Raw genomic sequence first — 115,343 nt, 5'->3', positions numbered from 1 at the left:
GCGACATGCCCAGCGCCCGTGCCGCTTCAATCTCACCTTTAGGGATCGCCTGCAGCGCGCCACGCAGGATCTCGGCGATGTACGCAGCGGTGTGCAGGGTCATGGTCAGCACCGTGCACCAGAACGGATCGCGCAGGTACGGCCACAGCGAACTGGAGCGCACCGCATCGAACTGCGCCAGGCCGTAATAGACCAGGAACAACTGCACCAGCAGCGGCGTGCCACGGAAGAAGAAAATATAGCTGAACGGCACCGCGCGCACGTACCAGTGGCGCGAGGAGCGGGCGATGCCCAGCGGGATGGCCAGGATCAAACCGGCAACCACGGCAATGGCTACCAGCTCCAGGGTCAGGACCGCACCCTCGGCCAGGCGCGGCAGCCATTTGAAGATGACTTCCCAATTCATTATTCAGCCCTCGCAAAGCCGCGAGCGGCGCGTTTTTCCATGAAATGCATACCGGTCATGGCAAGCACGGTCAGGCCCAGGTAGATGCAGGCCGCGACCATGTAGAAGGTGAACGGCTCTTTGGTCACGGTCACGCCGATCTGCGAATGACGCATGATTTCTTCAAGGCCGATTACCGATACCAGGGCGGTGTCCTTCATCAGGATCATGAACAGGTTGCCAAGGCCGGGCAGGGCGATGCGCCACATCTGCGGCAGGATGATCCGCGAGAGGATGCGGCCCTTGGACAGGCCCAGCGCCAGGCCGGCTTCGCGGTGGCCCTTGGGGATCGCCAGGATGGCGCCACGGAACACTTCGGTGGCGTAGGCGCCAAAGCACAGGCCCAGGGCGATCACGCCCGCGGCAAAGGCGCTGAGCTCAAGGCCGGGCATGTTCAGGGCTTCGCCGAGGCTGTTCATGAGCCCGACGGTGCCGAAATAGATAAGCAGCACCCACAGCAGTTCGGGCACGCCGCGAACCAGGGTCGAGTAGAAGCCGCCAAGCCATTGCAGCGGCTTGAGCGGGGAGGTCTTGGCCAGGGCGCCGAGCAGGCCCAGGACCAGCCCCAGCAGCAAGGCGCAAAGCGCCAGTTTTACGGTCATCAGGGTGCCGGCCATCATGGCCGGACCGAATCCGTGCAGGTCGATATTCATGGGCAGGTCATTTTAGGGACTGGCGCGCCGCAAGGGCGCGCCGGTCAGGGCGGATCATTCGATGCTGAACGGGAAGTACTTGTCGTTGATTTTCTTGTACGTACCGTCGGCTTTGATTTCTGCCAGGGCTTTGTTCAGGTCGTCGCGCAGCTTGGTATCACCTTTGCGCACGGCAATGCCGATCTTGTCGCTGTCCATCACCGGCTCGCCCTTGAACTCGAAGTTCGAGCCGTCTTTGCTTTTCAGCCACTCGTACTGCACGTACTTGTCGGCCAGGATGCCGTCGATACGACCGGAGACCAGGTCGAGGTAGGCGTTTTCCTGGGTGTCGTACAGCTTGATGTCGACGCCCTTGAAGTTGTCTTCAAGGTAGGTGCCGGCCAAGGTTGCGCGCTGGGTGCCGATGACCTTGCCTTTCAGCGACTCTTTGTCAGTCTTGAAGTCGACGTTTTTCGGCGCGATGAACTGCAGCTTGTTGGAGTAGTACGGCTCGGTGAAGTCCACAGCCTGTTTGCGTTCGTCGGTGATCGACAGCGACGACACCAGGAAGTCGAACTTCTTGGCGTTCAGGGCCGGGATGATGCCGTCCCAGTCGGAGGTAACGACCGAGCATTCGACTTTCATCTTGGCGCACAGGGCGTCGCCAATGTCTTTGTCGAAGCCAACCACGTTACCGCTGGCATCCTTGTTGTTGAACGGTGGGTAGGCGGCTTCGATGCCCATGCGCAGTTTTTCTGCGGCCATGGCGTTTGCCGACATCACCAGCGTGGCAGCAGCTGCCAGGAGAAACTTCTTGTAGGTGTGCATGTATTGCTCCGTTAGCGGTGGCTGGACATGAATTGCTTGCAACGCGCCGAGGTCGGGTTTTCGAAGACCTGCTGCGGCGATCCCTGCTCTTCGACCAGGCCCTGGTGCAGGAAGACGACTTCACTGGACACATGGCGGGCAAAGCTCATCTCGTGCGTCACCAGCAGCATGGTACGGCCTTCTTCGGCCAATGCGCGGATAACGTTAAGCACTTCCTGGACCATTTCCGGATCGAGTGCCGATGTAGGCTCGTCGAACAGGATGACCTTGGGCTTCATGGCCAGGGTACGGGCAATGGCGGCGCGCTGTTGCTGGCCACCGGAAAGCTGGGCGGGGTAGCTGTGGCGTTTGTCGTAGATGCCGACTTTGTTCAGCAGCGCTTCTGCGGCTTCGATGGCCTCGGCCTTGCTTTGGCCGAGCACGCGGCGTGGCGCCTCGATGATGTTGTCGAGGATCGACATGTGCGGCCACAGGTTGAAATTCTGGAAGACAAAGCCGATTTCGCTGCGCAGGCGATTGATCTGGCGGTTGTCGGCTGCGATCAGGTCGCCATTCTTGGCGGCCTTGAGCTTGAGGGCTTCGCCGGCGACCAGGATTTCGCCCTGGTGCGGGTTCTCGAGCAGGTTGATGCAGCGCAGCAGGGTGGACTTGCCGGAGCCGGACGACCCCAGGATGGAGATCACGTCACCGTCGCGAGCGGTCAGCGAAATGCCCTTGAGAATTTCCTGCTCGCCGTAGCGTTTGTGCAAATTGCGGATTTCCAGCGCGGGCGTGGCCTGAGCCATGTGCGGTCCTCATGTGTTCGGGTGCGTTCCCAGCTGTTGGCGGCCTTCCTGGCGTGCGCCAAGCTAGCATAGCGGCATTATGACGGCCAACAGGGTCGCCGGGGACTGGGGGCGCTGGTGGGGCAGTTTGTCGCATCGCTACAGCGTAACGTCGCGCAGATGTCCGCGAAGGTGTCGCCCAGCACCAGAGCCTTGATGAAAAAAGGCGCGATGGTGCCAGCTTTGGCCGGCGCATGGAAGCTGTTTTGACCCATTGGAGGGGTAAACCCGACCTTTTGCCAGTGCAAACGGGTTCACCCACGAATGCCATGTTGATGTCACAAGGTTGTACCCATGGGTTGCACTTTTTGGCATTGCGTTGGTGCATGGGTGTTACCGAGGAGCACCTTTGGTGCATTTGTAAGTGAGTATTTCAGTAATCCGATGATTTGATGCCCTTTCGGTCATGCAATGGCCGAAAGCCCTCCAAGCCGCATCCTAAAAGGCCTGCAGCATTTTCTGACGGGTGTATTCGGCATGTGGCGCGCTTATTGCCAGTTGGAAACCGCCGATTGCAGCGACGCCTGGGTCAACCCCTGGCGCGCTCTATACCCGCAGTCGGCGTGGTCCACTCCTTACAAAGGTAGTTTCAATGAGCGGTAACAATTCCAATGACCTCGCTCAGGGGCTCAAACAACGGCATGTGACCATGCTGTCCATCGCTGGCGTCATCGGTGCCGGCCTGTTCGTAGGCTCCGGCCACGCCATCGCAGCTGCCGGCCCTGCCGTGCTGCTGGCTTACGCTGCCGCTGGTACGCTGGTCGTGCTGGTCATGCGTATGCTGGGTGAAATGGCAGTCGCCTCGCCTGACACCGGTTCGTTCTCTACGTATGCCGACCGTGCCATCGGGCGCTGGGCCGGTTTCACCATCGGCTGGCTGTACTGGTGGTTCTGGGTGTTGGTAATTCCGCTGGAGGCCAACGCCGCCGCGGCCATTCTGCATGCCTGGTTCCCGGCGGTTGATCTGTGGGCGTTCTCCCTCATCATTACCCTGGCACTGACACTCACCAACCTGTGCAGCGTGAAGAACTACGGTGAGTTCGAGTTCTGGTTTGCCCTGCTCAAAGTGCTGGCGATCATCGGCTTCATCGCCGTGGGCTGTGCTGCCTTGTTCGGCTTTGTACCGAGCAGCCAGGTGAGCGGTGCCAGCCACCTGTTCGATACCCAAGGCTTCATGCCCAACGGCCTGGGCGCAGTGCTGGCAGCCATGCTGACCACCATGTTCTCGTTCATGGGTACCGAAATCGTCACCATCGCCGCTGCCGAGTCGAAGGACCCAGGCAAGCAGATCAGCCGTGCCACCAACTCGGTAATCTGGCGTATCTGCCTGTTCTACCTGGTGTCGATCTTCCTGGTCGTGGCCCTGGTGCCGTGGAACGACCCGGCCCTGGCCGAGACGGGCTCCTACCAGACCGTGCTGAGCCGTATTGGTGTGCCGAATGCCAAGCTGATCGTCGACATTGTTGTGCTGATTGCCGTGACCAGCTGCCTGAACTCGGCGCTGTACACTTCTTCGCGTATGTTGTTCTCGCTGAGCAAGCGTGGCGACGCCCCGGCCATCGCCCAACGCACCACCAAGGCGGCGACCCCGCACGTGGCGGTACTGCTGTCCACCGCGGCAGCGTTTCTCTGCGTGTTCGCCAACTTCGTGGCACCGGCCCAGGTGTTCGAGTTCCTGCTGGCCAGCTCTGGCGCCATCGCGCTGTTGGTGTACCTGGTGATTGCCGTGTCGCAGCTGCGCATGCGCGCCCAGCGTGAAGCCCGCGGCGAGAAGATCACCTTCAAGATGTGGCTGTTCCCGGGCCTGACCTGGGCGACCATTGCCTTCATCGTTGCCATTCTGGTGGTCATGGCGCTGCGTGAGGATCACCGTGCGGAGATCATTGCGACTGCGTTGCTGAGTATTGGTGTGGTGGCGGCTGGCTTGCTGGTGCACCGCAAGCGCGAGGCTGCCGGGCGGGCGGCGCTGGACAGCTGATCCGCGCTGGCTGAAATGAAAAGGCCGCGCCCTGTGAAGGGTGCGGCCTTTTTTTGTTGCCTGTGATGGCCCTTTCGTGGGCAAGCCCGCAGGTTCGCCACAGGCCCGTAGGAGCGGGTTTACCCGCGAAAGGGCCGGGCCTGCTGGTCAATGTCCCTGGCTAATCACCGTTGCAGCCGCCATCGTATTCGCGGGTAAACCCGCTCCTACAGGGGCCGCGCGGAGGCCACAACAGGTTACATGGCCCTGTCAGCCGAACTGCTTCTGCTGTTGCTGCTGCTTGGCCACGAGTTCGGAAGCGGCGATATAGGCGTCCTGGAACTCATCACTCTCCAGCCAGGCCATGGTGGTCTCTTCGTCAGCGCCGTCCAGCCATTTGCGGTAGGCGTTGAACACCAGCACGATGTAGTCGGTGGCGTGTTCTTCCTTGTGCCCCTTGAGCACCAGGGCGAGCAGCGGATCCACCAGGAACACCGAGATCATTGGCACCAGGCCGCCTTCCTGCGCTTCCTTCATCTTGTTGAACATCGCGTCGTAGCTGCCCGACTCCATGGCCTTTTTGTACACCTGCTCGACGCTGGCGCTGTCGCCGGCGCTGGCCTTGACCGCTTGGCCGCTGCGTACCATGCGGTTCTGCTTGGCCTTGCTGGCGGCGCGCTTGGCGCGTTTCTGTTGCTTGGTAGGGGTGGCCATGGGGAAATCCTTGGGTGTGTCTGAAAGTGCGCGTATTGAAGCGCAATTGCACGATAAACCCAAGCAGCGCCCCTGAGCGCTGCAGCTTAGTGAGACGTCTGTGGGAGACATCTCCAGATTATGCTGGCCGAGGGCCCTGCATAGCTTCCCTCCCACTGCCAGCCATGCTGGCCGGCATGCCGGGCTTTCAGGTGGCCGGCTGCGGAGTCTCGTCTTCTTCGAAGCCGTGTGAAGCTCGGCCCACCAGCAGAGGGTCGGGTGCATGTGCCACCCGAGGGTCTTTGCCTGGGTAGTCCAGCGAATGCAGGAAGTGCCGGATGCAGTTGATCCGCGCCCGCTTCTTGTCATCGGACTTGATCACCGTCCACGGCGCATCGGCTGTATCGGTATGGAAGAACATCGCCTCTTTGGCCGAAGTGTAGTCCTCCCACTTGTCCAGCGACTTGATGTCGATGGGCGACAGCTTCCAGTGCTTGAGCGGGTCGTCCCGGCGCGAAATGAAGCGTCGCAACTGCTCTTCGCGGTTCACCGAAAACCAGTACTTGAACAGCAGGATGCCACTGTTGCACAGCATGCGCTCCAGGTCTGGCGCCTGACGCATGAATTCCAGGTATTGCAGTGGCGTGCAGAAGTCCATCACCTTCTCGACCCCGGCACGGTTGTACCAGGAGCGGTCGAAGAACACCATTTCACCCTCTGTGGGCAGGTGCTGGATGTAGCGCTGGAAGTACCACTGGCCTTTCTCCTGCTCGGAAGGCTTCTCCAGGGCGACAATGCGCGCACCGCGTGGGTTGAGGTGCTCCATGAAGCGCTTGATGGTGCCGCCCTTGCCTGCGGCATCGCGCCCTTCGAACAGGATCACCACACGCTGGCCGGTTTCCTTCACCCAGCTCTGTACCTTCAGCAGCTCGATCTGCAACGCATGCTTGGCCTTGTCGTAGTCCTGGCGGCGCAGGCGGGTGCGGTAAGGGTAGCTGGCCGGCAGGCGTGCCGAGGTGCTGTCCTCGTTGCTGCCTTTGGGGGCCGTGGCAACTTCCAGTGCTGCGGGTTGCTGGCTGATGCGGGTTATTGTCGGCTCCGGCTTGCGCTGGCGTGTGCGGCGTGTGCGGATCGGTGTGGTGGTGGGTTCGCTGGGGGCGGGGAGCAGGAGGGGTGATTCTTCGCTCATGGAGGTCCTTGATAGTCGATACGGATGTCCGTTTTCGATTATGAAGGTGAACGAATGATGGCTATTTGATGCTGGTCAATGCGAAAAAATTACAGGCAACAAAAAACCCGCACTAGGCGGGTTTCTTGTTGTCGCTTCGGGTAACTTTGCAACCACCAGAAGCTTGAAGGTGGTGCCCAGAGACGGAGTCGAACCGCCGACACGAGGATTTTCAATCCTCTGCTCTACCGACTGAGCTATCTGGGCGACGAGGTGAATTAAATAGATTTCCGGACCGCTCGTCAACGACTTTTTGAAAAAATTTTAAATTAATTCCGTCGCTTACGATTTTTGGGGTCATTCGGCCGGTGGAACGTAGCCTTCGGCCTGGGCGTATTCTTCGCCGGCGAAAAACTTGTCCATCTCAGCCTGGAGGAATTTGCGGTCCTCGGCGTTCATCATGTTCAGGCGCTTCTCGTTGATCAGCATGGTCTGGTGCTTCTGCCAGTCGGCCCAGGCTTTCTGCGAGATGTGTTCGAAGATGTCCTGGCCCTTGGCACCGGGATAGGGCGGGCGTTCCAGGCCTGGCAGTTCTTCTTGGTATTTGCGGCACATCACGGTGCGGGTCATCGGGCGTCTCCTGCAATCAGTTCGTCGGTCGCGCGTTCAAGCAGCTTTTTCACCGGGGCGGCGAGGCCCAGGCGCGGCGGGGTGGCGAGGTTATACCAGAGCCAGTCGGCCTCGACCACGTGCTCGCCGACCGGGTCGACGCGCACGAGCCAAGGCTCGATCGCCAGCTGGAAGTGGCTGAAGGTGTGGGTCAGGCCGTCCATGGCGTGGCGGCCAGCCAGGCGCAGGCCGTGCTGGTAGGCCAGGTCGTCAAGCTGGGCGATGTCGTCCAGCTCCGGGAGGCTCCACAAACCACCCCACAGGCCGCTGGAAGGGCGGCGGTAAAGCAGGATGGCGCCTTCGTGGTTGGCCAGCAGTGGCATCAGTGTGCGCCGTTGCGGCAGCGCCTTGCGCGGTTTGGGCTCGGGGTAGCGGGTTTCTTCACCGTGCAGGTGCGCTTCGCAGCCGCGCTGCAACGGGCAGATCAGGCAACTGGGCTTGCTGCGCGTGCACAGCGTGGCGCCCATGTCCATCATCGCCTGGGTGTAGTGGTTGGCGCGTTGTTGCGGGGTAAGGCGCTCGGCAGTGGCCCATAGCTGGTTGGCAACCTTGGGTTCGCCGGGGTAGCCGGCCTGGGCGGTGTAGCGTGCCAGCACGCGCTTGACGTTGCCGTCGAGGATCGGTGCACGGATGCCCATGCTGATGCTGGCGATGGCGCCGGCAGTTGAGCGGCCAATGCCGGGCAGCTCGGTAAGCTGCTCGACGCTGCGCGGGAATTCGCCGCCATGTTGCTCGACGACGACCTTGGCGGCCTTTTGCAGGTTGCGTGCGCGGGTGTAGTAACCCAGGCCCGTCCACAGGTGCAGCACTTCGTCCTCCGGTGCCTCGGCCAGGGCTTGCACGGTTGGCAGGGCCTGCATGAAGCGGTCGAAGTAATTGAGCACGGTGCTGACCTGGGTCTGCTGCAACATGATTTCCGACACCCACACGCGGTACGGCGTGATGCCCTGTTGCCAGGGCAGGTCGTGCCGGCCGTGCTCGTCATACCAGTCCAGCACTGCGCTGGAGAACTGCTCGGGGCTCATCGCTTGAACAGCCCCTTGAGCGCGTCTTTCAGTTCCGGGCTCACTTTGTCTCCAAGTTTTTCATCAAGCTTTTCATCGATCTTGTCCTTCAGGCGGTTGCCGGCCAGCTTGGCGGCAACCTTGCCCAGGCCGTTCTGGTCCAGGCGGCAGGCCTTTGCGCCGAGTTCCAGCGGACCACGGCAGCGCAGGGGTACTTCAACACCTACATAACGTTCGTTGACCTGGCAGGCCGGGTCCGGCATGGCACGCTGGTCGCCTTCGACGACTACGCCGACGTTGTAGTCCATGCCCAGCACGCGCAGGTCGAGGTCACCATGGCCATTGACGGTGAGGCCCGGGATGCGCGCCTTGAGGTCCGGGTTGCTGGCGACGCCATTGCGCACTACCAGGCTGCCGCGCAGTTCCTGGAACGGGGTGTCCTTGCCGCGTGGTTCGCTGCTCAGCGTCTTGCGATTGAGCGTGGCGATGGCCTGGCACAGCTGCTGTTCCAGGTTGGCATTGACCAGTACGCCATCGTTGATGGCGAAGTTTGCGCTGCCGTTCAGGGTGTCGACCAGTGCTTTCTGGCTGTTACCGGTGGCTGTCAGATCACTGGTCAGGGTCAGCAGGCCCTTGACCGGCGGCGTCTGTTCCTTGCCTTCGGCCTTGATGAAGTGTTCCACCGGCACCCGCTGGATATTGGTGTTCACACCCAGCTGTGGCACGGCAGGGCGCACGTCGACCGTGCCCTTGGCTTCGAAGGTGCCGTTGTACAGCGCTCCGCGCAGGGTTTGCAGGGTCAGCAGGCCGCCTTGGCCAACGGCCTTGAGCTGGGCGCTCTCGATCGGCAGCTTGTCCAGGGTCAACGAGCCGAAGGCCAGGTCGGCCTGCAGGTCGAGGGCGCGCAGACGGTCGACCGGCAGCAGCTTGTCGTCGCTCCATGCCACTTGCGTTGGGGGGGTGGGCAGTGGTGTGGTGCCAGCACCGGCTACGGCGCTGGCCTCTTGTTGCTTGACCTCGGCCTGGCGCGCAGCGGTGGCGCCCTTGGCTTCTTCGCTTTTGGCCGGCAGGTAGCGGTCGGCGTCGAAGGTGTCGCCCTTAAGCTGCAGGCGCAGGGCTTGTTTGGCGAAATCTTCGACGGCCACGCGGCCGCTGAAGGTGCTGTCGTCCAGCTTCACCGCCAGGTCTTCCAGGGCCAGGCTGCTGGGCGTGCCCTGCAGGCGAGTCACCAGCTCCAGCTTGGCGAAGGCGGCCGGGTCGTTGGTGGCCGGCAGCGGGTGGCCAATGCTTTCAAGGAAGGCGCGCAGGTTGAACTGGGCGATGGACAGGCCGCCGCTCAGCTGGGGGGCTTTGTCCAGATCACGCAGGTTCAGCTCACCGAGGGCGCGCAGTTGGTTGGCCGAGACTTTCAGGCCGTTCCACGAGGCGACATTGGCGGCCAGGTCGACCAGCAGTTGGCCCTGGGCGGCGAAGGTCACGGTCTTGCCGCCGGTAGGCTCACCCGAGGTCTCGCCCGACAGGCGCATGTCTTCGAAGTTGTAGCGCTTGAGCTTGCGGTCGAAGCGCAATTCGCCGGCCAGCTCGGTACGGGCCTTGATGCTCGGCTGGCTGGCGCTGATGAAGGCGCTGGCCTTGAGCGGGATGTTTGCGCCTTCATGGACCGGCCCGGTGCTCAGCTGGATGCTCTCGGCGCTGTAATTTTGGCCGGTCTTGGCATCGGTGTACTGCACGCGGGCGTTGTTCACGGTCAGGCTGTCGATGTCCAGCTTGATGGCGCGGTCGTTGCTGTCGGTGGTCGCAGGCGTCTGCTCGGCAGGTGCCTGTGCCTGTGCATCGGTGCCTGCGCCATTCTGCGCGGGTAGCGGCTTGCCGATGTCCTCCCAGTTGCCATGGCCCTGTTCGTCACGCGCCAGGGTCAGGTTCAGGCCCTCGACACGTACGTCGCTCATTTGCACTTCGCGGCGCAGCAGCGGCAGTACACGGACTGAAAGGCCAAGCATCTGCAGGTCGGCGAACGGTTCCTTGGGTTTGTTCAAGGTAGCGATGCTGGCTTCGTGCAGCTCCAGACCCAGCCACGGGAACAGGCTCCAGCCGATGTCACCATTGAGGGTCAGTTCGACGTGGGCCTTGTCGCGTGCCAGCTGGCGAATCTCGTCTTTGTAGTCGTTGGGATCAAAGAGGTGGGTCAGGGCGAAGCCCAGCGCCACGATGATCAGCAGTAACCCGAGAAGCCCCAGTCCCAGGATTTTGCCGAACGCTTTCATGGGCGAGTCCTTTTAGTCCGTTAGTGAGTTCAGGCGGCAGAGTATAACGCTGTCGCGGTTACCCCTGCTTGTACGACTAGAGATGTAGGAAATTCCTACGCCTGTATCAGAGGGTACGGCTTTCGACAGCTTAATATTGAGCTTTTGCCGGGACATGACCGATTCAGTCGGGCAAAAATGGACGATGGCAGATTGCTTTCATGCTGCTTGATGCTGCTACCCTTGCGCCGCTTTGCGAGCACCCTCCCTATAACAAGGATCAGATTCATGACCAGTACCGTCGCGACGGGAACCTTGGCCAGTGAGCCAGGCTTCCTGTCGAAGGAACGCATAATCGCCCGCCCGGGCTTCAACCGCTGGCTCGTCCCGCCAGCTGCCCTGGCCATTCACCTGTGCATCGGTATGGCCTACGGCTTCTCGGTATTCTGGCTGCCTTTGTCGCAAGCCCTGGGGATCACCGCCCCCGTTGCCTGTGCGGCAGACATGGGCTTCATGGCCCGGATGTTCAGCGCCGAATGCGACTGGCCAATCTCGATGCTGAGCTGGATCTACACCCTGTTCTTCGTCTTCCTCGGTTGCTCGGCGGCGGTGCTGGGCGGCTGGCTGGAGCACGCCGGCCCGCGCAAGGCTGGCCTGGTGTCGGCCTTGTGCTGGTGCGGTGGCATGCTGCTTTCGGCGATAGGTGTGAAAACCCATCAATTGTGGCTGATGTGGCTTGGCTCCGGCGTGATTGGCGGTATCGGCCTGGGCCTGGGCTACATCTCACCCGTGTCGACCTTGATCAAGTGGTTCCCGGACAAACGCGGTATGGCCACCGGTATGGCGATCATGGGCTTCGGCGGCGGGGCCATGGTCGGGGCGCCGCTGGCCACCGCGCTTATGGGGCATTTTGGCAATGAGCACGAAGTTGGCGTATGGCAGAGCTTTGTCGCCATGGCGGCGATCTACTTTGTGTTCATGACCGCTGGCGCCCTGGCGTATCGCGTACCACCGACTGGCTGGAAGCCTGAAGGCTGGGCTGCGCCGTTGAAGAATGCCGGTAACGCCATGGTCACCGACCGCCACGTGCACGTCAGTGTGGCCTGGAAGACCCCGCAGTTCGCGCTGATCTGGCTGGTGCTGTGCCTGAACGTGTCGGCGGGCATCGGCATTTTGGGCATGGCGTCACCGCTGCTGCAGGAAGTGTTCGCCGGTAAATTACTGGGCAACGAACTGACCTTCAGCCAGCTGAGCACTGCGCAGTTGGCGCAGATTGCCGCGATCGCCGCCGGCTTTACCGGCCTGCTGAGCCTGTTCAACATTGGCGGCCGGTTCTTCTGGGCATCGTTCTCCGACTACATCGGCCGCAAGAACACCTACTTTGCCTTCTTCGCCTTGGGTGTGGGCTTGTACAGCCTGGTGCCGAACATGGGGCACCTGGGCAACGTGGCGCTTTTCGTGGCAGCGTTCTGCATCATCCTGTCGATGTATGGCGGTGGTTTTGCAACGGTGCCGGCCTACCTGGCCGACCTGTTCGGCACGCAGATGGTGGGTGCCATCCATGGCCGCCTGCTGACCGCCTGGGCGGCAGCGGGGGTGCTGGGGCCGGTGCTGATCACCTACCTGCGCGAGTATCAACTGGCAGCGGGCGTGGAGCGGGCGGCGGCTTATGACATGACCTTGTACATTCTCGCGGGTCTGCTGGTGCTGGGCTTTATCTGCAACATGCTGGTGCGCCCGGTGGCCGACAAACATTTCATGAGTGATGCCGAACTGGCGGCCGAGCGTGCGTTGAGCCATGACAAGGGCGTCGATGGGGCGCGGTCGCTGGAGTGGAAGGCGGCGCCAGGCAGCCTGCCACTGGTGCTGCTGGCCTGGGCGGTGGTGGTTGTGCCGTTGGCCTGGGGTGTTTGGGTGACACTGCAGAAGACTGCTGTCCTGTTCCATTGATGTAACTGCATGGGTGCGCTTTGCGCCCCTTTCGCGACGCAAGGCCGCTCCCACAGGGACCGCGTACGCTTCAGGGTTGCGCGGTCCCTGTGGGAGCGGCCTTGTGTCGCGATGGGCTGCAAAGCAGCCCCCATTACGCAGTTGTATAGACCTGTAGCAGCATCCAGCCAGCGTAAAACCTGGCTTTGCCATATGTCATCCGCGTTTCAAGCTGGCGCGTTCTGGGCCTATAATGAAACCCTTTTCGCCCAATGATTTTGCGGAGCTGGTGATGGTCGAACGTAAGGCTTCCGTCGAGCGCAATACCCTGGAAACCCAGGTCAAGTGCTCGATCAACCTCGATGGCAGTGGCAAGGCCCGATTCGATATCGGTGTGCCTTTCCTTGAACACATGCTGGACCAGATCGCCCGCCATGGGCTGATCGATCTGGATATCGAGTGCAAGGGTGACACGCATATCGACGATCACCATACCGTCGAAGACGTCGGCATCACCCTGGGCATGGCATTCGCCCAAGCTATCGGTGACAAGAAAGGTATCTTCCGCTACGGCCACGCCTACGTGCCGCTGGACGAAGCGCTGTCTCGCGTGGTCATCGACTTCTCTGGCCGCCCAGGCCTGCAGATGCACGTGCCGTATACCCGTGCAAGCGTTGGCGGCTTCGATGTCGACCTGTTCCAGGAGTTTTTCCAGGGCTTCGTCAACCACGCCCTGGTAACCCTGCACATCGACAACCTGCGTGGCCACAACACCCACCACCAGATCGAAACCGTATTCAAGGCTTTCGGCCGTGCCCTGCGCATGGCCATCACCCTCGACGAGCGTATGGCCGGGCAGATGCCTTCCACCAAAGGGTGCCTGTAAATGCAAACGGTAGCCGTAATCGACTATGGCATGGGTAACCTGCACTCGGTGGCCAAGGCGCTTGAGCACGTAGGTGCCGGTAAAGTGCTGGTGACCAGCGATGCCTCAGTGATCCGCGAGGCCGACCGTGTGGTGTTCCCGGGCGTGGGCGCGATTCGCGACTGCATGGCCGAAATCCGCCGCCTGGGCTTCGACAGCCTGGTCCGCGAAGTCAGCCAGGACCGCCCGTTCCTCGGCATCTGCGTCGGTATGCAGGCGCTGCTCGAGCACAGTGAGGAAAACAACGGCGTCGACTGCATTGGCCTGTTCCCTGGCCAGGTGCGCTTTTTCGGCAAAGACCTGCAAGAAGAGGGCGAGCACCTGAAGGTGCCGCACATGGGCTGGAACGAAGTCAGCCAGACCATCGACCACCCGCTGTGGCACGACATCCCTGACCGCGCACGTTTCTACTTCGTGCACAGCTACTACATCAATGCCGGCAAGCCGGGCCAGGTGGTGGGACGCGGTCACTATGGCGTCGACTTCGCCTCAGCGCTGGCCGACGGTTCGCGTTTTGCCGTGCAGTTCCACCCGGAGAAGAGCCATACCCATGGCCTGCAGCTGCTGCAGAACTTCATCGCCTGGGACGGGCGCTGGTAAATGAGCAGGTCGAAGACCAAGGCCCCGACCATCACCCTGGCCCCCGAGCAGGAGCGCGAAGCGCTCGACACCTTGAAGCGTTTTCTCGAAGACCGCTTCGAGCTGCAGTTGGGGTCGTTCGAGGTGGCCGAGGTCCTCGAGCTGTTCAGCAAAGAGATTGCACCCCATTACTACAACAGGGCGATTGCCGATGTTCAGCTGCACCTCAAGGAGCGGTTCGAGGGCATCGAAAGCGACCTGTGGGCACTCGAGAAGCCCTGAAACCCAACAAATAGACAGGTTCCCAAGATGCTGATTATCCCCGCTATCGATCTGAAGGACGGTGCTTGCGTGCGCCTGCGCCAGGGCCGCATGGAAGACTCCACGGTATTTTCCGACGACCCGGTGAGCATGGCTGCCAAGTGGGTCGAGGGTGGCTGCCGCCGCCTGCACCTGGTCGACCTCAACGGCGCCTTCGAAGGCCAGCCGGTCAATGGTGAAGTGGTTACCGCCATCGCCAAGCGCTACCCGAACCTGCCGATCCAGATCGGCGGCGGTATCCGTTCGCTGGAAACCATCGAACACTACGTCAAGGCTGGCGTCAGCTACGTGATCATTGGCACCAAGGCCGTCAAGCAGCCCGAGTTCGTTGCTCAAGCGTGCAAAGCCTTCCCGGGCAAGGTCATCGTCGGCCTGGACGCCAAGGACGGTTTCGTCGCCACCGACGGTTGGGCCGAAGTGAGCTCGGTGCAGGTCATCGACCTGGCCAGGCGTTTCGAGGCCGATGGCGTCTCGGCGATCGTCTACACCGACATCGCAAAGGACGGCATGATGCAGGGCTGCAACGTGCCCTTCACCAAGGCACTGGCTGAAGCCACCCGTATCCCGGTGATCGCCTCGGGCGGCATTCACAACCTGGGCGACATCAAGGCGCTGCTGGACGCCAAGGCCCCGGGCATCATCGGCGCCATCACCGGCCGTGCCATCTACGAAGGCACCCTGGATGTCGCTGAGGCCCAGGCCTTCTGTGACAACTACCAAGGCTGAGGACTGAACCATGGCACTGGCCAAGCGCATTATCCCTTGCCTGGACGTGGACAACGGCCGGGTGGTCAAGGGCGTCAAGTTCGAGAACATCCGTGATGCCGGCGACCCGGTGGAAATCGCCCGTCGCTACGACGAGCAAGGTGCTGACGAAATCACCTTTCTCGACATCACTGCCAGCGTCGATGGCCGCGACACCACTTTGCATACCGTCGAGCGCATGGCCAGCCAGGTGTTCATCCCGCTGACGGTAGGGGGTGGCGTGCGGACCGTGCAGGACATCCGCAACCTGCTCAACGCCGGTGCCGACAAGGTCTCGATCAACACCGCCGCGGTGTTCAACCCAGAGTTTGTTGGCGAGGCGGCGGACCGTTTCGGTTCGCAGTGCATCGTTGTCGCCATCGATGCCAAGAAAGTGTCCGGGCCAGGTGAAGCGCCGCGCTGGGAGATTTTCACTCACGGCGGGCGCAAACCGACTGGGCTGGATGCGGTCGAGTGGGCGAAGAAGATGGAAGGCCTGGGCGCTGGCGAGATCCTGCTGACCAGCATGGACCAGGACGGCATGAAGAACGGCTTCGACCTGGGCGTTACCCGCGCTATCAGTGATGCGCTGGGGATTCCGGTGATTGCCTCGGGGGGTGTGGGTAACCTGCAGCACTTGGCTGACGGCATTCTGGAAGGGCATGCCAGCGCGGTGCTGGCGGCCAGCATCTTCCACTTTGGCGAGTACACAGTGCCTGAAGCCAAGGCTTACATGGCTTCGCGCGGGATCGTCGTTCGCTGATCCATTGATCGGGGCTGCTTTGCAGCCCTTCGCGGGCACGCCCGTTCCCACAGAGATCTCAGCAAACCTGGACTGCCCCCAAGAGTTGGATTGGTGTCCAACTTCTTGGGGGCAGTCCACAAACCTGTGGGAGCGGGCGTGCCCGCGAAAGGGCCGCGAAGCGGCCCCAATTGCCTCAACCGTGGTTCTTGCCGAGCAGAGCGTGGTAAAGCTCGGTATCCCCGAGTATCCCCACCACCCTGTCGTTATCCTGCAGCACCAGCTTGTTGCCGGTTTGATAACGAATCTGCAGTGCCTCACGCATGCCGATGTCGGCGTGCACCACGGTCGGCCTGCGCTCCAGCAGCTCCACATCTTGCCCCGGTGCCCATCTCTGCATGTCCAGCCCGTTCTGGCCCTGGCGTGCACGCTTGAGCGCGCCGCCTTCGCCAAGGTCCAGCCACGAATCGATACCTGGGTCCAGGCACACCGAGCCATTGACCCGTTTGCAATTGTCCAGGCTGCGCATCAGGCTGCGCCCGCACAGCACGTTCAGCGGGTTGGTATGGGCGACGAAAGTGCGCACGTATTCGTCGGCCGGGTTCAGCACGATCTCCTCCGGCTTGCTGTACTGGATGATCCGACCGTCTTTCATGATCGCAATGCGGGTACCCAGTTTCAGCGCCTCGTCCAGGTCGTGGCTGACGAACACGATGGTTTTGCTCAACTTGGCCTGCAGGCCAAGCAGCTCATCTTGCAGGCCCTGGCGGATCAGTGGATCCAGGGCCGAGAACGGTTCGTCCATCAGCAAGATGTCGGCATCCATCGCCAGCGCCCGGGCCAGGCCCACGCGCTGCTGCATGCCGCCAGACAGCTCATCCGGCTTCTTGTTGCGCCACTGGGTCAGGCCCACCAGCTCAAGCTTCTCGTCGACCAGCTTGCGCCGTTCCTTTTCCGGGCGACCCTGCATTTCCAGGCCAAAGCTGATGTTCTCGCGCACCGTCAGCCAAGGCATCAGGGCAAACTTCTGGAACACCATGGCAATGCGCTTGGTGCGCATCATCTTCAGCTCGGCCGCGGAGCAATTGGCAATGTCGATGTGCTTGCCTTCGTGCTCGACGAACAACTTGCCACGGCTGACGGTGTTGAGGCCGTTGATGCAGCGCAGCAGGCTCGACTTGCCCGAGCCAGACAAGCCCATCAGCACGCAGATCTCGCCTTTGTTGATATCGAGGTTGGCCTTTTCGACACCCACCACCAGGCCGGTCTGCTTGAGGATCTGCTCGCGGGTCTGGCCTTGGTCCAGCAGCGCCAGTGCCTCGCGCGGCTTGTTGGAGAAGATGACGTCGACGTCTTCGAAACGAATGATGCTCATGCCTCACCCCTTACCGGCAGTTCCGGTTGCTTGCAGATACGGTCGAGCATGATTGCCAGCAGCACGATCGCCAGGCCCGCTTCGAAGCCCAGGGAGATATCGGCGGTGTTCAGTGCGTTGACCACAGGTTTGCCCAGGCCGTCAGCGCCAACCAGGGCGGCAATGACCACCATCGACAGCGACAGCATGATGCATTGAGTGACACCGGCGGCGATGCTTGGCATCGCGTGCGGCAGTTCGATACGGGTAAGCAGTTGACGACGCGAGCAGCCAAAGGCCTTGCCGGCGTCCATCAACTCTTGCGGCACGTCGCAGATGCCCAGGTAGGTCAGGCGAATGGGCGCGGCAATGGCGAACACCACGGTGGAAATCAGCCCCGGCACCACGCCCAGGCCGAACAGGGTCAGGGTAGGGATCAGGTAGACGAAGGTGGGCACCGTCTGCATCAGGTCGAGCACCGGGCGCATGGCGGTATAGAACATCGGCTTGTGCGCGGCGAGGATGCCCAGTGGCACGCCGATCACCACACATACCACCGTGGCGAAGGTGACCTGCGCCAGGGTTTCCATGGTTTCCTGCCAGTATCCCAGGTTGAGGATCAGCAGGAACGACAGGGCGACAAATGCGGTCAGGGCCCACTTGCGCTGGATGAAGTGCGCCAGGGCGGCGAACAGGGCGATAAGCACGAACGGGTTGAAGAAAGTCAGGGCGCTGGTGACGCCATGGATCATGAACTCCAGGCCTTGCGCGATGGCGTCGAAGTAATTCGCGCCGTTCTGGGTCAGCCATTCGACGAACGACGCGATGTACTGGCCCAGGGGTATTTTCTGATCGATAAGCATGATAGCGAGCTTCCACCTGCATAGATTGAAATCAACCCGGGGCAGGCACGGTCCTGCCCCGAGGTAGCGCTACTGCGTAGTTCGTTATTGCGTAAGCTTGGCCTTGACCGCCTCCAGGCCTGGTTTGCCATCAACGGTGGTAACGCCGGCCAGCCAGGCATCCAGCTTGCCTGGGTTGTCCTTGATCCATTTCTTGGCGGCGGCCTCGGGTTTCATCTTGTCGTCCAGGACATAGCCCATCATGGTGCTTTCATCCTTGAGCTCGAACGACAGATTCTTAAGCAGTTGGCCAACGTTGCTGCATTCCTGCGTGTATCCTTTGCGGGTGTTTGTCAGCACGGTCGCCTTGCCGAAGTCGGGGCCGAAGAAGTCGTCCCCGCCGGTCAGGTACTGCATCTTGAAGCGGGTGTTCATCGGGTGTGGCTCCCAGCCCAGGAACACCAATGCCTCGCCGCGTTTCTGCGCGCGGTCAACTTGCGACAGCATGCCCGCCTCGCTGGACTGCACGATCTTGAAACCGGCGTCCTTCAAGCCAAAGGCGTTTTTGTCGATCATGCTCTGGATGGTGCGGTTACCGTCGTTACCCGGTTCGATGCCGTAGATCTTGCCGTCCAGTTCCTTCTCGAACTTGGGTATGTCGCTGAAATCCTTCAGGCCCTTGTCGTACAGCGCCTGGGGGACTGCCAGGGTGTACTTGGCGTTCTCCAGGTTGGCGCGCACGGTTTCTACCGTGCCGGCGTCGCGGTACTGCTTGATGTCGTTCTCCATGGTCGGCATCCAGTTGCCGAGAAACACGTCCAGGTCCTTGCCGGTGGCCAGCGACTTGTAGGTCACCGGTACCGAGATCATGGTGGTGCGGGTCTTGTAACCCAGTGCTTCGAGCACAACGCTGGTGGTCGCGGTCGTGACTGTGATGTCGGTCCAGCCGACATCGGAGAAGCGTACAGTCTGACATTGCTCGGGTTCGGCTGCTTGGGCCAGCAATGGCGCGGACAGCAACGCAACCAGTAACAGCGAGGGTGAACCTTTCATGGATGGACTCCTGAGATATTGTCTTCGGGTTCGCGTGGGTCGCCGGGCTTTCTGAGGGTCCGGTCGACCAGGCCTGCAGAGGGCAGGATGCGTGGCCGTGCTTTACGAGTCGCTTTCGATAATCCTCCAGCTCCGGGCAATCGCCTACTGGTTGGGTCGTATCCAGTACGGAACGGGTCGTATCCAGTATGGGCGATGTCGCTTATGGATTTTTCCACCCCCTCGCGCGCATTTTTGCGTCACCAGGCCGCTGGAAAACGGCGCGGTGGGCGCAGTTTCTGGTTGAGAACAGCGCGGCGCTGCTGGACAAAAGTACGTCGGTTGCAGACGGCGAGGTGGGCGGTAAAAGCCCGATGATGCTGGCATTCAAGGCGGCCCGCTGTTTGAGCCTAGCAGCTACCCCGCCCTGCGCATGGCGCGCAGAGACAAGCCCAGCAAGAGGTGATTCGACAATGGCCATCAGCGTGTTCGACCTGTTCAAGATCGGTGTCGGGCCCTCCAGCTCCCACACCGTCGGCCCCATGCGTGCTGGCGCCCTGTTCGTTCAGGGCCTGCGCGAACGCGGTGAGCTGGAGCGTGTAAAACGGATCGAAGTGCGCCTGTATGGCTCGCTGTCGGCCACCGGTATTGGTCATGGCACCGACAACGCCACCATCATGGGCCTGATGGGCGAGTGGCCGGACGCCATTGACCCGACCCAGATCGTGCCGCGTATCGCTGACCTGCGCGAAACCAACACCCTGCAGCTGGATAGCCGCTTGCCTGTCGAGTTCGTCTGGGCCCGCGACATGCTGCTGCTGGACGAGAACTTGCCGTATCACCCCAACGCCATGACCCTGATTGCCGAAGGCGAGCAGGGTGAGTTGCACCGCGACACCTATTACTCGGTGGGCGGCGGCTTTGTGGTCGATGCAGCCCAAGCCGCCAGCGGTGTGCTGGATGCTGACCAGACAGTGTTGCCGTACGACTTCAACAGCGCCGCCGAACTGCTGCGCCTGTGCAAGCAAAACGACCTCAGCGTGTCGCAATTGATGATGGCCAACGAGAAGGTCTGGCGCAGCGAGGAAGACATCCGCGCTGGCCTGCACAAGCTCTGGGAAGCCATGCAGGAATGCGTCAACAACGGCCTCAAGTACGAGGGCACGCTACCCGGCGGGCTGAACGTGCGCCGCCGTGCCGCCAAGCTGCACCGCAGCCTGCAGGAAATCGGCAAGCCCAACGTGATCGGCTCGACCATGAGTGCCATGGAATGGGTCAACCTGTTCGCCTTGGCGGTCAATGAAGAAAACGCCGCCGGCGGGCGCATGGTGACCGCGCCTACCAACGGCGCGGCAGGCATCATCCCGGCGGTGCTGCATTACTACATGCGATTCAGCGATGCGGTGGATGAGTCCAGCGTTGTCGATTACTTCCTGGCTGCCGCCGCTGTGGGCATCCTGTGCAAGAAGAACGCTTCGATCTCCGGTGCCGAAGTGGGTTGCCAGGGGGAAGTCGGCTCGGCCTGCGCGATGGCCGCAGCGGGGCTTGCCGAAGTGCTCGGCGCCACCCCGCCCCAGGTTGAGAACGCCGCTGAAATTGCCCTGGAACACAACCTCGGCCTGACCTGCGACCCCGTTGGCGGGTTGGTGCAAGTGCCCTGCATCGAGCGCAACGCGATTGCTGCGGTGAAGGCCATCAACGCGGTGCAGATGGCCTTGCGCGGCGATGGTGAGCACTTCATTTCCCTCGACCAGGTAATCCGCACCATGCGCGATACCGGGGCCGATATGCACGACAAGTACAAAGAGACCTCGCGCGGCGGCCTGGCGGTCAGCGCTATCGAGTGCTGATTTCCTGAACTGACCTTCTGGGCCTCTTCGCGGGCAAGCCCGCTCCTACAGGAACTGTGCAATCCCTGTAGGAGCGGGCTTGCCCGCGAAGAGGCCCTTGAGGCTGATGCAGGTGCAACACAACCGCCAATGCCTCTTTATGGTGCGGCGCCACGCTACCGATCGTCGGATGTCGCGATCAGTGTGAGGGTTGTCGGTGACACTTAAAGGTGTCGCTTCTGGGAAACCCACGCGGCGCGTGTCACTAAACTGCTCAACCGTTACAGGCAACGCGCTAGCTCGCCTGTTCTGGACGACTGGCCAACACGATGCAAGCACTTGAATTGCCCCATAAAGGCGTCGTTTTCAGGTTTTTTTGGATGGCCGTTCAAGTTTAGGCACGGCGTTTGCGTTGAGATTGGCAAGCCTACCCCCGGAAAATGACCGAGGGGTCATAACAAGAAGTAAGTGCCCGCCTGAGGCACACCCTGCATTTGTGTGAGGAGAAATCGCGATGACGTCGTACACCTCCGGGAATCCAACCCAGAACCGCACAGCACCCCAGTCCATCGGGTTTCTTCTATTGGACAATTTCACCCTGATTTCCCTGGCATCGGCGGTCGAGCCGCTGCGCATGGCCAACCAGCTGTCTGGCCGTGAGCTGTATCGTTGGCACACGCTGACCATCGATGGCGGCCAGGTGTGGGCAAGCGATGGTCTGCAAATCACACCGGATGCCGCCATCAGCAATGCTCCGCCTATCGACACCGTGATTGTCTGTGGTGGTGTTGGCATCCAGCGTTCCGTCACCCGTGAACACGTCACCTGGCTGCAAGCCCAGGCCCGTCAGTCGCGCAGGTTGGGTGCCGTGTGCACCGGCAGTTGGGCACTGGCCTGCGCTGGCCTGCTCGACGGCTTCGATTGCAGCGTGCACTGGGAATGCCTGGCCGCAATGCAGGAAGCCTTCCCGCGGGTGAACATGAGCACCCGCCTGTTCACCCTTGACCGCAACCGCTTCACCAGCTCCGGTGGCACCGCGCCGCTGGACATGATGCTGCACCTGATCAGCCGTGATCACGGCCGCGAGCTGTCGGCGGCGATCTCCGAGATGTTCGTCTACGAGCGTATTCGCAACGAGCAGGACCACCAGCGTGTGCCGCTCAAGCACATGCTTGGCACCAACCAGCCGAAGTTGCAGGAAATCGTCGCGTTGATGGAGGCCAATCTGGAGGAACCGATCGACCTGGACGAACTGGCGGTCTATGTGGCGGTTTCGCGGCGTCAGCTGGAGCGCCTGTTCCAGAAGTACCTGCACTGCTCACCTTCGCGCTACTACCTGAAGTTGCGCCTGATCCGTGCGCGGCAGTTGCTGAAGCAGACGCCGATGTCGATCATCGAAGTGGCATCGGTGTGCGGCTTCGTGTCGACCCCGCACTTCTCCAAGTGCTATCGCGAGTACTTCGGTATTCCGCCGCGTGACGAGCGCGTGGGCTCCAACACCGCGCAGCAGGTGGCCATGATGCCGATTCCGCAGGCCATGACCCTGTCGCCGCACAGCGGGCCGATGGCGGCCCTGAGCCAGGCACGCAACGAGTCGACATTTGCCAGTGTAAGGCTCTGAGACCGCGCCGACCTCTTCGCGGGCACGCCCGCTCCCACAGGTCACACCCGCTGAGCTTGAGCCAGCGGTGACCTGTGGGGGCGGGCTTGTTCCGCGAAGGGGCCGGTCCTGGGTAAATGAATTACGCGCGTTTGTTGAACTGCGCCAATGCCGGCAACAGTTGCTTGTCGATGGCCTGGCGAACTGCCGGCAGGATCGTCGCACTGCCGGTGTACATCTGCTCCACCATCCCCTTCAGCGCCCGCGCATTGGGCTCGGTCAGCCCACGAACCACCGCTTCACACGCCTGTTCGGCGCTGGCCCCGGCCGGAATATCGAAACCGTGCGCGCGCAAATGGCCGGCGAGGTCGTCCTGATCAATCAAATCCGCATGCATCATGGCTGTTGTCCCTTTTATCGCTAAGAGAGTGCTGCTGTGATTTACGACCGATTCTGTGACGTGTGCGACAGCCTCGCAAGGACAGAATGCCGCCATGGCTGCTTTGGCTAAGAACAGGTCGTTTACGACTAAATCCCCTGCCAGGCAAGCACGCACACTGAAGCCATTCACGGTACAGAGGGTTTGGTCACCCTCGCTCACGCACAGTGGATGTTGCTCGCTCTTGGCCCCGGTAGCTCACGGCTTTCCGGGGTTATTTTTTTGCAACTGTTATTTATGTCAGTTGTTGAGAATCGATGCATATAGACTGGAAAAATCAAAGTTTGGCTTATTGGATGCAATGTTTATTTTTGTGAGGTGCACAGCCTCGGAGCACACAGACTGTTGGGGATATTCGTGTCGATGCCACTAGGGGCTAAGGTTCCTTTCGAACGTCAGAAGGTGCGCGAGCCGACCTGGTAACAATGTTTTCGACGTTTAGAATTTACTGTGGTATCGCGAAAACGCCAGCGTCCCTGGGGACGGCTTTCTCGGCCATTAGTTGCTTTGGTGCGTTAACCCACAAATTAGGGCATAACATGGGGACCTCGCATAGCGACGAGGATCCAAGCATATAGCGCCAAATTTCCATACGCAGATGCGGACGTCGCAGTGCGCCATACCCTATCACTCAACCCGCAGCTGCAGAATCAAGGGGTTCCGATAGGTACGGCGGATAAGAATGATGTGGCGCGAACTTTCAAGGCGCCATGGCGCTTCCTAGATTTGGAAACCCTGGCGCCCGCTCTCTGATCACTCAAGAGGGAAGTTTTATGGTACGCCCCATGTATTGCGGCGCCGGCGCCCCCTCCTGTTGCTCTACCAAGTGGTTCAATTGGCAAACAGTCGTGTGCCCAAAAGGCGCTGACTTCGGCCCCGCCAGGTCCACGTGCAGTAACATCTGCTCGCTCGCCGCCAGGACCTCGTCGAACCCTGCCCGGTGCAGGCTGTGATACACGTGAAGACGCTTGCGATCAAAACCGATGATCTGCGTCTGCACCCACACCTCGGTACCCAGCTTCACCTCGTGCAGATAATTGATGTGCGCCTCCAGCGTGAACAGCGAATTACCGCTTTGCCCGCGGCTGTCGGCGTCCAGGCCAATGCGCTCCATCAGGGCATCGGTCGCGTAGCTGAAGATCAGCAGGTAGAAGGCATCCCGCAGGTGCCCGTTGTAATCGACCCAGTCCTCCTGGACCGTGGTGCGGTAGGTGATCAGAGCAGGCATCTTGGCCTCCTTAATCGCTGAACGACAGGCCGTGGCTGGCCTTGCTGGTTTTCACCGCTTCGAGCACCGCCAACAAGGTATCGTCACGGTAGCGTTCCAGTGCGGCGATGCTGCGCTCGCCCTGTTGCTCAGAGGTGCCGCTCACTACATCGTCGATCAGCTTGTCGGTCAGTTCCGGTGCTGGCAGGTATGTCCAGGGCAGCTTCAGGGCGGGGCCGAACTGTGACATGAAGTGGCGCATGCCGGCATCGCCACCGGCCAGGGTATAGGTAAGGAATGTGCCCATGAACGACCAGCGCAAGCCTGCGCCGAAGCGGATCGCGTCGTCGATTTCGCCCGTGGTGGCAACGCCGTCGTTGACCAGGTGCAAGGCTTCGCGCCAGAGCGCTTCGAGCAGGCGGTCGGCGATGAAGCCTGGCACTTCCTTGCGCACATGCAGTGGGCGCATGCCGAGGGCGGTGTAGATGGTTTTGGCAGCTTCAATGGCCTCGGGTGAGGTGCGGCTGCCGCCGACGATCTCGACCAGCGGCAACAGGTATACCGGGTTGAACGGGTGGCCGACAACGCAGCGCTCAGGGTGAGTGGACGACTCGTAGAACTCGCTGGGCAGCAGGCCCGAAGTGCTTGAGCCGATGATTGCGTCAGGCTTGGCTGCGGCGCTGATTTTGGCGTGCAGGTCGAGCTTGAGGTCCAGGCGCTCTGGGGCGCTTTCCTGGATGAAATCGGCGTTGCGCACGCACTCCTCGATGGTCGCCACGAATTTCAGGCGGTCTTGCGATGCGCCGAGTGCCAGGCCCTGTTTTTCCAGTGCCGGCCAGGCGTTGGCGACACGTTTTCGCAGTGCCTGTTCGGCGCCGGGCGCCGGATCCCAGGCCACCACGTCCAGGCCATGGGCCAGGGCGCGGGCAACCCAGCCGCTGCCGATCACACCGCTACCCAGGGCGGCGAAGGTTTTGATTTCAGTGATAAAGGGCATAGCTAGTCCTCAGGGTAAAACACAGTCATCAGGGTTAATGGCTAACCCTGTGGGAGCGGGCTTGCCCGCGAACACCGGCGCGGCCGGTGCCATCCATCCATCGCGTTGCCTGCTTCGCGGGCACGCCCGCTCCCACAGGGTCTTCGGCACATTTGCGATCGTTGAAAGGATCAGCGGCGCTTGAGGTTCATTTTTTCCCGACCTTCTGCCGGGCTGAGCACGCGGCCACCCATGCGGGTGATGATCTCGCTTGCGCGTTCCACCAGTTGGCCATTGCTGGCCAGCACGCCACGGTCCAGATACAAGTTGTCTTCCAGGCCCACCCGCACATTCCCGCCGAGCAACACGGCCTGCGCGGCCATGGGCATCTGCATGCGGCCGATGCCGAAGCCGGCCCAAGTGACGTTGGCAGGCAGGTTGTCGACCATGGCCTTCATGGTGGTGGTGTCGGCCGGTGCGCCCCACGGGATGCCCAGGCACAGCTGGAACAACGGGTCTTCAAGCAGGCCTTCCTTCATCATTTGCTTGGCGAACCACAGGTGGCCGGTGTCGAAGATTTCCAGCTCGGCCTTCACCCCCAGTTCGGTAATGCGTTTGGCACCGGCGCGCAGTTGGGCCGGGGTGGACACGTAGATCGAGTTGCCATCGCCGAAGTTGAGGGTGCCGCAGTCGAGGGTGCAGATTTCCGGCAACAGTGCTTCGACATGGGCCAGGCGCTCCAGCGGGCCGATCAGGTCGGTGCCCGGGCCGAACGCCAGCGGCGTTTCACCCGGGCCGATTTCCAGGTCGCCGCCCATGCCGGCGGTGAGGTTGACGATGATGTCCACGTCGGCTTCGCGGATACGCTCCATGACTTCGCGGTAGAGGTTTACATCACGGCTGAAACGGCCGGTCTGTGGGTCGCGGACGTGGCAGTGGACCACGGTGGCGCCGGCCTTGGCGGCCTCTACGGCGGATTCGGCGATCTGTTTGGGCGTGACCGGGACCAGGTGGCTTTTCGAGGCGGTGTCGCCGGCGCCGGTGAGGGCGCAGGTGATGATGACGTCGTGGTTCATGGTGCAGTTCCTTGTGATGTCGGTGTTGGCTTTTTCGCGGGCATGCCCGTTCCCACAGGATCAATGTGATCCCGAGTGTGGCGCTGTACCTGTGGGAGCGGGCGTGCCCGCGAAAGGGCCCTGTCAGTTGGCGGTAAGCTTGAGGTTGTCCGCGGCCGGCTTGCCATCGAAGGTGGTCACACCCTCAAGCCAGCGCGCCTTGTCCTCGGGGTGGTCCTTGAGCCACTGGCGGGCCGATTCCAGCGCGTCTTTGTGGTCAAGCAGTGGCTGCATCATGCGGCTCTCGTCCTCGGCGCTGAACTTCAGGTTGGCCAGCAGGCGGTGGGCATTGGGGCAGCGTTCGGCGTAGTCCGGCGCCGTCACTGTCCACACCGTCGCACGGCCTTCGTCAGGGCCGAGTGCATCCTGGCTGTCACCCAGGTAGGCCATGTCGATGTTCACGTTCATCGGGTGCGGCGCCCAACCGAAGAACACCACGGCCTCCTTGCGCCGCACCGCGCGGTCGACGGCGGCGAGCATGCCGGCCTCGCTGGACTCGACCAGCTGGAACTTGCCCAAGTCGAACTGGTTCTTGGTGATCATCGCTTTGATCTGCGTATTGGCACCGGAACCCGGTTCGATGCCATAGATCTTGCCGCCCAGCTCTTTCTCGAACTTGTGGATGTCGGCGAAGGTCTTCAGGCCCTTGTCGTAGAGGTATTTCGGCACGGCCAAGGTGGCGCGCGCGTCCTCCAGGCTTGGCTTGTCCAGCACCTTGACCTGGTTGGCATCGACGAACGGGGTAATGGTCTGGGTCATGATCGGGTTCCAGTAACCCAGGAACATGTCCAGGCGTTTGTCGCGTATGCCGGCGAAGATGATCTGTTGCGAGGCACTGGTCTGTTTGGTCTGGTACCCCAGGCCGTCGAGCAGTACCTGGGCCATGGCGCTGGTGGCAATGACGTCGGTCCAGTTGACCACGCCCAGGCGCACGTTTTTGCAGGCGGCGGGCTCGGCGGCGAAAAGCGGGGTGGCGACGATGCTGCTCAGGGCAAGGGGCAACAGGCTGCGGCGGATCAAGCTGTGCATGGTGGCTCTCCATCGGCAGTGCATATTGTTATTGAGGGCGGCCTCTGCGGACCGTGTGAATACGCTACGCTGGCGCTACCTTGCCCAAGCGCACGCTAGCGACAGGAATTAGCACCGGGGCGACCAGTTTCTGTGGAGGAGGGGATGATGGAGACGATTGCCTTTCTGTTGGTGCCCGGCTTTTCTGCCATGGGGTTCATTTCGGCGGTGGAGCCACTGCGGGTGGCCAATCGTTTTGGCGGGCAGTTGTACCGGTGGCAGGTGCTTAGCCTGGACGGTGAGGCGGTGCTGGCGAGCAATGGCATGTCGATCAATGCCGATGCCGCCCTGGGGGAAGGAGAGCCGGCCAACATCCTGCTGGTGGTTGCGGGCTTTGAGCCACTGGCCAATGTCGCACCCAAACTGCTGCATGCGCTGCGCCGGCTCAACCACGAAGCTGTCATGCTCGGTGGCATCGACACGGGCGCGATGGTGCTGGCCGAGGCAGGGCTGCTCGAGGGCTACCGGGCGACATTGCATTGGGAGGCGCTTGAGGCATTCAAGGAACGCTATCCAGGCCTTCAAGCCACCCAGGAGCTGTTCGAAATTGACCGCAGCCGCATCACCTGCGCTGGCGGAACCGCCTCGATCGATTTGATGCTGCACCTGATTGCCCAGTCTCACGGCAGCGAACTGGCGGTCAAGGTGTCGGAGCAGTTCGTGCTGGGTCGTATCCGTCAGCGCCAGGACCACCAGCGCATGCAGATCGGTGCGCGTTATGGCATCAGCAACAAGAAGCTGGTCCATGCCATTGGCGAAATGGAAAAACACATCGAGCCACCGTTGAGTACGCTGGAACTGGCTGCCGCGATCAAGGTGACACGGCGTCAACTGGAGCGTTTGTTTCGCATGCACCTTGATGCAACCCCGAGCGGTTTCTATCTCGGGTTACGGCTGGACAAGGCGCGCCAGCTGTTGGCCCAGACCGACATGTCGGTGACTGAAGTCAGCCTTGCGTGCGGGTTTGAACTGCCATCCTATTTCACGCGGCGCTACAAGCTGAGGTTTGGACGGTGCCCGCGGGAGGAGCGACGGCCTAGCGGTACAAAGTAAGCTTCAATCCAGTTCACGCTCGAGAATGGCCCTTAGCTTTTCGCGATTCCTTGCTTGCAGATCTTTGCGAAGCGGGGCGAAATCCGCTGCATTGAAGCGTGCACCCAGATGGTCAAATATCAGGTTCAACTTTCTGGTGGGCTCGACCGGGTCGGTAACGCAGTAGGCATAAAACAGGATCGCAACCGGGACCTGGTCCCCTTCATGGTCCATTTCGATACTGAGATGTGAAGAGGCGTTCATGACGGTGAAGGTACGCGTACCGGCCGACTGCAGAGCGGCTTGAACATTTTCTTCGAGGCTCTTGAACCAAGGTCCTTTCTCGCGGGGCGGGGGTAGATAGCCACTGTAAACATCGCTTAATGCAAGCAAGTGTGGCTCATACACGATGGTTTTATGAGTGTGTTCGAACAGGGTGAATTTCAATGATTGCAAGGTGGCGAGAGCGACAGTGAACCATTGCTGAGGCTGGGTCTCCATCGAGAATTTTTCATTGGCCACTGCTTGTGAATAACGCAGGCATAGCTGCAAGTCTTCCCATGTCTCAAGTGTCAGCCAGGGCGCAGGCTTGATGCTTAGCCGCTCCTCGAATACACGGGTATCCAGGTTCGTATCGCCCATGTGGCATTGCTCCTTGATGGATGCAGATGACCAGAACCGGGTACCAGAGAGCTGGTACCCGGTCTCGCTAATCAGATAGCGAGAAACGCGGCGATGTCGCCTTTTATCTTCTCATTCACAAGATCACGTGCAGCGTCGAAGTGACGAACGCTGAACGTGCCTTGTTGCGAAGCGCGATAAACGCGGGTAGAGGTCTTGTCGACCTTGCGGGTCAGGGCGCCTTCACGCTCGACTTTCGAGTCGTAGCTGGCCTGGAAGCTGGTCATGTGCATCGCCGGCAGGCCTTGTGGCGTCATTTCGCACTGGGCGACCACGAAGTTGCTCGATTTGCCGGATTCACTATGGCTGTGCTTTTCCAGGTGCGCCTTGACTTCCGGCTTCTGCACGACAATTTGCAGAACACGCCTGGCGCAGGCGGCGCGACGAGGGTCCGCGGAGACGCTGATGGTGACGGACTTGGTAATCAGCTCTGCCAGGGTCAGGTTGTCCTCATCAATGGCATCTTCGGCATGTGCTGCGCCCGTCATGGTCCAGCCAAACTTGATCAGGCCATCGTTGTAGAAGTTGTACCACTCGCGCTGCTGGGTCTCCTTGTCGAACTTCTTGTTGGCCAGTTCGGTCATCAAACGCATGCCGGCCAGGATGTCTTCTGCAATGTTGGCAGGGACATTGTCAGCGAAGACGCAGATGGTCTGGCCGGTAGCGGCTACGCGCTCTTGACCCTCTTTGCGGATTTTTTCCATTTCAACTTTGATGTCAGCCACTTTGTAATTCCTTGATAGTTGTGAGTTCCAAGACACACATGGTGAGCACGTGGTCTGGGGGCACTATCGAGCAATTACGCAGGGGGCATCAGCGGCACGTTGTTCCCCTGGAGTTGATCCTTCACTCACACGTGCTGATCAATCTTCGGGTGCTGGCTCGTCACTGTTTTGCGCGCCCAGGCTGCGCAAATACTCGGCTCGCTCATCGCTGCGCTGTGCAATGCAGCTGTTCCAGGCGATCTGGTAGGCCCTGCTGCCGGGTTGTTCAGCATGGGTTTCGACCTTGCAGTCTGCATCGCGCAGTTGGCTCCAGACTTTCTCGGCTGCCTCTATTCGCGACATCAGGCCTGCCTCGTCGCCGAACTGATCACGCATGCGCGCGACCAGGTCTTCGTAGGCCGACTGCAGCTCACGCTCGGCGACCTGCTTGTTGAATGCTGCACAGGCGAAGGTTTGCTGGTCGGTCTCCACATTGTCGCAAGGTGTGCTTTCGTCCTCACTGGCCTGGGCCCCGCTCACGATGGCCAGCAGCACCAGCCATGCCATTGATTTCATCCGTTTTCTCCTCAACAGGCTGTCGAATCGCAAGGATTCTCGCTCAGCCAGAGGCCAGGTGGTAGCTCCCTGACCAAATGTTCATGTACCGGCCGCAAATGTCGTTATCGAGACTGTCTCGCATCCCCGGAACACGCGCCAGACGCGCTCTTGTCGCGCATTGACGCTTTCGGCAAACCCCCTGTCGTTTTTGCACCGGGGCGCCTCGGGGCACAGGCATATGCTGGCCTCAAAGCGCCGGCAGAAGGTTTGGCGCGACCCAACTCTATAAAAGGGGACAGCCTGATGAGCCCAGCCGAACTACACGCCGACAGCATCGTCATCGATGGCCTGATCATCGCCAAATGGAACCGCGAGCTGTTCGAAGACATGCGCAAAGGCGGCCTCACTGCGGCCAACTGCACGGTGTCGGTCTGGGAAGGGTTCAAGGCTACCGTCGACAACATCGCGTCCAGCCAGAAGCTGATCCGCGACAACAGCGACCTGGTGATGCCGGTGCGTACCACCGCCGACATCCGCAAGGCCAAGGAACTGGGCAAGACCGGCATCCTCTTCGGCTTCCAGAACGCCCATGCGTTCGAAGACCAGATCGCTTATGTGGATGTGTTCAAGCAGCTGGGCGTGGGCATCGTGCAGATGTGCTACAACACCCAGAACCTGGTGGGCACCGGCTGCTACGAGCGTGACGGCGGGCTGTCCGGCTTCGGTCGCGAGATCGTTGCCGAGATGAACCGTGTCGGCATCATGTGCGACCTGTCCCACGTTGGCTCCAAGACTTCCGAAGAAGTCATCCTCGAATCGAAAAAGCCGGTGTGCTACTCGCACTGCCTGCCCTCGGGCCTGAAAGAGCACCCGCGCAACAAGTCGGACGAAGAGCTGAAGTTCATCGCTGATCACGGCGGTTTCGTTGGCGTCACCATGTTCGCGCCGTTCCTGGCCAAAGGCATTGACTCGACCATCGATGACTACGCCGAGGCCATCGAGTACACCATGAATATCGTCGGTGAAGACGCCATCGGTATCGGTACCGACTTCACCCAGGGGCACGGCCAGGACTTCTTCGAATACCTGACCCATGACAAGGGCTACGCCCGCCGCCTGACCAACTTCGGCAAGATCATCAACCCGCTGGGCATTCGCACTGTCGGCGAATTCCCCAACCTCACCGAGACCTTGCTGAAACGCGGCCACTCCGAGCGTGTGGTGCGCAAGATCATGGGCGAGAACTGGGTCAACGTCCTCAAGGATGTCTGGGGCGAGTAAGCCGCTCTCCAAGCCTGATAGCCCCTGCCAGCAACGCCGGGGCACCCACAAAAAAATTTTATGGAGTTGAGTTTCCATGGCCAAAATCGCCCCGCAATTGCCAATCGAAGTCGACAGCGAGACCGGTGTCTGGACCAGCGACGCCTTGCCGATGCTGTATGTGCCGCGGCATTTCTTCGTCAATAACCACATCGGCATCGAGGAAGTGCTGGGCGCCGACGCCTATGCCGAGATCCTCTACAAGGCTGGCTACAAGTCTGCCTGGCACTGGTGTGAAAAAGAGGCCGAGTGCCATGGCCTGGAAGGCGTGGCGGTGTTCGAGCACTACATGAAGCGCCTGAGCCAGCGCGGCTGGGGCCTGTTCGAGATTCAGGATATCGACCTGGATAAAGGTACCTGCAGCGTCAAGCTCAAGCACTCTGCGTTCGTGTACGTCTATGGCAAGTGCGGCCGCAAGGTCGACTACATGTTCACCGGCTGGTTCGCTGGCGCGATGGACCAGATTCTCGCTGCCCGCGGCAGCAATATCCGCACCGTGGCCGAGCAGGTCTATGGCGGGTCGGAAGAAGGCCACGAAGATGGCCTGTTCGTTACAAAGCCGTTGTAAGCCGGAGATAGCGTCATGGCATTCGAAGCAATGTTTCAGCCGATCCAGATCGGCAAACTGACCATCCGCAACCGTGTGCTCAGCACCGCGCACGCCGAGGTCTACGCCACTGACGGCGGCATGACGACCGACCGCTATGTGAAGTACTACGAAGAGAAGGCCAAGGGCGGCATCGGCCTGGCCATCTGTGGCGGCTCGTCGGTGGTTGCCATCGACAGCCCGCAGGAATGGTGGGCATCGGTCAACTTGTCGACCGACCGCATCATCCCGCACTTCCAGAACCTTGCCGACGCCATGCACAAGCATGGCGCCAAGATCATGATCCAGATTACCCACATGGGCCGCCGCTCGCGCTGGGACGGCTTCAACTGGCCGACGCTGATGTCGCCATCGGGCATTCGTGAACCTGTGCACCGCGCCACCTGCAAAACCATCGAGGTGGAAGAGATCTGGCGGGTAATCGGCAACTACGCGCAGGCTGCGCGTCGCGCCAAAGAGGGCGGCCTGGACGGCGTGGAATTGTCGGCGGTGCACCAGCACATGATCGACCAGTTCTGGAGCCCACGGGTCAACAAACGTACCGACGAATGGGGCGGTACCTTTGAAGGCCGCATGAAATTCGGCCTGGAAGTACTGAAAGCCGTGCGCGCCGAAGTGGGTGACGACTTCTGCGTGGGCATGCGTATCTGTGGTGACGAGTTCCACCCTGATGGCCTCAGCCACGAGGACATGAAGCAGATCGCTGCCTACTACGACGCCACCGGCATGCTCGACTTCATCGGCGTGGTCGGCTCGGGTTGCGATACCCACAACACCCTGGCCAACGTCATCCCCAACATGAGCTACCCGCCGGAGCCGTTCCTGCACCTGGCAGCCGGTATCAAGGAAGTGGTCAAGGTCCCGGTGCTGCACGCGCAGAACATCAAAGACCCGAACCAGGCCACGCGCATCCTTGAAGGCGGCTACGTGGACATGGTCGGCATGACCCGTGCGCACATGGCCGACCCGCACCTGATCGCCAAGATCAAGATGGGCCAGATCGACCAGATCAAGCAGTGCGTCGGTGCCAACTACTGCATCGACCGCCAGTACCAGGGCCTGGATGTGCTGTGCATCCAGAACGCCGCGACCTCCCGTGAGTACATGGGTGTGCCGCACATCATCGAGAAGACCACCGGCGTCAAGCGCAAGGTGGTGGTGGTTGGCGCAGGCCCTGCCGGCATGGAAGCGGCCCGCGTGGCTGCTGAACGCGGCCACGACGTGACCCTGTTCGAGAAGAGGGACCAGATTGGCGGGCAGATCACCATTGCCGCCAAGGCCCCGCAGCGTGACCAGATTGCCGGTATCACCCGCTGGTACCAGCTTGAGCTGGCTCGCCTGAAAGTTGACTTGCGCCTGGGCACTGCCGCTGATGTGGCGGCGATCCAGGACCTGCGCCCGGACGTCATCGTGCTGGCCGTAGGTGGGCACTCGTTCCTGGAGCAGAACGAGCACTGGGGCGCCGCTGAAGGGCTGGTGGTCAGCAGCTGGGATGTGCTCGATGGCAAGGTAGCGCCGGGCAAGAACGTGCTGGTGTACGACACCATCTGCGAATTCACCGGTATGTCGGTCGCCGACTTCATCGCTGACAAGGGCAGCCAGGTCGAGATCGTCACCGACGACATCAAGCCAGGCGTGGCCATGGGGGGGACCACCTTCCCCACCTACTACCGCAGCATGTACCCCAAAGAAGTGATCATGACCGGCGACATGATGCTGGAAAAGGTCTACCGCGAAGGCGACAAGCTGGTGGCGGTACTGGAGAACGAATACACCGGCGCCAAGGAAGAGCGCGTGGTCGATCAGGTAGTGGTCGAGAACGGCGTGCGGCCTGACGAAGAGCTGTACTACGCGCTCAAGGAAGGTTCGCGCAACAAGGGCCAGATCGACGTGGAGGCGCTGTTCGCCATCAAGCCACAGCCGATCCTCAGCCAGCCGGGCGAAGGCTACCTGCTGTACCGCATCGGTGACTGCGTGGCCCAGCGTAACGTGCATGCGGCGATCTACGACGCCTTGCGCCTGTGCAAGGACTTCTGATCGTTAACAGTCGCCGCCATCGGGCGCGATCCCTGTAGGAGCGGGTTTACCCGCGAATGCGTCAGCACTGACAACACTGTTGCCTGACCGAACGCATTCGCGGGTAAACCCGCTCCTACATGGGGCCAGTCTCGCCCTCTGGTCGGCGCAAGAATCCAGCTGTTTGTGGGAGCCTCCCATGTTGAACACCCTTCTACCCATCCTGCTGTTCGCTGCCCTTGGCCTGGCAGTGCTCGGTGCCTTGCGCCGGGTGCGCATGTGGCGCCGTGGCCGGCCGTCCAAGGTCAACCTGATCGGCGGCCTGCTGGCCATGCCGCGCCGCTACCTGGTGGACCTGCACCATGTGGTTGAGCGCGACAAATACATGTCCAAGACCCACGTGGCCACTGCGGGCGGCTTTGTGCTGTCTGCTGTGCTGGCCATTCTGGTGCATGGTTTTGGCCTGCAGAGCAAGATCCTCGGCTATGCACTGCTGGTAGCCACGGTGATCATGTTCACCGGTGCCATCTTTGTCTTCAAACGCCGCCTGAACCCGCCCTCTCGTCTGTCCAAGGGCCCGTGGATGCGCCTGCCGAAGAGTTTGCTGGCGTTCGCCGTGAGCTTCTTCATTGCCACCCTGCCGGTCGCCGGTATCCTGCCGGCCAACACGGGTGGTTGGGTGATGGTCGCCGTTCTGGGCCTGGGCGTGCTGTGGGGTGTGTCGGAGCTGTTCTTTGGCATGACCTGGGGCGGCCCGATGAAGCACGCCTTCGCCGGTGCCTTGCACCTGGCCTGGCACCGCCGTGCCGATCGCTTCGGCGGCGGCCGCTCCACCGGCCTCAAGCCGTTGGACCTGGAAGACCCGAACGCACCCCTTGGCGTGGAAAAGCCGGTGGACTTCACCTGGAACCAGCTGCTGGGCTTCGATGCCTGCGTGCAGTGCGGTAAATGTGAAGCCATGTGCCCGGCCTTTGCCGCTGGCCAGCCGCTGAACCCGAAAAAACTCATCCAGGACATGGTCATCGGCCTTGCCGGTGGCACTGACGCGCAATTTGCCGGTAGCCCATACCCTGGCAAACCAATCGGCGAACACGGTGGCAATCCACACCAGCCGATCGTCAATGGCCTGGTCGACGCCGAAACGCTGTGGTCCTGCACCACCTGCCGTGCCTGCGTCGAGGAGTGCCCGATGATGATCGAGCACGTCGATGCCATCGTCGACATGCGCCGCCACCTCACCCTGGAAAAGGGCGCAACCCCGAACAAGGGCGCCGAGGTGCTGGACAACCTGATCGCCACCGACAACCCCGGCGGCTTCGCCCCCGGCGGGCGCATGAACTGGGCTGCCGACCTTAATCTGCGGCTGCTGTCTGAAGTGAAAGCGACCGAAGTGTTGTTCTGGGTCGGTGATGGTGCCTTCGACATGCGTAACCAACGCACTTTGCGTTCGTTTGTCAAAGTATTGAAAGCCTCGGGTGTGGACTTCGCCGTACTCGGCCTGGAAGAGCGCGACAGCGGCGACGTGGCGCGTCGTCTGGGCGATGAGGCGACCTTCCAGCAACTGGCCAAGCGCAATATCCAGACCTTGGCCAAGTACAAGTTCCAGCGCATCGTCACCTGCGACCCGCACAGCTTCCATGTGCTGAAGAACGAATACGGCGCCCTGGGTGGTGACTACCAGGTGCAGCACCACAGCACCTACATCGCCGAACTGATCGCGGCCAAGAAGCTCAACCTGGGCCAACACAAGGGCGGCAGCGTCACCTACCACGATCCGTGCTACCTGGGCCGCTACAACGGCGAGTACGAAGCCCCGCGCGAAGTGCTCAAGGCGCTGGGTATCGAGGTGCGCGAGATGCAGCGTTCGGGCTTCCGTTCCCGTTGCTGCGGTGGTGGTGGCGGTGCGCCGATCACTGACATCCCTGGCAAGCAGCGTATTCCCGATATGCGCATGGACGACATTCGTGAGACCGAGGCCGAGCTGGTAGCCGTGGGTTGCCCGCAGTGCACCGCCATGCTTGAAGGCGTGGTCGAGCCGCGCCCACAGATCAAGGACTTGGCCGAACTGGTGGCCGACGTGCTGATCGAGGAGGACGCATCCACTGTCCCAAAGCCGCAAACGGCTAAACGTGAACCTGCGGAGGTGCACTGATGAGCGACATTATCCGCCGCGACCCACGCGCCGAGTGGATCGCCCGTAACCGCCTGCACCCGCTGCATGCCGCGATGCAGACGCAACAGACCAGCTGGATGGGGCCTAACGGCATCATCCGCAAGAACCCACATGCGATTGCCGCGGGCTTTGTCGGCCCGGCCGGTATCAAGCGTATCGACCGCAGCGGCGCCCAGCAGGGCACCGGCGCGGGCGGGCGGCGCACGGCAACAGTCGAGGTCAAGTTGCCACTGCACCAGGTGGCGGCGCCGGCGTTCTACATTGCCGTGGTGCCGGACATGGTTGGCGGCCGCCTGAGCAGCCACGACCGCGACCTGCTTGGCCTGGCCCACAGCCTGGCCGGCAGCGACGGGGCGGTGCTGGCCGTGGTGTTCAACGAGCACAAGGAAAGCAACTTTTCCACAGCCGGTGTCGACCGCCTGCTGGTTATCGAAGGCGAGGCCTTTGAAGGTTATGCACCGGAGCAACTGGTGCAGGGCCTGCGGGCTGTGGATAACCAGTTCGCGCCGCGCCACTGGCTGCTGCCCGACAGCCGCACCGGTGGCGGTGAACTGGGTCGGCGCCTGGGCGCCGCGCTGGGCGAGCGCCCGGCAACGCGGGTATGGCAGATCAAGGACGGCCAGTGCATTGGTCGCGCCGGTGCCGGCCAGCAAGACCTGCAACGCACCGTGCCGCGCCTGATCCTGGCGGCGGCCGAGTGCGCCGAACCGGTCAGCGAAACCCGTCACGAAGCCTTGCCGGTGGAGTTGTCCACAAGCGTGGCACGCAGCCTGCCGCGCATCGAAGACCTTGGCTCGGTGGCCGTCGACCCGGCCACCATTGCCATGGCCGAAGCGGAGTTCATCGTCTCGGGCGGCAACGGTGTCAAGGACTGGGACCTGTACCACAAGGCCACCGCAGCCCTCGGCGCTACCGAAGGTGCCTCGCGGGTGGCGGTGGACGACGGCTTCATGCCGCGTAACCGCCAAGTGGGGGCTACCGGCACCTGGGTTACCGCGCGTGTCTACGTGGCTGTGGGTATCTCGGGCGCGATCCAGCACCTGCAGGGTATCGGTGCCTGCGACAAGGTGGTGGCGATCAATATGGATCCAGGCTGCGACATGATCAAACGGGCTGACCTGTCGGTGATTGGCGACAGCTCGGCGATTCTCAAGGCGCTGATCGAGGCTGTGGACAACTACCGCAGCGGCGGCCAGCGCGACGCGGCATAAGGGCACGAGCATGAGTACGAAAGTGATCAGCCTGGTTTCCATTGGTGCCCACCCCAGCTCTGGCCGCGCCCGCCGCGCCGAGCAGGATGCCCGTGCCGTGGAGTTGGGTTTGCAGCTGGCTGGGGATAACTTGCAGGTGGTGCATGCGGGCGATCCACAGGAAGAGGCCTTGCGCGCTTACCTGGGCATGGGCCTGGACCACCTCGACGTGCTGGAGCAACCGGCCGGGGCCGATGTGCTGGGCGTGCTGGGCGATTATCTGCGCGACGCCGGGGCCCAACTGGTGCTGACCGGCAGCCAGGCCGAGACTGGCGAGGGATCGGGCATGTTGCCGTTCCTGCTGGCCGAAAAGCTCGGCTGGCCGCTGATTGTCGGGTTGGCCGAAGTGGAGTCGATCGACAACGGCACCGCGCAGGTGTTGCAGGCTTTGCCGCGTGGTCAGCGGCGTCGCTTGAAGGTGCGTTTGCCATTGCTCGCGACTGTGGATAACGCTGCGCCCAAGCCGCGCCAGAGCGCTTTTGGGCCTGCGCGCCGGGGGGTATTGGCGGCGCGTAATGTGGCCATTGTCGAAGATGAGCTGTTGGCTGAAGCCGAGTTGCAACCGGCCCGTCCAAGGCCCAAGCGCTTGAAGGTAATCAAGGCCAAGAGTGGCGCCGACCGCATGAAGGCCGCGACGGCCAAGGCCAGTGGCGGTGGTGGCAAGGTGCTGAAGGACGTTTCGCCGCAGGAAGGCGCTGAGGCGATCCTCAAGCTGCTGGTGGAAGAGGGCGTCCTGCGCTGAAGCAGGAGGGCTAGAGGTCTCTTTTTGGGAGCGCCCCGGCAAGGGCGCTCCCCTCATTCAATACTCAGCATCGAGCGAGCGCTTTTGCCCACCAAATCTGTTCGTCAAGGTGTGGATAAAGTGTTGGTGCATGTCCACAGGCCTTGTGCGGCGGGTTCTTCAGGGTTTTGATCAAAAACCGTTCAGGGACTGTACCAGTCGTCGTAAACGCACAAGCCAGCATCTTCCTGATTTTGCCCACAATCGCTGTTAGCCGGTCTGTGGATAATCTGTTCGGTTACGGCTGCAGGCTGCGTCGTTCAAGGTTTTGATAGATTTGTTCAAAAAATGATCATTTCGTCTGAATCCTGCTTGTTCCTTGAAAAACAGGGCATTGAATCGCTTATCCACAACCTTATTGCACACATTTCATCGTTTGCTCACAAAGTCTGTTGGTCTCTCTGTGGACAAGGTGTATGAACTCCGCTGCAGCCCAGTGAGAATGAGGGCTCCGCCAATATGATCAAATAATGATCAGCGTTCTGCCTGACATTTTTGCTAGTACTCAAAATTTCAATCAGCCATTACCGTGTCCACAACTCCCTGTTTTGTGGATCACTCATGGCGACATTCTTGTTGAGCGCCGATCGGCAACTATCAGTTCTGCATGGGTTAGCCTTCAGCCCGCGGGTTTATTCGCCTTACGGCATCATGAACGCAGCGCCTGTACCAGGGCTTGCATTCTGTGGGCAGTATCAAGACCCCTTGACTGGCAGTTACCCATTGGGAAATGGCCATCGCTTCTATAGCCCAAACCTGATGCGATTCATTACGCACGACAGGCTAAGCCCATTTTCCAGGGGGGGGATCAACAGTTACGTCTATTGCGGCGCTGATCCCGTGAATCGCCATGACCCGAGCGGAGCGGCCTGGAGCATCTTGCTCAGGTCCGTCAGTGTGGTGTCCAGTGCTGCCACTTTGGTCGGTTCTGTGGTGCGTACCGTCAAGAATGTAGTGGGGCGCCGGATTGCTTTCAAGGCCAGGATTACTAACTCAGGAAGGGAAACCCCGGTTGTTCATAATGAGTTACCCCATTTATCTAGGGTATCCAACCAGCAGTTCTTCATAACGGGGAGCGCAGGTCTTGCTGGGCAAGTGATCGCTGCGACCTCTGGTGTGACGCCAGCCTTGCAAACGGCTACGGATGTATTGGGCCTGGTGAACTCAGTGACTAACCTTAGCGGTGGATTGACTGGCAACCTTGCTGCAGCCCGTGAGGTAGGCAGGTACTTTTGGAGATATCCGCGTGAAATCCCTGGCGTGGCACTGGAGACGTTAATGGACGTCACAATGATGGACGAGATGGCCGCTAACGTGGGTAGAGGGTTGACAGCAGTTGCGAACAGGATAAGTTTCTGGAGAACGCCTACCTATGAGGTTCAGGTCTAGCACTGGCCCTCAGTGGCTGTAGGTGGCTTGATGCGCTCCGACCTGAAATCAGTCGGAGCGCTGTAAGCCTAGTTGCGTATTTACTGCGCCTGCACTTCCTTCAGATACGGCGCCGGCTCTGCTCCCAGGTTGTTCAGCATCCGCCCGCTGTACCAGTCAATGAAGTTCACCACACCAAACTCGTAAGTCTTCGAATACGGGCCGGGTTGGTACGCGGTGGAGTTGATCCCACGCTGGTTCTCTTCCGCCAGACGGCGGTCTTGGTCGTTGGTGGCATCCCACACCTTGCGCATGTTCTCGGGGTTGTAGTCCACACCTTCGACGGCATCCTTGTGCACCAGCCACTTGGTGGTGACCATGGTCTCCTGGGCGCTGATCGGCCACACGGTGAACACGATCATGTGGTCGCCCATGCAGTGGTTCCACGAGTGCGGCAGGTGCAGGATGCGCATCGAGCCCAGGTCCGGGTTCTTGATGCGACCCATCAGCTTCTGGCAGGCCTGCTTGCCGTCCATGGTCATCGACACGGTGCCCTTGAGCAGCGGCATGCGCACGATGCGGTTACGCAGGCCGTGGCTCTTGTGCAGGTAAGGGATCTTCTCGGCTTCCCAGGCAGCGGCGGAGGCGGCCACGTGGTCCTTGAATTCCTGGCTGGCACGCGGGTCGTTGGTATCGTCCCATTCCAGCAGGGTTTGCAGCAGTTCCGGGTGCGAACCGGAGCAGTGGTAGCACTCGCGGTTGTTTTCCAGCACCAGTTTCCAGTTGGCCTTTTCCATCAAGGTGGTCTGCACCGCCACCTTGGTGTTCTCCATGTCGTACGGTTCCATGTAGTGCTCGAGCGTGGCCAGGAACTCGTCGATGGCGGGCGGGTTTTCCGCCAGGCTGATGAAGATGTAGCCGCCGGCCACCTTCACGTTCACTGGCTTCAGGCCATATTCCTTCATGTCGAAGTCGGCGCCCATCTCGGTACCGGCGAACAGCAGGCGACCGTCCAGTTCGTAGGTCCACTGGTGGTAGTGGCAGACCAGCTTGGCCACCTTGCCTTTGTCGCTCACGCACAGGCGTGAACCGCGGTGACGGCAGACGTTGTGGAAGGCGTGCACCTTACCTTCGGCACCACGGATAACGATGATCGGGTTCTTGCCGATCTGCAGGGTGATGTAGTTGCCTTTCGCCGGGATCTCGCAGGTCATGCCGGCGATCAGCCATTCTTTGTGGAAGATCTCCTGCATGTCGATTTGGAACAGACGCTCGTCGGTGTAGAAAGGCTGGGGCAGCGAGTAGGTTCGCTCGCGGGTCTGCAGCATCTCGGCGGTGGCCTTGCGTGCAGGTTCCAGTGGATCGCCCAGGCTCAGGGTTGCGGTGACGTCCATCGTGTATTCCTCGGGGCCGTATGCGGCCGGCAAAAGGTGGCTAATCGTTGTTGTGGTGCCGCAAGGCTGCTTGTCAGAAAACAGCATGTTGTTTTGCCGTGGAGTGTGCGTCCGAAGACGCCGCGAACCGTATCCATGGGCGACATGGCCGATTTGAATAACGACGCGCCAGCCCTTGTATCGCGGGGCTGGTCGCGATAAGCACGCCGATGTCGCTGGCAGGAATGTACGTCGCTCTCAGCTTGCGCATTATCCAAGCCATATAAAGCCCGATAGTCGGCCGCTGGAGATGAACATGTCCGATACCTTCCTCAATCCGGTCACTACCCAGACCTGGGCCAACGGCCGCCACATCGTGCGCTGCGTCAAGGTCATCCAGGAGACCTGGGACGTGCGCACCTTCTGCTTCATGGCCGACCAGCCGATCATGTTCTTCTTCAAGCCAGGGCAGTTCGTCACCCTGGAGCTGGAGATCGAAGGCAAGCCGGTGATGCGCTCCTACACCATCTCCAGTTCGCCGTCAGTGCCGTACAGCTTCTCGATCACCGTCAAGCGTGTGCCGGGTGGCCTGGTGTCGAACTTCCTGCACGACACCATGCACGAAGGCGCCGAGCTGCCGGTGCACGGCCCGGTGGGGCTGTTCAACGCCATCGACTTCCCTGCTGGCAAGGTGCTGTACCTGTCGGGCGGCGTCGGTATTACCCCAGTGATGTCGATGGCGCGCTGGTTCTACGACACCAATGCCAACGTCGACATGGTGTTCGTCCACAGCGCCCGTTCGCCGAAAGACATCATCTACCACCGCGAGCTGGAGCAGATGGCGTCGCGCATCCCCAACTTCAGCCTGCACATCATTTGCGAAAAGCATGGCCTGGGCGAGCCGTGGGCGGGTTACCGCGGTTACCTGAACCAGCGGCTGATGGAGTTGATTGCGCCGGACTACATGGAGCGCGTTGTGTTCTGCTGCGGCCCGACGCCGTACATGACGGCGGTCAAGCGCATGCTTGAAGCGGTCGGCTTCGACATGAAGAATTATCACGAGGAGTCGTTCGGCGCGACGCCGGCGGAAGCCAAAGCCGACGCCGTGGAGCACGCCGAGCAGGCGGCCGATGCACCTGAGCTGGACGTTTCCGACCTCAATCTGGTGGAGTTCATCGGCAGCGAGAAGAGCATCCGCGTTGCCCCGGGCGAGACCGTGCATGCTGCGGCAGCCAAAGTTGGCCTGATGATCCCCAAAGCTTGCGGCATGGGCATCTGCGGCACCTGCAAGGTGCTCAAACTGGGCGGCGAAGTAGAAATGGAGCACAACGGCGGCATTACCGAAGAGGATGAAGCCGAGGGCTACATCCTGTCGTGCTGCAGCGTGCCGAAAGGGGATGTGCGGATCGATTACTGATTCCAGATAGCGGGGCCCCGGCAGGTACCTCGCTAACCCCTTTGCGCCCTGTCATTTCTGTCAGTAATCATGAGGGGCCGTTGGCTATAGAATATGCTCTACAAAAAAGGGGGGGCATGGTGGACGAAGGAATATTGCATCTCCATTTATCCAGCTCATTCTTGCCCAATGCTGGCCGTAGGGTCTGCGCATATAGCCCCTATGGTGTAGTTCATGACAATGGCGCTGCTATGATCGCATTCAATGCTGAACTGCGTGACAGCGCTACCAGTAATTATCTGCTCGGAAAAGGCAGGCGTATGTACAGCCCAGCATTAATGCGATTTCTCAGCGCGGATCGGCTAAGCCCCTTCTCGCGGGGAGGAATCAATGCATACGCTTACTGCCATGGGAATCCTGTCAATCGAGTGGACCCCACTGGCCAATACAGCGTCACCAAGGTAATTGCGAACACTGTATGGCTTGGAAAGCGTGCCAAAGCGTCTATGTCCAATCTTAAGGGGCTCAAGCGGCTAGACGATAGGAACAAATGGGTAAAGAAGGTCGGCGTAGTGATGGTTGCGGCGGGAGTGCCGGGTGCTAACTGGGTCAACGTGGCAAGCTTTGCTGTAAAAATGGGAAGCGCGACAGTTGATGTCGGCTTCTTCTTTGGCCGTAAGGCTGTTGACTATTTTGTCATGCATAAAGTCAGGCCCATGATAGCGGGGATTCTACCGCCCAATGGGCTCTCGCGTGTCAATAGTGCCCCTCCTGTGTCGCAGGTCACGCAAGTTCGGGAGGGGCTCTTATCAAGGCGGCATAGCAGTGCCTTTTAGGCTCAGGTGCGGAACCGCGCCACCAAACTATTAAGGTCCACCGCCAACCGCGACAGCTCTGCACTCGCCGCACTGGTCTGATGGGCACCGGTAGCGCTCTGCACCGACAGGTCATTGATGTTCACTAGGTTGCGGTCCACTTCCCGCGCCACCTGTGCCTGTTCTTCCGCCGCGCTGGCAATCACCAGGTTACGCTCGTTGATCTGCGCTACCGCCCCGGCAATCGTATCCAGCGCCATGCCTGCACCGCGGGCGATGTTCAGCGTCGATTCGGCGCGTTCGGTGCTGGTGCGCATCGACTCAACCGCTTCTTCGGTACCCCCCTGGATGCTGCCGATCATCCGCTCGATTTCACTGGTCGACTGCTGGGTACGATGAGCTAGCGCGCGCACTTCATCGGCGACCACGGCAAAACCACGGCCCGCTTCACCGGCCCGCGCGGCTTCGATGGCTGCGTTGAGCGCCAGCAGGTTGGTCTGGTCGGCCAGGCCACGGATCACGTCCAACACCTTGCCAATGTCGCGCGACTGTTCGGCCAGGTGAGTAATCAGCTTGGCGGTGGCCTGCACATCACCGCTCATGCGCTCGATCGCACCCACGGTTTCCATCACCAGGTCACGACCATCGCCGGTGGAGCGGCTGGCTTCACTGGACGCTTCTGATGTGCTTACGGCATTGCGCGCCACTTCTTCCACTGCGCTGGTCATTTCGGTGACAGCAGTGGCGGCCTGTTCAATCTCATTGTTCTGCTGCTGCAGGCCACGGGCACTTTCGTCGGTGACGGCATTCAACTCTTCTGCCGCCGAGGCCAGCTGGGTGGCGGAGCCGGCGATCTGCTGCAAGGTGTCGCGCAGCTTGTCCTGCATGCGCGCCATGGCGCGCAACAGCCGGGCGGCTTCGTCGGTGCCCTCTGCGCGGATGGCGTGGGTCAGGTCGCCGTCGGCGACTTGCTCGGCGCATTTGAGTGCTTCTTCGATCGGCTTGACGATACTGCGGGTCAGCAGGAAAGCACAGGCGAAGGTCAGTACGGTGGCGGCAACCAGCAGGCCGATCACCAGGGCGAAAGCGCCGGCATACTGGTTGGCGGCTTTTTCGTTGGTGGCGCGAGTCTGGTCAGTGTTGATGCGTACCAAGGTGTCCATGACCTTGTTGATCTGCTCGGAGTTGGCCAGCAGGTCGCGGTTGAGCAGGTCACGCAATTCATCCAGGCGATCGGCCTGGCTCAGTGTGCGCATGCGCGATTCCAGCTGGCGATACTGGTTGAGCAACTGACCGTACTGGTCGAATGCTGCCTGTTCGTCGGCGGCGACGATCATTGGCAGGTAGGCCTGGCGTGCGCGGTCGATCTGGCTGTTGCGCTGGTCCAGCAGATCGAGGGTATCGCGTTGGGTTGCCGGCTCGCGGTTGAGCAGCAGGCGGTAGGAAAGCGTGCGCATGCGCAGGTTCAGCGCGGTGAGTTCGTCGAGGATCTTGATGCTGGGCACGCTGACTTGCTCGATGGCAACGCCCGCCTGGCGGATGTTGCCCATTTGTACCAGGGAGAAGATACCAAGGCCGAGCATCAGCAGGCCGATGAGCGCGAAGCCGAGAAGCGCGCGCGGGGCGATATTCATGTTGCGTAGGGACATGGAGAGCAGGATCCAGGCAAGTGGGGAAAGAGCGACAAAACATGACTTGCCGGGCTATCGGTCGTGACTGGTTAGTCTTGAATGGGGCCGGGGAAAATTGTGCAACCGCGAACCTTTTCCTGACCGGCGGTTGATCCAGGTCGGAACAAGGGGTCGATTACCCTGTCAATCTGCGGGTCAGACACCTTATGAATCCGATATTTAATGGCGATGGGCCGCACTTTTCTTTATCGTGTGCGCCCCTCGCAACAACCTGAGATAGACCCATGCTGGAAGCTTCCCTGAATCAAATCGAGCAACTGGTCAGCGACCTGATGCAGAAAAACGCTCAACTCATCGAGCAGAACACCGCCCTTGGCCAGGAACTGGCCCAGGCCAAGGAAGAGAACGAAACCCTGCAGCTGTCGCTGATGGAACAGGAAGAGAAGAACGGCGCTACCGCAGCACGCATCCAGGCCCTGGTCGAGCGCGCCAGCGCGGGCGTTGTTGGCGCATGAGACTGCAAGAGCAGCCGATCAATGTCGTGTCGATTCTCGGCATCGACTATTCGATCAAGGCGCCCGAAGGCCAGGAAGAAACCCTGGCCCAGGCGGTACGGATGCTCAACAAAGCCCTTAACGAGACCAAGCGTCAGTACCCGACCTTGATCGGTGACAAACTGCTGGTGCTGGCTGCCCTTAACCTGTGCTCCAAACAGGTCGAACTGCAGAAAGAGCATCAGCAGACCCTTGCGCGAACTCAAGCGCAGATCGACGCCACGGTGGATGCCATCGTGCGGACCATTGCAGAGCAATAAGACCGCACACCTTCCCCTGTAGGAGCGGGTTCACCCGCGAATGCGTCAGTGGCTTCAACACCGCATTCGCGGGTAAACCCGCTCCTACAGGCATCAGCAGACCCTTGCGCGAACTCAAGCGCAGATAGACATCGCTGAGCAATAAGGCCTTACACCGTCCCCCGTAGGAGCGGGTTCACCCGCGAAAGCGTCAGTGGCTTCACACCGCATTCGCGGGTAAACCCGCCTACAGGGTGCATCTGATTGCTTCAGATCACTGGATTAACTGGATACGCAAGTGTATACACTTCCCGCAAAACAATAATGTGCGGGGAGTAGGGCATGCGTATCTGGCGTAAGAGCATCCAGTTGCAATTGATCACCAGCATGGGTGCTGCCTTGCTGGCGAGCATCCTGGTGGTGGTCATTATCTTTACCGTGGCGCTCAACCGCCTCACCGACCGTTACCTGGTCGACACTGCCCTGCCAGCCAGCATCGAAGCCATCCGCAACGACATCGAGCGCATGCTGGGCCAACCGTTGGTCGCTGCCGCGGACATTGCCGGTAACACCCTGCTGCGCGACTGGCTTGCTGCCGGTGAAGATCCTGCGCAGGCGCCCCAGTTCATCGAATACCTGACCGCCGCCAAACAGCGCAACCACGCCTTTACTACGCTGTTCGCCTCGACTGAAACCGGCCACTACTACAACGAGAACGGCCTGGACCGCACCCTCAGCCGCAGCAACCCCAAGGACAAGTGGTTTTACGGTTACATCGACAGCGGCGCCGAGCGTTTCATCAACATCGACATCGATGGTGCCACCGGCGAACTGGCTCTGTTCATCGACTATCGCGTGGAAAAGGAAGGCAAGCTGGTGGGTGTGGCCGGCATGGGCTTGCGCATGACCGAATTATCGAAGCTGATCCACGACTTCAGCTTTGGCGAGCACGGCAAGGTGTTCCTGGTGCGCAACGATGGCCTGATCCAGGTGCATCCCGATGCTGCCTTCAGTGGCAAGCGCCAGCTTGCCGAACAGCTTGGCGCGGACTCAGCCAAAGGCGTCATGACCGGAGGCGAGAGCCTGCGTAGCAGCCGCTTCAGCCGTGACGGTGAGCGCTACCTGGCGCTGGGCCTGCCGCTGCGCGACCTCAACTGGACCCTTGTGGCCGAAGTGCCAGAGTCGGAAATTTACGCGCAAATGCATCAGGCCGTCTGGCTGACCAGCCTGATCGGTGGCGCCGTCGCGTTGGTGTCGCTGCTGTTGGTGGTACTGCTGGCGCGTGGCCTGGTGCGGCCGATCCGCCGCGTTACCGCCGCATTGGTTCAGATTGGCGGGGGAGCGGGTGATCTAAGCCATCGGCTGGACGATTCGCGTCAGGATGAGCTGGGTGACCTGGCCCGTGGTTTCAACCGCTTCCTGGACAGCCAGCGCAGCCTGATCGGCGAGGTGTTAAGTACCTCCGAGCGGCTGCGGCGGGCCGTGGAGCAGGTAACCCAGGTGGTGGACAATACCGCTGAGCGCTCCGGGCGCCAGCAGGAGATGACCGAGATGGTCGCCACTGCTGTACACGAGATGGGCCTGACCGTGCAGGACATCGCCCGCAATGCCGGCGATGCGGCCCAGGCGTCGCAGTCGGCACGAGACGAGGCGTTGCAGGCCCGCGAGGTGGTGCAACGATCCATTCGTGGCATCGAGGGCATGTCGGGCGACATCGGCAAGGCGGCCGATGCGGTCAGCCAGCTGGCCGACGAAGTCGCCTCGGTCGATGAAGTGCTCGCGGTAATCCGCAGCATTTCAGAGCAGACCAACCTGCTCGCGTTGAACGCTGCCATCGAGGCCGCGCGGGCAGGGGAGATGGGGCGCGGGTTCGCTGTGGTGGCCGATGAAGTACGTACGCTGGCCCGGCGCACACAGCTGTCCACCGACGAAGTGCAGCAGATGATCCAGCGCCTGAAGCTGGGTGCAGGTTCGGCGGTGAGTTCAATGCAGGCAGGGCAGCAGGCGACCGGCAGTGGCGTGGAATCGAGCCAGCGCACCGGGGCATCGCTGAGCGCGATTACCGACCAGGTAGAGCACATCAGTGACATGAACCACCAGGTGGCCACGGCTACCGAGGAGCAGTCGGCGGTGACCGAGGAAATCAACCGGACGGTGCAGGGGATTTCCGATTTGGCGCGTGAGACGGCGGCGGAGGTGCAGGGGTGTCGGGAAGAATGCCAGGCATTGCGTGGTCTGGCCGATGACCTGGCGCGCCAGATGGGTGGGTTCAGGCTTTAGATTGCCGGGGCCGCCTTGCGGCCCTTTCGCGACACAAGGCCGCTCCCACAGAGGATTGCATCACCTGCAGGCGAATGCATAACCCCTGTGGGAGCGGCCTTGTGTCGCGATAGAGGGCAAAGCCCTCCCGGCAATCTCTCAGCCAGCAATGATCGCGCGGATATCCGCCGCCAGCTCACGCACCCGCGCTTCTTCGGTATCCCACGAGCACATGAAGCGCGCGCCACCGCTGCCGATAAAGGTATAGAAGCGCCAGCCCTTGCCCCGCAGCGCCTCGATGGCGTGCTCCGGCATCTGCAGGAACACCCCGTTGGCCTCCACCGGGAACATCAGCTCTACGCCCGGCAGGTCACTGACCAACGATGCCAGCAGCTGCGCGCAATGATTGGCGTGGTTGCCATGGCGTAACCAGGCGCCATCTTCCAGCAGCCCGACCCATGGCGCCGACAAGAAGCGCATTTTCGACGCCAGTTGCCCGGCCTGCTTGCAGCGATAATCGAAGTCTTCGGCCAGCTGGCGGTTGAAGAACAGAATTGCCTCGCCCACCGCCATACCGTTCTTGGTGCCGCCAAAGCACAGCACATCCACACCGGCCTTCCAGGTCAGTTCGGCCGGGCTGCAGCCCAGGAAAGCACAGGCGTTGGTAAAGCGTGCGCCGTCCATGTGCAGGTTCAGGCCCAGCTCCTTGCAGGTGGCGCTGATCGCCTTCAGCTCGTCGGGGCGGTACACCGTGCCGACTTCGGTGGCCTGGGTAATGGTCACCACGCGCGGCTTGGGGTAGTGGATATCCTGGCGTTTGAGCGCCACTTCACGAATAGACTGTGGCGTCAGCTTGCCGTTGACGCTGGCCGCTGTCAGCAGCTTGGATCCGTTGGAGAAAAACTCCGGCGCACCGCATTCGTCGGTTTCGACGTGGGCGGTCTCGGAGCAGATCACGCTGTGATAGCTCTGGCACAGCGACGCCAGGGCCAGGGAGTTGGCAGCGGTGCCGTTGAAAGCGAAGAACACTTCGCAGTCGGTTTCGAACAGCTTGCGGAAGTACTCCGATGCACGCTCGGTCCACTGGTCGTCGCCGTAGGCGCGGTCGTGGCCGCGGTTGGCTTTTTCCATCGCCGCCCAGGCTTCGGGGCAGATGCCGGAATAGTTGTCGCTGGCGAATTGTTGGCTCTTGTCTGTCATGGCACGGTCCTGTGAACGACGCAGATCAGCACTCTAAACCATCGATTCAGCACTTGCCTATACAACCCGTGCAGCGATTTCTGTTCATGACTGTGCCGGCCTATTCGCGGGCACGCCCGCTCCCACAATGGTCCTGCAAACGCCAATCACTGTGGGAGCGGGCGCGCCCGCGAAGGGGCCCGCATGGGTGGCACAAAGAGAATGTCGTAAACGCGCCATTGCAAGGCGTGCGCAGGCATCTGACCCGACCCCGCCAGTCATAACATCGCCACAAAGGGCCACAGTGCCCCACGACAAAAAACGATCGCTGCCGGGAGATACACAATGTTCAGCAAGCAAGACCAGATCCAGGGTTACGACGATGCACTGCTGGCGGCGATGAATGCCGAAGAACAGCGCCAGGAAGATCACATCGAGCTGATCGCCTCGGAGAACTACACCAGCAAGCGCGTCATGCAGGCCCAAGGCAGCGGCCTGACCAACAAGTACGCCGAAGGCTACCCGGGCAAGCGTTACTACGGTGGCTGCGAGCACGTAGACAAGGTAGAAGCCCTGGCCATCGAGCGCGCCAAGCAGCTGTTCGGTGCCGATTACGCAAACGTCCAGCCGCACTCCGGCTCGTCGGCCAACGGCGCGGTCTACCTGGCCCTGCTGCAAGCCGGTGACACCATTCTGGGCATGAGCCTGGCCCACGGTGGCCACCTGACCCACGGCGCCAAAGTGTCGTCCTCGGGCAAGCTGTACAACGCTGTTCAGTACGGCATCGACACCAACACCGGCCTGATCGATTACGACGAAGTCGAGCGCCTGGCGGTCGAGCACAAGCCGAAAATGATCGTTGCCGGTTTCTCGGCCTACTCCAAGACCCTCGACTTCCCACGCTTCCGCGCCATCGCCGACAAAGTGGGCGCACTGCTGTTCGTCGATATGGCCCACGTTGCCGGCCTGGTTGCCGCTGGCCTGTACCCGAACCCGATCCCGTTCGCCGATGTGGTCACCACCACCACCCACAAGACCCTGCGCGGTCCGCGTGGCGGCCTGATCCTGGCCAAGTCGAACGAAGAGATCGAGAAAAAGCTGAACGCCGCTGTATTCCCGGGTGCCCAGGGTGGCCCGCTGATGCACGTGATCGCTGCCAAGGCGGTGTGCTTCAAGGAAGCGCTGGAGCCTGGATTCAAGGCCTACCAGCAGCAAGTGATCGAAAACGCCCAGGCCATGGCCCAGGTGTTCATCGACCGTGGCTACGATGTGGTTTCCGGTGGCACCGACAACCACCTGTTCCTGGTCAGCCTGATCCGTCAGGGCCTGACTGGCAAAGACGCCGACGCCGCCCTGGGTCGTGCGCATATCACCGTCAACAAGAACGCCGTGCCGAACGACCCGCAGTCGCCGTTCGTCACGTCGGGCCTGCGTATCGGCACCCCGGCCGTCACCACCCGCGGCTTCAAGGTCGCTCAGTGCGTGGCCCTGGCTGGCTGGATTTGCGACATCCTCGACAACCTCGGTGACGCAGACGTCGAAGCCGATGTGGCGAAGAACGTCGCGGCCCTGTGCGCAGATTTCCCTGTCTACCGCTGAGTGGAGTCACACACCATGCAACGTTACTCGGGCTTCGGCCTTTTCAAGCACTCCCTCAGCCACCACGAAAACTGGCAGCGCATGTGGCGCACGCCAACCCCTAAAAAGGTTTACGACGTGGTCATTGTCGGCGGTGGCGGTCATGGCCTGGCCACGGCCTACTACCTGGCCAAAGAGCACGGCATCACCAACGTTGCCGTAATCGAGAAGGGCTACCTGGGCGGCGGCAACACCGCCCGTAACACCACCATCGTGCGTTCCAACTACCTGTGGGACGAGTCGGCGCACCTGTACGAGCACGCCATGAAGCTGTGGGAGGGCCTGTCCCAGGACCTGAACTACAACGTGATGTTCTCCCAGCGTGGCGTTTACAACCTGTGCCACACCCTGCAGGACATGCGTGACTCCGAGCGTCGGGTCAGCGCCAACCGCCTCAACGGCGTGGATGGCGAGCTGCTGAACACCGCCCAGGTTGCGGCCGAAATCCCGTACCTGGACTGCTCGAAGAACACCCGCTACCCGATCCTCGGCGCCACCGTACAGCGCCGTGGCGGCGTTGCCCGTCACGATGCCGTGGCCTGGGGCTTCGCCCGCGCTGCCGACGCCCTGGGCGTCGACCTGATCCAGCAAACCGAAGTGATCGGCTTCCGCAAGGAAAACGGCGCGGTCATCGGTGTTGAAACCAACAAAGGCTTCATCGGCGCCAAGCGCGTCGGCGTGGTCACCGCCGGTAACTCCGGGCACATGGCCAAGCTGGCCGGCTTCCGCCTGCCGCTGGAATCGCACCCGCTCCAAGCGCTGGTATCCGAGCCGATCAAGCCGATCATCGACAGCGTGATCATGTCCAACGCCGTACACGGCTACATCAGCCAGTCCGACAAGGGCGACCTGGTGATCGGTGCCGGTATCGACGGCTGGGTCGGCTACGGCCAGCGCGGTTCGTACCCGGTGATCGAGCACACCCTGCAGGCCATCGTCGAGATGTTCCCCAACCTGTCGCGTGTTCGCATGAACCGCCAGTGGGGCGGCATCGTAGACACCTCGCCGGACGCCTGCCCGATCATCACCAAAACCCCGGTCAAGAACATGTTCTTCAACTGCGGTTGGGGTACTGGCGGCTTCAAGGCGACCCCCGGTTCGGGCAACGTCTTCGCCGCGAGCCTGGCCAAGGGCGAAATGCACCCACTGGCCGCGCCGTTCTCCATGGACCGTTTCTACAACGGCGCACTGATCGACGAACACGGCGCCGCCGCCGTCGCCCACTAACCGGAGACACCGTCATGTTGCATATTTTCTGTCCCCACTGCGGCGAGCTGCGCTCCGAAGAAGAGTTCCACGCCTCTGGCCAGGCACACATCGCCCGCCCGCTGGACCCTAACGCCTGCTCCGACGAGGAGTGGGGTACCTACATGTTCTACCGTGACAACCCACGCGGTATTCACCATGAACTGTGGGACCACGTTGCCGGCTGCCGCCAGTACTTCAACGTCACCCGTGACACCGTGACCTACGAAATTCTGGAAACCTACAAGATTGGCGAGAAGCCGCAAGTGACCGCCAATGGCAAAGCCGCCAGCGCCACGTCGACCGTCAAAGGCCAAGGGGAAAAAGTATGAGCCAGACCTATCGCCTCGCCAGCGGCGGCCGTATCGACCGCAGCAAGGTCCTGAACTTCACCTTCAACGGCAAGACCTACCAGGGTTATGCCGGTGACAGCCTGGCCGCCGCGTTGCTGGCCAACGGCGTCGACATTGTCGGCCGTAGCTTCAAGTACTCGCGCCCGCGCGGCATCATCGCCGCCGGTACCGAAGAGCCGAACGCCATCCTGCAGATCGGCTCCAGCGAAGCTACCCAGATCCCCAACGTGCGCGCCACCCAGCAGGCACTGTACGCGGGCCTTGTCGCCACCAGCACCAACGGCTGGCCGAACGTCAACAACGACGTCATGGGCATCCTCGGCAAGGTAGGCGGCAGCATGATGCCGCCGGGCTTCTACTACAAAACCTTCATGTACCCCAAATCGTTCTGGATGACTTACGAGAAGTACATCCGTAAAGCCGCCGGCCTGGGCCGTGCACCGCTGCAGAACGATCCTGACAGCTACGACTACATGAACCGGCACTGCGACGTGCTGATCGTCGGCGCCGGCCCTGCTGGCCTGGCTGCTGCACTGGCCGCTGCGCGCAGCGGTGCCCGCGTGATCCTGGCTGACGAGCAGGAAGAGTTCGGCGGCAGCCTGCTCGACACCCGCGAAACCCTCGACGGCAAGCCTGCTGCCGAGTGGGTCAACGCCGTGGTCAAAGAGCTGGAAGGCCTGCCGGAAGTGACCCTGCTGCCACGTGCCACGGTCAACGGCTACCACGACCATAACTTCCTGACCATTCACGAGCGCCTCACCGACCACCTCGGCGACCGCGCCCCGATCGGCCAGGTTCGCCACCGCGTGCACCGCGTCCGCGCCAAGCGCGTGGTACTGGCTGCCGGCGCCCACGAGCGCCCGCTGGTGTACGGCAACAACGACGTGCCGGGCAACATGCTGGCCGGTGCTGTTTCCACCTATGTTCGCCGCTATGGCGTGGCGCCGGGTCGCAAGTTGGTACTGTCGACCAACAACGACCACGCTTACCGCGCCGCGCTGGACTGGCACGACGCAGGCCTGCAAGTGGTCGCCATCGCCGACGCCCGCCACAACCCACGTGGCTCGCTGGTTGAAGAAGCGCGTGCCAAAGGCATACGCATCCTCACCTCCAGCGCCGTGGTCGAGGCCAAAGGCAGCAAGCACGTCACCGGCGCCCGTGTGGCGGCGATCGATGTGCAGGCACACAAAGTCACCAGCCCAGGCGAAGTCCTCGAGTGCGACCTGATCGCGTCCTCGGGCGGTTACAGCCCGATCGTGCACCTGGCTTCGCACCTGGGCGGTCGCCCGGTATGGCGTGACGATATCCTTGGCTTCGTGCCGGGCGATGCGCCGCAGAAGCGTGAGTGCGTCGGTGGTATCAACGGCGTGTATGCCTTGGGCGATGTGATTGCCGATGGCTTCGAAGGCGGCGTCCGCGCAGCCACTGAGGCCGGTTTCAAGGCCACTGTCGGCACCCTGCCAAAAACCGTGGCGCGCAAGGAAGAGGCCACCGTGGCACTGTTCCTGGTGCCGCACGACAAAGGCACCAAGGGGCCGAAGCAGTTCGTCGACCAGCAGAACGACGTGACCGCGGCCGGCATCGAGCTGGCCACCCGTGAAGGCTTCGAGTCGGTCGAGCACGTCAAGCGCTACACCGCGCTGGGCTTCGGTACCGACCAGGGCAAACTGGGCAACATCAACGGCCTGGCCATCGCCGCCCGTTCGATCGGCATCACCATCCCGGAAATGGGCACCACCATGTTCCGCCCCAACTACACGCCGGTGACGTTCGGCGCGGTAGCGGGCCGTCACTGTGGTCACCTGTTCGAGCCTGTGCGCTTCACTGCCCTGCATGCCTGGCACGTGAAGAACGGCGCCGAGTTCGAAGACGTCGGCCAGTGGAAGCGCCCGTGGTACTTCCCGAAAGCCGGCGAAGACATCCATGCTGCCGTCACGCGTGAATGCAAGGCCGTGCGCGACAGCGTGGGCCTGCTGGACGCCTCGACCCTGGGCAAGATCGACATCCAGGGCCCGGACGCGCGCGAATTCCTCAACCGCATCTACACCAACGCCTGGACCAAGCTCGACGTGGGCAAGGCCCGCTACGGCCTGATGTGCAAGGAAGACGGCATGGTCTTCGACGACGGCGTAACCGCCTGCGTCGGCGACAACCACTTCATCATGACCACCACCACCGGCGGCGCTGCCCGCGTGCTGCAGTGGATGGAGCTGTATCACCAGACCGAATGGCCAGAGCTGAAGGTGTACTTCACTTCGGTCACTGACCACTGGGCCACCATGACCCTGTCCGGCCCTAACAGCCGCAAGCTGCTGAGCGAGCTGACCGACATCGACATGGACAAGGAAGCCTTCCCGTTCATGACCTGGAAGGAAGGCAACGTCGGTGGCGTGCCGGCCCGCGTGTTCCGTATTTCGTTCACCGGCGAGCTGTCGTACGAAGTGAACGTGCAGGCCAACTACGCCATGGGCGTGCTGGAACAGATCATCGAGGCCGGCAAGAAGTACAACCTGACCCCGTACGGCACCGAGACCATGCACGTACTGCGTGCAGAGAAGGGCTTCATCATCGTGGGCCAGGACACCGATGGTTCGATGAACCCGGACGACCTGAACATGAGCTGGTGCGTTGGCCGCAACAAGCCGTTCTCGTGGATCGGCCTGCGTGGCATGAACCGCGAAGACTGCGTACGTGAGAACCGCAAGCAGCTGGTGGGCCTGAAGCCGGTCGACCCGACCAAGTGGCTGCCGGAAGGCGCCCAATTGGTGTTCGACCCGAAACAGCCGATCCCGATGGACATGGTCGGCCACGTCACCTCCAGCTACGCGTCCAACTCCCTGGGCTACTCGTTCGCCATGGGAGTGGTCAAAGGCGGCCTCAAACGCATGGGCGAGCGTGTCTACTCGCCGCAGGCAGATGGCAGCGTGATCGAGGCGGAGATCGTGTCTTCGGTGTTCTTCGATCCGAAGGGTGAGCGGCAGAACGTCTAAGGCCCCCGGTCCAACCGGTGCCATGCGTGGAATGAGGTCTCTGTGGGAGCGGGCGTGCCCGCGAAGAGGGCGGTGAATTCAACATCGCATTCGCGGGCATGCCCGCTCCCACAGGATGGCCGTCTCCCGCAGGCATCGTGGTCGAATCCAGAATTCAAGGCAGGTAAGAAATGAGCGCTATCAACGTCTTCCAGCAAAACCCCGGCGCCGAGGCCAAAGCCCAGTCGCCACTGCACCATGCCGACTTGGCCAGCCTGGTAGGCAAAGGCCGCAAGAACGCAGGCGTGACCCTGCGTGAACGCAAGTTCCTCGGTCACCTCACCCTGCGTGGTGATGGCCACAACCCGGAATTCGCCGCTGGCGTGCACAAGGCCCTTGGCCTGGAGCTGCCCGTGGCGCTGACCGTGGTCGCCAACAAGGACATGTCGCTGCAATGGGTCGGCCCAGATGAGTGGCTGCTGATCGTACCCGGCGGCCAGGAGCTGGCAGCGGAGCAAAAGCTGCGCGCGGCCCTTGAAGGCCAGCACATTCAGGTCGTCAATGTCAGTGGCGGGCAAAGCCTGCTGGAACTGCGCGGCCCGAACGTGCGCGACGTGCTGATGAAGTCCACCAGCTATGATGTTCACCCGAACAACTTCCCGGTGGGCAAGGCCGTGGGCACCGTGTTCGCCAAGTCGCAACTGGTGATCCGCCGCACTGCAGAAGACACCTGGGAGCTGGTAATTCGCCGCAGCTTCGCCGATTACTGGTGGCTGTGGCTGCAGGACGCTTCTGCCGAATACGGCCTGAGCATCGAAGCCTAAGGAGCAAGAACATGAGTCGGGCACCGGATACCTGGATTCTCACCGCCGACTGCCCGAGCATGCTCGGCACCGTCGACGTGGTGACGCGTTACCTCTTCGAGCAGCGCTGCTACGTGACGGAGCATCACTCCTTCGATGACCGGCAGTCGGGACGCTTCTTCATTCGCGTCGAGTTCCGTCAGCCGGACGATTTTGACGAGGCGGGCTTCCGGGCCGGCCTCGCAGAGCGCAGCGAAGCGTTCGGTATGGCTTTCGAGCTGACCGCACCCAACCACCGCCCCAAGGTGGTGATCATGGTGTCCAAGGCTGACCATTGCCTGAATGACCTGCTGTATCGCCAGCGCATTGGCCAACTGGGTATGGATGTGGTGGCCGTGGTGTCGAACCACCCGGACCTCGAACCCTTGGCGCATTGGCACAAGATTCCTTATTACCACTTCGCACTCGACCCCAAGGACAAGCCCGGGCAAGAGCGCAAGGTGCTGCAGGTGATCGAGGAGACCGGTGCTGAGCTGGTTATTCTTGCCCGCTATATGCAGGTACTGTCGCCCGAGCTTTGCCGCCGTCTGGATGGTTGGGCGATCAATATTCACCACTCGCTGTTGCCGGGCTTCAAAGGCGCCAAGCCTTATCACCAGGCCTACAACAAGGGCGTGAAAATGGTCGGTGCCACAGCGCACTACATCAACAACGACCTGGATGAAGGGCCGATCATTGCCCAGGGTGTCGAGGTGGTGGATCACAGTCACTATCCCGAAGACCTGATTGCCAAAGGGCGGGATATCGAATGCCTGACATTGGCGCGGGCGGTGGGTTATCACATCGAGCGGCGGGTGTTCCTGAACGCCAACCGGACTGTCGTTCTGTAATAACCGGTGCCGGCCTCTTCGCGGCTAAAGCCGCGCCTACTGGTACTGCACAGCCCTCGGGTTGGTGCGGTCCCCGTAGGATCGGCTTTAGCCGCGAAGAGGCCCGCACAGGCCGCCGCTCTCTGTTTGCCCAAACTCCCCAACGACACTCCTGCCGCTAAAAGGCATCTCTCTGTCGCTCCCAGTCAGCGCAGATCTCCCCATCCGGCCCACAATTCCCTCATTCCAGAAACACATGCCGCCCACGGATGGCGGCGCGTTCAACCACCGCTGCATAAATAAAAATCAAGCGAGGTAAGAGCATGTCTGGCAATCGTGGAGTGGTGTATCTCGGCGCTGGCAAGGTCGAAGTACAGAAGATCGACTACCCGAAAATGCAGGACCCGCGCGGCAAGAAAATCGAACACGGCGTCATCCTGAAGGTGGTCTCCACCAACATCTGCGGTTCTGACCAGCACATGGTCCGTGGCCGCACCACTGCCCAGGTCGGCCTGGTCCTGGGCCACGAAATCACCGGTGAAATCGTCGAGAAGGGTCGCGATGTCGAGCGCATGCAGATCGGCGACCTGGTATCGGTCCCGTTCAACGTCGCCTGCGGCCGCTGCCGCTCCTGCAAAGAGATGCACACCGGTGTCTGCCTCACCGTCAACCCGGCGCGCGCCGGCGGTGCCTACGGCTACGTCGACATGGGCGACTGGACCGGTGGCCAGGCCGAATACGTGCTGGTGCCTTACGCCGACTTCAACCTGCTGAAGCTGCCTGAGCGCGACAAGGCCATGGAAAAGATCCGTGACCTGACTTGCCTGTCCGACATCCTGCCCACCGGCTATCACGGTGCCGTAACGGCAGGCGTAGGCCCAGGCAGCACGGTCTACGTTGCCGGTGCTGGCCCGGTCGGCCTGGCCGCCGCTGCCTCGGCGCGCCTGCTGGGCGCCGCCTGCGTAATCGTCGGTGACCTCAACCCGGCTCGCCTGGCCCATGCCAAGTCGCAGGGCTTCGAAGTGGTCGACCTGTCCAAGGACACCCCGCTGCACGAGCAGATCGTCGACATCCTCGGCGAGCCGGAAGTGGACTGCGCTGTCGACGCCGTCGGCTTCGAGGCCCGTGGCCATGGCCACGAAGGTGCCAAGCACGAGGCCCCGGCCACCGTGCTGAACTCGCTGATGCAAGTGACCCGCGTGGCCGGCAACATCGGTATCCCGGGCCTGTACGTAACCGAAGACCCAGGCGCGGTGGATGCCGCTGCCAAGATCGGCGCGCTGAGCATCCGCTTCGGCCTGGGCTGGGCGAAATCGCACAGCTTCCACACCGGCCAGACCCCGACCATGAAGTACAACCGCCAGCTGATGCAGGCGATCATGTGGGATCGCATCAACATTGCTGAAGTGGTGGGTGTGCAGGTGATCAACCTGGATCAGGCGCCGGAAGGGTATGGCGAGTTTGATGCGGGTGTGCCTAAGAAGTTTGTGATTGACCCGCATAAGATGTGGGGTGCGGCGTAACAACTGACGCTTAACAAAAGCCCCTCGAACAGAGGGGCTTCTTCATAGCTGTTGTGGACCAGTTGCAACCTCAAGGATGTAATCCGGTATTTTGTCGAGTTGCTAAATTGAGGCGATGTAAAATAATGAGCTCCTCCCTTTGAAGGCGCCTGAGGTCTCTCATTCGCTTTCGCTCTGGGTTATTTGCTATAGGCTCAAGTTTTTTAAAAGAGTCTTGTAGAATTTCAATTTTGTGAAGTCTTGAGCGGGCAACGCCGGTTTCAATAGGTGTCAGTTCTACGCCTAGATTTATGTTTCTAGTGGTTTGTCCCTCTTGAGGGATTCTTGTGTATCTCGGGGATTGTGCTCCTGGCCAGCTTTCTTGCGCCCATGCCTGCTGGTAAGTTGGTGGTGGGCTTTCAACTTTTAGTCCAATGTCAGCTGCGATTTTTGTCTGCTGGGCCAGTTTGATAATGGTGTCGTTAGTGCTGGGTTTTCGGGATCTATTGAATATTTTTCTAATCCACTGGAACACACTACCCGTCGAGTCATCGCGGTTTATAGGGTCACCCGCACAATAGGCGTATGAGTTCAAACCCCCTTTGTCGAATGGGCTTCGGGTGTCTGCGATACCGAAACGCCCAATACTAGTGTGAAAAGGCCGATGCCCATTACCCAACAGGTAAGTTAGCGAAGCTGGATCCTGCCACTGACCGTTGAATCCAATTAATGCAAGCATCTTGCTAGCAGTCAGGTAACCATAAGGTGGATATGCCAAGAACCCTGTATTTGCACCTGTTAAAACACCTATTATCGAATTGGCGTCGTCGACTTGCAATATTTTCGTGCCATTTGCTTGCTCAAATTGAGCCAGTGCTTTACCGATTGCCGAGAAAATATGTCGATTACCTGAGCCAGCTAATTCTGATGCCAGATGATCATTTTGGTAGAAATGAAGGGTTTTGTGAGGTGCAAATTCTGTAGTGGGGTGAGTTGATCTCGCATGGTTCTGTGAATCCGAAAGTGGAACGGAACTCATGATAAGCCGCCTTGGAATCGAGTGATTTAACTCTACTCTGCGCTTACGTCCAAATGGTGGCAACTAGCAATTTTATCAGGTGGTAACCGCACATTCCGCATGCACTTGGGCGGCATGTAGATTGTCCAAGGGCTGATAACCGGCTTGGAACAAACCCTCAAAGCATCAGTCAAACCCCTCGTTTCCCAGGCCATCCCGGCCAACGAGGTCCCTCCCGATGAAAGCAATCACCCTGGCAACCCTGATGACCCTGGCCGCAAGCCCGGTGTTCGCCTTCAACCTCAGCGACGCCGCCAACGCCGTGTCCGCCATGCAGAACCAGCAACAACAAGGCCAGGTACAGGCACCCGAAGCGCAGGCCAATTTGCTCAACACCTTGGGCAGCCAGTTGAACATTACCCCTGAACAGGCGGTAGGCGGAGCAGGAGCCATGCTGGGGCTGGCACGCAACAACCTTAGCAGCGATGACTATGGGCAACTGACCAAGGCGGTGCCAGGGCTGGACCTGCTGGCCGGTGCAAATGCGCTGGGCGGGTTAAGTGGGTTGGGTGATTTGCTGGGCAAGAGCAGCGAGAGCCAGTCGGCGTTGAGCAACGCACTGGGCAACAACGTGGAAAACCGTAGCGACCTGGACAATGCGTTCAAGGCGCTAGGCATGGATACCGGGATGATCGGGCAGTTTGCGCCGCTGCTGCTGCAGTACCTGGGGCAGCAGGGGATTGCCGGGGCGTTGTTGCAGAATCTGGGGAGTTTGTGGACCACACCGGCGCCATTGGCTCAGCCCTCGGTCTGAAGGTCGGGTGAGGATTCTTGCGCAGTCTGCCCGGGCCTCTTCGCAGGGTGCCCGCGAAGAGGCCCGGGCAGACACTTGAAAATTATCAGCTCATTTCCTGCCGCAGCTGCTCGATCCGCTGGTCCTTCGCCACCCACAGCTGGTTCACCCAAGCCTGCACCGTCTGCCGAAACTCGGGATCATTCTCGTAATCCCCCGCCCACAACGCCGGGTCCAGCTCCCGCACCTGAATGTCGATAATCACCCGGCTGATGCTGCCATTGAGCAAGTCCCAGAACCCCGGTGCTTTGTTGCCGGGGTACACGATGGTCACATCCAGCAGGGCATCCAACTGCTCACCCAATGCCGCGAGCACAAACGCCACACCACCCGCCTTGGGCTTGAGCAGGTAGCGATACGGCGACTGCTGCTCCTGGCGCTTGGCTTCAGTAAACCGCGTGCCCTCCAGGTAATTGACCACGGTCACTGGCTGGCGCTTGAACAGCTCGCAGGCCGCCTTGGTGATTTCCAGGTCCTTGCCCTTGAGCTCCGGGTGCTTTTCCAGAAACGCCTTGCTGTAGCGCTTCATGAACGGGTAGTCCAGCCCCCACCAGGCCAGGCCCAGCAACGGCACCCAGATCAGCTCCTTTTTCAGGAAGAACTTGAAGAACGGTGTCCGGCGGTTGAGGCTTTCGATCAGCGCCGGGATGTCGACCCAGGTCTGGTGGTTGCTCACGGCCAGGTACGAGGTGTCCTTGCGCAGGTTTTCCACACCGCGGATGTCCCACTGGGTAGGGATGCACAGGGCGAAGATGGCTTTGTCGATTTCCGACCAGGTTTCGGCCACCCACATCACTGCCCACGAGGCATAGTCACGCCCACGGCCTGGCAGCACCAGCTTGAGCAGGGCGAAGACCAGCAGCGGGCAGATCAACACCACGGTGTTGAGCAGCAGCAGGGTGGTAGTGAGAATGCCGGTCAGCAGGCGACGCATAAAGAGACTCTTGTTGTGGGAGATAAACGGTTGGCAATGATAAGCAGGGCGGTGGCCTACGCCAAATGTCCAATGCCTGACGGCGGGGACAAATGTTTCACATTATGTTGGTTAGGCTTGTGACAGCGAACCTATCTGCCCAGTGCAGTCTAAGCACTGACCCTCTCAAGGAAGCCTGCTTGTGAAATCTCTTTTAGCCATGTTGTCGCTGTTGGCGCTGCCGGTGATGGCCGCAGAACCCACTATCTACGGCCGTTACGAGAACATCGCCCTGCCCGAGCTGGGCGAAACCCTGAAAGCCAAGATGGACACCGGTGCCTTTACCGCGTCGTTGTCGGCCAAGGATATCGAGCTGTTCACCCGCGATGGCGACGAGTGGGTGCGCTTCCGCCTGGCGACCAAGGAATCGGACGGCAAGGTGTACGAGCACAAGGTCTCGCGCATCAGCAAGATCAAGGGCCGTGCCGATGAAGAGGACGAAGGGGATGCGCCAGAGATCTCCAAGCGCCCGGTGGTCGACCTGGAGTTGTGCCTGGGGGATGTGAAGCGCACCGTCGAGGTGAATCTGGTGGACCGCAGCAACTTCAACTACCCGCTGCTGGTGGGTTCCAAGGCGCTGCGCGAGTTCAAGGCGGCGGTCAACCCGGCGAAGAAGTTCACTGCTGGCAAGCCAGGCTGCTGATCTGAAGCGTGCGCCATACAATGTAGGCGCGGGCTTGCCCGCGAACACACATAATGGGGTGTCAGGCACCGGCTTCGCCGGTGTTCGCGGGCAAGCCCGCTCCTACACTGAAATGTGCCAACCTTCAAAACCGCAAGGCCGGACGCCATGCCCCATATCCTCATCGTCGAAGACGAAGCCGCCATCGCCGACACCCTGGTCTACGCCCTGCAGGCCGACGGTCACAGCACTGAGTGGGTAACCCTGGGCAGTGCCGCCCTCGACCAGCAGCGCCAGCGCCCGGCCGACCTGGTCATCCTCGACATCGGCCTGCCCGACATCAGTGGCTTCGAAACCTGTCGCCAGCTGCGCCGGTTCACCGAGGTGCCGGTGATGTTTCTCAGCGCCCGGGACGGTGAAATCGACCGCGTCGTGGGCCTGGAAATCGGTGCCGACGACTACGTGGTAAAACCATTCAGCCCTCGTGAAGTGGCAGCGCGCGTTCGGGCGATCCTCAAACGCATGGCCCCGAGGGCCGAGGTTGTCGGCGAAACCACCTTGTTCCACCTCGACACCTTGCGCATGCAGATCACCTACCGCAGCCAGCCGCTCACGCTGACCCGGCATGAGTTCCGCTTGCTGCAATGCCTGCTCGAACAACCGCAGCGGGTGTTCAGCCGCGAACAGCTGCTCGACGCTTTGGGCGTGGCCTCCGACGTGGGCTATGAGCGCACCATCGACAGCCATATCAAGAGCCTGCGCGCCAAGCTGCGCCAGGTAGCGGGTGATGCCGAGCCGATCCAGACCCATCGCGGCCTCGGTTACAGCTATAGCCCGGAGCACGCCTGATGCGGTTGGGCATTCGCATCTTTCTGGTGTACTTCCTGTTCGTCGGCTTGGCCGGTTACTTCTTGCTCAATACCGTACGCGAACAGATTCGCCCGGTGGTGCGCCAATCCTCCGAAGAAACCTTGGTAGACACTGCCAACCTGCTGGCAGAAATCCTGCGGGATGACGTCAAGGCCGGCACCCTGAACCAGGGCCGCCTGCCCGAGGTGCTCGAGGCCTACGGCTCGCGCAGCCCGGGCGCACAGATCTGGGGGCTGGCCAAGAACCAGGTCAGCCACCGCATCTACGTCACTGACGCCAAGGGCATCGTGTTGCTGGACTCCAGTGGCGAGGCCCTGGGCAAGGATTACTCGCAGTGGAATGACGTGCTGCTGACCCTGCGTGGCCAGTATGGCGCCCGCTCCACCCGCAGCGACCCCAACGACGAAAGCACCTCGGTGATGCACGTTGGCGCGCCGATCATCGACAACGGCAAGATCATCGGGGTTGTCACCGTCGCCAAGCCCAATAGCTCATTGCAACCCTACATCGACCGCTCCGAGCGGCGCCTGCTCACCCTGGGGCTAGGGCTGATCGGCCTGGGCTTGCTGATCGGCGCGGCTCTGTCGTGGTGGCTTGCGCGCTCGCTGCGCAAGTTGGCAGGTTATGCGCAGGCGGTCAGCGAAGGGGAACGTGCGGAGCTTCCGCATTACAAGGGCGGCGAGCTGGCGAACCTGGCACAGGCAGTGGAGCGCATGCGCACCCAGCTGGAAGGCAAGGCCTATGTCGAGCGCTACGTGCACACCCTGACTCACGAGCTGAAAAGCCCGCTGGCGGCCATCCGTGGTGCTTCCGAGCTGTTGCAGGGCGAGGATATGCCCGCTGATCAGCGGGCACGCTTTGCCGGCAATATCGAGCGCGAGAGCGAGCGTTTGCAGCAGATGATCGAGCGGCTGCTCAATCTGGCCAGGGTCGAGCAGATGCAGGCGCTGGAGGACGAGCAGCAGGTGGCGCTGGCGGCGTTGGTCGATGAGTTGCTGCTGGCCCATGCAGCGCGTATCGAAGGCGCCCGTTTGCAGGTACGTCAGCGGGTGCCTGCCACTTTGCGCTTGCTCTGCGATCCTTTTCTGATGCGCCAGGCGTTGGCCAATCTGCTCGACAACGCACTGGACTTCACTCCGGAAGGTGGCACGCTGCTGTTCGACCTGGAGCGCGATGGGGAGCGGGTGGCGTTGAGTTTGTTCAACCAGGGGCAAGCGATACCGGCCTACGCCATCGGGCGGGTCAGCGAGCGGTTCTACTCGCTGCCGCGGCCCGGGAGCGGGCGCAAGAGTACCGGGCTGGGGCTGAACTTCGTGGCCGAGGTGATGCAGCTGCATGGCGGAGCCTTGGCGGTGGACAACGTCGATGGCGGGGTGCGGGTGCGGTTGTGGCTGCCGGTGCGGCGCATCAGCTGAGACAGCCGGGGCTGCACAGCAGCCCCAAATACACGTAAATCACACACGCGCTCCACAAAGCCTCCATGCAAGGCGCAGACACTGCGCCCACTGCCACAGGAGGCCACATGAACAAGACCCTCGGTTTCAAACTCGGCATGATCGCCATGCTGATGTTGCTGCTGCTCATCCCGCTACTGCTGATCAACGGCCTGATCGACGAACGCCAGGCCATGCGAGACGGCGTGTTGCGCGATATTGCCCAGAGCACCAGCTTTGACCAGCAACTCAGCGGCCCGCTGCTGGTGGTGCCGTACCGCAAGTACCAGCGCCGCTGGATCGAAAAGGACGGTGAGCGTACCCAGGAAACCAGCACCATCGCCGGCCACCTGTACTTCCTGCCGGAAACCTTCGACGCCGACCTGGGTGTGGACACCGAACTGCGCGCCCGAGGCATCTACCAGGCGCGGTTGTTTCACACCAAAGGCCGTATCAGCGGCCGCTTCAAGCTCCCGGCGCATTGGGGCATCGACAAGGACTTTGACGACTACCGCTTCGACACGCCGTTCCTGGTGGTGGGCATCAGTGATATCCGCGGTATCGAAAGTGCTTTGGAGCTGAGCATGGACGATCAAAAAGTGCCGTTCGAGCCCGGCACCCAGCTCGACTGGATGCGCGGCGGCGTGCACGCCAGCCTGCCGGGGCTGGACGGGCTACAGGCGCGAGCGTTCAGTTATGGCTTTGACCTGGCGCTGCAAGGTACCGGCCAGTTGCACGTGGTCCCCGTGGGCCGTACCAGCAGCGTGGACATGCGCGCCAACTGGCCGCACCCGAGCTTCGTCGGCAACTACTTGCCCAACCGCCGCGAAATCGATGCTCAAGGCTTCAGTGCCCATTGGCAAACCTCGTTCTTTGCCACCAACCTTGAGGATGCCATCCGCCAGTGCGCTAACGCCGGGCAGTGTACGGATTTCAGTGAGCGCAGCTTTGGCGTGAGTTTTATAGACCCGGTGGACCAGTACCTGAAAAGCGAGCGGGCAATCAAATACGCGTTGTTGTTCATTGCCCTGACCTTTGCCGGCTTCTTCCTGTTCGAGGTAATGAAGAACCTGAGCGTGCACCCCGTGCAGTACATCCTGGTGGGCGTGGCGCTGGCGTTCTTCTATCTGCTGCTGCTGTCGTTGTCCGAGCACATTGGCTTTGGTCTGGCGTATGGGCTGTCGGCTTCAGCCTGTGTGATGCTGATCGGCTTCTACCTGAGCCATGTGTTGCGCAGCCTGGTGCGAGGGGTGGGTTTTGCAGCGGGTTTGGCGGCGTTGTACGCGCTGCTCTTCGGGCTGCTGAGTGCCGAAGACTATGCGCTGCTGATGGGGTCGCTGTTGTGTTTCGGCTTGCTTGGGGTGTTCATGGTGCTGACCCGGCGGCTGGACTGGGCGCGTGTGGGGAGGGCGGCATGAGGGAGGATAGAGAGATCGGGCGCTGGTTGGCGCTCAGGATCGGGCTGTTGTTTCCTGTGATACCGAGGTGAGGCCTTCGCGGGCACGCCCGCTCCCACAAGCCCACCACAGATAGCGCACACTGTGGAAAACCTTGTAGGAACGGGTTTACCCGCGAAGGGGCCCTCAGGCCACTGGCGCTGTAGCGACCATCGATGGCCGCTTGACCACCTCGGCATACCACGCCGCCAACCCAGGCTGGCGCTCACGCCAGCCAAACCCGGGCTGACGCAAATCCAGATAGCCCAGCGCACAGGCCACACCAATCGCCGCCAGGTCGAAGCCGGAGATCAGCTCCGGCAAGTGCTCCTGCTCCAGGTTGGCCAGGCTACGGCGGATCTTGTCACCCTGCGCTTGCAGCCAGCCATCCCAGCGCTTGTCTTCTGGCCGCAGGAAGCTCTCATACCGGCTCGACACCGCCGCATCCATGATCGCATCGGCCTGTGATACCAAGGTCATGCGCCGCCAGCGCGCCGAACCTTCACGCGGCAGCAGCGGCAGGCCAACGTGCTGCAGGTCGAGGTACTCGCAGATCACCCGGCTGTCGTGCAGCACGGTGCCGTCTTCCAGGCGCAGGGCCGGGATCTTGCCGATCGGGTTGTCCTGGTTGAGCTGCGGGTCGCCGCTCACCGGGCTGATGTTCACCGGCTGCAGCTGCACCCGCTCAAGCTGGCCGGTCTCGTGCAACACCACCATGACCTTGCGCACGAAAGGCGACAACGGCGAGTGGAACAGGGTCATCGTGCTCATGCTTCAGTTACCTTGCAGGCTGGGTGGCAGGCACACGCCGGTGCCGCCGATGCCGCAGTAGCCGTCCGGGTTCTTGGCCAGGTACTGCTGGTGGTAGGCCTCGGCGAAATAGACGGTCGGTGCCTGGTCGATTTCGGTGGTGATCTCACCGAAGCCGGCCTTGCTCAGCTCGGCCTGGAAGGCGTCGCGGCTGGCCTTGGCCTGTTCCAGCTGTTCCGGGCTGGTGCAGTAGATGGCCGAGCGGTACTGGGTGCCGATGTCGTTGCCTTGGCGCATGCCTTGGGTCGGGTTGTGCAGCTCCCAGAACATTGCCAGCAGTTCGCGGTAGCTGACCTTGTCCTTGTCGAACACCACCAGCACCACTTCGGTGTGGCCAGTCAGGCCCGAGCAGACTTCTTCGTAGGTAGGGTGCGGGGTGAAGCCGCCGGCGTAGCCGACCACGGTGCTGACCACACCTTCTCGCTGCCAGAAGCGGCGCTCCGCGCCCCAGAAGCAACCCAGGCCGAAGATGGCGAAGTCGATGGCGCCTTCGAAGAACGGGCCGAGCAGCGGGGTGTCTTTGAAGACGTAGTGGAACTCGGGCAGGCTCATTGGCGTGTCGCGGCCAGGCAGGGCCTGTTCCGCAGTTGGCATGACGTTTTTGTTCACCAGGATTTCCGAACGCAGGACCATGGCCGTTCCTCTGTGTTTATTCAGTGGGGTAGGGGTTTGGGCCTTCGCGGGCATGCCCGCTCCCACAGGTACAGCACAGGTTTCAAAGGTTGTGGTGTTCCTGTGGGAGCGGGCGTGCCCGCGAAAGGGCCCGAATGGCTTCTATAGTGCCCGAGGATTACGCAGCTGTCAGGCCACCGGGCCACGCGGATAGCGCTTCAGCCGTTCGGCCAGCTCGCGCCCGGGAATCGGCCGGTCGAACAGGTAACCCTGGCCCACATCGCAGCGGTGACGGCGCAGGAACGCCAGTTGCTCCGGCGTCTCGATCCCTTCGGCCACCACCTTCAGCTTCAGGTTGTGGGCCATGGCCACCACCGCCGAGGTGATTTCCATGTCGTCCTGGTTGTCGGGGATTTCGTTGATGAAGCTGCGATCGATCTTGAGGATGTCGATCGGAAACTTCTTCAGGTAGCTCAGCGACGAATAACCGGTGCCAAAGTCGTCCATGGCCAAGGTCAGGCCCAGGGCCTTCAGCTCGTCCAGCTGGCGGTGGGTGTCTTCGCTGGCTTCCAGCAGCAGGCCTTCGGTCAACTCCAGCTCCAGCAGGTGCGGGGGCAGGGCTTCTTCCTTGAGGATGGTGCTGATCGACGCCACCAGGTCCGGGTCGGAGAACTGTTTGGGCGACAGGTTGATGGCTACATGCAGGTTGCCCAGGCCGGCCTTGCGCAGTTGCTGGCTCATGCAGCACGCCTGGCGCACTACCCATTTGCCGATAGGGATGATCAGGCCGGTTTCCTCGGCCACGCTGATGAACTGGTCCGGGCGGATCATGCCGCGTTCGGGGTGGTTCCAGCGCAGCAGCGCTTCCAGGCCCAGCAGGCGACCGCTGCGCAGGCACAGCTTGGGCTGGTAGAACACGTCCAGCTCATTCTGGGTCAGGGCACGGCGCAGGTTGTTCTCGACGAACAGCTTGTAGCTGGCTTCGGCGTTGAGCACTTCGGTAAACACCTGTACCTGGTGTTTACCGTTGGCCTTGGCCTTGTGCAATGCAAGGCCGGCATTCTTCATCAGGCTGGCCGGGTCGACGCCGTGCAACGGAGCACAGGCCAGGCCTACCGAGGCGGTGACGTTGATCAGCTGGTTGTCGACGAACATCGGCTTGTCGAGGGTGCACAGCAACTGCTGGGCGACGCCTTGGCCATCTTCAAGGCTGGTGTGGTCGAGCAGCACGGCGAACTCGTTACTGGCAAAGCGCGCCAGGATGCCACCGCTGTGCAGGCTGTTGCGCAAACGCCTGGCCAGGCTGATCAACAGCTTGTCGCCGGTCTGGTGGCCTAGGCTGTCGTTGATGCGCTTGAAGTTGTCGATGTCCACCAGCAGCAGGCACATCGAGCTTTCGCCATCGCGGGCGAAGCGCTCGTCCAGGCTGCGGATGAACGCCGGGCGGTTGCCCAGGTTGGTGAGGTTGTCGGTGTAAGCCAGGCGTTCAATGCGTTGCTGGGCCAGCTTGGTCTGGGTGACGTCTTCGTAGATGCCGATGTAGTGGGTCAGCTCACGGTTGTCTCCGTACACCTTGGAAATCGACAACTGGCCCCAGTACGGCTCCAGGTTTTTGCGCCGGCTCTTGAACTCGCCCTGCCAACTGTTGCCCATGGCCAGGCTCGACGGCGAGTCGAACAGCAGTTCGCTGAGGTTCTCCAGTGCCGGTAGCTCACCCAGCTGGCGGCCCTGCACTTCGTCGGTACTGTACTGGGTGATGGCGGTGAAGCTGGGGTTGACGTACTCCACCCGGCCGTCGCGGTTCACCAGCAGAAAGGCGCTGGCGCTCTGCTCGACCGCACGCTGGAACAGGTGCAGGGCGCTGGCCGCGGCCCGTCGTTTGTGGTTTGTGATCACTTGGGCGAACTGGTCGGCCAGCTCGCCGGCAAAGGCAATCTCGTCCGACTGCCAGGCCCGTGGCTGGCCGGTTTGCTCCAGGCACAACACGCCGATCACCTGGCCATCGACACGGATGCTGGCGTCGAGCATGGCCTTGTTTTCCGGGCGCATGCTTTGCGCCAGGGCGCGGGTGCGCGGGTCGTGGCCGGCGTTGTGAGCGTCGATGGCGCGGCTTGCGTGCAGTGCATCCAGGTAGTCGGGGAAGCGGCTGGCATCGATGGCTTCGGGCTGGCGGTGCTCCTGTGCGTCGCGGTACCAGGCGATGATCGGTTCCAGGCGTTGGTCTTCCAGGTGCCAGATGCTGGCGCTGTCGACCTTGTAGATTTCGCAGGCGCTTTGGGTGATCAGCTGGGCCGCTTCGAGCAGCGAGTTGCCCGCGCTGTAGCGATGGCGGGCGAGGCGCAGGATAAGGTCCTGCTGGCCGCGCACCCGCTCCAGGTGCTCCAGTTGTTCTTGCTGCGTGCGCTGGTTCAGCTGCAAGGCCAGTTGCAGGCGGTTGTTGCGTGACTCTAGGTCGCTGGCGCCGGGTTCGCCGGTCTCTTCCTGCTGGTCATCGAGCACGCTCAGGTAGCCGCGCAACAGCTGGCGGTTGTGTTGCTTGTAGGCTTCACCCGCTTCCAGCAGGCGCAGCGAGGTGCTCGGCGTGTGCAGGGTGTAGCGCACGCGATAGTAGCCGCGCTGGGCCAGTTGCAACTGGATTTCGTCGTGCAGCCGGTAGCGTGCCTCGGGTTCCATCAGGCTGGCGTAGGGCGCGTCAATCAGGGCACACAACTCGCCGGTTTTCAGGCCGAACTGGCGCTCACAGGCTGGGTCAAGGTAGAGCATGGCCCAGGTGGCTTCGTTGAGCCTTTCGAAACGCAGCATGCCGAGCCGCGAGGGCACGGGTAACTGTGTCACGACCTCGGCCGCCACACGGCTGGCGGCATCGGGTTGGCTTTTCATCGAAGACTCGCTTGAAGAGGGAACGCTGCCTTGTGGCTGCGGCGGATTTGGCAAGGTTGCATCATGTCCCGAGGGCTGGCAAGCGGCCATGCTTGATGCTGTGGACAGGTTATCGGCTGACGTGGCCGATTCTGCAGTTTGGCTGGAGATTTTGGGGCCGCTTTGCGGCCCATCGCGACACAAGGCCGCTCCCACAGGGATCGCGCCAGCTTTTAGAAATTGAGCAAGACAGTTGCTCCCACAATGTGGACTGCGATTGCCTGTGGGAGCGGCCTTGTGTCGCGAAAGGAGGGCGAAGCCCTCCCAGCTTTTTCCAGGCAAAAAAAAGCCCCGCCAATCGACGGGGTTGAGGTACGAGCGTGGCAGCTCGAAAAGGGTACTGCCCCTCGCAAGGAGGGGCAGTGTGCTGGCTTACAGCAGCATGGTGCGGATATCGCCCAGCACGTCGCCCAGGCGCTTGGTGAAGCGCGCGGCGGCAGCGCCGTTGATCACACGGTGATCGTAGGACAGCGACAGCGGGAGCATCAGCTTTGGCTGGAAGGCCTTGCCATCCCAGACTGGCTGCATGGTCGCCTTGGAGACGCCCAGGATAGCCACTTCCGGCGCGTTGACGATCGGCGTGAAGCCGGTGCCGCCAATGTGGCCGAGGCTGGAGATGGTGAAGCAAGCGCCTTGCATCTCGTCGGCCGACAGCTTCTTGGTGCGCGCCTTCTCGGCCAGTGCAGCGGCTTCGGCAGCCAGTTGCAGCAGGCTCTTCTGGTCGACGTTCTTGATCACAGGGACCAGCAGGCCGTCCGGGGTGTCCACGGCAAAGCCGATGTGCACGTACTTCTTGCGGATGATGGCCTTGCCGCTTGGCGCCAGCGAGCTGTTGAAGTCCGGCAGTTCCTTGAGCAGGAAGGCGCAGGCCTTGAGCAGCAGAGGCAGCACGGTCAGCTTCACGCCAGCTTTCTCGGCCACGGCCTTCTGCGCAACGCGGAAGGCTTCCAGCTCGGTGATGTCGGCAGAGTCGAACTGGGTCACGTGCGGCACGTTGAGCCAGCTGCGGTGCAGGTTGGCAGCACCGACCTGCATCAGGCGGGTCAGGGCCACTTCTTCCACTTCACCGAACTTGCTGAAGTCCACGGCAGGGATTGGCGGGATGCCAGCACCACCGGTCGCACCGGCGGCTGCCGGCGCTTCCTTGGCCTTCTGCATCATGGCCTTGACGTAGACCTGCACGTCTTCTTTCAGGATGCGACCGTGCGGGCCGGTGGCAGCAACTGCACCCAGCTCTACACCGAATTCACGGGCCAGCTGACGAACAGCGGGGCCTGCGTGAACCTTGGCATTGCTGCCAGCGGCCGGTGCGGTCGCAGCCGGTGCAGGGGCAGCAGCCGGGGCGGCAGCGGCAGGTGCGGCAGCCGGAGCAGCCTCAGCCTTGGCTGGTGCAGGAGCAGCAGCAGCCGGTGTCGGCGCGGCAGCCGGGGCGGCACCCGCCACTTTCAGCTTGAAGATCAGGTCGCCAGTGCCGACTTCGTCTTCCAGCTTGCACAGCACTTCTTCGACCACGCCGGCGGCCGGCGACGGGATTTCCATGGAAGCCTTGTCGGACTCCAGGGTAATCAGCGACTGGTCGGCTTCGACGGTGTCGCCGACTTTGACCAGCACTTCGATGATCTTGGCCTTGCCCGACGAACCGATGTCCGGCACGTGGATGTCCTGCACGCTGGCGGCAGCCGGGGCTGCGGCCGGAGCAGGGGCGGCTTCGGCGGCCGGGGCCGGCGCAGCAGCCTGAGCTGGAGCAGCGGCAGCAGCCGGAGCCTCAGGGGCCGCAGCAGCGGCGCCCTCGGCTTCCAGGACCAGCAGTTCGTCGCCTTCTTTCAGGCGGTCGCCCAGCTTGACCTTCAGTTCCTTGATGACGCCGGCCTTGGGCGCCGGAATTTCCATGGAGGCCTTGTCGGACTCCAGGGTCAGCAGGCTCTGGTCAGCCTCGATACGATCACCGACCTTGACGAACAGCTCGATGATTTCACCTTCACCGCTGCCGATGTCAGGTACGCGAATGAGTTCGCTCACTTAAAAATACTCCTCAGCAGTCCAGTGGGTTGCGCTTGTCCGGGTCGATACCGAACTTGACGATAGCGTCTGCAACAACCTTGGGTTCGATCTCGCCACGGTCAGCCAGGGCTTCCAGGGCAGCCAGCACCACGAAGTGGCGGTCGACTTCGAAGAAGTGACGCAGCTTCTTGCGGCTGTCGCTGCGACCGTAACCGTCGGTACCCAGGACTTTGAACTCTTTGCTCGGTACCCACTGGCGAATCTGCTCGGCGAACAGCTTCATGTAGTCGGTAGAGGCGATAACCGGGCCTTTGCGACCGTTCAGGCACTGCTCGACGTAGGTCTGCTGTGGCTTCTGGCCAGGCTTCAGGCGGTTGGCGCGTTCCACGGCCAGGCCGTCGCGGCGCAGTTCGTTGAAGCTGGTGACGCTCCACACGTCGGCACCGACGTTGAACTCTTCACGCAGGATCTTCGCGGCTTCGCGGACTTCGCGCAGGATGGTGCCGGAGCCCATCAGCTGTACGTGGTGTGCGGCTTCGCGGGTGTCCTCTTCCAGCAGGTACATGCCCTTGATGATGCCTTCCTCGACACCGGCCGGCATGGCTGGCTGCTGGTAGGATTCGTTCATCACGGTGATGTAGTAGAAGATGTCCTGTTGCTCTTCGGTCATCTTCTTCATGCCGTCCTGGATGATCACCGCCAGCTCGTAGCCGTAGGTCGGATCGTAGGTGCGGCAGTTCGGGATGGTGCCCGCCATCATGTGGCTGTGACCGTCTTCGTGCTGCAGGCCTTCACCGTTGAGGGTGGTACGGCCGGCGGTACCGCCGATCAGGAAGCCACGGGTGCGGCTGTCGCCAGCGGCCCAGGCCAGGTCGCCAATACGCTGGAAACCGAACATCGAGTAGAAGATGTAGAACGGCAGCATCGGCTGGTTGTGGCAGCTGTACGAGGTACCGGCAGCGATGAACGACGACATGGCGCCGGCTTCGTTGATGCCTTCCTCGAGGATCTGGCCCTTCTTGTCTTCGCGGTAGAACATCACCTGGTCTTTATCGACTGGCTCGTAGAGCTGGCCGACCGACGAGTAGATGCCCAACTGGCGGAACATGCCTTCCATACCGAAGGTACGGGCTTCGTCCGGGATGATCGGGACGATGCGCTGGCCGATGTCCTTGTCCTTGACCAGCTGCGCCAGAATACGCACGAAGGCCATGGTGGTGGAGATTTCGCGGTCGCCCGAGCCGTCCAGGATCGCTTTCAGCGTTTCCAGTGGCGGGGTCGGCACGCTGAAGCTCTTGGCGCGGCGCTGCGGTACGAAGCCACCCAGGGCTGCGCGGCGCTCGGCCAGGTACTTGGCTTCGGCAGAACCTTCTTCCGGCTTGAAGAACGGCAGGTTCTCCAGGTCGGCATCCTTGACCGGGATGTCGAAGCGGTCACGGAAGTGACGCAGGCTGTCGACGTCGACCTTCTTGGTGTTGTGCGCGGTGTTCTTGGCTTCGCCAGCACCGGTGCCGTAACCCTTGATGGTCTTGGCCAGGATGACGGTCGGCTGCTCTTTGTGGTTCACAGCCTGGTGATACGCCGCGTAGACCTTGTACGGGTCGTGACCGCCACGGTTGAGCTTCCAGATCTCTTCGTCGGACAGGTCTTCGACCATGGCCTTGAGTTCCGGGGTGTTGAAGAAGTGCTCGCGAACGTACGCGCCGTCTTTGGCTTTGTAGTTCTGGTATTCGCCGTCGATGACTTCGTCCATGCGGCGCTGCAGGGCACCGTTGGTGTCCTTGGCCAGCAGTGGGTCCCAGAAACGGCCCCAGACGACTTTGTTGACGTTCCAGCCACCGCCACGGAACACGCCTTCGAGTTCCTGGATGATCTTGCCGTTGCCGCGAACCGGGCCGTCGAGGCGCTGCAGGTTGCAGTTGATGACGAAGATCAGGTTGTCCAGCTTCTCGCGGCCGGCCAGGGCGATTGCACCCAGGGATTCCGGCTCGTCGCACTCACCGTCGCCCATGAAGCACCAGACCTTCTGCTTGCCGGCCGGGATGAAGCCACGGGCTTCCAGGTACTTCATGAAGCGTGCCTGGTAGATCGCCTGGATTGGGCCCAGACCCATCGAAACGGTCGGGAACTGCCAGAAGTCAGGCATCAACCATGGGTGCGGGTACGAAGACAGGCCGTTGCCGTCCACTTCCTGACGGAAGTTGTTCATCTGGTCTTCGCTGATACGGCCTTCCATGAAGGCACGGGCGTAGACGCCAGGCGAAGCGTGGCCCTGGAAGAAGACCAGGTCGCCGCCGTGTTCTTCGGTAGGGGCCTGGAAGAAGTAGTTGAAGCCGATGTCGTACAGGGTGGCACTGGAGGCGAAGCTAGAGATGTGTCCGCCCAGGTCCGAGTCTTTCAGGTTGGTACGCATGACCATGGCCAGCGCGTTCCAACGCACCATCGAGCGAATGCGGCGTTCCATGAACAGGTCGCCAGGCATGCGTGCTTCGTGGGTGACAGGGATGGTGTTGCGGTATGGCGTGGTGATCGCATACGGCAGCTGGGAGCCACTACGGGTGGCCAGCTCGCCCATACGGGTCATCAGGTAATGAGCGCGGTCTTCGCCTTCTTTGTCGAGGACCGACTCCAGGGCATCCAGCCATTCCTGGGTTTCGATTGGATCGAGGTCTTGCATGGCTTGCTCCAGGGCGGAAAGGCAACCAGAATCGATTGCCTGAGATTGCGACTGGCCTTATGGGCAGACGTCGTGAATTCTTGGATTACCGGGGTGTCTTCCGGCGCGTTGTAGTTTTACTACATTTGCTTTCGCATTTCATGCTTTTACACGACACGAGTAGTAGTAAAACTACATTTGTGCGACGTTTGGTCGCACCTTGGCTTGTGAGGAAAAACGTTCATGTTGGTTGGCATTGTGTCGCGAACGGGTGGTTCTTGATGTTTGTTGCCAAGTTTTCGTTTTTTTCAGCTATTTCCAACTTTTGTACGACAGTCCAACCGTGGTCCGGCTTCCCCTTGGCCGCTTTTTCCCCTCTATTTCACGCCGATCAAGGATAGACCATGCGCCTACCTTTGCCCTCCGATCTGCCTGCCACCTTGCAGCCGCTGGTCACTCGCAACCAGCAGTTCATCAGCGATGCCGTGGCCGGCCACCCCGAACTCGACCTGCAGGCCTGGAGCCCGCTGCACCGGCAGCAGTTCGACCAGGTGGCTGCTGCCAGCGAGTTCGTGCTCAGCCTGGCCCAGCGCGAGCCCGCCATGCTGTTCGCCCTGCTGGCCAGTGGCGAGCTGGAGCGGCGATACGCCCCGGGTGAGCTGCGCGGGCAAATCGCCGCAACAGCCCAGGCGGCACAGAGCGAGGACGAGCTGGCGCGCAATCTGCGCCGCGCGCGCAACCGCCAGCAGTTGCGCATTATCTGGCGCGACATTACCCGTCAGGCGGAACTTGGCGAAACCTGCCGCGACCTGTCGGACCTTGCCGATGCGGCCATCGACGAAGCCTACCAATGGCTGTACCCGCGCCATTGCCAGCAATTCGGCACGCCCATCGGCAACCGCAGCGGCCAGCCGCAGCACATGGTGGTGCTGGGCATGGGCAAGCTGGGAGCGGTAGAGCTTAACCTGTCGTCGGACATCGACCTGATCTTCGGTTTTCCCGAGGGCGGTGAAACCGAAGGGGTGAAGCGCTCGCTGGATAACCAGGAGTTCTTCACGCGCCTGGGCCAAAGGCTGATCAAGGCACTGGACCCGGTTACCGTCGACGGCTTTGTATTCCGCGTTGACATGCGCCTGCGCCCCTATGGTTCGGCGGGTGCCCTGGTGCTCAGCTTCAATGCACTGGAGCAGTACTACCAGGACCAGGGCCGTGACTGGGAACGTTACGCGATGATCAAGGCGCGGGTGGTGGCCGGCGACCAGGCGGCCGGCGCGCAGTTGCAGGAGATGCTGCGCCCGTTCGTGTACCGCCGCTACCTGGACTTTTCCGCAATCGAAGCGCTGCGCACCATGAAGCAGCTGATCCAGCAGGAAGTGCGGCGCAAGGGCATGGCCGAGAACATCAAGCTGGGTGCCGGTGGTATTCGCGAAGTGGAGTTCATCGCCCAGGCCTTCCAGCTGATCCACGGCGGGCGTGACCTCAGCCTGCAGCAGCGGCCGTTGCTCAAGGTGCTGGCCACCCTGGAAGGCCAAGGCTACCTGCCGCCAGCAGTGGTGGCCGAGTTGCGCGAGGGCTATGAGTTCCTGCGCTACACCGAGCACGCCATCCAGGCCATCGCCGACCGCCAGACGCAAATGTTGCCGGAAGGTGAGACCGATCAGGCACGCGTGGCCTATGTGCTCGGTTTTGCCGACTGGCAGAGCTTCCACGACCAGCTGATGTACTGGCGTGGCCGTATTGACTGGCATTTCCGCCAGGTCATTGCCGACCCGGATGATGAAGACGGCGAAGGCGAACTGGTGGTGGGTGGTGAGTGGTCGCCGTTGTGGGAGCAGGCGCAGGATGAAGAAGCCGCTGGCCGGCAATTGCAAGAGGCTGGCTTCAAGCAACCCGCCGAAGCCTTGAGGCGCCTGGCCGGGCTGCGTTCCAGCCCGCAGTTGCGCTCGATGCAGCGCATCGGCCGTGAGCGACTTGACGCATTCATCCCACGGCTGTTGGCTCAGGCGGTGGAGCATGACAACCCTGACCTGGTGCTTGAGCGGGTGCTGCCATTGGTCGAGGCTGTGGCAAGGCGTTCTGCCTACCTGGTACTGCTGACCGAAAACCCCGGTGCCTTGCGCCGTTTGCTGACGCTGTGCGCCGCCAGCCCGTGGATTGCCGAGCAGATTGCCCTTTACCCGCTGCTGCTCGACGAACTGCTCAATGAGGGCCGCTTGTTCAGCCCGCCCTTGGCGCCAGAACTGGCCAGCGAGCTGCGCGAGCGCCTGACGCGCATCCCCGAGGACGACCTGGAGCAGCAGATGGAGGCGCTGCGCCATTTCAAGCTGGCCCACAGCCTGCGCGTGGCCGCCTCGGAAATCAGCGGCAACCTGCCGTTGATGAAAGTCAGCGACTACCTGACCTGGCTGGCGGAAGCGATCCTCGACCAGGTGCTGGCCTTGGCCTGGCGCCAGACCGTGGCCCGCCACGGCCAACCCAAGCGCAGCGACGGCAGCCTGTGCGACCCGGGTTTCATCATCATCGGTTACGGCAAGATGGGCGGCCTGGAGCTCGGCCACGGTTCGGACCTGGACCTGGTCTTCATCCATGACGGCGATCCGCAGGCGGAAACCGACGGTGCGAAGCCTATCGACAGCGCGCAGTTCTTCACGCGTCTGGGGCAGCGCATCATCCACTTGCTGACCACCCAGACCAACTCGGGCCAACTGTACGACGTGGATATGCGCCTGCGCCCGTCCGGCGCCTCGGGCCTGCTGGTCAGCTCGCTGGGCGCCTTCGAGCGCTACCAGCAGAACGAAGCCTGGACCTGGGAACACCAGGCGCTGGTGCGGGCCCGTGTGCTGGTGGGTTGCAAGCAGGTGGGGGCTGCATTCGAAGGTGTGCGTGCCAAGGTACTGGGCCAGGCCCGCGACCTGGAAAAGCTGCGCGGCGAGGTGAGTGAAATGCGCGCCAAGATGCGTGACAACCTCGGTACCAAGGCTACGGCTGCCGGTACCGCGGCGAACGCCTTCGACGCCGGTGTACCCTTCGATATCAAGCAGGATGCCGGCGGTATCGTCGATATCGAATTTATGGTGCAATACGCCGCTTTGGCCTGGTCCCATGACCATCCGGCCATACTTCGATGGACCGATAACATCCGCATTCTGGAAGAGCTGGAGCAGGCGAACTTGATGCCGGCCAGTGACGCGGTGCTGTTGCGTGAAGTGTACAAGGCGTTCCGCTCGGCCTCCCACCGCCAGGCCCTGCAGAAGCAGGCCGGGGTGATCGATGCGGCACAGTTTGCCGATGAACGCCGTGAAGTGCGGCGGATCTGGGGTGAACTGGGGCTGACTTGAGATCGTTGGGGCCGCTGTGCGGCCCTTTCGCCACACAAGGCCGCTCCCACCATTGGCCGGCGTATGCAGTACCTTTTGTGGGAGCGGCCTTGTGTCGCGATGGGCTGCAAAGCAGCCCCAAAGGCTCATGCCTCACCACCGGTGTTACACTGTCGGCCACATAGCCTGAATATAAAGAGGGGAGGCCAGGCTGTACCGCAGCCTGTAGCCTCCCCGAGCGTTTCTGGACTAAGCATGAGAATACTGATCATTGGCCCCAGCTGGGTCGGCGACATGGTGATGGCGCAGACCCTGTTCCAGTGCCTGAAACAGCAGCACCCCGACTGCGTGATCGACGTGCTGGCCCCTGAATGGAGCCGGCCGATCCTCGAACGCATGCCTGAAGTGCGTCAGGCCTTGAGCTTCCCGCTCGGCCACGGCGCGCTGGAGCTGGCCACACGTCGGCGCATCGGCAAGTCCCTGGCCGGCCAGTACGACCAGGCTATCCTGCTGCCCAACTCGCTCAAGTCGGCGCTGGTGCCCTTTTTTGCCGGCATTCCCAAACGCACCGGCTGGCGCGGTGAAATGCGCTTCGGCCTGCTGAACGATGTGCGCAAGCTGGACAAGGCCCGCTACCCGCTGATGATCGAGCGCTTCATGGCCCTGGCGTACGCGCCCGGCGCCGAGCTGCCGCAGCCATACCCGCGCCCCAGCCTGCAGATCGAAGCGCAAAGCCGTGACGCCGCCCTGGCCAAGTTCGGCCTGGAACTGGACCGTCCGGTACTGGCGCTGTGCCCTGGCGCCGAGTTTGGCGAAGCCAAGCGCTGGCCGGCAGAGCACTATGCCGCTGTGGCCGATGCGATGATTCGCCAAGGCTGGCAAGTGTGGCTGTTTGGCTCGAAGAACGATCACTCGGTCGGTGAGCAGATCCGCGACCGGCTGATTCCGGGGTTCCGTGAAGAGTCGTCCAACCTGGCCGGTGAGACCTCGCTGGCCGAGGCCATCGACCTGATGTCCTGCGCCCATGCCGTGGTGTCCAACGATTCCGGCCTGATGCACGTGGCCGCTGCGCTGAACCGTCCGTTGGTGGCGGTGTACGGCTCGACTTCCCCCGGCTTCACCCCACCGTTGGCCGAACAGGTGGAAGTGGTGCGCACCGGTATCGAGTGCAGCCCGTGCTTTGACCGCACCTGTCGCTTCGGCCATTACAATTGCCTGCGTCTGCTGGAACCGGGCAAAGTGATTGCCGCCCTGCACAGCCTCAGCGGACCGGACCTGATCGATACCGTGGCCGAGGTCGACTAAGTGCGGGTACTGATCATCAAGACCTCGTCGCTGGGGGATGTCATCCACACCCTGCCGGCGCTTACCGATGCCGCCCATGCCATTCCCGGTATCCGTTTCGATTGGGTGGTGGAGGAAGGCTTCGCCGAAATCCCCAGTTGGCACCCCGCGGTCGACCAGGTCATCCCGGTGGCGATTCGTCGCTGGCGCAAGAACCTTTGGCAAACCATCAAGAGTGGCGAGTGGAAGGCGTTCAAGCAGCGCGTGCGCGAGCGCAAGTACGACCTTGTGATCGACGCCCAGGGCCTGGTCAAGTCGGCCTGGTTGACCCGTTACGTGAAGGCACCCGTCGCCGGCCTGGACCGCTACTCGGCGCGCGAAGGCTGGGCCAGCCGCTTCTACGACCGGCCTCTGTCGGTTGCCACCGGCCAGCACGCGGTGGAGCGGGTACGCCAGCTGTTTGCCATGGCCCTGGCCTATGACCTGCCAGAAGGCATCGGCAACTACGGCCTGGACCTCGACCGCCTGCAACTGCCCCCGGCTGCGCCCTATGTGGTGTTCCTGCATGGCACCACCTGGGCGACCAAGCATTGGCCCGAAGCCTACTGGCGCGAACTGGCCGAGCGCATGGGCCGGCGCAAGCTGGAAGTGCGCCTGCCTTGGGGTAATCCGGCTGAGAAGGCGCGGGCCGAGCGAATTGCCCAAGGCTTGAACAACTGCCAGGTGCTCCCCAAATTGAACCTTGCCGGCGTCGCTCGTGTTCTGGCGGCGGCAAAGGCCTGCGTGGCGGTCGATACCGGCCTTGGCCACCTGGCGGCGGCACTCGATGTGCCCACCCTTTCGCTGTTTGGCCCAACCAACCCGGGCCTGACTGGCGCCTACGGACGGACCCAGATTCACCAGGCCAGTGACTGGCCTTGCGCTCCCTGCCTGCAGAAGAAGTGCACCTACAAACCGAGCGCCGATGACCTGGCCCGGTTCGATCTGAAACGCGAGTGGCCACTGTGCTTCACTCGCCTGAATCCCGAGCATGTGGCGAGCCGCTTGAGCGCGTTGCTGCTGGCTGAGGATGTCCGTTGATGCAACTGGCTTTCGTGCTTTACAAATATTTCCCCTTCGGCGGGCTGCAGCGCGATTTCATGCGCATTGCCCTGGAATGCCAGAAGCGGGGCCACCAGATCCGTGTGTATACGCTGATCTGGGAGGGTGACATTCCGCCGGGCTTCGAAGTGCTGGTGGCGCCGGTGAAGGCGATCTTCAACCACCGCCGCAACGAGAAGCTCAGCGCCTGGATGGCCGCCGACCTGGCCAAGCGCCCGGTCGACCGCCTGATCGGCTTCAACAAGATGCCGGGGCTGGACGTGTACTACGCCGCCGACGGCTGCTTCGAGGACAAGGCACAGACCCTGCGCGGTGGCCTGTACCGCCGCTGGGGCCGCTACCGGCACTTTGCCGAGTACGAGCGTGCGGTGTTTGCCAAGGACGCCCATACCGAAGTGCTGATGATTTCCGAAGTGCAGCAGCCGCTGTTCATCAAGCATTACGGCACCCCGGTAGAACGCTTCCACCTGCTGCCGCCAGGCATTTCCCAGGATCGCCGTGCGCCGGCCAATGCCGCCGAGATCCGCGCTGAGTTCCGCAAGGAATTCAACCTGGGGGAGGACGACCTGCTGCTGGTGCAGATTGGCTCAGGCTTCAAGACCAAAGGCGTGGACCGCAGCCTCAAGGCACTGGCCGCGCTGCCGTCAGCCCTGCGCAAACGCACCAGGCTGATGGTGATCGGCCAGGACGACCCCAAGGTATTCCAGCTGCAAAGCGCTACCCTGGGTCTGGGCGACCAGGTGCAGTTCCTCAAGGGCCGTAGCGACATCCCGCGCTTCCTGCTGGGCGCCGACCTGCTGATTCACCCGGCGTACAACGAGAATACCGGTACGGTGCTGCTCGAAGCGTTGGTCGCCGGCTTGCCGGTGCTGGTGTCCAAGGTGTGCGGCTATGCCCACTACATTGCCGAGGCCGACAGCGGCCTGGTGCTGGACGAGCCGTTCGAACAAGAGCAGCTCAACGGCTATCTGCAGCGCATGCTCGAAGACCCGCAGGCGCGTGCCAGCTGGTCGCGCAATGGCCTGGCATTTGCCGATAGCGCCGATCTGTACAGCATGCCGCAGCATGCTGCCGACGTGATCCTGGGGCAAAAAAACGCATGAAGCTGATATTGGCCGAACCCTTCAAACGCCTGTGGGCCGGGCGTGATGCCTTCGACGCCGTGGAGGCGCTGCAAGGCGAGGTCTATCGCGAGCTGGAAGGGCGCCGCACGCTGCGCACCGAAGTGGCTGGCGAGGGCTTTTTCGTCAAGATCCACCGTGGCATCGGCTGGGGCGAGATCTTCAAGAACCTGTTCACCGCCAAGCTGCCGGTGCTCGGTGCCGGCCAGGAGTGGAAGGCCATCCAGCGCCTGCATGAAGTGGGTGTGCCTACCATGACCGCAGTCGCCTATGGCGAGCGTGGCAGCAACCCGGCCGCGCAGCACTCGTTCATCATCACCGAAGAGCTGGCGCCGACCATCAGCCTGGAAGACTTCAGCATCGACTGGGTCAAACAGCCGCCTGAGCCGCGCCTGAAGCGTGCACTTATCGCCGAGGTGGCGAAGATGACTGGCGGGATGCACCGCGCCGGGGTCAACCACCGCGATTGCTACATCTGCCATTTCCTGCTGCACACCGACCGACCGGTGACGGCGGATGACTTCAAACTGTCGGTGATCGACCTGCACCGCGCGCAAACCCGTGCCAGAATCAGCCGCCGCTGGCGCGACAAGGACCTGGCTGCGCTGTACTTTTCGGCCCTGGACATTGGCCTGACCCAACGCGACAAGCTGCGCTTCCTGCGCGGTTACTTCCAGCGTCCGCTGCGGCAGGTGCTGAAGGACGAAGCCGCGCTGCTCGCCTGGTTGGAGCGCAAGGCCCAGAAACTCTACGATCGCAAGCAACGCTATGGGGACGCACTCTGATGGCGAGTTGGACACTGGCGCCGGGGTACGAACACCTGGCGGCGGACTTCGGCAGCCTCGACGCGGTGTTCGCCCTCCAGGGCGAACGGCTGACCCGCGACCCGCTCAGTGAGGTGGTACGCATCGAGCGTGACGGGATCAACTACTACGTCAAGCGCTACACCGGGGCCGGCAAGCACATGCGCCGGTACCTGGGGCGGCCACGCATCAAGGCCGAATGGCAAAACCTCAAGCAGTTCGCCAAATGGGGTATCCCCACTGCCGAAGTCGTGGCTTGGGGCCTGGAGCGCAACGGCCTGGCCTTTGGCCGTGGTGCTATGATCACCCGTGAACTGCCGCACACCGAAGACCTGTCGGCCCTGGCCGAACACAACGATGCGCGCTTGGCCGACCGCGCCTGGGTCGACCATGTCAGCCGTCAACTGGCGCGCCATACCCGGGTCATGCACCAACACCGCTTTGCCCATAACGACCTGAAGTGGCGCAACCTGCTGGTCGATGACCAAGGCACGCTATTCTTCATCGACTGCCCTACCGGCGACTTCTGGCGCGGTTTCATGTGGCGCCACCGGATGATCAAGGACCTGGCATGCCTGGACAAAGTGGCCAAATACCACCTGTCAGCTACCCAGCGCCTGCGCTTCTACCTGCAATACCGTGGCCGCGACCGGCTGAATGTGCGTGACAAAAAGCGCATTCATCGGGTACTGGGCTTTTTCGAGGGAAGGGAATGACCGATTACCTGGCCAGCGCGGACCTCGCGCTGCTCAAGCGCCATGGCCTGGACAACTTCGAGGCGCTGTGGGCGCTGCAACTTGATGCTGTGGACGAACCCAACACCGGCCGTGGTGGCTGGAGCAGCGTCTTCCGTCTGGAACTCGAAGGCAAGGGCTACTACCTCAAGCGCCAGAGCGACTACTTGACCCGTACCTTGCACCGGCCGTTCGGCGAGCCCACCTTCGCCCGCGAATTCCGCAACATCAGTCGCTACCAGAAGCTGCGCATTCCGGCATTGCAGGCGGTGTTCTACGGCGAGCGCAAGCAGGGCGGCAAGCACCGGGCTATCCTGATGACCCGCGCTCTGGACGAGTGGGCCGACCTCGACAGCCTGCTGGCGCAGTGGCCGCGGTTGGGTGAAGCCGAGCGCACTGGCATCCTGCAGGCCTGCGGTCAGCTGGCGCGCACCCTGCACAGCGCCGGCCAGGTGCATGGCTGCTTCTACCCCAAGCACATTTTCCTGCGTCAACGCCGCGAGGGTTGGGACGCGCAATTGATCGACCTGGAAAAGACCCGGCCGCTGCTGTTCGGCATGCGTGACCGCCTCAAGGACCTGGAGCCGCTGCTGCGCCGCGCGCAGGCCTGGCGCGTGCAGGATGTACGTACTTTGCTGGCGACCTACCTGGGGCAGCCGGCTGACGGCGCGCTGGTCGACACCTGGCTGCAACGGCTGACGCAACGCCGTCGTGAAAAAGAGGCTCGCTGATGCGTTTGTCTGAACTGAAGGATGCCGGGCGCAGCCCGACGCTGCCCCTGAGTATCACGTTGGTTGATGCCGCCGGCAGTGCCGACTTGCAACTGCTCACCCTGCTGCGTGTGCTGCCGGGCCAGCGTTATGTGGGCGCTGGTGTCTGGCGTGGCACACCGGTGCTGGCGAAGCTGCTGGTCGGTGGTAACGCCGCGCGGCATTTCCAGCGCGAACTGCAGGGTGTGAAGTTGCTGGCCGAACAAGGCCTGACCACACCGACGCTACTGGCCGACGGCCTCAAGGAAGGCGAGGGCGGCTGGCTGCTGTTCGAGTTCCTTGACGGTGCCCAAAGCCTGGCCGATGCCTGGGCCGCAGTGGCAAACCTGCCAGTGCTGGCGGACGAGCAGCACCTGGTACTGGGCGAAGCGCTCACGGCTGTGGCGCACATGCACGCCCAAGGCCTTTGGCAGGAAGACCTGCACCTGGACAACCTGCTGCGCCATGCCGGCAAGCTGTACCTGATCGACGGTGCGGGCATCAGGGCGGAAACACCCGGTCAGCAGTTGTCGCGACCACGGGTGCTGGAAAACCTCGGGGTGTTTTTCGCCCAGTTGCCCAAGCGCCTGGAGCCGTTCATCGAAGAGCTGCTGGTGCATTACCTGCTGGCCAATGCCGAGCATGCGTTGCCGCTGGAAGCCCTGCAGAAACAGGTGGACAAGGTGCGTACCTGGCGCCAGAAGGACTATCTGGACAAGGCTGGCCGCGAGTGCAGCCTGTTCAGCGTCCAGCGCACCCTCTCGGGCTTGCAGGCGATCCGCCGCAGTGAGGTCGAGGCCATGCAGCCTGTACTGGAGCAGGCCGATGCGCTGATCGACAAAGGCCATTTGTACAAGACCGGTGGCGCTGCCAGCGTGGCGCGCATCGAGGTCAATGGTCGCCCGTTGGTGATCAAGCGCTACAACATCAAGAACACCGCACATTGGTTCAAGCGCTTCTGGCGCCCAAGCCGGGCCTGGCATTCCTGGATTGAAGGCCACCGCCTGGAATTCCTCGACATCGCCACGCCACGCCCCCTCGCGGTGCTGGAACAGCGGGTGCTGGGCCTGCGCAGCCGTGCTTACCTGGTCACCGAGTATGTCGACGGCCCGGACCTGACGGCATGCTTCGCGCCCTACGTTGAAAGCGGCGATGCGCCCGAGGAGCAGGTGGATGCTTTGGTGCACGTGATGCAGCAGCTGATTCGCGAGCGCATCAGCCACGGCGACTTCAAAGGCCATAACCTGTTCTGGCACAACGGCCAGTGGTCGCTGATCGACCTCGATGCCATGTGCCAGCACGCCACCCAGCTCAGCTTCGCACCGGCCTATGCCCGTGACCGGGCACGGCTGCTGCGCAACTGGCCCAATGGCAGTGCCTTGCATCAGCGGCTGGACCGGCTGTTGCCAAAACTGGTCGACTGAGGCCGCCGGATCCGCTGTCAGTGGGTCGGCGGTGGTTGATCTGGCAGTGTCAGCCAGTCACTGCTGCGCCCTGCCTGGCGAACGCGTATCAGCCACTGGCCGTTTTCGTGGCGCAGCACCGCCCACGGCACCACCCCGGCGTTGCTGGCAACGGCAATCTCCAAGTGGTAATGATCCGGTAGGAGGTGGCGGCGCACAGGCAACTGCCCGTTCTCGAGTGCCAGGTACAGCTGATTGTCAGCCTGAAAAAGCCCTTGTTCGATGTTTACCGGCAGGCCGGCCACAGGCGTTTGTAGATAGCAGTCCTGCAGTAATTGCTTCAGGTCGGGCAGCCCGTCGTACCAGAGCACCGGTGAGTCGATGACCCACTGCCCGTCGGCTTTGCGCTTGAGCGGTTGCTGCAGATAGGCATCTGGCTGGTCAGGGTCAATGGCTCGCCAGCGGTAGCCGTCGAAGCTGACCCGGTAATAGCGGTTGTCGTTGTCCTTGACGAAGTACAGCGATTGCCCACCAAACGCCGAGCTTTGCTCGTAGACACCTTCACCGTAGATACCGTCTATGCGATAGCGCAGGCTGCTGCTGTCCGGTTGTACCTGGAGGCGTGCGGGCAGCGGCAGTGGCGGTGGTTTGGGGATCCCGCGCAGGGATCGGCGTAGCACTCTGGAACCCATGAAACTGGTACCCGCATCGTTGAGGTGGCTAAGCGCCTGATAGGCATGCCGCATCACCCCCTCGACATCCTCTTGCTTGAAGGCCTCGGCGCCGTCCCAGATATCGATTGCCATGCGGCCGATCGACAGCACCAGCAGCGCACGGTTCGGCAACAGCAGGCTGATGAAGTCCAGCAAGCGCCAGCTCAACGCCATGACCGACTCCGCATTCACTTCGCTGGTCGTCATGCTGTCGGCATCGGCCTGGGCGATCAGCGCCCGGGCCTCGGCCATGTAGTAGTCGAAGAAAAGGTCGTCTTTGACCTCGGGCGTGGTCAAATGCGTGCTCAGGCGCCCCTTGTCCAGCAACCGCTGCACCGTGGCGGCAGGCAGCAATGGCAGGCGCTGGGCTACGTATGCTCTCAACGTGGGCTGTTGGCGCAATGTGCGAAGCAGTTCGCGGGTCGTGCGAAAACGGCGCCAGGCCCTGCGGTCTGGGGCATCCGGGGTGTACAGCACGCATGCCGGAGATTTGTAGGGGAGGCTGTTGAGCAGAAGCACGCCCTGCAGGGTATGGCCCATGATGTTCAACTGTCGAACAGTGACCGGGTAGCCGGCAACCGGTGCACGCAAGGCATTGTGTGGTTGGTCCAGCACTGCGCGCACCCAGTTGTAGCCATGTTCGAAAGGGTCTTCGCCAAAGTGTCCGGCGTAGCGCGCCTTGACTGCTTCAGCGTGCATGCGTGCACGGTTGACCCTGCTGTGCGCAGTCAGGCGCCATTTGCCCGCTCTGGAACTGATCAGTTGGGTGTGCAGGTACTTTGCGTAGCTGTCACCCACGTTCAGTTCCCGGACCATGTGCTTGACATACTGCGGCGTGAGCCCGGCGGGCATGGCTTTGCCGTGGGCATGGATCACCCGGGCAGTCAGCCAGTAGTCGGTATCGAACCACGGCAAGTTCTTGAGGGCGATCTCTTCGAGGGTGTTGATTTCCTCGACCATCTCCACCATCTCGTGGCCCACGCGTCGCATGCCTACATAGGTGACATAGGATGAGAGGGCGAAGGGATGCATGATGGCGCCCGTGCGGCGGGCGCGTACGACCACGATCTTGATCTCGCGAGGATCTGTGTCGTACCCCAGGTCATGGCCCAGGCGCTCGCGAAGGCGTGCGTTGGCCCAGGCCAGCAGGCTATTGCGTTGCTTGAAGTCGTCAAGGCTCAGCACTCCCGGGGCTGCAGCCTGCTCGGCGATTGCCACCAGCGTTTGCATGGCCTGCATCATATGGCTCAGGCCTTGCGCAGATGTATTGCGCAGCCAGTTGGGCAGATTCTTCTCAAGCAATTGAGAGTAGCGTGTTTGCAGGATGGGTTTGGCGCCGACTTCGGGCCATAGCGCCAGGGCTTTATGTATTCGGGTGTGCTGGTCGGGTGAGCCGTTGCTCCACAAGCCGATGTCACTCAGGCGTTGGCGTTGGGCTTCTATCACGCTGTCGATCTGGGCCTCCAGCAGGCTGTCGGCGTACCAGTCATAGCGCAGGCGCTGTGACCGGCGAGCGCGGTCTGCCTGCGCGTCAGAGTACAGCTGCAGCAGCGGTCTGCTCTGGAGGGGGGCTTCCAGGCGTTCGCAAAGCTCTAAATGCAGTGCGGCAAGGGAGTCGAAGGCCTCTATGCCTTGTGACAGGCTGCACAGCAAAGCAGCGCCTGCGGCATCCTGAGGCGTGAGCATAGGGCCTTCGGCGGTACCGGCAACGATGATCAGTGTGCCTGGCAGGTAGCTTCGCCAGTTGGGCCGTAGGCCTTCCAGCAGAACGCGGTAGACCTGTGGCCTTTTGGCCAGGGGCATATGCCTGCGCTGGGAGGGTAGTGGCTGTTGCAGGCAGGCCCATAGTTGATCGGCTGAGCGGTAGCCCAAGGTCTCGTCGCCCAGGCGCAGTTCAACCTCGGCCAGCATCAGCGCCTTGCGCAGTGCCAGCAGCTTTTGTCTGGGGGTTTCGCCTTGCTCATCGGCCGTGGTCCAGAAGCTGGCCAGTTCGCCGTGCAGCCAGGTGCGCGTGTCGGGGTTGATGGGGTGTTGACGGTCGAGGGTTGGAAGGCCGTCGAGCAAGTCACCGATTTGTCGGTCGATCTGTTCCAGTTGTTCGAGGGGGCGCATGGGGCGGTTCCTTGGTTGAGGAAAACCCCATGCTTGGCAATACCTGCGGTTGCGGGGTGGTAGCGGGCTAGCGCCCCCGACGCCAGAGCAGCCCGCGCAGGCTCAGCAGGGCCGGCAGGCCCAGGCCGGCCCATGCCAGAACGTCCCAGCCACCGTCGCCGAGCAGTGCGGCGAACAGGCCCAGGAAGCCAAGCAGGGCAATCAACGCTGGCCAGGCGAAGAGGCGTGCAGTGGCTTGAGACCTGTGGCTCATGCGCGTGCCTCCCTGGGTTTGCGCTGCTTGCCCCACCACAGGTAGAGGCCGCTGCCGAGCACGATGATTGTCAGCACGTCCAGTAACGCCCAGAGGATCTGCATCGGTCGCCCGCCGTAATCGCCGAAATGCAGTGGCTGCGACAGGCCCATGGCATCCATGTACCAGGGACGGTTGCCGACGGCAGTCACTTCAAGGGTGCGAGCATCGATCAGTACTGGCGTGAACAGGTGCGAACTCAGGTGGGTGGCACCGTTCATGAACACCGCATAGTGGTGCTCGCTGGAGAAACGCGTGCCAGGAAACGCGATGAAGTCCGGGCGCATGCCCGGCGCGGCCTGTTCGGCAATGTCCAGCAGGCGAGTGGCTGGGGCGCGCTCGACGAGCGGCGGGGCGTCGCGGTAGGGGGCAACCATCGCAGCCAGGCTGTCGTTGCGCCAGGCCGCGATGACCAGGTCGGACAGGGCACTGATTACCCCGGTCACGCTCACCGTCAATGCCCAGGCCAGGGTGACCACGCCGATCAGGTTGTGCAGGTCGAGCCAGCGCAGGCGGCGGGACTTCTTGTCGCGTACGGTGCCGAATTCCAGGCGGCGCATGAACGGCGCATAGAGCACGGTGCCGGAGACAATCGCGACAATGAACAATACGCCCATGAAGGCCAGCAGCAGCTTGCCCGGTAGGCCTGCGAACATGTCCACATGCAGGCGCAGCATCACCATCATGAAACCGCCGTTGGCGGCCGGCATGGCCACCGCCTCGCCGGTGCGTGCATCGAGCATGAAGGTGTGCGACAGGTTGGGGTCGGTGCCGGCGGTGGCGGCGGTAATGGCGACTACGCCGTTGGGCTCGTCTTCATCGTAGCCGAAGTACTGCATGACCTCGCCGGGGCGATGTTGTTCGGCCTTGAGCACCAGTTGCTGCAGGTCGAGGTGCGGTGTGCCTGCCGGCATTTCACGCAGTTCAGGGGCGTCGCCTAGCAGGTGTTCGAGTTCGTGGTGGAAGATCAGCGGCAGGCCGGTGACTGCCAGCAACAGCAGGAACAGGGTACAGACCAGGCTGCTCCAGGTGTGGATCAAGGACCAGCGGCGGATGGTGGGGCTCTTCATCACGGTACCGATTGTTGTCGGTTGGAACCCGGGGCCGCAAGGCGGCCCCAGCTTACTCAGAACTTGTAAGTGGCGCTGGCGACAACGCTGCGCTCATCGCCGTAGTAGCAGTAGTACGCGTCACAAGTAGAGAGGTAGTCCTTGTTCAGCAGGTTGGTGGCGGTGACCGCGACCGACGCGCCCTTCAGGCTGCCGTTCAGGCGACCCAGGTCGTAATGCACCGACCCGTCGAAGACGGTGTAGGCCTTGGCCTTGCCCAGGTAGGTATTGCCTTGGTCACCGTAGGTGTTACCGGTATAACGCGCGCCCAGGCCTATGCCGAAGCCGTCGAGTACGCCTGAGTGCCAGGTGTAGTCGCCCCAGATGGACGCTTGCTGGTTAGGCATCAGTTGCAGGCGGTTACCTTTGAAATCGCCATCCTGCACCTCGGACTTGGCCAGGGTGTAGGCGGCAATCACCTTCAGGTTGTCGGTCACATCGGAAACCGCTTCCAGCTCAAGGCCGCGGACTTTCACTTCACCGGTCTGGCTGGTGATGGTCACACCACCGACCGTGTTGGTGACCGAGACGTTTTTCTGAGTCAGGTCGTACACGGCTGCCGACAACAGGGTGTTGGACCCCGGCGGCTGATACTTCACGCCCAGCTCCCACTGTTTGCCTTCGGTGGGCTTGAACGAGTCCGAGGCCGACACACTGGCATTGCTGGACGGCTGGAACGACTCGGCATAGGACAGGTACGGCACGAAGCCTGAGTCGAACACGTAGCTGATGGCTGCGTTGCCGCTGAACTTCTTGTCCCGCTGGGTATTGGTGGCATCGCCCTGGTTGAAGAACTTGGTGCCGGTGTGCACCCAGTCTTCACGACCGCCCAGGGTCAGGCGCCAGTTACCAAGCGCCATCTGGTCCTGCACATACAGGCCGGTCTGACGGGTTTTCTGGTTGTAGTCGTAAAACGCGGTCGAGCGATCCGGGCGAGTGATCGGCAGCCCGTAGACCGGGTTGTTGACGTTGCTGTCCGGCACGGTGAAGTCGAAGATCGACAGGTAGTTGGTGTTGATGCGCTGGTGGTCCAGGCCGATCAACAGCGTGTGGTTGATGTCCCCGGTAGCGAAGTCCGCCTGGAAGTTGTTGTCCACTGCGAACTGGCTGATGTCTTCATCGGTGTTGGTGGACATGCGGCTGACAGTGCCATCGTCTTTGACCGGGCCGCCGGGCTCGTAGTAACTGCCAGGGGTGATGGTCTGGAACGACAGGTCTGACTTGGTGTAGCGCAGGTTCTGGCGGAACTGCCAGACGTCGTTGATGCGGTGTTCGAAGGCGTAACCCAGCGCGTAGTAAGTACGGTCGTAGAACTCGTAATCCGGGTCACCCAGGTTCTTGTGGTGCGAGATCTTGCCGAACGGCATGTCGATCTTGGTGCCCTGGATGGGCCGGAATTGGCTGGTGGCACCGGTATCGTCACGGGTGAACTGGGTCAGGAAGGTCAGCGTCGTGTCTTCGTCAATGTTCCAGGTCAGGCTTGGGGCAATGTTGTAGCGCTTGTTGTCGATGTGGTCGATCTGGGTGCCACTGTCACGGATAACGCCACTGACGCCATAGAGAAAGCGACCTTCATCGTCGATCTTGCCGGTGCTGGCGAAGTTGATCTGGCGATGGTTGTCGCTGCCGTATTGAAGCTCGATTTCGTGAGCGCTTTCCGCTTGCGGACGGCGGCTGACCATGTCCAGCAGGCCGCCAGGTGGGGTCTGGCCGTAGATCGAAGAGGCCGGGCCGCGCAGCAGGGCGAGGCGGTCGAGGTTCCAGGTTTCGGCTTTCGGGTTGGCATACACCCCGCGTGGCAGCGGCAGCCCATCCAGAAATTGCGTTGGCTCGAAGCCGCGCACGCGCATCCAGTCATACCGCGTATCGCTGCCGAAGCTGGCGGAGACGATACCTGGCATATAGCGCACTGCATCATCCAGGCTGTGTACACCGCGGTCTTTCATTTGCTCGCGGGTGGCCACAGAGATGGAGCGGGGGACCTCCACAAGTGCCGTGTCAGTCTTGGTGCCAGCAGCAGTGCGCTTGGCCACGTAGCCTTCAACCGGGCCCCAGGCGCTTTCGCTGGCGCTGGTGGCATTCACGGTGGTTTCCGGCAAGGCCAGTGTGCCATCCGGCACGGCCACCAGGCTGTAGCTGCCCGCACTGCTCTGCTGCAACTGCAGGCCGGTACCGCTCAGGGCGGCTTGCAGGGCGCCCAGGCCGTCGTATTGGCCACTTACCGGGGTCGAGGTGCGTCCGCTGACCAGTGCCGGGTCGATGGCCAAGGCAATGCCGGCCTGGCTGGCGATCTGGTTGAGGGTGGTGGCCAGTGGCGCGCTGGGCAGGTTGTAGGCGCGCGACATGGATTGCTCGGCGGCGAACAAGGCAGGGCTGGTCAGCGGGGCAGCCAGGCCGATGGCCAGGGCCATCAGGCTGGGGCGCAGAATATGATCAACGGCACGGGGCATGCGGCGGTTCCTCGACGGGTAAGTGCTTGCTGCTTCCTTGCCGAGCGAGATCTGAAAAGTGACAGGGTGAATCTGAAAAATATTGAGAATTATTTAAAAGGGGGTTTGCCAGCACCGGCCTCTTCGCGGGTGAACCCGCTCCTACGACGACCCCGATGTGTGCCCACTAGGAGCGGGTTTACCCGCGAATACGGTGGTGGCGGCAACGGTGAACGGCGGGTGGAAATTTGGCCAGCAGGCCCGGCCTATTTGGACGTGACGTTCACCCACCACTGCGTATGCCGCTCGATCTTCACCGGCAACGCCGGCACCAGCGAGGCCAGCGCCAGGTCGGTGTTGGTCAGCGGGAAGCTGCCGGTCACACGCAGGTCGGCGACCTTGGCATCCACCCCGAGGTAGCCGCTGCGGTACTGGCCCAGTGTGGCGAGCAGGTCGCCCAGGCGTACGTTGTCGACCACCAGCATGCCGCGGGTCCAGGCATCGGCACCGGCAGGCACCGTGCCAACCTCGCCGATGCCGTCGGCGTTCATCAACACCTGCTGGCCTTCGCGCAGCACCTGTTCGTCGCCGCTGTTATGCGGCATGGCGGCGACCGAGGCTTGTAGCACTTCCAGGCGCGTACCGTCGGCTTCGCGGCGCACCAGGAAGCGCGTGCCCAGTGGCCGCAAGCGACCGTCCTCAGTGCGTACCAGCAGCGGGCGCGAGTCCTGGTGGCCGGTTTCGACCGAGATTTCGCCTTGGTGCAGCACGATCACCCGTTGCGCGCCGGCGTAGTCGATGTCTACGGCGGTGTGGGTGTTCAGGCTCAGCAGTGTGCCGTCTTCCAGGCGCAAGGTACGCAACTCTCCCGTGGCGGTGCGCTGGTCAGCCAGCCAGTAGCTGGGTGCCAGCGACGGGGCGCCGCCCCATGCCAGCAGCGCGCCGAGCAGAAACGTGCCAGCCAGCCCGCCGCCAACCTTGCCAATGCGTCGCCGCAGGCTGGCGCGTGATTGCAGCAGCGCCTGGCGTGCCGGGCCAGCCGCCGCGCTAACGCGTTGGTCCATGGCGCCGAGCTGGCGCCAGGCACGTGCGTGCTCTTCGCTGGCGGCATGCCAGCGCATGAATTCATTGCGCTCATCAGGCGTGCTGCTGCTGTCGCCGAGGCTGAGTTTCCAGGCAATCGCGGCTTCCAGGACCCGGGACGAAACCGGGACGTTGCTCACGTCGGCTCCCCATACAGGGCTACATAGCACTGGCGCATCCCTTGGGCGATGTACTGGCGCACCCGCGACACCGAAACGCCAAGGCGCTCGGCAATCTCGGCATGGCCCATGCCGTCCAGGCGGCTGTGCAGAAACGCCGCGCGAGCCTTGCTCGACAGCTTGCCGAGCAGGCGGTCGATGGCTTTGAGGTCTTCAAGGATCAGGTGCTGCATTTCTGGCGACGGCTGTTCGGCTTCAGGGATCAATGCCAGCTCGGCCAGGTAGGCTTGTTCCAGCGCGGTGCGACGGAAGTGGTCGAACATCAGCCCCTTGGCCACGGCGGCCAGAAACGCGCGGGGTTCGCGGGGTGTCTCCAGTTGCTCACGACCAAGCAGGCGCACGAAGGTGTCCTGGCTCAGGTCTTCGGCACGTTGGCGGCAGGCCATGCTGCGTTGCAGCCAGGCGAGCAGCCAGCCGCGGTGGTCGCGGTACAGCGCACCGACCAGATCGGCGTGTGGGCTTTGTGCAGAAGACAAGCAGCGTCCCCCTGGAACGAATGCATTAACTAACGATAATTATTCTCGATTGTTGCAGAGGGGAGGGGGTGGGTGCAATGGACGCTTATCGGATTGCCATCATGGGGCTTGGTTTGAGTTATGTGGCGCCGGTGAGATCAAGCTTGCTCGCGATACGCCGCGCGGGCGGCGCTCAATCTCACCGGCGCTGCAAATCCCACGCCTTACAAACCATGACTCTGCATCTTGCGCCGTCGCCACCCGCGCAACCGTTGCTCCAGCTGCAGCGGGCTGTCCAGCTGCTGGCGCCGGGCCTGGCTGAACAGGATCAGCGCCAGTTCTGCAGTCACCTGGGCATCGGCACTGGCATGATGGCGTTCTTCAACCTGCAAGCCAAACCGTGCCACCCAGTCATCCAGCCCGGCCTCGCGCAGTACCGTGTCTGGGTTGAGCATCGGTGCCAGTTCGGCAACGTCTAGGAACATTGACTGCAAGCGATGCCCAAGGGTCTCTTTCAGCGCACGGGCCAGCATGCGCTGGTCGAATGGCGCGTGAAACGCCAGCACCGGGCTGTTGCCAATGAAATCGAGTAAATCCAGCAAGGCCTCGGCCGGGTCGCAACCGGCAGCCAATGCGCTGGGGCCCAAGCCGTGGATCAGTACGCTGGCGTTGGTCTTCTGCAAAGGCCGGTGCAGTGTGCGTTCGAACTGCTGGGCAAAGTCGATGGCACCGTCTTCGATGGCCACCGCCCCAATCGACAGTACCTGATCACGGTTGGGGTTGAGCCCACTGGTTTCCAGGTCCAGCACCACCCAGCGCTGCTCACGCAGGGTACATACCCCCAGCGGCACGGGCTTGGGCAACCGGGCCAGGCGCTGGCGCTTGGCGTGGTCCAGCTCGGGCGCGCTGGGGCGTAGCCAGGCGAACAGGCTCATAGCTGATACCGCAAGGCCAGGCTGCTTTGCAGGCGCTGAGCCTGGCGCAGCGACTCGCGCAGGATGCGCCGGTCCAGGTGGTTGAGGCTGTCCGGGTCGAGCCGGTTGGAGTAAGGCAGGTTGTCGCGAATCTGGCGTTGGTGCTGCTGCATGCGGGTTTGCTGGATGAAGTGGTAGGCCTCTTCATAGGCGGCGCCGTCCAACGGCTCGATCACGCCCTTGGCCACCAGTTGGCGTAGGCGCTCCAGGGTATTGCAGGCTGCTATGCCATTGGCCAGGGCCAGCAAACGGGCACCATCCACGAAGGGCGTCAGGCCCTGGACCTTGAGGTCGAGGGTCGCCGCCTTGTCGTTGCCCTGGCGTGTCAGCACGAACTCGCGCAACCGGCCCACCGGCGGGCGTTGGCGCAGGGCGTTGTCAGCCATCATGCGCTGGAAGATGCGGTTGTCGGCTACCTGTGCCAGCAGGCCCTGGCGCAGTTGCTCGCAGCCTTGCTCGTCGCCCCACACCACACGCAGGTCGAAGTAGATGCTCGAGCCCAGCAGGTTCTCCGGGCTGGCTTCGCGGACAAACCCGGCAAAGCGCCGCGCCCACTCGCTGCGCGACAGGCACAGTTCGGGGTTGCCGGCCATGACGTTACCCGTGCACAGGGTGAAACCGCACTGGGCCAGGCATTGGTTGATGTATTGCGCCAGCGGCAGCAGGCGAGCGCGGATGGCGTCGGCCTCGGCGCTGTCGACTGCTTCGAAGAGGATGCCGTTGTCCTGGTCGGTGTGCAGGGTTTGCTCACGTCGCCCTTCGCTGCCAAAGCACAGCCAGCTGAACGGCACGCCCGGGTCGCCACGTTCGGCCAGGGCCAGTTCGATGACCCGGCACACGGTATGGTCGTTGAGCAAGGTAATGATCTGGGTGATCTGCGTCGACGATGCGCCATGGGCCAGCATGCGTTCTACAAGCTGGCTGATTTCGCCGCGCAGCGAAACCAGCGTATCCAGGCGTGGCGCATGGCGTATGGTGCGCGCCAGGTGAACCAGATCGACCCGTTGCAGGGAGAACAGGTCGCGCTCGGAAACCACGCCGCACAGGCGTCCGTTTTCCACCAGGCAGACATGGGCAATATGCCGCTCGGTCATGGCCATGGCGGCATCGAAGGCGCTGGCCTGGGGTGGGAGGTAGAACGGTTTGGCGGTCATGTGCCGGTCGATGGCGGCGCCCAGGTCGGCATCTACTGTCGCCACCACCTGGCGCAGGTCGCGCAAGGTGAAGATACCGATGGGGTAGCGCTGCGGGTCGACCACCACGATGCTGCCCACCTGTTGCTCGTGCATCAGCCGCACGGCTTCGCGCAGGGGCGTATGGGCGCTGCACACCACCGGGTGACGCATGGCCAGTTCACCCAGGGGGGTGTTCAGCGAGTATTGGGTGCCGAGGGTTTCCACAGCGCGCTGGCGTACTTGCTGATTGACCTGATCAAGCAGGCTGCTGACACCGCGCAGGGCAAAATCCCGAAACACTTCAGACATCGAGAACACGCGGATGAATGCGGCCTTGTTCAGTTGCAGGCAGAAGGTGTCTTCCCCGGCCAGGTGCTCGGTGCGGGTTGCCCGCTCACCCAGCAGGGCTGCCAGCGGGAAGCACTCCCCGCTGGTGATCTCGAACGTGGTTTCGACACCCGGTTTGGCCAGGTGCTGGCGCTCGCCAACCACGCGGCCTTGCTTGACGATGTAGAAGTGCTCGACCGGCCCGTCGGCAGGTTTGACGATGCTTTCACCGCAGGCGTAGAAGCGCAGCTGGCACTGCTCGACCAAGAAGGCCAGGTGGCTGTGCTCCATCTGATTGAACGGCGGAAAGCGCTGCAGGAACTGCAATGTGCCTTGGATGTTTTGCAGTACCGCTGTCTTGCCCGCCTGGCTGTAGGCGTCCTTTTTGCTCATGAAACTGACCGTATCGCTATGCCGAACTATATATATCTATATATAGGTACCGGCCATGTTGTTCTCTGCCTCCATGGTCGGCTTGCGGCGGGGTGGTGCCCATTGGACGTAAGTCTATGAGCGCCCTTGTCAAAGACCCGACGAAAGGCGAAACGGGTTACGCAAGTAATGCGGTCCTAATGCTGAAGCGGAATTATTTTGACGAGACAAGCATGCCCGAGCACACCGACATCCTGAGCGACGCCGAGCGCGAGGCCTTGGCCGTGATAAACCAAAGTGCGCCTGTGGAAGCCAGACCGTTGGTGCTGGTGGTGGATGACAACGCGGTGAACCGCGAGGCGCTGATCCTGTACCTGAAAAGCCGGGGCATTGATGCGGTGGGGGCGGATGGGGCCGAGGAAGCCAGGTTGTACCTGCACTACCAGAAGCGTATCGGGTTGATGATTACCGATTTGCGCATGCAGCCTGAAAGTGGACTGGACTTGATCAGGACAATTCGCGCGTCGGAGCGGGCGGCGTTGTCGATCATTGTGGTGTCGGGTGACACCGATGTGGAAGAAGCAGTGGATGTGATGCACCTGGGGGTGGTGGACTTCCTGCTCAAACCGGTGGATTTGGGCAAGCTGTTGGAGCTGGTGAGGAAAGAACTGAAAATGGGTTGATGCGCCAGGGGGCCGCAAAACGGCACCCTGGCGCAGATGTTACTTACAACCCGTTACGCGCCTTGAACTCGCGGCGACGGCGGTGCAGTACCGGTTCGGTATAACCGTTCGGTTGCTTGCCACCTTCCACCACCAGTTCCACAGCCGCCTGGAACGCCACGTTGTCGTCGAAGTTCGGCGCCATCGGGCGGTACAGGGCGTCGCCAGCGTTCTGCTGATCGACCACCACGGCCATGCGCTTGAGGCTTTCCAGCACCTGCTCCTGGCTGACCACGCCGTGGCGCAGCCAGTTGGCCAGCAGCTGGGCAGAGATGCGCAGGGTGGCACGGTCTTCCATCAGGCCGACGTTGTTGATGTCCGGCACCTTCGAGCAACCTACGCCCTGGTCGATCCAACGCACCACGTAGCCGAGAATGCCCTGGGCGTTGTTGTCCAGCTCGTTGCGGATCTCTTCGGCCGACCAGTTGGTGTCGGCAGCCAGCGGAATGGCCAGAATGTCGTCCACCGACGCCGGGGTACGTGAAGCCAGTTCACGCTGGCGCGCCTGTACGTCCACCTTGTGGTAGTGCAGGGCGTGCAGGGTGGCGGCAGTTGGCGACGGTACCCAGGCGGTGTTGGCACCGGCCAGCGGGTGGGCGATCTTCTGCTCGAGCATGGCGGCCATCAGGTCAGGCATGGCCCACATGCCTTTGCCGATCTGCGCACGGCCTTGCAGGCCGGTGGCCAGGCCAACGTCGACGTTGTTGTTTTCGTAGGCGCCGATCCACTTCTCGTTCTTCATGGCACCTTTGCGCACCACGGCGCCGGCTTCCATCGAGGTGTGGATTTCATCGCCAGTGCGGTCAAGGAAGCCGGTGTTGATGAACGCCACGCGCTCGGCGGCTGCCTTGATGCAGGATTTGAGGTTGACCGTGGTACGGCGTTCCTCGTCCATGATGCCGACCTTGACGGTGTTGCGCGGCATGCCCAGCAGGTCTTCGACCTGGCTGAAGATCTCAGCGGCGAAGGCCACTTCCTCAGGGCCGTGCATCTTCGGCTTGACGATGTACACGCTGCCGCTGCGGGTATTCTTGCGGCTGGTGTTGCCGTTGAGGTTGTGCAGGGCGATCAGGTTGGTGAACAGCCCGTCCTGGATACCTTCGGGGATTTCGTTGCCTTGGGCATCGAGGATCGCCGGGTTGGTCATCAGGTGGCCAACGTTGCGCACGAACAGCAACGAACGACCGTGCAGGGTCACGCTGCCGCCGTTAGGCGCCGCGTACTCGCGGTCCGGGTTCATGGTGCGGGTGAAGGTTTTGCCACCCTTGCTCACGCTTTCGGCCAGGTCGCCTTTCATCAAGCCCAGCCAGTTGCGGTAGACGATGACTTTGTCGTCAGCGTCTACGGCTGCAACCGAGTCTTCGCAGTCCATGATGGTGGTCAGTGCCGACTCCATCAGGATGTCTTTGACGCCAGCGGCGTCGGTGCTGCCGACGGGGGTGCTGGCATCGACCTGGATTTCGAAGTGCAGGCCGTTGTGCTTGAGCAGCACGGCAGTCGGCGCGGCGGCGTCGCCGTGGAAGCCGATCAGTTGCGCATCGTCGCGCAGGCCGCTGTTGCTGCCGCCTTTCAAGGCAACAACCAGCTTGCCGCCTTCGATGCGGTAGCCCGTGGAGTCAACGTGCGAGCCGGCGGCCAGTGGCGCGGCTTCGTCAAGGAAGGCGCGGGCGAAGGCGATGACCTTGTCGCCGCGTACCTTGTTGTAACCCTGGCCTTTTTCGGCGCCGCCTTCATCGCTGATGGCGTCGGTGCCGTAAAGGGCGTCGTACAGCGAACCCCAGCGGGCGTTGGCGGCGTTCAGGGCGAAGCGGGCGTTCATCACCGGAACGACCAGTTGTGGGCCGGCCATGTGGGCGATTTCTTCGTCCACGTTCTGGGTGGTGGCCTGGAAATCGTCGGCTTGTGGCAGCAGGTAGCCGATTTCCTGGAGGAATGCTTTGTAGGCTGCGGCGTCGTGGGCCTGGCCTTTGCGTGCCTGGTGCCAGGCGTCGATCTTGGCTTGCAGCTCGTCGCGCTTGGCGAGCAGGGCTTTGTTCTTTGGAGCGAGGTCATTGATGATCTTCTCTGCACCCGCCCAGAACTGCTCGGCGACGATGCCGGTCCCGGGGATGGCTTCGTTGTTCACGAAGTCGTACAGGACCTTGGCGACCTGAAGGCCACCGACTTGAACGTATCCAGTCATTGCTTGCCTCACTCTGCTCAGCTATTTCGCTCTTCTGTATTAAGCCTGTAGCGCTTCTCTAAACACGGCACCAGTGCATGCCACCGGTTATGCTCGGGGGCGGCTGGGTGCGGCCTACCAGACAGGCTGGTGGGCAGTGTGCGTATTTTCACAGGCGCCTTGGCAGACATCCAAACGACGTTTTGTAGTCCGCGCCACGGGATACTACATGAAGCAGTAGGCGGGGCAAAATCAGACTAAAAGCGCCGTTATGCGACCCGTTGGTCGCGTATGGTCACGCTGGGAGTGGGTATGTTCGCAAAAAACAGGTGGATTGTTCCAGATAAATCTTGAAACAGTACACGATTGGCTGTGCAGATTGCCCTGCGGCAGGTTGCCGCGCCTTGCCTATACTGACTCGATCCCCCGATTTTCTGCCGCCCGGCGCGGTCCGACACGAGGAAGGGCTTGTGGATCATCTTGTACTGACTGTAATTGCCCCTGACAAGGCCGGCCAGGTCGAACGTATTGCCCAGTGCATCGCCGACCACAGTGGTAACTGGCTGGAAAGCCGCATGTCGCGTATGGCCGGGCAGTTTGCTGGCATTCTGCGGGTGGCGGTGCCGGCAGAGAATTACGCCGAGCTTGTGGCCTCGCTGCAGGGGCTGGCCAGGTATGACATTCGCGTGCTGATTGCCGAGAGCGGGATCGAGCCGTCGTGCACCTGGAAGCCAATTGCCATGGAGCTGGTGGGTAACGACCGGCCGGGGATCGTGCGGGACATTACCCGCTTGCTGGCCGAGTTGCAGGTAAACGTCGAGCGGTTTTCCACAGACGTGCAGCCGGCGCCGATGAGCAGTGAGCCGTTGTTCCACGCCGACGCATTGCTGGCGTTGCCGTTGACCTTGCCGCTGGAAGAACTGCAGCAGCGGCTGGAGAGCCTGGCGGATGACTTGATGGTGGAGTTGAAGCTGCGGGCAGAGGATTGATCAGCAATTGCCGGGGCCGCTTTGCGGCCCTATCGCGACACAAGCCCGCTCCCACATGGTCCTGCGTACACCGGACAAATGTGGGGCGGCCTTGTGTTGCGAAGCGGCCATCTGCGGTTATCCCGATATCACGGGGAAGGCCCTGTGGATAACCTGGGGGTGTACCTCTCCAGCCCAGGTATCACGTGCCTTGTACTGTTTTGCTCAAAAAATGCTCAATTATCAGCAGCTTGTGCACAAAGCGCGGGGACGAGGGTGTGGATAACCTATGGAGATGTCTCTGCAGGCCAGGCGCTACATGGCCTGCAGATCTTTGATCGTTTTCTGATCAGCTACGTTTGCGCAAGTTCAGCCATGCATCGACGCTGTAAATCGCCAAACCTGCCCAGATGAACATGAAGGCCGCCAGGGTGCTCGACGACAAATGCTCATCGAACAGCACTACAGCCTGCAACAGCACCAAGGTCGGTGCCAGGTACTGCAGGAAGCCCAGCGTGGTGTACGGCAGGTGCCGTGCGGCGGCGTTGAAGCATACCAGCGGCACCAGCGTCACCGGCCCGGCCGCCATCAGCCACAGCGCCTCGCTGCTGGTATAGAACGCGCCCTGGGCACTCATCGCGGCCGGGTGCAGCAGCAGCCAGCCAAGGGCCAGCGGCACCAGCATCCAGGTTTCCACCACCAGGCCGGGCAGTGCCGCCACCGGCGCCTGCTTACGGATCAGCCCATAGAAGCCGAAGCTCAACGCCAGCACCAGTGACACCCACGGCAGGCTGCCCACTTGCCACACCTGCTGCGCCACACCCACGGCAGCCATGCCCACCGCCAGCCATTGCAGGCGGCGCAGGCGCTCGCCAAGAATCAGCATGCCCAGCAGTACGTTGATCAGCGGGTTGATGTAATAGCCCAGGCTGGCCTCGAGCATACGGCCGTTGTTCACCGACCACACGTAGGTCAGCCAGTTACCGGCGATCAGTGCCCCGCTCAGTGCCAGGATGCCCAGCCGGCGCGGGTTGTTGCGCAGTTCCCGCCACCAGCCGGGGTGTTTCCACACCAGTAGCAGCAGCGAGCCGAACAGTGCTGACCAGAGCACCCGGTGGACAATGATTTCCACCGCCGGGACGCTCTGGATTGCCTTGAAGTAGAGGGGGAAAAGGCCCCAGATGATGTAGGCGCTCAAGCCCAGTATGTACCCGCGACGCGGGTTTGCGGCGTGCATACAGAATCCTTGCTTAGGTTGCTAAATAAAGCGACGCCTATTGTAGACAGAGGCGGGCGTGCTTCTAGAACAATTTCAGCGGTGCTTCATCCAGCGCCGCCATCTGTTCGCGCAAGGCGAGAATCTGGTCGCCCCAGTAGCGTGGCTGGCCAAACCAAGGGAAGCTGGGCGGGAACGCGGGGTCGTCCCAGCGCCTTGCCAGCCAGGCGCTATAGTGCAGCTGGCGCAGGGCGCGCAGGGGCTCGATCAGGGCCAGTTCGCGCGGGTCGAAGTCGTGGAACTCGTTGTAGCCGTCGATCAGCTCGGCCAGTTGCCCCAGGCGCTCCTCGCGGTTGCCGGCCAGCATCATCCACAGGTCTTGCACCGCAGGGCCCATGCGGCAATCGTCGAGGTCGACCACGTGGTACACCTCGTCACGGTGCATCAGGTTGCCCGGGTGCAGGTCGCCGTGCAGGCGGATGAGCTGGTGTGGTGTGCGAGCGTAGATGTCCTCCACCCGCTTGAGCAGATCGCGGGCCACGGACTCGAACGCCGGCAGCAGTTCACGCGGGACAAAATTACCCTCCAGCAAGGTGTTCAGCGAGGCGTGGCCAAAGTTGTCCACAGCCAGTGCCTCGCGGTGCTTGAACGGTTTGCTGGCGCCCACGGCATGCAGGCGGCCAAGTAACTGACCCAGGCGATACAACTGGTCGAGGTTGCCAGGCTCGGGGGCGTGGCCGCCGCGACGGGGGAACAGCGTGAAGCGGAAGCCCTTGTGTTCGAACAAGGTGCGGTCATCGTGCTGCAGGGGCGCAACCACCGGGACTTCACAGTCGGCGAGTTCGGCCGTGAAGGCGTGTTCTTCAAGGATGGCTGCATCGCTCCAGCGGCCTGGGCGGTAGAACTTGGCAATCAGCGGCTGCGCGTCTTCGATGCCCACCTGGTACACGCGGTTCTCGTAGCTGTTCAGCGCCAGCACCCGCGCATCGCTGAGAAAGCCCAGGCTTTCCACTGCGTCCAGGACCAGGTCGGGGGTGAGGGTGTCGAAGGGGTGGGACATGGTGGCTCCGGAGGGTAAGCGGCGTGGGGACATGGTACCGCTTTATACCGGTGTCGGCCCCTTCGCGGGCGTGCCCGCACATTACGGCCCAGATGCATCGGGTGGTGCGGTCCCTGTGGGAGCGGGCAAGCCCGCGAACCGCGCACCGCGCGGCCAGACTATGCGGGAACCCCGATCAACACATAAGACGGGTGAAACTGTACCCGCACCACACTGCCATCCACGACATGCTGGGCAGCCAACCAGTGCGCATCAGCCATTGCACACAGGGTCTGCCCGTTGCCTAACGCCAGCCTGACTTCACTGGGCCCATCGACCTCTGCCAGCACTTCCTCCACCTTCGTGCAAAGGCAATTGCTCCCCGCTTCGGCCTCTTCCCCCTCCGCCAACAAGCGCACCCACCCGGCCTTGAGCAGCGCCACCACCGTTGTTCCCACTGTCAGCTCCAGGCGCGCAGTGCTGTCGTGGGTGATCAGCGCATCGATCTCCAACCCGCCGCTCAATGCCAGGCTGACGCGGTCATACCGGCCTTCAGGGCGCAGGCCGCTGACCTGGCCCTGCAACTGGTTGCGCGCACTGGTGCGCAGCATCAGGCGCCCGAGCAGGTCGAGGTCGCTGGATTCTTCGGCGGCCTCAAGGATTTGTGCCTGCAGGGCCTGCAGCCGTTGGTACAGGCGCAACACCCGCTCGCCTTCCGGCGACAAGTGCGCACCGCCACCGCCGCGGCCACCGGTGCTGCGCTTGACCAAGGGCTGGCTGGCCAGGTTGTTGAGCTCGTCGATGGCATCCCAGGCCGCCTTGTAGCTGATACCTGCGGCCTTGGCGGCGCGGGTGATCGAGCCTTGTTCGGCAATGTGCTGCAGCAGCGCGATGCGCTGTGGGCGGCGGGCGATGTGCTGGGTGAGAAGGGCGGGTAGGGACATGGGTATTCCGTATACAAGGGTGCTTTACAAAGGGCAGGTCGCGCCTGGTCATACATACCCCGGTTTGGGCGTACGTGCCAGGCAATACACATCCACCCGCCGCGCACCTGCCTTGCGCAGTGCCTGGGCGATAGCCTGCGCAGTGGCACCGGTGGTCAACACATCATCGACGATGGCGACATGCTTGCCTTCCAGTTTGCCCATGACCGCGAACGCCTGGCGCAAATTGCGCTGCCGTGCCTTGGCGCCCAGATGTTGCTGTGCCGGTGTCTCGCGGGTGCGGACCAGCAAACGCTCGTTGCAGGTTACGCCGACGTGCGATGACAACCACCGCCCAAGCATCCCCGCCTGGTTGAACCCCCGCTCGCGCAGTCGACGCCTGGCCAAAGGCACAGGCAACAGCAGGTCAGGGCGAGGCAACCCTTCGGCATAGCGATACAGCAGCCCGTGCCCCAGCAGCTCAGCCATCAGGCGCCCCAAAGGCCATTGGCGATTGTGCTTGAAACGGCTGATCAACGTGTCCACCGGAAAGCCGAAATGCCACAGGGCAATGACCTGATCGAAGGCCGGCAAGCAGCGGCCACACGGGGCGCAGGTCAAGCCGGCCATGGGCAAGGGCAGGGCGCAATGCCGGCACTGATCACCCAGCCAGGGCAGCGCCTGTTCGCAGGTGATGCACAGCGGGTAATGCTGCTCGGCAGGCTCATCACATAACAAGCATTTCTGATTAATAAGTGACCACTTGTAAACCAGTCGCTTCCAGTGCAGTTGACAGTTCATAGGCCTTCCATGACTATGCGAGCTATCCGTGATGCGCTGGCGGGCTTTCCTGTCCCGGCGCCAGCTACAGCCTAAACAAGGAAACGCCGATGAGCGCCAGCACAACTGCAACAACACGTCACGACTGGTCCCTGGCCGAGGTCAAGGCGCTGTTCCAGCAACCGTTCAATGACTTGCTGTTCCAGGCGCAGACCGTGCACCGCGCGCATTTCAACCCCAACCGCGTGCAGGTTTCGACCTTGCTGTCGATCAAGACCGGCGCCTGCCCGGAAGATTGCAAATATTGTCCGCAGTCCGGCCACTACAACACCGGGCTGGAGAAACAGAAGCTGATGGAAGTGCAGAAGGTGCTGGAAGAAGCTGCCCGCGCCAAAGCCATCGGTTCTACCCGTTTCTGCATGGGGGCGGCGTGGAAGCACCCGTCGGCCAAAGACATGCCCTACGTGCTGGAGATGGTCAAAGGCGTCAAGGCCATGGGCCTGGAAACCTGCATGACCCTCGGCAAACTCGATCAGGAGCAGACCAAGGCCCTGGCCCACGCGGGTCTGGACTACTACAACCACAACCTCGACACCTCGCCGGAGTTCTACGGCAGCATCATCACCACACGTACCTACAGCGAGCGCCTGCAGACCCTGGCCTACGTGCGCGATGCCGGGATGAAAATCTGCTCTGGTGGCATTCTGGGCATGGGTGAATCGCTGGATGACCGCGCCGGCCTGCTGATCCAGCTGGCCAACCTGCCGGAACACCCGGAGTCGGTGCCGATCAACATGCTGGTCAAGGTGGCCGGCACGCCGCTGGCTGAGGAAGAGGACGTCGACCCGTTCGACTTTATCCGTATGCTGGCCGTGGCCCGTATCCTCATGCCCAAGTCTCACGTGCGCCTGTCCGCCGGCCGCGAGCAGATGAACGAGCAGATGCAGGCCCTGGCCTTCATGGCGGGCGCCAACTCGATCTTCTACGGCGAAAAGCTGCTGACCACTGCCAACCCCCAGGCCGACAAGGACATGCAGCTGTTCGCACGCCTGGGCATCAAGCCCGAAGCGCGTGAAGAGCACGCCGACGAAGTGCACCAGGCAGCCATCGAGCAAGCGCTGGTCGAGCAGCGCAGCAGCGAGATGTTCTACGACGCCGCGACAGCCTGATATGGCTTTCGACCTGGCAGCGCGCCTGGCCGAACGGCGCGCCGCAGACCTGTATCGGCAGCGGCCATTGCTGGAAAGCCCGCAAGGGCCGGAAGTCGTGGTCGACGGCCAGCGGTTGCTGGCCTTCTGCAGCAATGACTACCTGGGCCTGGCCAACCACCCCGAGGTGATCGCCGCCTGGCAGGCCGGCGCCGAGCGCTGGGGTGTGGGGGGTGGTGCCTCGCACTTGGTGGTTGGCCACAGCACTCCGCACCATCAGGTTGAAGAGGCACTGGCTGAACTGACCGGCCGCCCGCGCGCACTGTTGTTCTCCACCGGCTATATGGCCAATCTGGGCGCCATCACGGCGCTGGTAGGGCAGGGCGACACGGTACTGCAAGACCGCCTCAACCATGCTTCGCTGCTGGATGGCGGGCTGCTCAGTGGCGCCCGCTTCAACCGCTACCTGCACAACGACCCGGCCAGCCTGGCCAGCCGCCTGGACAAGGCGGTCGGCAATACCCTGGTGGTGACCGATGGCGTATTCAGCATGGACGGTGACCTGGCCGACCTACCGGCGCTGGCTGATGTCGCCCGTGCCCGCGGAGCCTGGTTGATGGTTGACGATGCCCATGGCCTGGGTACCTTGGGCGCACAGGGCGGCGGCATCGTCGAGCACTTTGGCCTGGGCGTGGATGACGTACCGGTGCTGATCGGCACGCTGGGCAAGGCTTGCGGCACTGCGGGCGCCTTTGTTGCTGGCAGCGAAGCGCTGATCGAGGCGCTGGTACAGTTCGCCCGCCCCTACATCTACACCACCAGCCAGCCACCGGCGCTGGCCTGCGCCACACTCAAGAGCCTGGAGCTGCTGCGCCGCGAAACCTGGCGTCGTGAGCACCTGGCAGCCTTGATTCGCCAGTTCCGAGAAGGCGCGCAGCAGATGGGGCTGCAGTTGATGGACAGCCCGACGCCGATCCAGCCCATCGTCATCGGCGACAGTGCGCAGGCGTTGCGCCTGTCACGCCTGCTGCGTGAGCGCGGCTTGCTGGTGACGGCCATCCGCCCACCCACCGTGCCGGCTGGCAGCGCACGCCTGCGGGTAACCCTGAGCGCCGCACACAGCGAGGCGCAGGTGCAGCTATTGTTGAATGCATTGGCCGAGTGTTATCCACAGTTGGAGAACGCCGATGCGTAATCGACTTGTTCTATTGCCCGGCTGGGGCTTGGGAACTGCTGCGCTGGAGCCGCTGGCCGCTAGCCTGCGTGCTCAGGACGCCCGCCTGCAGGTAGAGCTGATGCCCCTGCCAGAACTGGCCCACAGCGATGTGCAGGCCTGGATCGACCATCTGGACCGCAAGCTGCCCAGCAATGTCTGGCTGGGTGGCTGGTCACTGGGTGGCATGTTGGCCAGCGCGCTGGCGCACAAGCGTGGCGACCACTGCTGCGGGCTGCTGACCTTGGCCAGCAACCCCAGCTTCCTGGCCCGGCCAGATTGGCCCCATGGCATGGCCGAAGATACCTTCGGCACCTTCCTCGACGGCTGCCGCAACCATACCCAGGTCACCCTCAAGCGCTTCCGTACCTTGTGCAGTGACGGCGCCCTGCAGCCGCGCACCTTGTTGCGTCAGCTGGGTGTCGGCGTGCCGGATACCGACCCGTTGTACCTGGCCACTGGCCTTGAAGTGCTGGCCAAGCTGGACACCCGTGAAGCCTTGCAGGCCTATGGTGGCCCGCAACTGCACCTGTTCGCCGGCAGCGATGCGCTAGTGCCGGCAGAGGCGGCAAAGGCGTTGAGCGAGCTGTTGCCCGATGTAGAAGTGGGCCTGGTCGAAGACAGTTCCCACGCGTTCCTGCTGGAGTATCCGCAGGAGCTGGCGGCGGGCATCAAGAGTTTTCTGCATGAGAGTGGCGATGACTGACCTTTCCCGTCCGACCCTGCCCGGCGCATTGCCAGACAAGCGTCAGGTGGCGGCCTCGTTCTCCCGCGCCGCGGCCAGTTACGACAGCGTGGCGGCCCTTCAGCGCGCTGTAGGCCTGAGCCTGCTGGAGCAGTTGCCGGCAGGCCTGCAGCCGTCACACTGGCTGGACCTGGGCAGCGGCACCGGCCATTTCAGCCGCATGCTGGCCGAGCGTTTCGCCCAGGCCAGCGGCGTGGCGGTGGATATAGCCGAAGGCATGTTGCTGCATGCCCGTCACGTAAAGGGTGGGGCGCAGTATCATGTGGTTGGCGACGCCGAGCGTTTGCCGCTGCGCGATGGCAGCGTCGACCTGGTGTTTTCCAGCCTGGCGGTGCAGTGGTGCGATCAGTTCGCCTGTGTGCTGGCCGAAGCGCAGCGGGTGCTGCGCCCAGGTGGAGTACTGGCCTTCAGCAGCCTGTGCGTGGGCACCCTCGACGAACTGCGCGCCAGCTGGCAGGCGGTGGATGGCCTGGTGCATGTAAACCGCTTCCGCCGTTTCGAAGACTATCAGCGCCTGTGCGCAGCCAGCGGTTTTGAACAGCTTGAGCTGGAGCGGTGCCCGCATGTGCTGCACTACCCGGATGTGCGCAGCCTGACCCACGAACTGAAGGCGTTGGGGGCGCACAATCTGAACCCTGGGCGACCTTCCGGCCTCACCGGCCGGGCGCGAATGCAGGGCCTGCTGCAGGCCTATGAGGCATTTCGCCAGCCTGCGGGGCTGCCAGCCACCTATCAAGTGGTCTATGGTGTGTTGCGCAAGCCACAGGCTTAAGGGGAGCACGATGAGCCAGGCCTTTTTCATTGCGGGTACCGATACCGATGTCGGCAAGACCACCATCGCCGCCGGCCTGTTGCATGCGGCGCGTTTGCAGGGCATGAGCACGCTGGGTGCCAAGCCGGTGGCCTCGGGCTGCACCATGACACCGAAAGGCCTGCGCAATAGCGATGCCTTGGCGCTGATCGACGAAAGCACGGTCAAGCTGCCCTATGAGCAGGTCAATCCGTTTGCCTTCGAGCCTGCAATTGCCCCGCATGTGGCGGCGCGCGAGGCAGGGGTGACGCTGGCTGTGCCAGAACTGCTCGCGGCGATGCGCAATGTGCTGCAACAAAATGCCGACTTCACCCTGATAGAGGGGGCCGGTGGCTGGCGCGTACCGCTGTCGGGCCTGGAGAACCTGTCCGACCTTGCCGTTGCCCTGCGGTTGCCGGTGATTCTGGTGGTAGGCGTGCGGTTGGGTTGCATCAGCCATGCCTTGCTCAGCGCCGAAGCGATCGAGCGTGATGGGCTGCAGTTGGCGGGTTGGGTGGCAAACATCATTGAGCCGCGCACTTCACGCCTGGAAGAGAACCTGGCCAGCCTTGCAGAGCGCTTGCCGGCGCCTTGCCTGGGGCGGGTGCCCAAGCTCAAGCAGGCCAGTGCCGACATGGTGGCTGAGCATCTGCAGCTGGATCTGCTGGATTAGTGTGATGCAGGCCCGGCCTCTTCGCGGGTAAACCCGCTCCTACGAGAGGACGCATACCGTTGTGGGCGCGGGTTTACCCGCGAGGCGGCCAGTGCAGGAATACCCAAGGCCTATCAACTGGCATTGAGCCATTAGGGATTTAAACGGGCCTTTTCGCCCCTAGCCTGTTTTAATTGGGCTGTTCGTCATCCAGCGTCAATGGAGTCCTGACATGGAAATCACCGGTAGCTCCGCCTACTACGCGGGCCTGAGCGCAATCCAGACCGGCCAGAACCGCGTCGATCAGGCTGCCAGCCAGATCGCCAACACCACTGCCGAACGTACCGCCACTAGCCAGTCCAGCGATTTTCAGGCCGAACGCCTGCGCGCGGTCGACCGCAGCCAGCAGATGGACCTGGCCACCAGTGTCGTGCAACAGGCGGTGGGCAAGACCGAAGTCGAGCTCGGCGCGAAGGTCGCCAAGGCATCCGACGAAATGCTTGGCCGGATCATCGACACCTACGCCTGAACACTTGCGTCATCCCCTATTTCAGCGCCTGCCCTTGTAGGAGCGGGCTTGCCCGCGAATGCGTCCGATCAGACAACAATTTTGTCTGGTCGGGCCTCTTCGCGGGCAAGCCCGCTCCTACAGGGGTTTTTGGCATGGCATGACTGATTTGCCATTTTTCGTGGCGTAAATGGCACCATAGTCCATCCTTGACAGAAAGCTGAGCTAAACGTAAGTTTCAAACAACTGTTTGATCGGCTTCCGCCAAGCGCGGGTCACCCCACAGAACTCACCTAGAGGTTCATCGCAATGCCTGACTACAAAGCCCCCTTGCGTGATATCCGCTTCGTTCGCGACGAGCTGCTTGGCTATGAGGCGCACTATCAGAGCCTGCCGGGCTGCCAGGACGCCACGCCCGATATGGTCGACGCGATCCTTGAAGAAGGCGCGAAGTTCTGTGAGCAGGTGTTGTCGCCGCTGAACCGCGTGGGTGACCAGGAAGGCTGCACCTGGAGCGAATCGGGGGTGAAAACCCCAACCGGCTTCAAGGAAGCCTACCAGCAGTTCGTCGAAGGCGGCTGGCCGAGCCTGGCACATGACGTCGAGCATGGCGGCCAAGGCCTGCCAGAGTCGCTGGGCCTGGCCCTGAGCGAAATGGTCGGTGGCTCGAACTGGTCGTGGGGTATGTACCCAGGCCTGTCGCATGGCGCGATGAACACTATTTCTGCGCATGGCACTGCCGAGCAGCAGCACACCTACCTGACCAAGCTGGTGTCCGGCGAGTGGACCGGCACCATGTGCCTGACCGAACCGCACTGCGGCACCGACCTGGGCATGCTGCGCACCAAGGCCGAGCCACAGGCCGACGGCAGCTACAAAGTGTCGGGCACCAAGATCTTCATCTCGGCCGGTGAGCACGACATGGCCGACAACATTGTCCATATCGTCCTGGCCCGCCTGCCGGACGCACCGGCCGGCACCAAGGGTATTTCACTGTTCATCGTGCCGAAGTTCCTGCCCAACGCCGAAGGCGGTGTGGGCGAGCGCAACGGCGTGAGCTGCGGCTCGATCGAACACAAGATGGGCATCCACGGTAACGCCACCTGCGTCATGAACTTCGATGCGGCCACCGGCTACCTGATCGGCCCAGCCAACAAAGGCCTGAACTGCATGTTCACCTTCATGAACACTGCTCGCCTGGGTACCGCGCTGCAAGGCCTGGCCCACGCCGAGGTGGCGTTCCAGGGTGGCCTGAAGTACGCCCGTGAGCGCCTGCAGATGCGTTCCCTGACCGGTCCGAAAGCACCGGACAAGGCCGCTGACCCGATCATCGTCCATCCCGACGTGCGCCGCATGCTGCTGACCATGAAGGCCTTCGCCGAAGGCAACCGCGCGATGGTGTACTTCACTGCCAAGCAGGTGGACATCGTCAAGTACAGCCAGGACGAAGAAGAGCGCAAGAAGGCTGACGCCCTGCTGGCGTTCCTGACCCCGATCGCCAAGGCATTCATGACCGAAGTCGGTTTCGAAGCCGCCAACCACGGCGTACAGATCTACGGCGGCCATGGCTTCATCGCCGAATGGGGCATGGAGCAGAACGTGCGCGACAGCCGTATCTCCATGCTGTACGAAGGCACTACCGGTATTCAGGCCCTCGACCTGCTCGGTCGCAAAGTGCTGATGACTCAGGGCGAAGCACTGAAGGGCTTCACCAAGATCGTGCACAAGTTCTGCCAGGCGCAGGAAGGTAACGAAGCGGTCAAGGAGTTCGTCGAACCGCTGGCGGCCATCAACAAGGAGTGGGGCGAGCTGACCATGAAAGTGGGCATGGCTGCCATGAAGGACCGTGAAGAAGTGGGTGCGGCTTCGGTCGATTACCTGATGTACTCCGGCTATGCCTGCCTGGCTTACTTCTGGGCCGACATCGCCCGTCTGGCCGCCGAGAAACTGGCAGCCGGTACCAGCGAGGAGGCGTTCTACACCGCCAAGCTGCAGACTGCCCGCTTCTACTTCCAGCGCATCCTGCCACGTACCCGTACCCATGTGGCGACCATGCTGTCGGGCGCCAACAACCTGATGGCGATGGACGAAGAGCACTTCGGCCTGTCGTACTGATACTGGCGCTGTACCCAAAACCCGCCTGCCCTGACCGGGAGGCGGGTTTTTTACGTCTTCAGGTTCAGCGTGGTCCCTCGTAGGAGCGGGTTCACCCGCGAAGAGGCCGGCCCTGCTGGCCAATCTCCATCAGCCGTTCACCGTTGCCGGCGCTACCGTATTCGCGGGTAAACCCGCTCCTACAAGGCTCGCGTGGCGGCCGGAAGTTCGTTCATCCAACCGCAAATTCAACTGTTCCAGTGCACTGCCGATGAAGTGAGGGCACAATGCCATTATTGATCTGCCGGGTTGGAGATTACCCTTGTTTCGTTTTAATGCTGTTCGCGCAAGCCACTTCCTGCCGTCGCTGTTCTTGTTGCTGGCAGGGCTCGCCGCAGCCTATGTGAGAGACCTCAGCGTCTTTTTCACATCGCTGTTCAATGTCCTGCCTACCTTGGTTCTACTGCTGGGCGGCGCCTACTGTGCGGTTTACCGCCGCCAGCGTGAGCTGTTCCTGATGCTGACGGTGTACATCGCCTACTTCCTGCTCGATACCCAGACTGACTTCTACCGTGATCATGGCCGCGTGCGTGAGGACGCCGCGGTGATTTTCCACCTGGTCTGCCTGTTGCTGCCGGCGCTGTTCGGGCTGTACGGCGCCTGGCAGGAGCGCACGCACCTGCTGCAGGACCTGGTCGCCCGCGGTGCCGTGCTGTTTGCCGTGGGCAGTGTGGCGGTGGCCCTCCAGCAAAGCTACCCCGAGGCGTTGCTGACCTGGTTGGCGGAGATCCGCTGGCCGGCTTTGCATGGCCACTGGATGAGCCTGATCCAGATGGTCTACCCACTGTTCCTGGGTGTGTTCATTCTGCTGGTGGTGCAGTATCTGCGTGCACCCCGGCCGCTGCACGCTGCGCAGTTGATCGGCCTGCTGGGCATTTTCTGGATGCTGCCGCAAACCTTCATCCTGCCGTTTACCTTGAACATCATGTGCAGCCAGGTAATGTTGATGATCGCCGCAGCCGTGGCGCACGAGGCTTATCAGATGGCCTTCCGTGACGAGCTGACTGGCCTGCCGGGGCGTCGTGCGCTGAACGAGCGCATGCAGCGCCTGGGGCGTAACTATGTGATCGCCATGACCGATGTCGACCACTTCAAGAAATTCAACGACACCCACGGCCACGATGTCGGTGACCAGGTGCTGCGGTTGGTCGCCAGCCGCTTGTCCAAGGTCACCGGCGGTGGCCGCGCCTACCGTTATGGCGGGGAAGAGTTCGCCTTGGTGTTCGCCGGCAAGACTGCCGCGGAATGCGTGCCGCATGTGGAGGCCGTGCGTGAAGTGATCGCCAATTACGTGATGCACCTGCGCGATCAGCACAACCGCCCGCAGGACGATACCGCCGGGCGCCAGCGCCGGGCGGGCAGCGCCGGCGGCACGGTCTCGGTCACCATCAGTATCGGCGTGGCCGAGCGCCAGGCCGATCATCGCAACCCCGAGGCGGTGCTGAAATCCGCCGACCAGGCGCTTTACAGTGCCAAAGGCGCGGGGCGAAATTGTGTCATGGTGCATGGGCGACAATCACTGCGGGGGGCAGTGCGCACGGCGTGACCAGGCGAGACTATACAGTCGGTTGATGACCCTATGTCTCGCAAAAGTTGTTCGGTTACACTGCCAGTAACCCCAGTGTCGCGGTTCCCCGAGACCGCCCCGACCCGACTAGCGAGAGGTTGTCATGGCTGACTATAAAGCGCCCCTGCGCGACATGCGCTTCGTACTGAATGAAGTCTTCAACGTGGCCGAGCAGTGGACGCAGTTGCCCGGGCTGGCCGAGGTTGTCGATGCCGACACGGCCATGGCCGTGCTGGAAGAAGCCGGCAAGGTCACCGCCAAGACCATTGCGCCGCTCAGCCGCGCCGCCGACGAAGAGGGCTGCCACTGGGACAACGGCGCGGTGCGGACCCCAGCCGGTTTCATTGAAGCCTACAACACCTACGCCGAAGGCGGCTGGGTGGGCGTGGGCGGCGACCCGCTGTTCGGCGGTATGGGCATGCCCAAGGCCATCTCGGCCCAGGTCGAGGAAATGGTCAACGCGTCCAGCCTGGCTTTCGGCCTGTACCCGATGCTGACGGCCGGCGCCTGTCTGTCGATCAACGCCCACGCCAGCGAGGCCTTGAAGGAAAAATACCTTCCGAACATGTATGCCGGCGTTTGGGCCGGCTCCATGTGCCTGACCGAGCCGCATGCCGGTACTGACCTGGGCATCATCCGCACCAAGGCCGAGCCCCAGGCGGATGGCAGCTACAAGGTCAGCGGTACCAAGATTTTCATCACGGGTGGCGAACACGACCTGACCGAGAACATCATCCATCTGGTGCTGGCCAAGTTGCCGGATGCACCGGCGGGGCCGAAAGGTATTTCGCTGTTCTTGGTGCCGAAATTCCTGGTCAATGAAGACGGTAGCCTCGGCGCGCGGAACCCGGCCACTTGCGGCTCGATCGAGCACAAAATGGGCATCCAGGCCTCGGCTACCTGTGTGATGAACTTCGACGAAGCTGTCGGCTACATCGTCGGTGAGCCGAACAAAGGCCTGGCGGCCATGTTCACCATGATGAACTACGAGCGCCTGGGCGTTGGCATTCAAGGCCTGGCGTCGGCCGAGCGCTCCTACCAGAACGCCGTGGAGTACGCCCGCGATCGCCTGCAAAGCCGTGCCCCGGCCGGCCCACAAGCCAAGGACAAGGCTGCCGACCCGATCATCGTCCACCCGGACGTGCGTCGCATGCTGTTGACCATGAAGGCGCTGATCGAAGGTGGCCGCGCATTCTCCACTTATGTGGCCATGCAACTGGACAGTGCCAAGTACAGCGAAGACGCCAGCGTGCGCAAACGCAGCGAAGAGCTGGTGGCACTGCTGACGCCGGTGGCGAAGGCCTTCCTCACCGACCTGGGCCTGGAGTGCGCAGTGCACGGCCAGCAGGTATTTGGCGGGCATGGTTACATTCGTGAGTGGGGGCAGGAGCAGTTGGTGCGCGACGTGCGCATTACCCAGATCTACGAAGGTACCAATGGCATCCAGGCCCTCGACCTGATGGGGCGTAAAGTGGTGGCCAGCGGCGGGGCATACTACAAGCTGTTCTCTGACGAGATTCGTCAGTTCATTACCGGTGCAGGCAGCGAATTGGACGAATTCGCCAAGCCACTGGGCGCTTCGCTCGATCAGCTCGACGGGTTGACCGAGTGGGTACTGCAGCAGGCCAAGGGCAACCCGAATGAAATTGGCGCGGCTTCGGTCGAGTACCTGCATGCCTTTGGCTATGTTGCCTATGGCTACATGTGGGCACTGATGGCGCGGGCGGCCCAGGCGGGCGAGGGGGATGCGCCGTTCTATTCGGGCAAGCTGGGCACGGCGCGGTTCTACTTCGCGCGGTTGCTGCCACGGGTGGATTCGCTGGTGGCTTCGGTGAAGGCGGGAAGTGAATCGCTGTACCTGCTGGATGCCGAGCAGTTCTGATCGATTTCTGGGGCTGCTGCGCAGCCCAATCGCGACGCAAGGCCGCTCCCACAGGTATTGCCTAAGTTTGGATAGGTGGGGCCTTGCGTCGCGATTGGGCCGCAAAGCGGCCTCAGCCATCGCATATCTGTGAATGAACTCCCTGTGTAAGCTTTTTCCTACACGACGCGGTGACTTTTCACCACTGTTCTAAGATTGGATCCACTGTTAATCTTTACCACATGGACGTTGCGCAGGAAGCGCATAGGACAGATCAAGGATGACGACGAAGGACCACCTGCCAGGATGGCGGGGCGATACGGATGTCACAGGGAAACAGTCTGGAAAACCCCGCTTCGGCGGGGTTTTCTTTATGGTGCGCCAGGCATGGCGCGTTGCGCGATAGCGCAACCAGCTTGGCTGTGGTGGCCTCGCTGGTGACTTGGGGGTGAAAGTCCTCTACACACCCGGCAAGGGGAAG

At 62.0% G+C, this 115,343-nt stretch carries 97 protein-coding genes, 1 tRNA gene and 2 pseudogenes (1 of these 100 running past the window's edge); 54 read left to right on the top strand and 46 right to left on the bottom strand.

Annotated features, from left to right (window positions below; translation table 11 throughout):
* The 4 genes in view from I8746_RS12820 to I8746_RS12805 are tightly spaced (at most 54 nt apart) and all read right to left on the bottom strand, a layout consistent with a single transcriptional unit that may run on beyond the window.
* A protein-coding gene (locus I8746_RS12820) for an ABC transporter permease (protein ID WP_014755060.1) crosses the window boundary here: on the bottom strand, positions 1–406 show its 5' portion. The gene continues 284 nt to the left of window position 1, outside the view; the window shows 406 of its 690 coding nt (coding positions 1–406); it begins with the start codon at positions 404–406; the stop codon falls past the left edge of the window.
* Positions 406–1,098, bottom strand: a complete 693-nt coding sequence (locus I8746_RS12815) for an ABC transporter permease (RefSeq protein WP_003255749.1) — start codon at positions 1,096–1,098, stop codon at positions 406–408. Before I8746_RS12815 ends, I8746_RS12820 begins: the two co-directional genes overlap by 1 nt.
* 54 nt (positions 1,099–1,152) lie before the next feature.
* A complete protein-coding gene (locus tag I8746_RS12810) occupies positions 1,153–1,905 on the bottom strand; it encodes an ABC transporter substrate-binding protein (protein WP_011953233.1) in 753 nt (250 codons plus the stop codon).
* An 11-nt stretch (positions 1,906–1,916) separates the two neighbouring features.
* A complete protein-coding gene (locus tag I8746_RS12805) occupies positions 1,917–2,690 on the bottom strand; it encodes an ABC transporter ATP-binding protein (protein WP_003255746.1) in 774 nt (257 codons plus the stop codon).
* A gap of 631 nt (positions 2,691–3,321) precedes the next feature.
* Between I8746_RS12805 and gabP the strand changes: the two genes are divergently transcribed.
* Complete coding sequence (gene gabP / locus I8746_RS12800; RefSeq protein WP_003255745.1) at positions 3,322–4,707, top strand: GABA permease; 1,386 nt, start codon at positions 3,322–3,324, stop codon at positions 4,705–4,707.
* 249 nt (positions 4,708–4,956) lie between these two features.
* On the opposite strand, the gene I8746_RS12795 is transcribed toward gabP, so the two are convergent.
* The 6 genes from I8746_RS12795 to I8746_RS12770 all read right to left on the bottom strand — a co-directional run bounded on the left by I8746_RS12795 (position 4,957) and on the right by I8746_RS12770 (position 10,484).
* The gene (locus I8746_RS12795) at positions 4,957–5,400 is read right to left on the bottom strand and encodes a hypothetical protein (protein ID WP_011953234.1); all 444 of its coding nucleotides are present in this window, start codon (positions 5,398–5,400) and stop codon (positions 4,957–4,959) included.
* Positions 5,401–5,587: 187 nt separating this feature from the next.
* A complete protein-coding gene (ppk2, locus tag I8746_RS12790; RefSeq protein ID WP_011953235.1) occupies positions 5,588–6,568 on the bottom strand; it encodes a polyphosphate kinase 2 in 981 nt (326 codons plus the stop codon).
* Positions 6,569–6,738: 170 nt separating this feature from the next.
* Positions 6,739–6,814: transfer RNA gene (locus I8746_RS12785), tRNA-Phe, on the bottom strand.
* A 90-nt stretch (positions 6,815–6,904) separates the two neighbouring features.
* Complete coding sequence (locus tag I8746_RS12780) at positions 6,905–7,177, bottom strand: oxidative damage protection protein (RefSeq protein WP_003255742.1); 273 nt, start codon at positions 7,175–7,177, stop codon at positions 6,905–6,907.
* Positions 7,174–8,241: an A/G-specific adenine glycosylase gene (gene mutY / locus I8746_RS12775; RefSeq protein WP_011953236.1), complete on the bottom strand. Its 1,068-nt coding sequence runs from the start codon at positions 8,239–8,241 to the stop codon at positions 7,174–7,176. Before mutY ends, I8746_RS12780 begins: the two co-directional genes overlap by 4 nt.
* The gene (locus tag I8746_RS12770; RefSeq protein ID WP_221100738.1) at positions 8,238–10,484 is read right to left on the bottom strand and encodes an AsmA family protein; all 2,247 of its coding nucleotides are present in this window, start codon (positions 10,482–10,484) and stop codon (positions 8,238–8,240) included. The genes mutY and I8746_RS12770 overlap by 4 nt, the downstream gene beginning before the upstream one ends.
* Before the next feature lie 267 nt (positions 10,485–10,751).
* Between I8746_RS12770 and I8746_RS12765 the strand changes: the two genes are divergently transcribed.
* The 6 genes from I8746_RS12765 (at position 10,752) to hisF (ending at position 15,724) form a co-directional block, all read left to right on the top strand.
* Entirely contained in the window at positions 10,752–12,413 is a 1,662-nt protein-coding gene (locus I8746_RS12765) for an OFA family MFS transporter (RefSeq protein ID WP_221100737.1), read from the top strand.
* A 271-nt stretch (positions 12,414–12,684) separates the two neighbouring features.
* Complete coding sequence (gene hisB / locus I8746_RS12760) at positions 12,685–13,278, top strand: imidazoleglycerol-phosphate dehydratase HisB (protein WP_003255736.1); 594 nt, start codon at positions 12,685–12,687, stop codon at positions 13,276–13,278.
* Complete coding sequence (gene hisH, locus I8746_RS12755) at positions 13,279–13,917, top strand: imidazole glycerol phosphate synthase subunit HisH (RefSeq protein ID WP_221100736.1); 639 nt, start codon at positions 13,279–13,281, stop codon at positions 13,915–13,917.
* Positions 13,918–14,178 carry a DUF2164 domain-containing protein gene (locus tag I8746_RS12750; RefSeq protein WP_014755065.1) on the top strand — a complete coding sequence of 87 codons (261 nt, stop codon included), beginning with the start codon at positions 13,918–13,920 and terminating at the stop codon, positions 14,176–14,178.
* Between the two features lie 27 nt (positions 14,179–14,205).
* On the top strand, positions 14,206–14,943 hold the full coding sequence (gene hisA / locus I8746_RS12745; protein WP_014755066.1) for a 1-(5-phosphoribosyl)-5-[(5-phosphoribosylamino)methylideneamino]imidazole-4-carboxamide isomerase: 738 nt from the start codon (positions 14,206–14,208) through the stop codon (positions 14,941–14,943).
* Between the two features lie 10 nt (positions 14,944–14,953).
* On the top strand, positions 14,954–15,724 hold the full coding sequence (gene hisF / locus I8746_RS12740) for an imidazole glycerol phosphate synthase subunit HisF (RefSeq protein ID WP_003255729.1): 771 nt from the start codon (positions 14,954–14,956) through the stop codon (positions 15,722–15,724).
* A gap of 175 nt (positions 15,725–15,899) precedes the next feature.
* Here hisF and choV read toward each other — a convergent pair whose 3' ends face one another.
* The 3 genes from choV to I8746_RS12725 form a co-directional block, all read right to left on the bottom strand.
* On the bottom strand, positions 15,900–17,078 hold the full coding sequence (gene choV, locus I8746_RS12735; protein WP_003255727.1) for a choline ABC transporter ATP-binding protein: 1,179 nt from the start codon (positions 17,076–17,078) through the stop codon (positions 15,900–15,902).
* Positions 17,075–17,923, bottom strand: coding sequence for a choline ABC transporter permease subunit (gene choW / locus I8746_RS12730; protein ID WP_172830946.1), 849 nt, complete (start codon positions 17,921–17,923; stop codon positions 17,075–17,077). Before choW ends, choV begins: the two co-directional genes overlap by 4 nt.
* A gap of 81 nt (positions 17,924–18,004) precedes the next feature.
* Entirely contained in the window at positions 18,005–18,952 is a 948-nt protein-coding gene (locus I8746_RS12725; protein WP_221100735.1) for a choline ABC transporter substrate-binding protein, read from the bottom strand.
* 452 nt (positions 18,953–19,404) lie between these two features.
* Between I8746_RS12725 and I8746_RS12720 the strand changes: the two genes are divergently transcribed.
* Both I8746_RS12720 and I8746_RS12715 read left to right on the top strand, forming a co-directional pair.
* A complete protein-coding gene (locus I8746_RS12720; RefSeq protein WP_003255722.1) occupies positions 19,405–20,781 on the top strand; it encodes an L-serine ammonia-lyase in 1,377 nt (458 codons plus the stop codon).
* A gap of 493 nt (positions 20,782–21,274) precedes the next feature.
* Positions 21,275–22,381 carry a GlxA family transcriptional regulator gene (locus I8746_RS12715; protein ID WP_003255719.1) on the top strand — a complete coding sequence of 369 codons (1,107 nt, stop codon included), beginning with the start codon at positions 21,275–21,277 and terminating at the stop codon, positions 22,379–22,381.
* A gap of 121 nt (positions 22,382–22,502) precedes the next feature.
* Here the strand turns inward: I8746_RS12715 and I8746_RS12710 are convergent, their stop codons facing one another.
* The 5 genes from I8746_RS12710 to choX form a co-directional block, all read right to left on the bottom strand.
* Complete coding sequence (locus I8746_RS12710; RefSeq protein ID WP_221100734.1) at positions 22,503–22,760, bottom strand: hypothetical protein; 258 nt, start codon at positions 22,758–22,760, stop codon at positions 22,503–22,505.
* Positions 22,761–23,556: 796 nt separating this feature from the next.
* The gene (locus I8746_RS12705; protein ID WP_070096867.1) at positions 23,557–24,027 is read right to left on the bottom strand and encodes a thioesterase family protein; all 471 of its coding nucleotides are present in this window, start codon (positions 24,025–24,027) and stop codon (positions 23,557–23,559) included.
* 10 nt (positions 24,028–24,037) lie between these two features.
* Positions 24,038–25,003, bottom strand: a complete 966-nt coding sequence (locus I8746_RS12700; protein WP_011953243.1) for an L-carnitine dehydrogenase — start codon at positions 25,001–25,003, stop codon at positions 24,038–24,040.
* Between the two features lie 170 nt (positions 25,004–25,173).
* The gene (locus tag I8746_RS12695) at positions 25,174–26,058 is read right to left on the bottom strand and encodes a 3-keto-5-aminohexanoate cleavage protein (protein ID WP_003255710.1); all 885 of its coding nucleotides are present in this window, start codon (positions 26,056–26,058) and stop codon (positions 25,174–25,176) included.
* Between the two features lie 123 nt (positions 26,059–26,181).
* Complete coding sequence (gene choX / locus I8746_RS12690) at positions 26,182–27,126, bottom strand: choline ABC transporter substrate-binding protein (RefSeq protein ID WP_014589378.1); 945 nt, start codon at positions 27,124–27,126, stop codon at positions 26,182–26,184.
* Between the two features lie 144 nt (positions 27,127–27,270).
* Here choX and I8746_RS12685 point away from each other — a divergent pair, with 144 nt between their 5' ends.
* Positions 27,271–28,218, top strand: coding sequence for a GlxA family transcriptional regulator (locus I8746_RS12685; RefSeq protein WP_011953245.1), 948 nt, complete (start codon positions 27,271–27,273; stop codon positions 28,216–28,218).
* 3 nt (positions 28,219–28,221) lie between these two features.
* Here I8746_RS12685 and I8746_RS12680 read toward each other — a convergent pair whose 3' ends face one another.
* The 3 genes from I8746_RS12680 to I8746_RS12670 form a co-directional block, all read right to left on the bottom strand.
* Positions 28,222–28,839, bottom strand: coding sequence for a hypothetical protein (locus I8746_RS12680; RefSeq protein ID WP_003255706.1), 618 nt, complete (start codon positions 28,837–28,839; stop codon positions 28,222–28,224).
* A 71-nt stretch (positions 28,840–28,910) separates the two neighbouring features.
* The gene (locus I8746_RS12675) at positions 28,911–29,603 is read right to left on the bottom strand and encodes a hypothetical protein (RefSeq protein ID WP_003255705.1); all 693 of its coding nucleotides are present in this window, start codon (positions 29,601–29,603) and stop codon (positions 28,911–28,913) included.
* Between the two features lie 138 nt (positions 29,604–29,741).
* Positions 29,742–30,158: a lysozyme inhibitor LprI family protein gene (locus tag I8746_RS12670; protein WP_088513488.1), complete on the bottom strand. Its 417-nt coding sequence runs from the start codon at positions 30,156–30,158 to the stop codon at positions 29,742–29,744.
* A gap of 285 nt (positions 30,159–30,443) precedes the next feature.
* Between I8746_RS12670 and I8746_RS12665 the strand changes: the two genes are divergently transcribed.
* The 7 genes from I8746_RS12665 to I8746_RS12635 all read left to right on the top strand — a co-directional run bounded on the left by I8746_RS12665 (position 30,444) and on the right by I8746_RS12635 (position 39,676).
* Entirely contained in the window at positions 30,444–31,421 is a 978-nt protein-coding gene (locus tag I8746_RS12665; protein WP_003255700.1) for a dipeptidase, read from the top strand.
* 76 nt (positions 31,422–31,497) lie between these two features.
* Positions 31,498–32,028 carry a DUF5943 domain-containing protein gene (locus tag I8746_RS12660; protein ID WP_011953247.1) on the top strand — a complete coding sequence of 177 codons (531 nt, stop codon included), beginning with the start codon at positions 31,498–31,500 and terminating at the stop codon, positions 32,026–32,028.
* Positions 32,029–32,043: 15 nt separating this feature from the next.
* Positions 32,044–34,104, top strand: a complete 2,061-nt coding sequence (gene dgcA, locus I8746_RS12655; RefSeq protein ID WP_003255697.1) for a dimethylglycine demethylation protein DgcA — start codon at positions 32,044–32,046, stop codon at positions 34,102–34,104.
* A 178-nt stretch (positions 34,105–34,282) separates the two neighbouring features.
* Positions 34,283–36,235 carry a dimethylglycine demethylation protein DgcB gene (gene dgcB / locus I8746_RS12650; protein WP_004575952.1) on the top strand — a complete coding sequence of 651 codons (1,953 nt, stop codon included), beginning with the start codon at positions 34,283–34,285 and terminating at the stop codon, positions 36,233–36,235.
* Positions 36,235–37,467 carry an electron transfer flavoprotein subunit alpha/FixB family protein gene (locus I8746_RS12645; RefSeq protein ID WP_221100733.1) on the top strand — a complete coding sequence of 411 codons (1,233 nt, stop codon included), beginning with the start codon at positions 36,235–36,237 and terminating at the stop codon, positions 37,465–37,467. Before dgcB ends, I8746_RS12645 begins: the two co-directional genes overlap by 1 nt.
* Positions 37,468–37,477: 10 nt before the next feature.
* Positions 37,478–38,248, top strand: a complete 771-nt coding sequence (locus I8746_RS12640) for an electron transfer flavoprotein subunit beta (protein ID WP_003255694.1) — start codon at positions 37,478–37,480, stop codon at positions 38,246–38,248.
* Between the two features lie 600 nt (positions 38,249–38,848).
* Positions 38,849–39,676: an RHS repeat-associated core domain-containing protein gene (locus tag I8746_RS12635; RefSeq protein ID WP_221100732.1), complete on the top strand. Its 828-nt coding sequence runs from the start codon at positions 38,849–38,851 to the stop codon at positions 39,674–39,676.
* An 80-nt stretch (positions 39,677–39,756) separates the two neighbouring features.
* Here I8746_RS12635 and gbcA read toward each other — a convergent pair whose 3' ends face one another.
* On the bottom strand, positions 39,757–41,049 hold the full coding sequence (gene gbcA, locus I8746_RS12630) for a glycine-betaine demethylase subunit GbcA (RefSeq protein ID WP_011953250.1): 1,293 nt from the start codon (positions 41,047–41,049) through the stop codon (positions 39,757–39,759).
* A 295-nt stretch (positions 41,050–41,344) separates the two neighbouring features.
* Here gbcA and gbcB point away from each other — a divergent pair, with 295 nt between their 5' ends.
* Entirely contained in the window at positions 41,345–42,445 is a 1,101-nt protein-coding gene (gene gbcB, locus I8746_RS12625; RefSeq protein WP_017148040.1) for a glycine-betaine demethylase subunit GbcB, read from the top strand.
* A 230-nt stretch (positions 42,446–42,675) separates the two neighbouring features.
* Positions 42,676–43,260 (top strand): RHS repeat-associated core domain-containing protein, encoded by a 585-nt coding sequence (locus tag I8746_RS27585; protein WP_014755083.1) that lies wholly within the window; start codon positions 42,676–42,678, stop codon positions 43,258–43,260.
* Positions 43,261–43,262: 2 nt separating this feature from the next.
* On the opposite strand, the gene I8746_RS27580 is transcribed toward I8746_RS27585, so the two are convergent.
* Together I8746_RS27580 and I8746_RS27575 are read right to left on the bottom strand one after the other, a co-directional pair.
* Complete coding sequence (locus I8746_RS27580; protein ID WP_404940831.1) at positions 43,263–44,126, bottom strand: methyl-accepting chemotaxis protein; 864 nt, start codon at positions 44,124–44,126, stop codon at positions 43,263–43,265.
* A pseudogene (locus I8746_RS27575) lies at positions 44,118–44,873 on the bottom strand (MCP four helix bundle domain-containing protein); the annotation flags it as partial. The pseudogene I8746_RS27575 and the gene I8746_RS27580, both read right to left, overlap by 9 nt.
* Before the next feature lie 281 nt (positions 44,874–45,154).
* Here I8746_RS27575 and I8746_RS12610 point away from each other — a divergent pair.
* The 4 genes and pseudogenes from I8746_RS12610 to I8746_RS27565 all read left to right on the top strand — a co-directional run bounded on the left by I8746_RS12610 (position 45,155) and on the right by I8746_RS27565 (position 47,943).
* Positions 45,155–45,385: a hypothetical protein gene (locus I8746_RS12610; protein ID WP_003255686.1), complete on the top strand. Its 231-nt coding sequence runs from the start codon at positions 45,155–45,157 to the stop codon at positions 45,383–45,385.
* Positions 45,382–45,684, top strand: a complete 303-nt coding sequence (locus I8746_RS12605) for a cell division protein ZapA (protein ID WP_003255684.1) — start codon at positions 45,382–45,384, stop codon at positions 45,682–45,684. The genes I8746_RS12610 and I8746_RS12605 overlap by 4 nt, the downstream gene beginning before the upstream one ends.
* Positions 45,685–46,005: 321 nt before the next feature.
* Positions 46,006–47,079: pseudogene (gene mcpH, locus I8746_RS27570) on the top strand (methyl-accepting chemotaxis protein McpH); the annotation flags it as partial.
* Positions 47,080–47,205: 126 nt separating this feature from the next.
* Positions 47,206–47,943 (top strand): methyl-accepting chemotaxis protein, encoded by a 738-nt coding sequence (locus tag I8746_RS27565; RefSeq protein ID WP_370588310.1) that lies wholly within the window; start codon positions 47,206–47,208, stop codon positions 47,941–47,943.
* A 138-nt stretch (positions 47,944–48,081) separates the two neighbouring features.
* Here the strand turns inward: I8746_RS27565 and I8746_RS12595 are convergent, their stop codons facing one another.
* The gene (locus tag I8746_RS12595) at positions 48,082–49,122 is read right to left on the bottom strand and encodes a low specificity L-threonine aldolase (protein ID WP_011953255.1); all 1,041 of its coding nucleotides are present in this window, start codon (positions 49,120–49,122) and stop codon (positions 48,082–48,084) included.
* 324 nt (positions 49,123–49,446) lie between these two features.
* On the opposite strand from I8746_RS12595, the gene I8746_RS12590 reads away from it, so the two are divergent.
* From I8746_RS12590 to fdhA, 7 genes are all read left to right on the top strand, one after another.
* Positions 49,447–50,700, top strand: coding sequence for a serine hydroxymethyltransferase (locus tag I8746_RS12590; protein WP_003255681.1), 1,254 nt, complete (start codon positions 49,447–49,449; stop codon positions 50,698–50,700).
* 15 nt (positions 50,701–50,715) lie between these two features.
* Positions 50,716–51,966 carry a sarcosine oxidase subunit beta family protein gene (locus I8746_RS12585; protein ID WP_003255680.1) on the top strand — a complete coding sequence of 417 codons (1,251 nt, stop codon included), beginning with the start codon at positions 50,716–50,718 and terminating at the stop codon, positions 51,964–51,966.
* A gap of 14 nt (positions 51,967–51,980) precedes the next feature.
* Entirely contained in the window at positions 51,981–52,316 is a 336-nt protein-coding gene (locus I8746_RS12580) for a sarcosine oxidase subunit delta (protein ID WP_003255679.1), read from the top strand.
* Positions 52,313–55,327: a sarcosine oxidase subunit alpha gene (locus I8746_RS12575; RefSeq protein WP_003255678.1), complete on the top strand. Its 3,015-nt coding sequence runs from the start codon at positions 52,313–52,315 to the stop codon at positions 55,325–55,327. The genes I8746_RS12580 and I8746_RS12575 overlap by 4 nt, the downstream gene beginning before the upstream one ends.
* A gap of 170 nt (positions 55,328–55,497) precedes the next feature.
* Positions 55,498–56,130: a sarcosine oxidase subunit gamma gene (locus tag I8746_RS12570; RefSeq protein ID WP_003255677.1), complete on the top strand. Its 633-nt coding sequence runs from the start codon at positions 55,498–55,500 to the stop codon at positions 56,128–56,130.
* Positions 56,131–56,141: 11 nt separating this feature from the next.
* Positions 56,142–56,999, top strand: a complete 858-nt coding sequence (gene purU, locus I8746_RS12565) for a formyltetrahydrofolate deformylase (protein WP_003255675.1) — start codon at positions 56,142–56,144, stop codon at positions 56,997–56,999.
* A 302-nt stretch (positions 57,000–57,301) separates the two neighbouring features.
* Entirely contained in the window at positions 57,302–58,501 is a 1,200-nt protein-coding gene (gene fdhA / locus I8746_RS12560; RefSeq protein WP_003255673.1) for a formaldehyde dehydrogenase, glutathione-independent, read from the top strand.
* Between the two features lie 70 nt (positions 58,502–58,571).
* Here fdhA and I8746_RS12555 read toward each other — a convergent pair whose 3' ends face one another.
* A complete protein-coding gene (locus tag I8746_RS12555) occupies positions 58,572–59,519 on the bottom strand; it encodes an RHS repeat-associated core domain-containing protein (protein WP_221100731.1) in 948 nt (315 codons plus the stop codon).
* Positions 59,520–59,736: 217 nt separating this feature from the next.
* On the opposite strand from I8746_RS12555, the gene I8746_RS12550 reads away from it, so the two are divergent.
* Entirely contained in the window at positions 59,737–60,312 is a 576-nt protein-coding gene (locus tag I8746_RS12550) for a DUF2780 domain-containing protein (protein ID WP_014755089.1), read from the top strand.
* 85 nt (positions 60,313–60,397) lie between these two features.
* Here the strand turns inward: I8746_RS12550 and I8746_RS12545 are convergent, their stop codons facing one another.
* Entirely contained in the window at positions 60,398–61,285 is an 888-nt protein-coding gene (locus tag I8746_RS12545; protein WP_004576362.1) for an acyltransferase, read from the bottom strand.
* A gap of 181 nt (positions 61,286–61,466) precedes the next feature.
* On the opposite strand from I8746_RS12545, the gene I8746_RS12540 reads away from it, so the two are divergent.
* From I8746_RS12540 to creD, 4 genes are all read left to right on the top strand, one after another.
* The gene (locus I8746_RS12540; protein WP_014860930.1) at positions 61,467–61,967 is read left to right on the top strand and encodes an ATP-dependent zinc protease; all 501 of its coding nucleotides are present in this window, start codon (positions 61,467–61,469) and stop codon (positions 61,965–61,967) included.
* Positions 61,968–62,114: 147 nt separating this feature from the next.
* On the top strand, positions 62,115–62,795 hold the full coding sequence (gene creB, locus I8746_RS12535) for a two-component system response regulator CreB (RefSeq protein ID WP_011953261.1): 681 nt from the start codon (positions 62,115–62,117) through the stop codon (positions 62,793–62,795).
* Positions 62,795–64,231 carry a two-component system sensor histidine kinase CreC gene (creC, locus tag I8746_RS12530; RefSeq protein WP_003255662.1) on the top strand — a complete coding sequence of 479 codons (1,437 nt, stop codon included), beginning with the start codon at positions 62,795–62,797 and terminating at the stop codon, positions 64,229–64,231. The genes creB and creC overlap by 1 nt, the downstream gene beginning before the upstream one ends.
* A gap of 107 nt (positions 64,232–64,338) precedes the next feature.
* Positions 64,339–65,667: a cell envelope integrity protein CreD gene (gene creD, locus I8746_RS12525; protein ID WP_011953262.1), complete on the top strand. Its 1,329-nt coding sequence runs from the start codon at positions 64,339–64,341 to the stop codon at positions 65,665–65,667.
* A gap of 165 nt (positions 65,668–65,832) precedes the next feature.
* On the opposite strand, the gene I8746_RS12520 is transcribed toward creD, so the two are convergent.
* The 5 genes from I8746_RS12520 to aceE all read right to left on the bottom strand — a co-directional run bounded on the left by I8746_RS12520 (position 65,833) and on the right by aceE (position 74,704).
* Entirely contained in the window at positions 65,833–66,456 is a 624-nt protein-coding gene (locus tag I8746_RS12520) for a glutathione S-transferase (protein WP_003255655.1), read from the bottom strand.
* A gap of 3 nt (positions 66,457–66,459) precedes the next feature.
* Positions 66,460–67,128, bottom strand: a complete 669-nt coding sequence (gene msrA, locus I8746_RS12515; protein ID WP_010951691.1) for a peptide-methionine (S)-S-oxide reductase MsrA — start codon at positions 67,126–67,128, stop codon at positions 66,460–66,462.
* Between the two features lie 168 nt (positions 67,129–67,296).
* Positions 67,297–69,987, bottom strand: coding sequence for a bifunctional diguanylate cyclase/phosphodiesterase (locus I8746_RS12510; protein ID WP_017148050.1), 2,691 nt, complete (start codon positions 69,985–69,987; stop codon positions 67,297–67,299).
* A 411-nt stretch (positions 69,988–70,398) separates the two neighbouring features.
* Positions 70,399–72,045, bottom strand: a complete 1,647-nt coding sequence (gene aceF, locus I8746_RS12505; RefSeq protein ID WP_088513533.1) for a dihydrolipoyllysine-residue acetyltransferase — start codon at positions 72,043–72,045, stop codon at positions 70,399–70,401.
* Between the two features lie 13 nt (positions 72,046–72,058).
* On the bottom strand, positions 72,059–74,704 hold the full coding sequence (aceE, locus tag I8746_RS12500) for a pyruvate dehydrogenase (acetyl-transferring), homodimeric type (RefSeq protein WP_003255651.1): 2,646 nt from the start codon (positions 74,702–74,704) through the stop codon (positions 72,059–72,061).
* A 383-nt stretch (positions 74,705–75,087) separates the two neighbouring features.
* Here aceE and glnE point away from each other — a divergent pair, with 383 nt between their 5' ends.
* The 8 genes from glnE (at position 75,088) to I8746_RS12460 (ending at position 85,216) form a co-directional block, all read left to right on the top strand.
* On the top strand, positions 75,088–78,021 hold the full coding sequence (gene glnE / locus I8746_RS12495) for a bifunctional [glutamate--ammonia ligase]-adenylyl-L-tyrosine phosphorylase/[glutamate--ammonia-ligase] adenylyltransferase (protein ID WP_003255650.1): 2,934 nt from the start codon (positions 75,088–75,090) through the stop codon (positions 78,019–78,021).
* 234 nt (positions 78,022–78,255) lie between these two features.
* Entirely contained in the window at positions 78,256–79,305 is a 1,050-nt protein-coding gene (gene waaF / locus I8746_RS12490) for a lipopolysaccharide heptosyltransferase II (RefSeq protein WP_161775063.1), read from the top strand.
* Complete coding sequence (waaC, locus tag I8746_RS12485; RefSeq protein ID WP_003255648.1) at positions 79,306–80,364, top strand: lipopolysaccharide heptosyltransferase I; 1,059 nt, start codon at positions 79,306–79,308, stop codon at positions 80,362–80,364.
* On the top strand, positions 80,364–81,488 hold the full coding sequence (locus I8746_RS12480; protein ID WP_088513531.1) for a glycosyltransferase family 4 protein: 1,125 nt from the start codon (positions 80,364–80,366) through the stop codon (positions 81,486–81,488). Before waaC ends, I8746_RS12480 begins: the two co-directional genes overlap by 1 nt.
* Entirely contained in the window at positions 81,485–82,291 is an 807-nt protein-coding gene (gene rfaP / locus I8746_RS12475) for a lipopolysaccharide core heptose(I) kinase RfaP (RefSeq protein WP_003255644.1), read from the top strand. The genes I8746_RS12480 and rfaP overlap by 4 nt, the downstream gene beginning before the upstream one ends.
* Positions 82,291–83,025 (top strand): lipopolysaccharide kinase InaA family protein, encoded by a 735-nt coding sequence (locus I8746_RS12470; protein ID WP_014755099.1) that lies wholly within the window; start codon positions 82,291–82,293, stop codon positions 83,023–83,025. The genes rfaP and I8746_RS12470 overlap by 1 nt, the downstream gene beginning before the upstream one ends.
* Positions 83,022–83,774, top strand: a complete 753-nt coding sequence (locus tag I8746_RS12465; RefSeq protein WP_003255640.1) for a lipopolysaccharide kinase InaA family protein — start codon at positions 83,022–83,024, stop codon at positions 83,772–83,774. The genes I8746_RS12470 and I8746_RS12465 overlap by 4 nt, the downstream gene beginning before the upstream one ends.
* Positions 83,774–85,216 (top strand): lipopolysaccharide kinase InaA family protein, encoded by a 1,443-nt coding sequence (locus I8746_RS12460; RefSeq protein WP_011953270.1) that lies wholly within the window; start codon positions 83,774–83,776, stop codon positions 85,214–85,216. The genes I8746_RS12465 and I8746_RS12460 overlap by 1 nt, the downstream gene beginning before the upstream one ends.
* 17 nt (positions 85,217–85,233) lie before the next feature.
* Here the strand turns inward: I8746_RS12460 and I8746_RS12455 are convergent, their stop codons facing one another.
* The 8 genes from I8746_RS12455 to I8746_RS12420 form a co-directional block, all read right to left on the bottom strand.
* The gene (locus I8746_RS12455) at positions 85,234–88,020 is read right to left on the bottom strand and encodes a dermonecrotic toxin domain-containing protein (protein WP_221100730.1); all 2,787 of its coding nucleotides are present in this window, start codon (positions 88,018–88,020) and stop codon (positions 85,234–85,236) included.
* Positions 88,021–88,087: 67 nt separating this feature from the next.
* Entirely contained in the window at positions 88,088–88,273 is a 186-nt protein-coding gene (locus tag I8746_RS12450; protein WP_011953272.1) for a hypothetical protein, read from the bottom strand.
* The gene (locus tag I8746_RS12445; protein ID WP_221100729.1) at positions 88,270–89,382 is read right to left on the bottom strand and encodes a PepSY domain-containing protein; all 1,113 of its coding nucleotides are present in this window, start codon (positions 89,380–89,382) and stop codon (positions 88,270–88,272) included. Before I8746_RS12445 ends, I8746_RS12450 begins: the two co-directional genes overlap by 4 nt.
* A 56-nt stretch (positions 89,383–89,438) precedes the next feature.
* Positions 89,439–91,871 carry a TonB-dependent siderophore receptor gene (locus I8746_RS12440; RefSeq protein ID WP_221100728.1) on the bottom strand — a complete coding sequence of 811 codons (2,433 nt, stop codon included), beginning with the start codon at positions 91,869–91,871 and terminating at the stop codon, positions 89,439–89,441.
* A 245-nt stretch (positions 91,872–92,116) separates the two neighbouring features.
* Positions 92,117–93,073 (bottom strand): FecR domain-containing protein, encoded by a 957-nt coding sequence (locus I8746_RS12435; RefSeq protein ID WP_221100727.1) that lies wholly within the window; start codon positions 93,071–93,073, stop codon positions 92,117–92,119.
* Entirely contained in the window at positions 93,070–93,588 is a 519-nt protein-coding gene (locus I8746_RS12430; RefSeq protein WP_003255629.1) for an RNA polymerase sigma factor, read from the bottom strand. Before I8746_RS12430 ends, I8746_RS12435 begins: the two co-directional genes overlap by 4 nt.
* 203 nt (positions 93,589–93,791) lie before the next feature.
* Positions 93,792–94,502, bottom strand: a complete 711-nt coding sequence (locus I8746_RS12425) for a PolC-type DNA polymerase III (RefSeq protein WP_011953275.1) — start codon at positions 94,500–94,502, stop codon at positions 93,792–93,794.
* Positions 94,499–96,436: a putative nucleotidyltransferase substrate binding domain-containing protein gene (locus tag I8746_RS12420; protein ID WP_014755106.1), complete on the bottom strand. Its 1,938-nt coding sequence runs from the start codon at positions 96,434–96,436 to the stop codon at positions 94,499–94,501. The genes I8746_RS12425 and I8746_RS12420 overlap by 4 nt, the downstream gene beginning before the upstream one ends.
* Before the next feature lie 116 nt (positions 96,437–96,552).
* On the opposite strand from I8746_RS12420, the gene I8746_RS12415 reads away from it, so the two are divergent.
* The gene (locus I8746_RS12415) at positions 96,553–97,098 is read left to right on the top strand and encodes a response regulator (protein ID WP_011953277.1); all 546 of its coding nucleotides are present in this window, start codon (positions 96,553–96,555) and stop codon (positions 97,096–97,098) included.
* Positions 97,099–97,141: 43 nt separating this feature from the next.
* Here the strand turns inward: I8746_RS12415 and I8746_RS12410 are convergent, their stop codons facing one another.
* Positions 97,142–99,319 carry a malate synthase G gene (locus I8746_RS12410; RefSeq protein WP_003255621.1) on the bottom strand — a complete coding sequence of 726 codons (2,178 nt, stop codon included), beginning with the start codon at positions 99,317–99,319 and terminating at the stop codon, positions 97,142–97,144.
* A 449-nt stretch (positions 99,320–99,768) separates the two neighbouring features.
* On the opposite strand from I8746_RS12410, the gene I8746_RS12405 reads away from it, so the two are divergent.
* Complete coding sequence (locus tag I8746_RS12405; protein WP_003255620.1) at positions 99,769–100,287, top strand: glycine cleavage system protein R; 519 nt, start codon at positions 99,769–99,771, stop codon at positions 100,285–100,287.
* A gap of 328 nt (positions 100,288–100,615) precedes the next feature.
* On the opposite strand, the gene rarD is transcribed toward I8746_RS12405, so the two are convergent.
* The 4 genes from rarD to I8746_RS12385 form a co-directional block, all read right to left on the bottom strand.
* Complete coding sequence (rarD, locus tag I8746_RS12400; RefSeq protein WP_003255619.1) at positions 100,616–101,503, bottom strand: EamA family transporter RarD; 888 nt, start codon at positions 101,501–101,503, stop codon at positions 100,616–100,618.
* A 64-nt stretch (positions 101,504–101,567) separates the two neighbouring features.
* Entirely contained in the window at positions 101,568–102,542 is a 975-nt protein-coding gene (locus I8746_RS12395) for a serine/threonine protein kinase (protein WP_004577117.1), read from the bottom strand.
* Positions 102,543–102,700: 158 nt separating this feature from the next.
* A complete protein-coding gene (locus tag I8746_RS12390) occupies positions 102,701–103,465 on the bottom strand; it encodes a TOBE domain-containing protein (protein WP_011953279.1) in 765 nt (254 codons plus the stop codon).
* A 48-nt stretch (positions 103,466–103,513) separates the two neighbouring features.
* Positions 103,514–104,245 carry a ComF family protein gene (locus I8746_RS12385; protein WP_014755111.1) on the bottom strand — a complete coding sequence of 244 codons (732 nt, stop codon included), beginning with the start codon at positions 104,243–104,245 and terminating at the stop codon, positions 103,514–103,516.
* Between the two features lie 89 nt (positions 104,246–104,334).
* Between I8746_RS12385 and bioB the strand changes: the two genes are divergently transcribed.
* From bioB to I8746_RS12340, 9 genes are all read left to right on the top strand, one after another.
* Entirely contained in the window at positions 104,335–105,393 is a 1,059-nt protein-coding gene (gene bioB / locus I8746_RS12380) for a biotin synthase BioB (protein ID WP_011953281.1), read from the top strand.
* Between the two features lies 1 nt (position 105,394).
* A complete protein-coding gene (gene bioF, locus I8746_RS12375) occupies positions 105,395–106,567 on the top strand; it encodes an 8-amino-7-oxononanoate synthase (RefSeq protein WP_014755112.1) in 1,173 nt (390 codons plus the stop codon).
* Entirely contained in the window at positions 106,560–107,291 is a 732-nt protein-coding gene (locus I8746_RS12370; protein ID WP_003255608.1) for an alpha/beta fold hydrolase, read from the top strand. Before bioF ends, I8746_RS12370 begins: the two co-directional genes overlap by 8 nt.
* Positions 107,284–108,102: a malonyl-ACP O-methyltransferase BioC gene (bioC, locus tag I8746_RS12365; protein ID WP_017148051.1), complete on the top strand. Its 819-nt coding sequence runs from the start codon at positions 107,284–107,286 to the stop codon at positions 108,100–108,102. The genes I8746_RS12370 and bioC overlap by 8 nt, the downstream gene beginning before the upstream one ends.
* A 10-nt stretch (positions 108,103–108,112) precedes the next feature.
* The gene (bioD, locus tag I8746_RS12360; protein ID WP_003255605.1) at positions 108,113–108,793 is read left to right on the top strand and encodes a dethiobiotin synthase; all 681 of its coding nucleotides are present in this window, start codon (positions 108,113–108,115) and stop codon (positions 108,791–108,793) included.
* 211 nt (positions 108,794–109,004) lie between these two features.
* The gene (locus I8746_RS12355; RefSeq protein ID WP_003255603.1) at positions 109,005–109,301 is read left to right on the top strand and encodes a hypothetical protein; all 297 of its coding nucleotides are present in this window, start codon (positions 109,005–109,007) and stop codon (positions 109,299–109,301) included.
* A gap of 288 nt (positions 109,302–109,589) precedes the next feature.
* The gene (locus I8746_RS12350) at positions 109,590–111,395 is read left to right on the top strand and encodes a phenylacyl-CoA dehydrogenase (protein ID WP_010951720.1); all 1,806 of its coding nucleotides are present in this window, start codon (positions 109,590–109,592) and stop codon (positions 111,393–111,395) included.
* A gap of 301 nt (positions 111,396–111,696) precedes the next feature.
* Entirely contained in the window at positions 111,697–112,980 is a 1,284-nt protein-coding gene (locus I8746_RS12345) for a diguanylate cyclase (RefSeq protein ID WP_014755114.1), read from the top strand.
* Between the two features lie 124 nt (positions 112,981–113,104).
* Positions 113,105–114,883: an acyl-CoA dehydrogenase C-terminal domain-containing protein gene (locus I8746_RS12340; protein ID WP_003255600.1), complete on the top strand. Its 1,779-nt coding sequence runs from the start codon at positions 113,105–113,107 to the stop codon at positions 114,881–114,883.
* 253 nt (positions 114,884–115,136) lie between these two features.
* Here the strand turns inward: I8746_RS12340 and I8746_RS12335 are convergent.
* Positions 115,137–115,343 (bottom strand): hypothetical protein (locus tag I8746_RS12335; protein WP_221100726.1); only part of this gene is annotated, 207 nt, incomplete at its 5' end.

The organism is Pseudomonas sp. USTB-Z (assembly GCF_019691255.1).
Taxonomy (GTDB): domain Bacteria; phylum Pseudomonadota; class Gammaproteobacteria; order Pseudomonadales; family Pseudomonadaceae; genus Aquipseudomonas; species Aquipseudomonas alloputida.
The sequence above is the reverse complement of the archived record's forward strand: the minus strand, read 5'-3'. Positions and strand labels throughout refer to the sequence as shown.

Coding starts and splice junctions, on each gene's coding strand:
- I8746_RS12815 (WP_003255749.1), bottom strand. CDS start 1,098: ATGAATATCGACCTGCACGGATTCGGTCCGGCCATGATGGCCGGCACC.
- I8746_RS12810 (WP_011953233.1), bottom strand. CDS start 1,905: ATGCACACCTACAAGAAGTTTCTCCTGGCAGCTGCTGCCACGCTGGTG.
- I8746_RS12805 (WP_003255746.1), bottom strand. CDS start 2,690: ATGGCTCAGGCCACGCCCGCGCTGGAAATCCGCAATTTGCACAAACGC.
- gabP (WP_003255745.1), top strand. CDS start 3,322: ATGAGCGGTAACAATTCCAATGACCTCGCTCAGGGGCTCAAACAACGG.
- I8746_RS12795 (WP_011953234.1), bottom strand. CDS start 5,400: ATGGCCACCCCTACCAAGCAACAGAAACGCGCCAAGCGCGCCGCCAGC.
- ppk2 (WP_011953235.1), bottom strand. CDS start 6,568: ATGAGCGAAGAATCACCCCTCCTGCTCCCCGCCCCCAGCGAACCCACC.
- I8746_RS12780 (WP_003255742.1), bottom strand. CDS start 7,177: ATGACCCGCACCGTGATGTGCCGCAAATACCAAGAAGAACTGCCAGGC.
- mutY (WP_011953236.1), bottom strand. CDS start 8,241: ATGAGCCCCGAGCAGTTCTCCAGCGCAGTGCTGGACTGGTATGACGAG.
- I8746_RS12770 (WP_221100738.1), bottom strand. CDS start 10,484: ATGAAAGCGTTCGGCAAAATCCTGGGACTGGGGCTTCTCGGGTTACTG.
- I8746_RS12765 (WP_221100737.1), top strand. CDS start 10,752: ATGACCAGTACCGTCGCGACGGGAACCTTGGCCAGTGAGCCAGGCTTC.
- hisB (WP_003255736.1), top strand. CDS start 12,685: ATGGTCGAACGTAAGGCTTCCGTCGAGCGCAATACCCTGGAAACCCAG.
- hisH (WP_221100736.1), top strand. CDS start 13,279: ATGCAAACGGTAGCCGTAATCGACTATGGCATGGGTAACCTGCACTCG.
- I8746_RS12750 (WP_014755065.1), top strand. CDS start 13,918: ATGAGCAGGTCGAAGACCAAGGCCCCGACCATCACCCTGGCCCCCGAG.
- hisA (WP_014755066.1), top strand. CDS start 14,206: ATGCTGATTATCCCCGCTATCGATCTGAAGGACGGTGCTTGCGTGCGC.
- hisF (WP_003255729.1), top strand. CDS start 14,954: ATGGCACTGGCCAAGCGCATTATCCCTTGCCTGGACGTGGACAACGGC.
- choV (WP_003255727.1), bottom strand. CDS start 17,078: ATGAGCATCATTCGTTTCGAAGACGTCGACGTCATCTTCTCCAACAAG.
- I8746_RS12725 (WP_221100735.1), bottom strand. CDS start 18,952: ATGAAAGGTTCACCCTCGCTGTTACTGGTTGCGTTGCTGTCCGCGCCA.
- I8746_RS12720 (WP_003255722.1), top strand. CDS start 19,405: ATGGCCATCAGCGTGTTCGACCTGTTCAAGATCGGTGTCGGGCCCTCC.
- I8746_RS12715 (WP_003255719.1), top strand. CDS start 21,275: ATGACGTCGTACACCTCCGGGAATCCAACCCAGAACCGCACAGCACCC.
- I8746_RS12710 (WP_221100734.1), bottom strand. CDS start 22,760: ATGATGCATGCGGATTTGATTGATCAGGACGACCTCGCCGGCCATTTG.
- I8746_RS12705 (WP_070096867.1), bottom strand. CDS start 24,027: ATGCCTGCTCTGATCACCTACCGCACCACGGTCCAGGAGGACTGGGTC.
- I8746_RS12700 (WP_011953243.1), bottom strand. CDS start 25,003: ATGCCCTTTATCACTGAAATCAAAACCTTCGCCGCCCTGGGTAGCGGT.
- I8746_RS12695 (WP_003255710.1), bottom strand. CDS start 26,058: ATGAACCACGACGTCATCATCACCTGCGCCCTCACCGGCGCCGGCGAC.
- choX (WP_014589378.1), bottom strand. CDS start 27,126: ATGCACAGCTTGATCCGCCGCAGCCTGTTGCCCCTTGCCCTGAGCAGC.
- I8746_RS12685 (WP_011953245.1), top strand. CDS start 27,271: ATGATGGAGACGATTGCCTTTCTGTTGGTGCCCGGCTTTTCTGCCATG.
- I8746_RS12680 (WP_003255706.1), bottom strand. CDS start 28,839: ATGGGCGATACGAACCTGGATACCCGTGTATTCGAGGAGCGGCTAAGC.
- I8746_RS12670 (WP_088513488.1), bottom strand. CDS start 30,158: ATGAAATCAATGGCATGGCTGGTGCTGCTGGCCATCGTGAGCGGGGCC.
- I8746_RS12665 (WP_003255700.1), top strand. CDS start 30,444: ATGAGCCCAGCCGAACTACACGCCGACAGCATCGTCATCGATGGCCTG.
- I8746_RS12660 (WP_011953247.1), top strand. CDS start 31,498: ATGGCCAAAATCGCCCCGCAATTGCCAATCGAAGTCGACAGCGAGACC.
- dgcA (WP_003255697.1), top strand. CDS start 32,044: ATGGCATTCGAAGCAATGTTTCAGCCGATCCAGATCGGCAAACTGACC.
- dgcB (WP_004575952.1), top strand. CDS start 34,283: ATGTTGAACACCCTTCTACCCATCCTGCTGTTCGCTGCCCTTGGCCTG.
- I8746_RS12645 (WP_221100733.1), top strand. CDS start 36,235: ATGAGCGACATTATCCGCCGCGACCCACGCGCCGAGTGGATCGCCCGT.
- I8746_RS12640 (WP_003255694.1), top strand. CDS start 37,478: ATGAGTACGAAAGTGATCAGCCTGGTTTCCATTGGTGCCCACCCCAGC.
- I8746_RS12635 (WP_221100732.1), top strand. CDS start 38,849: ATGGCGACATTCTTGTTGAGCGCCGATCGGCAACTATCAGTTCTGCAT.
- gbcA (WP_011953250.1), bottom strand. CDS start 41,049: ATGGACGTCACCGCAACCCTGAGCCTGGGCGATCCACTGGAACCTGCA.
- gbcB (WP_017148040.1), top strand. CDS start 41,345: ATGTCCGATACCTTCCTCAATCCGGTCACTACCCAGACCTGGGCCAAC.
- I8746_RS27585 (WP_014755083.1), top strand. CDS start 42,676: ATGATCGCATTCAATGCTGAACTGCGTGACAGCGCTACCAGTAATTAT.
- I8746_RS27580 (WP_404940831.1), bottom strand. CDS start 44,126: ATGCAGGACAAGCTGCGCGACACCTTGCAGCAGATCGCCGGCTCCGCC.
- I8746_RS12610 (WP_003255686.1), top strand. CDS start 45,155: ATGCTGGAAGCTTCCCTGAATCAAATCGAGCAACTGGTCAGCGACCTG.
- I8746_RS12605 (WP_003255684.1), top strand. CDS start 45,382: ATGAGACTGCAAGAGCAGCCGATCAATGTCGTGTCGATTCTCGGCATC.
- I8746_RS27565 (WP_370588310.1), top strand. CDS start 47,206: ATGACCGAGATGGTCGCCACTGCTGTACACGAGATGGGCCTGACCGTG.
- I8746_RS12595 (WP_011953255.1), bottom strand. CDS start 49,122: ATGACAGACAAGAGCCAACAATTCGCCAGCGACAACTATTCCGGCATC.
- I8746_RS12590 (WP_003255681.1), top strand. CDS start 49,447: ATGTTCAGCAAGCAAGACCAGATCCAGGGTTACGACGATGCACTGCTG.
- I8746_RS12585 (WP_003255680.1), top strand. CDS start 50,716: ATGCAACGTTACTCGGGCTTCGGCCTTTTCAAGCACTCCCTCAGCCAC.
- I8746_RS12580 (WP_003255679.1), top strand. CDS start 51,981: ATGTTGCATATTTTCTGTCCCCACTGCGGCGAGCTGCGCTCCGAAGAA.
- I8746_RS12575 (WP_003255678.1), top strand. CDS start 52,313: ATGAGCCAGACCTATCGCCTCGCCAGCGGCGGCCGTATCGACCGCAGC.
- I8746_RS12570 (WP_003255677.1), top strand. CDS start 55,498: ATGAGCGCTATCAACGTCTTCCAGCAAAACCCCGGCGCCGAGGCCAAA.
- purU (WP_003255675.1), top strand. CDS start 56,142: ATGAGTCGGGCACCGGATACCTGGATTCTCACCGCCGACTGCCCGAGC.
- fdhA (WP_003255673.1), top strand. CDS start 57,302: ATGTCTGGCAATCGTGGAGTGGTGTATCTCGGCGCTGGCAAGGTCGAA.
- I8746_RS12555 (WP_221100731.1), bottom strand. CDS start 59,519: ATGAGTTCCGTTCCACTTTCGGATTCACAGAACCATGCGAGATCAACT.
- I8746_RS12550 (WP_014755089.1), top strand. CDS start 59,737: ATGAAAGCAATCACCCTGGCAACCCTGATGACCCTGGCCGCAAGCCCG.
- I8746_RS12545 (WP_004576362.1), bottom strand. CDS start 61,285: ATGCGTCGCCTGCTGACCGGCATTCTCACTACCACCCTGCTGCTGCTC.
- creB (WP_011953261.1), top strand. CDS start 62,115: ATGCCCCATATCCTCATCGTCGAAGACGAAGCCGCCATCGCCGACACC.
- creC (WP_003255662.1), top strand. CDS start 62,795: ATGCGGTTGGGCATTCGCATCTTTCTGGTGTACTTCCTGTTCGTCGGC.
- creD (WP_011953262.1), top strand. CDS start 64,339: ATGAACAAGACCCTCGGTTTCAAACTCGGCATGATCGCCATGCTGATG.
- I8746_RS12520 (WP_003255655.1), bottom strand. CDS start 66,456: ATGAGCACGATGACCCTGTTCCACTCGCCGTTGTCGCCTTTCGTGCGC.
- msrA (WP_010951691.1), bottom strand. CDS start 67,128: ATGGTCCTGCGTTCGGAAATCCTGGTGAACAAAAACGTCATGCCAACT.
- I8746_RS12510 (WP_017148050.1), bottom strand. CDS start 69,987: ATGAAAAGCCAACCCGATGCCGCCAGCCGTGTGGCGGCCGAGGTCGTG.
- aceE (WP_003255651.1), bottom strand. CDS start 74,704: ATGCAAGACCTCGATCCAATCGAAACCCAGGAATGGCTGGATGCCCTG.
- glnE (WP_003255650.1), top strand. CDS start 75,088: ATGCGCCTACCTTTGCCCTCCGATCTGCCTGCCACCTTGCAGCCGCTG.
- waaF (WP_161775063.1), top strand. CDS start 78,256: ATGAGAATACTGATCATTGGCCCCAGCTGGGTCGGCGACATGGTGATG.
- I8746_RS12480 (WP_088513531.1), top strand. CDS start 80,364: ATGCAACTGGCTTTCGTGCTTTACAAATATTTCCCCTTCGGCGGGCTG.
- rfaP (WP_003255644.1), top strand. CDS start 81,485: ATGAAGCTGATATTGGCCGAACCCTTCAAACGCCTGTGGGCCGGGCGT.
- I8746_RS12470 (WP_014755099.1), top strand. CDS start 82,291: ATGGCGAGTTGGACACTGGCGCCGGGGTACGAACACCTGGCGGCGGAC.
- I8746_RS12465 (WP_003255640.1), top strand. CDS start 83,022: ATGACCGATTACCTGGCCAGCGCGGACCTCGCGCTGCTCAAGCGCCAT.
- I8746_RS12460 (WP_011953270.1), top strand. CDS start 83,774: ATGCGTTTGTCTGAACTGAAGGATGCCGGGCGCAGCCCGACGCTGCCC.
- I8746_RS12455 (WP_221100730.1), bottom strand. CDS start 88,020: ATGCGCCCCCTCGAACAACTGGAACAGATCGACCGACAAATCGGTGAC.
- I8746_RS12450 (WP_011953272.1), bottom strand. CDS start 88,273: ATGAGCCACAGGTCTCAAGCCACTGCACGCCTCTTCGCCTGGCCAGCG.
- I8746_RS12445 (WP_221100729.1), bottom strand. CDS start 89,382: ATGAAGAGCCCCACCATCCGCCGCTGGTCCTTGATCCACACCTGGAGC.
- I8746_RS12440 (WP_221100728.1), bottom strand. CDS start 91,871: ATGCCCCGTGCCGTTGATCATATTCTGCGCCCCAGCCTGATGGCCCTG.
- I8746_RS12425 (WP_011953275.1), bottom strand. CDS start 94,502: ATGAGCCTGTTCGCCTGGCTACGCCCCAGCGCGCCCGAGCTGGACCAC.
- I8746_RS12420 (WP_014755106.1), bottom strand. CDS start 96,436: ATGAGCAAAAAGGACGCCTACAGCCAGGCGGGCAAGACAGCGGTACTG.
- I8746_RS12415 (WP_011953277.1), top strand. CDS start 96,553: ATGAGCGCCCTTGTCAAAGACCCGACGAAAGGCGAAACGGGTTACGCA.
- I8746_RS12410 (WP_003255621.1), bottom strand. CDS start 99,319: ATGACTGGATACGTTCAAGTCGGTGGCCTTCAGGTCGCCAAGGTCCTG.
- rarD (WP_003255619.1), bottom strand. CDS start 101,503: ATGCACGCCGCAAACCCGCGTCGCGGGTACATACTGGGCTTGAGCGCC.
- I8746_RS12395 (WP_004577117.1), bottom strand. CDS start 102,542: ATGTCCCACCCCTTCGACACCCTCACCCCCGACCTGGTCCTGGACGCA.
- I8746_RS12390 (WP_011953279.1), bottom strand. CDS start 103,465: ATGTCCCTACCCGCCCTTCTCACCCAGCACATCGCCCGCCGCCCACAG.
- I8746_RS12385 (WP_014755111.1), bottom strand. CDS start 104,245: ATGAACTGTCAACTGCACTGGAAGCGACTGGTTTACAAGTGGTCACTT.
- bioB (WP_011953281.1), top strand. CDS start 104,335: ATGAGCGCCAGCACAACTGCAACAACACGTCACGACTGGTCCCTGGCC.
- bioF (WP_014755112.1), top strand. CDS start 105,395: ATGGCTTTCGACCTGGCAGCGCGCCTGGCCGAACGGCGCGCCGCAGAC.
- I8746_RS12370 (WP_003255608.1), top strand. CDS start 106,560: ATGCGTAATCGACTTGTTCTATTGCCCGGCTGGGGCTTGGGAACTGCT.
- bioC (WP_017148051.1), top strand. CDS start 107,284: ATGACTGACCTTTCCCGTCCGACCCTGCCCGGCGCATTGCCAGACAAG.
- bioD (WP_003255605.1), top strand. CDS start 108,113: ATGAGCCAGGCCTTTTTCATTGCGGGTACCGATACCGATGTCGGCAAG.
- I8746_RS12355 (WP_003255603.1), top strand. CDS start 109,005: ATGGAAATCACCGGTAGCTCCGCCTACTACGCGGGCCTGAGCGCAATC.
- I8746_RS12350 (WP_010951720.1), top strand. CDS start 109,590: ATGCCTGACTACAAAGCCCCCTTGCGTGATATCCGCTTCGTTCGCGAC.
- I8746_RS12340 (WP_003255600.1), top strand. CDS start 113,105: ATGGCTGACTATAAAGCGCCCCTGCGCGACATGCGCTTCGTACTGAAT.